Below are 115,343 nucleotides of genomic sequence, written 5' to 3'. Positions count from 1 at the left end.
TTTTTTCGACTTGATCTTTCTTCTCGCTTACTCTTTTAGAACATATTTCATCTTTATTAAAACATAAGATATAAAAGTTATAATCAATTCCCAAGTATTCTTTATCTCTTGATTTTATATAGCCAATATAACTATATACTTCTGTTTCATCGCCATCATGTTCTATTTTTTTAGATCCTTCCCCATAGTAAATTTCTTTACTTAACGTTTCTTTCATTTTAAATTCATCTTCAAAATTATTTCTCCCACTAATGGCTAATAACATCTCATCTGGGTTTGCTAAATACTCTTGATCGCGATGATATTTGACTTGACCAATTATATGAACATCTTTACCATTGTTTATATCTTTAAAATTAAATGTTTCTATCTTGCCATCTGAGGTAGAAGAAGTTAATTTGGTGTATATACCATTCTCAGGAAACAACATCTGAAAACCTTCTAATTTAGATTCCATTAAATAAAAACCTGACTCAACTTCTTCTGTGGACACAAGAAATTCACGTGTTGCTTCATCTTGAAACGCGGGTACATCTGGTAAGTCTTCTGGATCAATATCTTTGGGACGGACATCTTGGTTCATTTGGCAACCTCCTAACAGCAAAAAAAATAAACCGATAAAAGCAATCATTTTCTTCATCATGACCCTCCAATAAATCCATATGTAGCTTTCATTTAACATGGTTTCTTATATTTTACAATATCGAACCCAACAGATAAATAGGGATAAAGACTAAATATGGAAAGCGACAACTAAAAACTAGGTCTTTTTTAACAGGTTAATAAATCTATAAGTCAAATAAGCAATACTTTAAACAGTGATCTAACCCGTCTTCGGTTCCAACACTGCCTTGTGAAATAATATGGACTTGATTGATCTGATTGTCAGGATCAGATAAGTAAACCGCCGTGCCATCATAACCTGATTGGCGAATATCCTCTGATAGGTCATCATTGTATTTGATTAATTCACTTGATGGATAAATTTCAATATGATCAGGCAAATATTGTCGTGTTTCTTCAAGGTAAATTCGGCGTACATCTGCTTCAAAATCAGCCTTAGTTTGATCAAGTTTAACTTTGTCAGTCGTATCAAACGCATTTCGGTAAGTATATTCTAATTCAATGATTCTTAATTTAACAATTTCATTCTCAAACAGGTCTTCAGTCATCGCGATCAGCTTCCTCTTGATTAATAAAGGTAATCGAATCGATTATTTTCTCGACCTGTTTTTGTTTCGCATTTATCTCTTTCAAACATATTTCATTATCATCACTAAAACAAAAGATGGAAAAATTATAATCAATTGCTAAAAAATCTTCTTCTTTTGACTCGATATAACCATGATAACTATAAATATCTGACGAGTTATTATTGACTTCTAATGCTTTTAATTCTTCACCATAGTAAATATTCTTATCTTGTGATTCTTTCTTTTTAAATTCACCATCATAACCGGTCCTTTCTCTAATAACAACTAACATATCATTTGAATCGGCTAAATACGCTTGATTACGATGATATTTGACTTGACCAATTACATGGATATCAATACTATCATTTCTACTCTCAAAGCTAAATGTCTCAATATCCTGATTGGATATTGCGGAAGTTAATTTACTATATACTCCATTTTCAGGTAATAACATCTGAAAACCTTCTAGTTTAGATTCCATTAAATAAAAACCCGGATCAACTTCTTCTGTGGACACAAGAAATTCACGGGTCGCTTCGTCTTGAAATGCGGGAACATCTGGTAAATCTTCCGGATCAATATCTTTCGGACGGACATCTTGGTTCATTTGGCAACCCCCTAACAGCAAAAAAAATAAACCGATAAAAGCAATCATTTTCTTCATCATGACCCTCCAATAAATCCATATGTAGCTTTCATTTAACATGGTTTCTTATATTTTACAATATCGAACCCAACAGATAAAAAGGGATAAAGACTAAATATGGAAAGCGACAACTAAAAACTAGGTCTTTTTTAATAGGTTAATAAATCTATAAGTCAAATAAGCAATAATTTAAACCGTAATCTAACCCGTCTTCGGTTCCAACACTGCCTTGTGAAATAATATGGACTTGAGTGATCTGATTGTCAGGATCAGATAAGTAAACCGCCGTGCCATCATAACCTGATTGGCGAATATCTTCTGGTAGGTCATCATTGTATTTGATTAATTCACTTGATGGATATATTTCAATATGATCCGGTAGGTGTTCTCGTGTTTCTTCAAGATAAATCCGACGTACATCTGCTTCAAAATCTACCTTGGCTTGATCAAGTTTAACTTTGTCAGTCGTATCAAACGCATTCCGGTAAGTATATTCTAGTTCAATGATTCTTAATTTAACGCGTTCATTTTCTAAAAGATCTTTACTCATCATGATCATCTTCTTCATCATAAATAAAGGTAATCGAATCGATTAATTTTTTTGCTAATTCTTTTTTTTCACTCATCTGCTCTTTACAATAATTAGCATTATCTTCATAACAAAATAGAGTGAAATTGTAATCGATAGCTAAATAATCCCTTTGTTTTGATTCCATATAACCTACATAACCATATATATCTGACAAATAACCTGGTTCTTTTATCTCTATTGGTTCCTCACCATAATAAATATTTTTTTCTGAAGTTTCTTTGCTGTCAAATTTACCTTGATAACCTGTTATGTTTTTTATACTATCTAACATAAAATCTGGTTTTTCTAAATAAGATTGATTGCGATGATATCGAATCTGACCTTCTAACTCAATATTTTGATCTTCATAAAAACTAGTGAAAGTAAAAACTTCCACGTTCCCATCATTCGTAATCGATGAAATTTCCTCAAAATATACACCACCTGCTGGAAACCACATCTGGAAACCTTCTAATTTAGATTCCATTAAATACAAACCCGGCTCAACTTCCTCAGTCGATACAAGAAATTCACGGGTCGCTGCATCTTGAAATGCAGGAACGTCTGGTAAATTTTCTGGATCGATATCTTTTGGGCGGACATCTTGGTTCATTTGGCAACCTCCTAACAGCAAAAAAAATAAACCGATAAAAGCAATCATTTTCTTCATCTTGACCCTCCGGTAAATCCATGCAGTATGTAGCTTTTACTTCACATTCACTCTTATATTTTATAATATCGAACACAACAGATAAATAGGGATAAAGACTAAATTTGGAAATCGACAACTAAAAACCAGGTCTTTTTTAACAGGTCTACTGAACGAATCTTCAATCGATGGGTAAAGCAAATGGTTAAGTTTAACCATTATTCCAACAAATATTTTAAATCCGTACAATAAAAGCGAATGATCCATTTACTTATGAATGGATCATTCGCTTTTGGTCTTACTTCATTTATTTTTGTCTCGTACGCTTTACATTTTACTGTACTTTACCGTCTTCTATTTCGGTTACGTAAGAATGTTGGAATATCTAACGTATCTTCTTCTTGGCGAAATGTTGACTGTTCAATAGGTTCTTGCACTTGTTCTCTTCTACCACTATCTTGAGCGGATGCATTTTGCTTATGATTAGTAGGACGCTTTCTCTGTTGAACTGCATCTTCTTTATTATCATCAAAACCCGTTGCGATAACAGTTACAACAATTTCTTCTTTTAAATTTTCATTTATAACAGAGCCAAAGATAACATTGACTTCTTGATCGGCAGCAGAAGTCACTATATCAGCAGCTTCTTGGACCTCATACAAACTTAAGTTCCCTCCACCTGTTATATTCATTAGAACACCTCTTGCCCCATCAATAGAAGTTTCAAGTAACGGAGAAGAGATCGCCTTTTTAGCAGCTTCTGTCGCACGATTTTCACCTGTGGCAATTCCAATTCCCATTAATGCTGATCCCTTATCTGACATAATCGTCTTCACGTCTGCAAAGTCAACATTAATGAGACCAGGAGTTGCAATAAGGTCTGATATCCCTTGAACACCTTGTCTCAACACATTATCTGCTTCTCTAAATGCTTCTAACATCGGGGTGTTCTTATCAATTATTTCAAGCAATCGATCATTAGGAATAACAATCAATGTATCAACATTTTCTTTTAAACCATCAATCCCCGTTACTGCTTGTGTAGATCGTTTGCGACCTTCAAACAAGAAAGGACGAGTGACGACACCAACAGTTAAAGCGCCTATTTCTTTAGCTGCTTGGGCGATGACTGGTGCCGCACCAGTCCCTGTTCCACCACCCATACCAGCTGTGACAAAAATCATATCTGCACCCTGGAGCGCTTCTTCTAATTGTTCTTTACTCTCTTCAGCCGCTTTACGCCCTACTTCTGGGTTCGCACCGGCTCCTAAACCACGTGTTAACTTGGTCCCAAGCTGAATTTTCACTTCTGCTTTAGACAAATTCAAAGCTTGAGCATCTGTATTTACTGCTATAAATTCAACACCTTGAACGCCATGTTCAATCATACGGTTTACAGCATTATTACCACCACCACCAACACCAATAACTTTTATTGTTGCTAGCTGATCTAATTCAGTATCAAACTCTAACATGTAAGTTCCTCCTAATAAATGACAATATTGCCGATTCACACTATTTTCTTAAACGACAAATACTACGATTAAATCGTTAATCAAAAAAGTATTTAAACAGATTAGCCACACCAGATTCTTTTTTCTCCTTTTGAGGAGTTACTTTTTCACGCTGTACCTTTTGTTTCGCAACTTTTTTCTTAGGTGGTTTCTCTTGATAAGTTTCAAGCTGTGTGACCGCACCTTCCAGTCGTTTACCTTGGATCTTTGCGTTTTTATGTGAGAACTTCAGTATTCCTACACCGGACGTGTATTGTGGCTCTCTAACTCCAATATAATCTGGAATGGCCACCCGTACATTAGCGTGATAAAGATCTTGAGCTAATTCTAACGAACCAGGCATTTTCATGCAACCACCAGTTAATACAAATCCACCTGGTAATTCAGAATAGCCAATTTTTTTAATTTCACGTGCAGCATAAGTGTAGATTTCCTCAAGTCTTGCCTCAATAACATCTGCAAGGTCAAGCTGATTAAAAGTATAATGCTGATCACTACCAATCGCTGTTACATCAAAAGTTTCTTCTTCTCTCGCATCAGGAAAAAAGGCATGACCATGTTTAAGCTTGATCGCCTCTGCATCCTCTGAACTAATCTTTAAACCTATTGAAATATCTTTAGTTATATTATCACCACCAAGTGGGATAACATGTGTAGCAACAAGATGATCATTTTCAAAAACAGATACAGTGGTACAACCACCACCAACATCTATCAGTGCTACACCTAAATCTTTTTCGTCACTTGATAATGCAATGGCACCTGTTGCCAATGGCTGTAAACAAATATCAATAACCTCTAAGTTAGCTCTTTCAACACATTTTAGAATGTTATGTAACATGGTTCGAGAACATGTAATAATCGTTCCTTCCATCTCAAGGCGAACACCAATCATTCCTCTAGGATCTGTAATCTCATCTAGCCCATCTACAATAAATTGTTTAGGAATAACATCAATAATCTCACGTTCAGGCGGAATAGAAATGACTTGAGCAGCGTCAATGACACGCTTGACATCTTCATCACCAATTTCCCGATCCTCACTGGCGACAGCAACAATACCTTGGCAAGATTGAAGCTGAATATGATTACCATTAATACCAACAATAACACGATCAATCTTCATATCAACCATCCGTTCTGCTTGTTCTATAGCAGCACGAATAGATTGTACCGTCTGATCAATATCAACAATAGCACCCTTTTTCATTCCATTTGATTTTGCAGTTCCTACACCAATAATGTTTAATGAATCACTTAAAACTTCGCCAATTATCACTTTAATTTTTGATGTACCTATATCTAGGCTGACTAAAATTTCATTGTTGTTCAAAAGTAAGGCACCTCCCAATCTACACGTCAATATTTACTAACTTTTAATATTTTATAATCTCTATAAAGTTATCACTCATACTTTTAGAGGATATTCACAATGGTATCAAATGCTAAGTGGCACGTCTCTTAACTGACTCATTCCGAAATCTTCATGGAGCGAAAACCTACACACTAAGCTTAAAAAGTTCACCACTTTAATTTTGGTTTCTTATTTGCCAACTTTATTGAACCATCACTTAAAAAATAATAAAAATATTCTTCTTAATAGTATACCATTTAATTGCTAGACTATTAATACTATAATTTTTATAATTTTTAAATATATGATATTTACACTATTCTACACGTATCGACTTGTTCCCTTCATTTTTTTCTTTTTTGTTTAAATAATTAGCATACAGTTGCCTTCTAATTATAGCAATATTTTTAAACAAACGAAAACCTAAAGCAAAAACTGCTGCTAAAAAGAGATCTACCATTAATTGATTTCCTATAAATGTTAACAAGATAGCCAAAGCTAAATTAGATAGAAAACCGGAGATAAACAAAGCTGATCTAAATTCATTTTTTAAATGCGCTTTTATACCACCGAATAATCCATCGAAAACAACTAAAATGATGACTGTTAAATAATCAACATAATAATTTGGAATAGATAACTCAGTCAATAAGCCCAATCCAACGCCAACCGCTAAAAAGAGTAGTGGCAACCACATTATTGATCACCTTCTTCTTGTTGATCAGAAACCCTTATATACTCTAAATTAAGATCGTCTTGATAAGGCGGTATGATTACTTCATCTTTTAGATTAATCTCCATTGAGATATTGTGCATAGCAAACGCATTACGGATTTGACTAACCTCCATGTAGCTATGTATGCGCTCAGGATTAGTAGAAATAACTTTTACTTCTAGTGGAAGATCAGGTAACGGCCGCTGATTAATGTAAGTTTTACTTTTAACATAGCGAATCGCGGTTAAGTCGATAATACGTTCATTTTCCACTGAAATGGCCTCGGCACCGTAAGCATTTAGTTCATTAATTAAACGGGTTAATAACTCCGGTTTCAGCTCAGGAAATGATTGATCTGTCTGTTGATAATTAGGAGTTAACTCAATAACTATCCCTGAATCCCTTAACTCTGTTAGCCCTGCTTTCATTTCAAGCAAGTCAATCGATTCGTATAAGGCTTCAATTTGTTCTTGTTCTGATTTCGTTTCATACTGTAACTTTATTGTATTTAGATCGTTTAACTCCTGTTGCAAGTCTTGTTGACGCGCTTGCTCTTCTTGAAGTTGTAAACGTATTTCCCAGTTATCTTTTGTTTCATGCCCCTCAGTTTCCCTTGTCGAACGTAAATGACCGACAAGCAAAAAACCGAGAAGCGCAAGCAAAACCGAGAATATAATTTGTTTTTTTACCATAGTAATCACCTATCATTAACCTATTCTCGCGTCCATTTCAATTATTTCCTGCTTACCTATCTCTACTTCAATTTGATCATTAATCAAGATATCAATGACCCCGTTAGATAATTCTAAACTTTCTTTAAGTGTATCGGAATGACCGATTGCCTCAATTACAAAAGGAGCTGAATATTGCTTACCGTCTATTGCAATAACAGGACCAATGCATACGATATGGCTATCATGAAAAATACGCTGACCATTAACGGCCACAGCTTCCGCACCAGCACTATATAATTCATTGATAACAAGTTGAACATGGCCATCATGGACAATATATTGATCCGCATTATCTTCTAATGCACCGAAATCCCGATCACTCAAAGATACAAATACACCTGCACCTTCAACAGGAAGCTCTCCCGTTAACCCTTGTAACATCATTTTATTTAAAGCAGAAGTACCAATTGTCTCTTCTTGTTTAGCAAATTGATTTTCAAGTCGTATAATATCAAGCTTGACTTGATCAATTTCTTGCTGTAATTGATTGTTATCATCCTCAAATTGAATCAATTGCTGTCGGTAATAAAACGTGCGCTCCCAAGCCAATTCAGCATTCTCACTATCATGTATCGACCCTTTAGTATGCTGATAACTAGAAGCAATTAGAAAACCAAAAACGAATAAAACAAACGAAAAAATCACGTGTTTATCCTTCACTGTCATCGGTTTCATCCTCTTCGTCTACTTCATTATCTTCCATTGATTCATATGTATTAAAAACGGCGCCACCTTCACCTATCTCAATAATACCATCACCAACGTCATCTAACTGGCTAACGATTGAGGGATAACTGCTCATGTTATCACTAAAATTACGAATACTTGTTAACACTTCAAAACCATCAGTCATAAACATTCTAAGTATAAAAGGATTTGTATCACTCGGTTCCCAATAAATCTCTGAGATATGACTAACAATAAAGGAAGGCAGTTGGACAAGTTGCTCAGTCAACATCTTCAAATACTCTTGATCGTTAAAATTAAACAATAAAGGCGCATCGCCTTGCCAATCAGTGATTCGAAACGACTCTAACGTTTTCCCGTTTTCTAATAGTGGGTAAACATATTGTCCCTCATTTAAATAAGCGACTTTGTCTAACTCATTAACGGTTATTTTAATATGATTAGGAAGCAACCTTTTCACTTCTGCATCTTTAATTTCTGGAAGCTCTTTAATATTATCCTCTATGTCACTTGTACGAAAACCCCATATATTATCATTAGTTGATAACCGACTATATTCTATGATTTCTTCAGTGCTGATGTATTCTTGTCCAGCAACATTTATTTCACTTACATAACTTAACGGTGATTGTAGATAAACCACAATGGATATTAAAACAAAGAACAAACATAAATAGAATATTAAGCGGCGATTGGTTTTTTTGCGACGCGCTTCCTTTAATTTAGGAATGCGTTCCTCTATCGAGACTACTTTTTCATCTTCCATCCCGTATCTTCCTTTTTTTATCTGAATAAAAGCAGAAGCTTTAATTGTTTTAACTATTCAAAACTAAACCTTGCCTTATATGAAACGCCAATTAAAACTAATTTTCCTACATTAATGCGTGAAATAGAAGTTTAGACCCCATTTCATGATCAGAAAAAGTTAATAAAATCAGCTATTAATTGTTAAAAAACGAGCCCCTTAACTATTTCCTTAATTAAAAATAGTTAACTAAAGTATAGCATAATTCTTATTAAATTACTTTCAATTTTCATGAGTAAATAGATTGAATTTTACTATTATTATCGACACCATCCATTTAATTATAACTTGCTATCATAATTAAAATCGAAACCTATTCAATTTATCTAACAAGTTATTAGATACTTAAATCAATCAATAGCATGACATACTAGCGACTAAACCTTGCCATTTCAATTTGAAAATAGCGTCAGTGCGTTTTTAAAAAGCGCACTGACGCTATTTGACAAAGAACCTTAGCAAAGCAAAATTTACCAGATGTTTTTTTCTTTTCTCACATTAATAATGACAATATCTACTTATATTTAAAACAATCCCCATCGAAGCGAGTGTGAGCGTTAACGATGAACCGCCATAACTTAAGAATGGTAAAGTTATACCAGTTACAGGAATTAATCCGATAACAACGCTGATATTAATGGCAACTTGCAAACTGATCATTGAAACGATGCCGATAGCTAGAAGTGATCCAAATTTATCTGGAGCATTCAAGCCAATTCTGACACCCCTCCATAGCAAATACAAAAAAAATAACAATATCATTATCGCACCGATAAAACCCAACTCTTCCGCGATAATGGCAAATATAAAATCATTATGTGGTTCAGGTAAATAGAAATACTTCTGAAAGCTTTCTCCAAAACCTAAACCAAATAGTCCACCTGGACCAATCGCATATAGCGATTGAATAATTTGAAACCCGTTTCCTAGTGGATCTTCCCACGGATTTAGAAAAGCAGTAATGCGATTGATCCGATAAGGAGCTGAAGCAATTAAACCTGCAAAACCAAGGGCACCGACTATACCAAGATAAGTAAAGTGCTTTATCTTTGCTCCAGATATAAATAAGACAATGATGCAAGAGGAAACCAGGACAACCCCCGTCCCTAAATCAGGCTGCAGCATAATCAAGCCAAAACAAACCAATATTAATAACAACAACGGCGCAAAACCTTTCGAAAATGAAGTGATTTTTTTCTGACGATCAGCAATCACATCAGCTAAGAAAATAAGTAATCCTAATTTAATAAATTCAGCGGGCTGGATACTAAATGCACCTACACCAATCCAACTTCTTGCTCCACCTCTTACTAACCCGATCCCTGGAATCAGAACGAGACCAAGTAACAGAAAACAAAAAATGAGGATGTACTTAGCATATAGACGCCATGTATGATAAGGAATCTGACTCACGCCATACATGGCTAGTAATCCTATCGAGGCAAACAAAAACTGCCTTTTGGCAAAGTAAAAACCGTCTTCAAATCGATAAGTTGCCCATATGCTTGAGGCACTGTAAACCATAATGATCCCTACTAAAACTAATAAATATATACTCACCGCTAGCTTCCAATCCATATTATGCTCTCTTTTCATGCAAACACTTCCTAATTTGTTAGCGAATCGCAAAACCGATAGCTTGTTTTACTAAAGTGTATGCACGAGATTAATAAACATGTCTCCGCGTTCTTCAAATGTTTTAAATTGATCCCAACTTGCACAAGCCGGAGAAAGTAAAATAACTTCACCTGGTTGAGCATTTTTAAAAGCTGATTCAACCATATCTTGTAACGTCTCACCAGTTAGCACTTCTTTAACTTTGGCTTTCTTTCCAGCAGTAGCTAGTTTACCGGCGGTCTGCCCATAAAGGTACATTCCCTTGACATGGTCTAAAAAAGGAATAAGATCATCAAACCCATTGCCTCGATCTAGACCACCTGCAATGAGATGGACGGGTTTATTAAAAGCCGTTAGAGCTTTCGAACTTGCCAATATATTTGTTGCTTTTGAATCATTATAAAATAGGCGTCCTTCTTTTTCCGCAACAAATTGCAAGCGGTGCTTAACCCCATTGAATGTCGTTAATGTCTCTCTAACTCCTTCAACTGTTGCTCCTAAAAGAAATGTTGCAGCAACACTTGCTAAAATGTTTTCCAAGTTATGCGCACCGACTAAACGGATAGAAGAGCGTTCCATTATTTTCTGTTCTTTAAAGTAAATATGCGTCTTATCTGCCCATGCGCCATCAACACGTTTTGTTGTTGTACTAAATGGAATCCGTGTTGCAGCACTCGATTGAATTAACTGAGAAACACGCACATCATCGGCATTATAAACAAGATAATCTTCAGCTGTTAATCGCGCAAAAATATTTGCTTTTGCCTGCTGATAGTCTAGAAAATCACCATGGTAGTCCAAATGCGCTTCAAACAAATTCAGAAAAACAGCGATCTTAGGTTTGAATGTCTTCACACCTTTTAACTGAAAAGAAGACAATTCCAATACAAGCTTCTCATCATCTTTTAACTGCTCAGCTACTTCAATCGCTACTCGACCAATGTTCCCAGCTAATTGAACAGATTGTTGGCTTTTCCGTAATATATCATGACATAAAGTCGTTGTTGTTGTTTTCCCATTAGAACCTGTAATTGCAATAATAGGGTTATCAATTAAATAATTTAAACATTCAATCTCTGTCCAAACAGGAATGCCTTTCGATTCAGCCACACTAATCATCTCATTATGATAGGGAATTCCAGGATTCTTAATCACTAAATCAACTTGATCTAATAATGATAAGGGGTGTTCTCCTAAAACAAGTTTGACCCCTTTTGCTTTTAATTGAGCCATTTCAGGGTCAGTTTCCTTTGCCTTTAAATCATTGGCAATCACATGCACACCATTTCTGGAGAGCACGTTACATGTTGCCGTCCCACTTTTAGCCAAACCTAACACTAATACACGTTTATACGGAAATTTCTTGAGTTTATTCATTTAAGCCCACACCTCTAAGTATAATCCTAACATCGCCAATATAAGACCGGCTAACCAAAAAGTCATAACGACTCGCCATTCAGACCATCCCTTTAATTCATAATGATGATGTAAGGGACTCATCAGAAAAATTCGCTTGCCTCGCGTTTTAAATGAAAAAACTTGAAGCATGACAGACAACGTTTCAATAACAAAAATACCACCAATAATAATGAGTAACACTTCCAGTTGCATCAAAATAGCGATAGCAGCAAGGGCACCTCCTAATGCTAATGAACCTGTATCCCCCATAAACACCTTCGCAGGATGTGCATTAAATACAAGAAATCCTAATAATGCCCCAACTACAGCTAGTGCAAATATCGCAACTTCTAACGGTCCATTCACTGACCAAGCTAAAATACCAAATGCACCAAAAGCAATCACAGCATTGCCTGACACAAGCCCGTCTAATCCATCAGTTAAATTAACAGCATTAGATGTCCCGACAATCATAACGACAACGAGCAATGGATATAATATCCCGAGTTCTAATTGATACCCTGTCCCAGGAATCGATAAAGCTGTTGAAATATCGCCTAAGCTCAAAATTAAATAGAATAGAATGGCAACAGCCAATTGCCCAATTAATTTTTGCTTAGAGGTCAAACCTAAATTTCTCTTTAAAACCACTTTAATGAAATCATCAAGAAATCCCAATAACCCATAACCAATTAGTACGAGCATAATTAAATTCATTTCTCTTGTAAAAGGATTTTCTACAATACGACTATACATATACAAGCTCGTAATGATTATGCTTAATATAATCATAATGCCACCCATTGTTGGTGTCCCGGTCTTTTTCATATGGGATTTTGGACCTTCTTCACGTATACTCTGTCCAAACTTTAACCTTCTTAAAAAAGGAATAAAAACAGGTGAAGCAAGGACGGTAATTAAAAATGCTATGCCAATCGTAATCAGTAAAAAATATTGATTCATACCGCTTCCTCCTAATATATTATCTGTTAACCGTCCAAATCGCATGATCTGTCTTGATAACAATCTATTTCTTTAATCGATCAATTATTTGCTCAAATTTCATGCCACGTGATGCTTTAAAGAGCATAATCGTTTCAGCAGATAATTGCTTACTTAAGAACGCAACCAATTGGTCTTTTGTTTCAAAATGTTGGGCATTAATTGTTGTTGATTCGCTAATATAGTGTGCATGATCACCTAGTGTACAAAGATAATCAATTGATGTTGGAATAGCTTTACCTATTTCATGGTGAAAAGCCTGAGCATGTTCCCCCAGTTCAAACATATCACCTAAAATTAAGATCTTTTTTCTAAACCCTGACATTGAATTTAACACATTGATCGCCGCTAACATTGATGTTGGTGAGGCATTATAAGCATCATTAATTAATGTGGTTTCCTTTTGACCTTTGATTATTTCAAAACGCATATCCGTTGTTTTTAATTGATTTAATCCCGTTTGAATACGCTCATCATTAATACCTAGTTCACGACCAATTCCAATCCCATAGGCTGCATTTTTAGCATGGTGCTTACCTAATAAAGGAATACAAAATAGGGTTTCACTTGTTTTAATACGAAATGTTGTATGCTCATTCTCCTGATTAAGTTCTGTTAGTATCATATCATTCTTACTTGAGAACCCTACTGTTCGAACCTGATAACGATATTCGCTTTGCAATAATGGCTCATCACCATCATAAATAAGTAAACCATCTTTTTTCAAACCACTCGTTATTTCTAGTTTTGCTTGGGCTATCCCTTCTCTAGAACCCAAATTTTCAATATGAGACTCTCCAATATTGGTGATTACTGCTATATCCGGAATGGCTATATTAGAAAGTCTTTCAATTTCACCGAAGTGATTCATCCCCATCTCAAGAATAAGTACTTCCGTCTCGACAGGCATTGACAATATAGTAAGCGGAACACCAATATGATTATTCAAGTTTCCTTTAGTAAAGTGAATTTGATAACATTGATTACAAATTGAAGCCATTATATCTTTCGTTGTCGTCTTTCCGTTTGAGCCCGTAATAGCTATCACTTTGGGATTAATCCATTTACGATAAGCTAAGGCAAGCTCTTGTAAAGCTTGTAACGTATCATTAACGATAATTAAGGGAAATTGATCAGGTATGCCAGCTGGCCGCGGCTTGTTTCTTTGCCATAAAGCTGCCACTGCTCCTTTTTCAATAGCTTCCTTTAGGTAATCATGTCCATCAAATGCAGGACCTTTAAGCGGAACAAATAGTAAAGAAGCTAAATCGTTACGCGTATCTGTACCTACTCCTGCTATCGATTTGATATGCTCGTACTCACCATCTATTTGTTGAAATATATTTTTTATAAAAGAAAAAGAAAACACGATCAATAACTTCCTTTCATACTGTTGTTCAACGACCTTCAGATAATGCTTGCAAAGCTACTTGATAATCATCAAAATGAATCGTTTGATCACCAATAATTTGATACGTTTCATGGCCTTTTCCTGCAATTAAGATAATATCATTAGGCGCAGCTAATGATACAGCGTGCTTAATCGCTTGCTTTCGATCAATTTCTATCTTATAACGATTAGATTCCATTCCTTCTCTCATATCTTCAATAATTTCTAATGGATCTTCAGACCTTGGATTATCTGAAGTAAGGATGGTGAAATCAGCATATTTCTCCCCAATCGCTGCCATCAATGGTCGTTTGGTTCGATCACGATCTCCTCCACAACCGATAACAAGATAAATCTTCGCTTGAGCAAAAGATTGGATCGTTGCTAAAACATTTTCTAGTGAATCAGGTGTATGGGCATAATCAATAATAATGCCGAAAGGGTGATCACCTTTAACGGTTTCGAATCGTCCCCTCACCCCTTTCGACTGTTCCAACCCCTGTTTAATAGTCGCTAAAGTCACACCTGACAATTGGGCTGCAGACGCTGCTGCTAACATATTATACACATTAAATTTACCGATCAAATCCGTTTTGATTTCAACCGTTCCTTCTAAAGTATGCAAGTTAAAGATCGTCCCATTAGCAGAAAACTGAATTTGATCTGCATAAATATCACACATGTCCGTTAGCCCATATGTAATAACTGGTTGACTTGATGCATGCGCAAAATCATTCGCATAGCGATCATCTCCATTAATCACTGCATATTTAGGACGGGATTGTTGATACCGATTCCCTAGTTGATAAAACAAGCGCAGCTTTGCTTTTAAATAATCATCCATCGTTTCATGAAAATCAAGATGATCTTGCGATAAATTTGTGAAGATAGCAAGATCAAAATCACAGCCGTTTACTCTCCCTAATTCCAATGCATGGGAAGAGACTTCCATCATACAATGATCAATATTTGTATCAACCATTTGTTTAAAACTTTTTTGCAAATAAGAGGGTTCTGGTGTTGTATTGGCAATTGGATAAATAGTGTCAGCTATTTTCATTTGAATGGTTCCAATAACAGCCGTTTTTTGCTTAGCTAGTGTGAATATCTCATCAAGTAAATAACTGACCGACGTTTTACCATTCGTTCCCGTTATCCCGATTAAGTGTACATCATTTGAAGGGTGATCGTAAAAATAACTAGCTAAATAACTTAACACACGTTTAGTGTCCTTAACATAAATAACAGGAACGGTGTCTATAGCTAATGTTTTTTCTGCAATGATAGCTACAGCCCCCTTATCAACCGCTTGTTTAACAAAGTCATGGCCATCAACAGTATATCCACTTATACAAACAAACAGATCATCAGCTTGTACGGCACGCGAATCTATTTTTATGTCTTTAATATCTCGGTTGGTTAAATGCGATCCGCGATAAGGAAATGGCAAATCATCAATAATCGCTTTTAATTTTTTCATGTTAATCCTCACTTATCATTAAAATTTAATTATTACAACATACTTCTCAAAAAAGTCGACACCCGCTAATGAGTGCCGAAAGATAAAACGAGCCTTCAATCCGTGGGCGGAGGGCTACAGGATGTAGGTCATACAGACATTGCCACAGGACGTGGCGGTCTTAGTCTGTCATCCTTCTTAAAGATGTGGTGGTTTTAGTCTACGATCTTACCCACCCACTAATGGTTCGTTGAGTGAATCAAGACATTAGCGGCCGTTAGACCCCGCCTAATAGATGAGCTCCACTCTCTATTTTCGGGTAATTGTTTTACGGACGGTTATATAAAAGTCAGTTAATTACACCTCATCATTATACCAAAAAAAGATAAAAGTATCACGAATAAATCATGACTCTTCTTCTCCGAATAATAAGCGAATCGTTTCCCCCATTGGAACTTTTGTACCGGGGGCTGGCGCCTGCTCAATCACGTGTTCACCTTTTCCAACTGTTTCAATAGCTAATTGCGTTAAATATTGTACCAAATCATTTTCTGTTAACCCAATAAGGTCAGGCACCTCAACTAGTGGCTGATCAGGCCATTGATAATCTTTCTCTAGTCCACTATCCCGTCTTTCAACCCCCAAAGCACTTAAACTATCTTCTATAATATCTCCAACAATTGGCGCTGCAACTACACCACCAAATTGAACAGTATTTTTAGGATTATCTATTGCCAAATAAACGACAATTTGCGGATCATCTGCTGGTGCAAAGCCAATAAATGATACAATGTGATTATTTTCTAAATAACGGCCATTACTACCAACCTTTTGAGCCGTTCCCGTTTTCCCCCCAACGCGATAACCATCGACATATGCACCACGACCTGTCCCTTTAGCAACAACAGATTCTAGTGCCATCTTCACTTCCATTGACGTTTCTTCAGAAATCACTTGATGCTTTAGTTCCGGCGAGACTTGTTCTATTATTTGATTGTTCTTCGAATCAACCCATCGATCTACAATGTACGGTTGATATAAATATCCACCATTAACCGCTGCCGATACAGCCATGACTTGTTGGATTGGTGTCACAGATACACCTTGCCCAAAAGATGTTGTAGCTAACTCTATTGGCCCCACACGTTCAGGGTCAAAAAGAATTCCGCTGGACTCACCGGATAAATCAATATTTGTTTTTTGACCAAAGCCAAAAGCATCAATATAACTAAATAATCGCTCTGTTCCCAAAGCTTGACCTAATGTTACAAAACCTGGGTTACATGAATTTTGCACGACTTCTAAATAAGTTTGCTGGCCATGTCCTCCATGTTTCCAACAATGTAACTTCGCTCCACCTACCTCAATCTTCCCACTGTCATAATACTCATCTTCTTCTAGATCAACTAATTTTTCTTCTAAAGCAGCCGCTAGTGTTATAATTTTAAATGTTGAGCCTGGCTCATAAGTACTCCAAATCGGAAAATTACGATTGTATACTGAGGGGTCTACATCTTGGTATTGATCCGGATCAAATGAAGGACGTGACGCCATCCCTAGAACCGCCCCCGTATTTGGGTCAACAGCCAATGCCCAAGCGCCATCAGGTTGATAAGTGGCTTCTGCAATATCAAGCTCTCTTTCTATAATGGTTTGTACAGCTAAATCAATCGTAAGATGTAGATCATTCCCATCAAGTGGTGCTTCATAAGTATCTGATAAATGAGGAAGACGTTTGCCTTTCGCATCAGAATAAAATGACAGGCGTCCTGGCGTTCCACTTAATTGTTCATCATGATATAATTCTAAACCCACAAGTCCTTGATTATCTATTCCACTGAATCCCAATACATGGGCCAACATATGATCATTCGGATAGTACCGCTTTGAGTCTTCAGCTAAATAAACCCCCGGCAAACCTAACTGTTGAATTGCAATGGCTTGATCTTCAGACAACTTTCTACCTTCTGCAAAACGAACAATATTTGTATCCTGTGCTAAGTAACCCTCAAGCAATTTGGTTTCCACATCCAGTACAGAAGCTAATTGAATCGAGACTTCTTCCTTGTCTTCAACCTGCCTTGGCACGAGCATAACCGTTGGTGCAGAAATATTATCAACTAATACTTCACCATTACGATCCAAAATTTTACCACGTTTTGCTTCAAATTTGATATCACGACTCCACGAGGTTTCCGCTGATTCTGTCAAAGCAGGACCTTCAACGAATTGAACATACATTAGCCGGATCAATATAATAAAGAAAACGGCTATTGCTAATAAAAAAACAGTGACGATTCGTTTTCGGATTGTCACATGAGATACTTGTTTCATTATTTAACGCCTCACTTTTTCAAATAATGATTAATCGTATCTAATATATGACAAGCCTATCTGAATAGTACACTGTTTTTCTATCGAATAAAGTTCATTCACCACGAGATACCGAAGATTAATTTGCTAACAGAAAAACTACTTTAAACATTCCCTTCTTCCACTTCTTTATCACTAGCTATTGGTATCATCACGATTTATCCAGCATCACTTTCGTCATCCTCACGAGAATCCGCCCGTTGTGAAGAAAATTCAGCTAATAAGTATCTTCCTTCTTCAATTGACGTTCCAACCTCAATGCTTTGTTCTGTTAAATAACCAGACCCAATCACTTCTACATCTAAACCTGTAAGGTTCGCTAATTCTAATACATTACGTAAAGACCACCCCGATAGATCCGGCATCGTCGGTTCATCGGTTATTAGAATAAGAGTTTGGGTTGATAAAACAGTCGCGCCATGATCGATATTAGCAGCAACAACTTGATTTCCTTCTCCCACCACAAAAGGCTTAAAACCTTGTTCATTTAAACTTGAAACCAACTCATCTGTCGAAGCTCCTTCTACATCCGGAAAATCAATTTGCGATACGGTTTCTTCCGTTTCTTTATCAGGTTGAATATTCATGTAGTGCAAACTATTTTCCATTACATGTTTAAATATAAAAGATACCGGATCTGATCCCGATTCATCTTCACTAATTTTCGGCTGTTGAACCGTTACATACATTAACAATTCCGGATTTTCACTTGGGGCTACACCTAAAAAAGAGAAAATATAATTCTCATGCCCTTCTAAATAACCAATATCTCCACCGCCTGAAATTTGAGCCGTACCTGTTTTTCCAGCTACTGAATAAGAATCTAAATTATAAATATTGTGAGCCGTACCTACTTCAGATGTAACGACAGATTCCATTGCTTTTAACACTTGATCCGCCGTTTCTTTTGAAATAGGCTGACCGACCACCTCTGGGGTTGTTTCTTCAATTACCTCTCCGGTATTGGGGTCAGCAATTTCTTTAATAACATAAGGCTTCATCATTTGCCCATCATTAGCTAGAGCAGTTGCAGCTTGAACCATTTGAATCGGCGTCACCGTTGTTCCTTGTCCAAACGATGCGGTCAGCTGCTCAATTGGATAACGGTACAGTATTTGTCCTGGTTGTTCTCTTGGTAGATCAATACCAGTAGGACGATCAAAATGGAAAGCTTCTAAATAATCCAAAAAGGTGTCTGTCCCTAACTTTTCCCATACAAGTTTAGACATTGCTACGTTTGAAGAGCGTTGAAAACCTTCTTCATAAGTAATTTCTCCCCAATGTTGACGATAATCAGTAATAGGATTTTCAATTCGATCAATTTTAAACGACCCTGATTGATAGGTTTCTTGAGGATTGTAAACACCTTCTTCAATTGCAGCAGCAAGTGTGAAAGCTTTTATAGTAGAACCAGGCTCTATTGGTGTAGAGACAACATCATTAAACCAATTCTCAACATTACCTAAATCATTTGGATCATAACTTGGACGGTTACTCATCGCTAGAATTTCACCCGTCCTAGGATCGATAACCGTTGCGGTTATCCGTTCAGGATCATATTGTTCTTCTACTTGTGACATCGCATCTTCTAGTGTGGTTTGAATTTTTTGATCTAGTGTCAGTGTGACGTCATAGCCATCATGCTTTTCTTCAATGACCTCTTCAGCATTTAGCAAGCGTGTATTGTATTTATCACGCTGAAATGAAATAAAGCCATCCTCACCATTTAAGAGATCATCTAACTGTGCTTCAATCCCTGTTATTCCTGCAATATGGTTATCATCATTTGATTGAGCCAAACCAATAACTTGGGAGGCAAAAAGCCCATTCGGATAATAGCGTTTTGATTCTTCAATAAAATGAATACCGGGTAAATTCATTTCCTCAATTTTCACCCGTTGTTCTCGACTTAATTGACTGGCTTTACTGCCAAATTCAACTTGAAATTGATCATTTTCTTTACCACGTTTTAAAATATCTTCAATTTCAGTTGCATCAAAATCAAGAACGGTTGCTAACTGTTCTGCCGTATACTCCACATCTTCAACATGGTTTAAACGCTTTTCAGGATTGGGAGAAAAAGAGGCACTTACAACAGCGTACATACGGTAAATGGTCAGATCTTGAGCTAACTCCATTTTATTCCGATCATAAATGTGACCTCGACGTGCAGATATAGTCGTTTGATCAGTACGTTGTCGGTCTGCCCAATCTTGTAAATCAACACCTTGCACTTCACCTGCTGTTTGTATGTATACAAATCTACCAGAAAGGGTGATTAACATTATGATTAACAAACCAAAAAATAAATTAATTGCTATATTAGCTTTACTCGTTTTTTTCATAATGACTGGCCCTCGTTATTCAGCTTCAATTTGTGTGGCTTGTTTAATTTTCGTATTTTGGATATTCAATCCGTTTTCTTTAGCAATATTTAAAATGCGCTCCGGATTACTATATTCCATCACTTGATAGTCTAAATTCGCGTTGACTGTTTGCTGTTCGTTTACTTCCTGTTCAAGTCTTTGCAAATCACGATTTAATGAATCAAGATTCGCACTGAATGAAACAATATAAATCATAACCACAGAGACAACTATACCAAATAATGCAGCAAGAAATTTCTCACCAGTCGTGATTTTTCGGGATTTAATCTTGACAAGTTTCTTGGGTTGTTGACTTGGCTCTGACCGCCTTCTACGTTGTGGAGTCGCTGCATAATATTGTCTAGCTTCATTCAAACTCATCTTCTATCCCATCCTTTCTGATAAGAAAAATCTTCATTCCAAACCCTTGTTTTTTCAACAATTCTTAATTTAGCGGATCGCGATCGCCTATTGCGCTCCAACTCTTGATCATTTGCAACAATAGGTTTTTTCGTTACTAATGTGAATGGCGGTTGACTTGATTCTGGAACGATTGGCATATTTCTAGGTTGTGGTGGTACCGTGCTCCATTTTTTGAAAGCTTGTTTACAGATTCGATCTTCCAACGAATGAAATGTAATGACAGCGATTCGCCCCCCAACAACTAATTTTTCAGCAGCTTGATGCAAGACATCATAGAAAGCATTTAATTCATCATTAACAGCGATTCTTATTGCCTGAAAAGTTCTCTTAGCTGGATGACCACCTTTTCTTCTAGCTGGGGCCGGTATAGCTCCTTTAATAATATCAACCAACTCAAAGGTGGTTTCAATTGGTTTCTCTTTCCTTACTGTTTCAATGTTACGGGCGATTTGTTTTGAAAACTTCTCTTCACCATATTTAAAGAAGATAGTCACTAACTCTTGATAAGACCAATCGTTGACCACATCATATGCTGAGTGCTCTTGCGCTTGGTTCATCCTCATATCCAGAGGGGCATCATGTTGGTAGCTAAACCCGCGTTCACCATGATCAAGTTGAGGAGATGATACACCTAAATCAAACAAAAAGCCATCCACCTCATCAATATTCCGTTCAATTAATACGTTTGTTAAGTCTCTAAAATTCGAATGAACAAACTGGATTTTTTCATGATAATTAGCTAAACGTTGTTTCGCTGCTTTCAATGCATGTTTATCTTGATCAATAGCAATTAATAGGCCTTGATCCAGCCTCTTTACAATTTGTTCTGAATGACCACCCGCTCCTAAAGTACCATCAACATATGTACCGTTGGGTTTAAGGTTTAACCCCTGAATGGTTTCATCTCTTAGCACACTGTCATGCTCAAACAAGTGATCACCTCCTCATTAAAAATCTATTTCCATCATATTTTCTGCTATTTCTGCAAAGGTTGATTCTGATTCATCGATGTAGCCTGTCCAAATTTGTTCAGACCATATTTCGACACGATTAGATACGCCAATTACTGCACATTCCTTTTCAATCTTAGCGTATTCCCTTAGTGAAGCAGGTAGATTAATACGTCCTTGTTTATCGATATCACATTCAACCGCGCCTGAAAAGAAAAAGCGGGTAAATGCTCTTGCATCTTTTTTCGTAAGTGGTAATTTTTTTATCTTCTCTTCAAGGATGCGCCATTCTGTCAATGGATATGCAAACAAACATTGATCTAAACCTCTTGTCACAACAAAGGATTCACCCAAGTCATCGCGAAATTTAGCCGGCATAATAATCCGACCTTTTGTATCAATATTATGTTTGTATTCGCCCATAAACATAATAATCGCCCACCTTTTTTAATAGTTTACCACATCCCCCCACTTCTCACCACACTTTTATGGCTGTTTCTTAGAAAAAATGGAAAAATAGTACATATGTTCGCATTTTAACTTAAAACATATGATCTAAATCAATAAATGAAGAAAAAAAATAAGGTTTATCACTAATTCACATGTGATAAACCTTATTTTTTAACCCTTAGAAAGAAAACAAAGAAGTGGGATTCGATAACAACAAACTTAATCAGTGGGTGATTTCGTTCTTCTCCCACTGATTGCAGATTCGTTGAGTGAATCATGACATTACCGTCTGTTAGCGCCCTAATAAATAGGTTTCTATTTTGTGACGGTCGGTTTACGGACGGTTATCTGTGATAAAAATATAAAACAGACACCCGTCATTTTTTAATGTCGGTGGTGAAAAGTGGGTTAAAGCTTAGCTAAATAATGAATGTCTTCTCGAAAATCATAATTATCATTTAACAAATCAGCTAACCATTCTGTGCCAAATCGATTAATAAAAGGAATAATATTCCAACGTCGTTCTTGCCAAGCCTGATAGGGTCTTAGCATAGATTGTAGATGGTCATAGCCCGAGAGTTGTAACTGATGCCGTTGCTTGACACGTTTCTCAATTGACTTTGCTAAAAAAGACACCTGATCTTCAATTAAAGCTTGATTCTTTTCAGCAAGTTGTACTAAATCTTCTCCTAAACCCGAGGCGATTTCACGTAATGGTTGATGAAGTCCTCGCATCGATTCTTTTATTTGACAAGTAAGCTGATCGAGTGGTGGTTGTACTTGGGCAGCTAGATAACGAACTTTCTCTTCTTCAAGTCCATCATTAATAACCTTAGAAATATCTTGGCCACTTTTATCAATCCATTTCCGAGTATAAGGATCAATCAGTGTAAAAGATAGCCTTGGCAGTACCGGTGGCATCTTAAGGTTCAATTCATGAAATGCTTCTTTCAATATTGACCAATAAGCGAGTTCTCCTGCACCAGCGAAAAAAGCCAAGGTCGGAAAAAGGCATTCCTGCATTAAAGGACGACTAATAACGTTATTACTAAAATACTCTGGCGTATCTTGAGCCAATTGAATTAACTGATCTGTTGTAAATTGAATAGATAAATCTTTATCTGTCCAATTATGACCTTCACACATCAATAACTGGCGCTCGTCCTCCTCATCTACATAAAATAGATGACCATCACTAGGCTTAAGATCTACTGGAATATGATAACCCAATTTACTTATATCTCTCCAGCTTTTGTATACCTTATTAGCGATCGCCTGCTGGTTTTCTATTAGTGATACCATATAAGGACTCTCTAAACTCCTCACAATCGGATCACCTGAATCGAATAGCACAAGACCATATTCACCAAATAAATGCGTTGTTATTTTAGCAAAAAAATCAACGTAAGTCTGAGAACCATCCAGACATCCAATCAGCAACTGATATAGATCATTCGTATATTCCGTTTCTGGCAGTGAATAAAACAGGTCATTTAACCATTGCTTTGCTTTTGCTTGATCAATAACTACCTTGGAAATAGATTTTTTCTTTTGTTCAAACTGATTAATTTTATGTTTATGTAACTGATTATCTTCATATCGAAACACATGGTTAATTTCATCAAAATCGTGATCCTCTCCTGCAATCCAGAACACGGGAATTACAGGTATATGAAGCTCTTGTTCTTTCTGTCTAGCAAATACAAGAATAGAAATCATTTTATGAATCGTATAGAGAGGTCCTGTAAGTACCCCAGCCTGTTGTCCACCTATAACCACGACACTGTCTTCCTGTTTCAATCGATCAATCTGCTCAAACACTTTGTTATGGTTTCCCCACTTGGCATTAAGTTTATTCAATATATCAACTAAAGCAAGTCTTTGATACGTTTGTTCTTTAATATCTGCTAATCTTTGTACATAATCAGAAGCTCGATACGGGTTATAATCAAAATACTCTAGTACCGTTTTATCCTGCTGTAAGTATTTTTCAACAAGAGCACTCATATTCACTTTTATGGCTTCTCGCTTCATTAAATCGACTCCTTATAACACCTGAATATAATATATAACTCAACTTTCGCCCACTGAAAATAGTTATTCAACCTTCTCATACGTCGGGGCTGGCTCCAGCTAACACGCATGAAATAAAGCGAAGAAGATGGGACACGACTAGAATAAGAAGTTTCTTATTTCTGAGACTCAATGCCGATGTCTTCATCATCTACATGGTGTAAATTAATACCCACGGAAAGCGGAACATAGCTCACCTGCGCCTCTAAAGCGAAAGGTTTATAATCAATCGAAAATCTATATTCAAACGCAACGCAAACGCAACGCTTATATTTAATCTTCGGGTTACCCTTATGCTAGCTTGGCTGAACCTGAACATTCAGATGCGAAAGTTGAGTTATATAAGTTTACATCATTCTATTTATTCTTTAACTTTTTAAGCTTAAGAGGATTGTTAAAATAATCACAGTAATATTTAATGGGAAAAAGATTAAAAATAGAGTACGTAAATATAATTGCCAAACACGTTTAATAATAATATCACCAATCAGCATCCATTGTAAAATAATAAACAGTAACAAGGTTATAAGGAGTGTTAAGATCAACACACCAATTATTTGTTGATTAAACGTCTCCTGAAAAATATACACCGTTGCTATTACGTAAAAAATCGCTGAATATTCCATACTTAAGTGTATAGCTCTCTTTTTATTTTTAACGAAATACTTTACACCGTAATAAAGCGTTAATGTGATCACAAACGGAAACGTGATGGCTAAGGCAATTAAATATGCTATAACTTGCTCCATTATACCCCCCCTTTTTCTAACTTCTTTATGTCACTGTATAATTGCGCTACAAGAGGTACGGGCTGCTCAGCTTGTCTAATAAGGTAACCTAAAATGCTATCCACTTCTGTTAATTGCCCTTTGTCGATATCCACTTTCATTGAAGAATGATTTTCTTGTGTTAAACAAATGATATTTAGCATCCGTTCCCATTGCACTTTTGGATCAAGCTTTAAAGTTACAGCCACCTCATATGTTAACTGTTTTGCCTTTTCATAAAGAAACTTGTTTTCTATTAGTGCACCGTTTTTAACTTTATATATCGCGGTAAGCGGGTTAATGACAGCATTTAAAATCAGCTTTTCTTTTAACAAACGATCGGCATCATTCAGCCATTTTAAAGGAAACTGGTTTGTCTCCAATTCTCGCAACTTTTTTATTTGGTTAAAGGTGGTGTTAAGGTAAGGGGCAATATTAATTTTCCCTATTCCAGTGTGCACAACGGTGATTAACGCTTCTCGATAAGCGCCATGCTCACAAGCAGCTATAAAAATAGGTTGATTGAATTGATAGTTATCAATTAATTCGATATGTGCCATACCATTCTGCATAAACAATATAGGAGAAGAAAAAACGTCGATCGTCTTTAATATCGGTTCTAATTGATAAGATTTTACCGCTAAAATAAATAAATCATGCACTTGCAGATCTTTGATTAGTCTTATCTTCACTCTGCATTTCCTCTGCCCCGGTTTATAGTAGATGCCATCTTCTTTTAAAATCTGGTCATATTGGTTCATATTTCGAACATACAGACAAACTTGGTTTTTGTCCGCTAGCAACGCAGTCATTAGTAAGCCTATCGCTCCACCACCAATGATGGCTATATCCACAATAAACACCTCTTTTTGTTGATTGATAATATGTTAACTTCAAAATCATATACCATGCGCTTCATTTCGTCAAAGTAGCCAAAAAACGAAGTGACTTACATCAAAAAATCCAGCGACACTTTACTGAACAAATGATCTCAGTAAAATATAAACCCTTCCCTCACCATTACAAAAGAGAGGGCCGCGAAGTTTTGGCGTCTCCCTAATTCGCGACTACGTGATGTAGATCAGTTCAACGGTTATCAAACGATGGTAGCGGATATGTCGACTGTTAGTCATTATTAGAAATACTTACCTCCACTTGTTTTTTAGTGGATATGTTAATTTATATACTTCTTACTTTAACATTTCAACCTCATTTATCCCTGTTTTTTCACACAAAAAAGACGAATGAAAGATTCATTTATTGAATCATCATTCGCCACTTTTTCTTCTATTCTGTTAACGTTTGGCTCAATTGCTTCACTACTAACTTACAAGCAACTTATACGCATCTATTTTAGCAATCAATTAGACTGTAATGTGCAACAAATTGGCTGTTGATAATGTGGTAACTGCTTTTAATCATCAGGATTTAACTTGACCTCTTGAATAAGTTGTTGAATTTGAGCTATTAACTTCTGATAAGTAATTAACTCATTATTCAGACGTTCATTCTCAACAACTATTTTATTATAGAGGCTATCTTTTTTTCCAAAACTTTGTTCACTAAACTCACCTTTAACTTTTTCCAGCCATTGAATAGCTTGTTCCAGAGAAAATGTATCATGTTTTTTCGTTTCAGGTTCAATTATTGGGTGACCATACTTTTTCCTTAACTGTTTAGCTTCTTCTATAGCCTCATTATATAATTTTCGAATTGAGGCGTTCCACCTAAAACCACAGGCAGCTGGTGTTCTATTTAATTGTCTTGCTACTTCTTTAAAACTCTCAAGCTGTGTTCGACCATTTTTAATGTAATCAATAACCGTATGAGCTAAAAACTGATCTTCCTCTTTCGTCCAAGCATCTTGTCTATTTGTACTCATTATAACCGCTCCTTATCCCTATTTGCTATTACTATATGCGAATAGTTATCATGATAGAATAAAGACCAGACAAAAAAATACTAGCCCGATACGGACTAGTATTTTCAATGTTTAACAAATATTATGATTCAACAACTTGTTTACCATCGTAATGACCACACGCTTTACAAACATGGTGAGGTTTAGTAAGTTCACCACAATTTGAACAAGCAATCATTCCCGGTACATGTAATTTTTTATGCGTACGTCGTTGGTTTTTCACCTTTTTAGATGTTCTTCTTTTTGGTACTGCCATGTCTTACACCTCCTTCACTTCCGAAACGAAAATCCTTTTAACACTTTAAAGGATGGGAAGTGATCGTTAAACACTTATCCTTATTGATTTTCATTTTTATCTTTATTTAATAAAGACTGCAATTTTTCAAGACGAGGATCGATCTTTTCCCCTTGCTCTTCCTCAGAAATTACAGTCCAGCCATTACCAGCTGATAAAGCATTAGCTTCGATTTCTTCCGCATCTGCATAAACACGAAAGGGAATCTCCAATAATACATTTTCCTTGATAAAGGGATCTAAGTCAAGTACTTCTCCATGAATAGGATGGATTTCTGATTCATCTTCTTCTTTGTAATAAGGATCAATAGAAAACAACTCCACTACGTTGATCTTAAATGGATAAGGTACATCAACCAATGTTCTAGCACAAGGTAAAATCATGGTACCCGCTATCGTAAATTGACATGTTATCGTTTTACCTTGAACAGATGCTGTTCCATTTACCGAAACAGTACCTATCTCTCTAATATCATTATTATTTAAAGATTCAAGATCTGATAGGTCTACATTTTCCTCAAATCGATATACGTCTGTTTGAAGAATTTTTTGAATTGAAATTTTCATTACTCTCACCTCGAAAGCACAAAGTTTATTGTAAAAGTTATTATGCCATTTGTCAATATTTTTTCTTTACAGGAACGTAAGTTTTTCAACATTTTTTAACGTGCCTTGTACACCATCATTATGCTACAATATCGATAATAGGAGTGATTGGAATGAAGGCCGTCGGATTAATCGTTGAATATAACCCTTTCCATAATGGTCATCTTTATCATATCGAACAAGCCCGAGTAAAGTCAAACGCAGACGTTGTTATTGCTGTGATGAGCGGGCAATTTCTGCAACGTGGTGAACCTGCTATCGTTGATAAATTTACTAGGGCAAAGATGGCAATCGAGCATGGTGTTGATCTTATTTTTGAATTACCAACTGTATTTGCCATCCAACATAGTGATATCTTTGGTTATGCAGCTGTTCAACTTTTAAATCAAATAGGTGTAAATATGATTGTATTTGGCAGTGAGCAGGGCGATATCACCCCTTTCAAAACGACCATCAACGAAATCGAGCGTAATAAAACAACTTATAATAAAGTACTGAAAGAACACCTCCACAGCGGGGTGAGTTATCCTAAAGCAAATGCACTAGCTATTCAAAAGCTATCATCAACTTTTTCTATGGATCTCGATCAACCAAATAATATATTAGGTTTAAGTTATCTTAAAGCACAGAAAGCAATTAATCCATACTTGAAAATGGAAACCATTCAACGTAAACAGGCTGAATACCATCAACATCAGCTATCTCAGCCAATCACCAGTGCCACAAGTATAAGAGCCCATTTAAACGAACTTACGGATCTAAATCATGATGATTTAGCCATGCCCAAGCTCAATCTATCCCTTTTAAAAGCTTATGCACAGAAGGCAGGTCGCTTTCATTACTGGGAAGATTACTTTCCCTTGCTCAAATATCGCATATTAAGTGATACTACTGCACAATTAAAGCAAATTCATGGTATGAATGAAGGTATCGAGCATCGATTAAAAAAACAAATAGTCAATGCAAGAAATTATGATGATTTTTTAACATTAGTTCAAACCAAAAGATATACTAAAACACGTATACAGCGACTTCTAGCTCATGTTTTATTACATTTAACAACTCTTGAAGTTGAGCGAGAAGTGTACGCACTTAAAAAAATAGACACGGTCCGTTTACTTGGTATGACTGAAAAAGGACAAGCCTATTTAAAGCGAACAAGACAAACCCGATCCGTTAATATTATCGGACAATACAAAAAAAATATGCCCGATTTTCTGTCAATAGATGAGCGGGCATCTAACATCTACTATATGACTTTAAATCAAGCGGTACAAAACACCTTAAAACAACAAGAATTTGCTCCGCCACTAAAAAAGGAAGTTGAGGAAAAATAAAACAAACCTTCAATCAGCGGGCAATTCCCTTCTTCGTCCGCTGATTATTAGTTGAGTGAATCAGGACATTAGCGTCCGTTATCGCCCGCCTAAATAGATCAGCTCTATTCTCCATTTTAAGGTGGGCGTTTTACGGATGCTTATCTGTAATAAAAACTTCTTGTCACTAAACATGACGATTTTAGTCTGGACGCTAGAGAAAAGTCGGGATAATATTTAATCGATAGAACACGCTCCACGGTAACTTAAGTACCGTGGAGCGTGTTCAAATAATTTTCTTCACCAATTAAGTTTTTGACCTAACCCCATTACTGATCACTATTGTTGTAGGTAATCAACCGCTTCTTCAAAATGATCGATTGGCACAATCTCCATATCTGTTCCAATCGCTTCAGCGGTTTCTTTGGCAAGATTGTAATTAGAATCTTCAGCGCCTTGCTCATTTGGAACAAAGAAAATATCACAACCCTCACGATCAGCAGCAATGACTTTTTTATCTACCCCACCAATACGATAAATATTCCCATCATAATCGATTTCTCCTGTTCCCGCAATTTGCAGACCCTTTGTTAAATCTCCCGGCGTTAACTGATCGAAAAGTTCTAGAGCTAAGACAAGTCCTGCACTTGGTCCACCTATGTCTCCACTAGCAAAATCAACCGATCTAGCCACATCTACTTCGCGATTGGTGACTAGTTGTATACCAATACCAAATTGATCAGGTTGTTCAGCAAAGGGAACAAGCTCAATCGTCGTTTCAAATTGTTGACCATCACGATCAACAAGGAAAGTAAGTTCATCACCAACTTGATATTGATTAACAACTTCGATAAGGTGCTCTGCATCGATTATCTTAACATTTTCAACCTCTATGATCTTATCGGCAATTTCTAGTTCATCTTCAGCTGGCATATCTTCAAGAATAGAAACAACATATACCCCTTCATAGTGAATATCAATCTCTTCTCCAGCCTCTTGATAAGCAACAACCATTGCAGCTTCTTGAGAACTCTCCATTAACTGGAGTTGTGCTTGTAAATAACGCTCGCGATCATATCCTTCTGGAAATACCTCATCTAAATGGTGGATATCCTCGTAAGGTGATAGGTTTGCTATTAATAATTGAATTGGCGTTGCACGTCCACCTCTCACCGTCACAAGATGAAGATCACCTTCACTTTGATAAGCATTATCTACTTTGACAACATCATTTAACGGATCGGCAGTACCTGGTTTATAGATATAATAAGGTAAAGGCAATACGAAAATAACGATTAGGAAAATGATGAATAAAATATATAATAGTTTTTTTCTAAAGTTATACAATAAAAAACCCCTCTCTATACAATTAGTAAAACAGTGCGCCAAACATTATGTATGTTTGCTTTTTCAAGATATTCTATGACACCCCTTAATCGTCCAAACAAAAGACGTGTTCTTCTATAATCTTATCAATTTTTAGCATAAATCTTTTCTCTAGATGCGTATAGTATTAAAAAGCAGTATTACCGAAATCTAAAATTATTTTACTACTTTTTTCTGGTACTGTATAGCATAACTCACTTACCACTTTGATACGTTAGGGGAGAACATGTTGAAGTCACAATTAAAATCGATAATGTTAGCCATTGGTGCATTGGCATTTGCTATTTGCCTTATTACAATGCCAACAGAAACTTTAGCTGCTAGTAAAAGGGGAGTTGATATCTGGTCAAATACTGTTTTCCCATCTTTACTTCCATTTTTTATTACCGGGGAAATATTGATTGGCTTTGGTGTCGTTCATTTTATCGGTGTTTTATTTGAACCGATTATGCGCCCCATTTTCAACGTCCCTGGCGTTGGTAGTTTCGTCTGGGCGATGGGGATGGCAAGCGGTTATCCAGCTGGTGCAAAATTTACTGCCCGAATGAGACAAGAAGGACAATTGACCCAAGTTGAAGCCGAGCGACTTGTCGCCTTTACTAACGCTTCAAACCCCTTATTTATCATTGCTGCTGTTTCGGTTGGTTTTTTTCAATCACCAACATTAGGCGTTTTATTAACTGTTTCACACTACGGCAGCAATCTTTTAGTAGGTATAGTTATGCGTTTTTATAAAGCTAATTATATCTCTATGTATCGAAAAGATGCACAGCAAAATATATGGAAACGCGCTTTTAAAACATTACATCATACACGTATTAAATCAAATAAACCGTTCGGAAAATTGTTTGGGGATGCTGTCATTCATTCTGTTCAAACTTTACTAATGATTGGTGGATTTATTATTTTTTTTTCTGTTTTCTCTAGCATATTAATCGAAATAGGTCTAGCAGATATAGGTAGTCAGCTAATCGAAACCATTTTTTTACGCTTTAACATTCCAGAAAAACTTGCCCTTCCTTTCTTCACGGGTATATTTGAAATCACACTAGGCGCTCAACAAATTTCTGGCTATATCAATGAACCGATGATAGCCAAGGCTATCCTGGTTAGTTTATTATTGGCATTTAATGGTTTTAGTGTACAAGCCCAAGTAGCTAGTATTTTAGCTGAAACAGACATTCGCTATATGCCTTATTTATTAGGTAGAATACTTCAAGGTATTTTTTCAGCAGGGATTGTTATTATCGCATCACCTTACTTGATGGCGCTATCGCCGAAGCCTATTGGCCATGCTATAGCAGTTGAGGCCCCATTACAATCAAGTTATTGGTTCAGCTTGCTGTATCAAGCGGGGCCCATTATCACTTTAGTTGGTCTATCAAGTGCTTTTATCCTATGCGCCCTTCGCCAATTAAAATAACAACTGAGTAGGCTGTACTCAGTTGTTATTTTGGTTGTATACTATTTGACGTTGGTGAAGGGAATTCCCCATTTCATGCTTTTGCGAAATAGGGGGTAGACTTTCGTTAACGTCATTTCTATTTCTGCAACTATAGAAATGGGTTCAGTCATCCAGTGATTCGCTTTCCGCAGGCACGGCTTCAGCTAACTCATGTGCGCACCAAACGCGCACATGAGTGGATCTTCAGCTCGTGCTATTCCTGCAGGAGTCTCATCACCTCCTTACCGAACCCGTATGAATTTACATGTAGATAGACATTCAAATTAAGTTAAGATCTATTGAATCGAAATCAGCCCAAAATGCACCTAACCAATCAAATATTCAAGCAGCATAAGCCGACTTGAATATTTGTGAAATTCATCTATAAAATTGCCGACAAAAATTCTCACCAACGTCATTTGACAAAGAACCGTTATTTTAATTAATAACCATAATCGATAGCAGAACTATTCATTTAACAGTTATCCATTTTGAAATTTGTCTTTTAATGCTTGATCAACTGCTTCTGGTACCAGATCAGATACATTAGCTTTAAATTTAGCAACTTCTTTTACCATACTCGAACTTAAAAAAGAATATTTATTATTGGTCATAACAAAAAACGTTTCGATATCTTCGTTAAGCTTACGATTCATTGAGGTAATTTGCATTTCATATTCAAAATCACTAATAGCCCGCAACCCTCTTACCAGAGCATCAGCATTTTTCTTACGCGCATAGTCCATTAATAAACCATCATGACCATCTATTGACACGTTAGAAATATGTTTTGTTGAATCTTCTAATAATTGAATGCGTTCCTCAACTGTAAACAGCGGGGATTTTGATTCATTGTGGAAAACAGCAACGATAACATGGTCAAAAACTTTTGCTGCCCGTTCAATAATATCAAGGTGACCAAAAGTAACAGGATCAAAGCTGCCAGGACAAATCGCTAATCTACTCATTCTAATTCTTCCTTTCTCTATACAACGATATTGCAGTCGTACTTCCATATTTCTCTGTTCGAACTTTTTCAAGTGTTCCAACCCATGTTGGTAAACTTTCTCTCGCCTCATGTTCACAAACAACCACTGTCTGCTCATCGGTAATATTTTGTTTAGCTATTTCTTCGAGAAGGCGTTGATAGAACCCTTTTTGATACGGGGGATCTAAAAATATTATACTAAAAGTTAAGTTTCGTTTAGCCACTGCCTTAAGTGCCCGAAAAGCATCATTGCGATATACTTCAGCATGTGCAGTTACATTTAACTGACTTAAATTATTTTTTATCACCTCAACAGCTTGCCTTTGTTGATCGACAAAAATAACATGTTCAATCCCTCTACTTAATGCCTCTATCCCCAAACCACCGCTACCAGCAAAAAGATCTAAACAAATGCCCCCACTAAAAAAAGGACCGATACGATTAAAAAGAGATTCTTTTACTTTATCAGTAGTTGGTCTTGTTAATTTATTTGGTACGGTTTGAATTAATCTACCTTTATATGTACCCGATATGACACGCATTTATCTCACCTCAATAACCACTTACATCAATTTAATCGCTTTTAATGCTACCATAAAAATGTAATAAACACCACGGTTATCTCCAATCATCCTATCATTATCGCATCAAGTAATCGTTATTCATTGCAGGTTCGTTGATTGAATCAAGACATTAGCTCACCTCAATCGATTTGCTCTACTTTCTATTTTGAGAGGAGTGTTTACGGACGGTTATCTGTGATAAATGTTAAATACCTAAAGTTCATCTGTCTATAGTAGCTTAAATCTTGTAATTTCAATTTATTTCATCATCTGGTTAACTTGAATATTTTTTATCTAATATGGTGATACTTAGCTAGTGAAGTGATGTTAAGCAAAAGCAACACTTCTAGAAGACGGAAGAGCCTACGTTTCCCCATAGGCGCTTTTCCGGTTTCTCCTCTCCCTTTGCCTTTTTGGTTCTATTAGTTCGAATCAAAAAGGGCCTGCAGATCTTTTTTCTGCAGGCTTTTTTCTATTAATTTATTTTAGTAGCGGCAAGACAAAATGTTGAAATCTGGAAGTTCATGTTAGTGTACACCACTATACCCACTTCCTTCAAGCGTTTTGCCGATTTTTTCTAACAACTAGAGATTAACCTATTATATTCCCATTTTATAATCATATTCTTTAGCCTTATCAACTTTAGCGTTGTCAAACGCTTGATTAATAAATGGCTTGTATGAGTAATCGACTTTTGATACAAAAGGCAGTCGTTCCAATTTCGCTGCTTTGTCTTCAACTTCTTCCTGATCTACATAAATAACAGCATATCTAGACCCTCTTGATACTGCAATGAGGTGTCCATAACGTTTTAATTGCTTGACATTTTTCATATGCTGAAACCAGATAATAAGACCTTGTCTCTTTGTACGTATCATATTGTTCCCTCACTTTAATCATTATGAAGCTTTGCAACCACAGCCCCCACCAGAACCACAGCCACAGCCGCTATCAGTAAATAACGCCCCATCTCGGGGTACAATAATTTGCTTACTAATACTGTGAGCTATTTTTTCACTTATATCATCTAATAGCGCCTGCAACTCTCGTTCAGCTACTTTAAATTGTGCAACCGCTTCATGCATATCTACTTCTCTTTTTACCATCCGCATCTCTTTTGTAATCTGACTAAAGTCTGGATGGTAACGACCAAAACGTTGCACATCTTCATATTGTTCTTTCTTTATCTCAAATTGTTTAATTAAAGCTTGAGCTTCAATATTTTGTTTTAACTTACGTTTATTTTCTATATAATTAACCATCTGCTCAGAATCTATAATCATATTTGCCAATTCATCTGTTTGATCTAATAAATGAATACATTCAGTCGTCGCCAACATGACGATCACCTCCACTAGCACTATCATACCAGTATTTTAAACAAAAAAAAAGAGCAGATCGAGATTAATCGGAGCTCTTTCCTTACAAAACGCCTCTCGCTGTTTATTATAAAGTCACAGTTAGTAGTAATAGCGACGGCCCATTCTATTGTTGTGCATCGGCTGATTCGTATTTTTTCCTCTTATTTCAGAAAAATGATCGATTAGTTTTCTTAATTGGTCAACCGCTTGATCTGCCTGTTGCACATGCTCATCAACCTTGTCAAAATCAACTTTATTAAAAATTGAAAATAATTGTTCTGTCCACTTCTTCTTCGTCTTTTCATCTTTTGGTGCTGTATCATCTTTAAATTGTGTCCAATAATCATCATCTTCTCCCAGTTCTTGGTAGCGTTGATAATAATAAGACCAGTCCTGTTCTCCACTTCTTACCGTTTGAATCATGCCCGGATGCTTCTCAATAAACGCCTTGAACTTTTGAATTTTCGGATGTAATTTGGTTTCACTCATCTTAACCCCAAACCTCCTTTTAAACTGAGCTAGTATAATGTATGATGGGCATTAAGAGAAAGTGAAACATCTTAAAACTGATTTTACTGACCAATGCTAGCCGTGATCATTTCTCGATTTAGAAGCAAGTGTTTTACGGACGGTTATCTGTGATAAAATTCTGTGTATAATAGTTTTGATAAACGCCTACACCAAGATGGGTAAATGACTCATCTAGTAAAGCACGACGGTGTCCTTCACTGTTCAACCATCCTTCCACCGCAGCTAACCCATCTGTATATTGAGCTGCAATATTTTCCCCGGCACGCGAGAACGGGACTTCCCCCTCTGTTAAACGATCTAATAAATCTCTGCCATCCTGTGACTGATGTGAGAAATAATCTAATTGATGCATATCTTGGCTATGAAGACTAGCAACTTGACTCGCCTGATCATGCCATTGCAATGGGTTTACTTCAAATCGTTTGCGAATCATATTTGTTAAAACAAAAATAGCATATGCTTCACTTTGCGTTACCATCTCCCAATCGTCATTAGATAACCTACTTTTTTTCGGCAATGGGCCTGTATAAGATAAATAATAAGGTTGATGCTTGACCGCTACTTCTTCATTCATAATCCGAATTGATGATAATTGACCTGTGTGAATATCAAAATATAATTGTAATAGTATGCCTTCATCTAAGATAATAATAGGGGTTGTTTCGATATCTTGCTCACTTAAGTGAAAAGAAAAGCGATCAAATTCCACCTCTTGCTGAAAAGCATAAAATCCTTCCACTTCTTCGTAATTCATTCCTATCTCTAACGGAAAAATATCAGCTTGCTCTCCCGTTATATAAGCGGTAACAACTTGATCGTCTTTAATCCCAAACTGATAAAAGTAGTCTTCCTCATCAGTAAATAGATACCATTGATAATCATAGCGACTTGGTGCACTTTGTATAGGGTCACCAAACGCTTCTAGCAAACTTGATAATGGTTTGCCGATTAACTGTTCTAAAGTCTCATCTGTTGTGGTATCGCGATCAAAAAATGATAACTTGACCTCTAAAGCTCTATCTTGCTTAATAACCTTTTGCTCAAAAAAATGCCCAGATCTATCTATCGGAGTGATTAGATCATCGTATATAAAAAAAGCAGCATACAATAAAATGAGGAAAAATAAAAGTTTAAACGCACTTTTCATTTAGGTACCTTCTTCCTATTTAAAATAGTTTAATAGTTTTTAAAGATAAGCAAGCCATACTTTGTCTCCCTATATGGCTTGCTTATCTTTAAAACTTAGTGGTAATGCGGGCGCTCTGAAATCTCCTCCAAAGCTTCTCCTGCCATATGATCGGATTGCTCCTCCAATGCTAAGTCCCCTAATGATACAATACCAATTAGTTTGCGATCTTTCACAATGGGAAGACGGCGAATTTGATGTTTTGCCATCAACTCACCCGCTTCAAGTACTGTTTGGTTTGGATCACAGGTTATGGCGTCATGCGTCATGCACTGTTCAATTGATTGATTTGAATCAACAGCTTTTGCATAACCTCGAATAACCAAATCACGGTCAGTCACCATCCCTAATAGATGATGGTCTTCATCACAAACCGGTATCGCTCCAACATTCTGATCAGCCATTAATTTAGCGATTTCATTTATCGGTTGGTTGGGTTGGCAAGACAATACGTGATCTGACATAACTTCATTAACCGTTTTCATAACTCATATACCTCCCTCATGTTTATTGTGGGTAGTTATTGCCCACAATGTGTAGTATGGCCTTACATGAACCTAATTAAACATCATTGATTTCACCTAACACGATAAGATTAATTATAAAAGTAACTATTCAAATTACAAGGAACATGATATATTTCAATGAGACAGAGATTTTTTCTTATCTAACGAAAGGGGGATTTATTTGTGTTGCGTTCGTTAAACAGACGTCATTGGACATTAATTCTATTAGCGATCATTATATTATTGTTCTTTATTTTCGTATTACCTGTTTCCATCCCATTACTAACTGCATTTATTACCGCACTTTTTCTCAACCCACTTATTCGAATGATCGAAAAAAGGTTGCACCTCAACCGTAAGATAAGTGTGATTATTGTCTATTTAACATTTCTTATTTTGCTTTCATTTATTGGTACATATGCGGTAACGAATATTATTAAGCAATTGGTAGATTTAGCTGAGAATGCACCTGATTATATTTTACAAGTCAATAAATTACTCCTTCAATGGAGCGGAGAATTAGAAAGAATTATGGAGGACTTACCTAATGAATTTGTACAGGAAGTCAATAATAGCATTAATAGTAGTGTTGAATCCGTTACAGATATTTTAAGAACACATTTCAGGGTAGAACGACTCGCCTCGATAGTGGCTGTCATTCCAAATTATATTGTCAGTTTTATTGTATATTTAATTGCACTATTTTTATTCATGTTAGAACTTCCCATTTTAAAAGCGAAGTTTTATCATAATTTCACCGAGCATACAGCTGAGAAAATACAATTTATGAGTGCTCGATTAAAATACGTATTTGTAGGTTTTTTGAAAGCACAATTCCTTGTTAGTTTAATCATATTAACGGTTACTTTGCTAGGGTTATTTATCATCATTCCTGAGTATGCGGTAATTATGGCAACCATCATTTGGCTAATTGACCTTATACCGATAATCGGCTCTATCGCTATTCTTGGTCCGTGGTCACTCTATATGTTCATAGCGGGTAACATTTTTATGGGAACTCAGCTTGCCTTACTTGCTTTTATTCTTTTAGCGATCCGGAGAACTGTTGAACCTAAAGTGATGGGACAGCAGATCGGCCTTTCCCCATTAGCTACACTAATTGCAATGTATGTAGGGCTCCAATTAATTGGTATTCTTGGATTCATATTAGGCCCGATTGTGGTTATTGCCTTTAACTCAGCAAAAGAAGCAGGAATCATTAAATGGCATGTTAAACTTTAGAAACGAACTGCTTTTCATCTATTGTGCGATTGTGACTCTAGCATAAAATGCAACTTAAGTATAGGTACAACTTGCACCTTTAAGCTCGACCTTAAAACGAACCTGAAATCAGTAGGCATTTTCGTTCTTCACCCACTCATTTCAGGTTCGTTGATTGAATCAGGACATTACCGCCTGTTAGCGCCCTAATAAATAGCTTTTTATTTTATGGCGGGCGTTTTACGGACGGTTATCTGTGATAAAACGAAAGCGCCAAAGGATATAATATAGAGAAAAACGTCACAAGCTATCATTCTTGTGACGTTTTTGATATTAAATTTATAGTATAGAAAGCATTTTGTAAAACTACTGCTTATGTCAATCAACATAAGCATAGTGCCATTTATGATTGTTGTGCCTTTTCATGTAATAAATTAAGTTGCTTTTCTAAATTATCTAATAAATCTTTGCCTTCTGCTTCCCCAATTAAGTTTAACCTAACAGCAAAATCTATCTCTCTTGATAAACCGAACATTTGTGTATCTAAAACTTCTTCATATAAAGGACATTGGGGCATCATTAAATTGTCCATTTGTACTTGAATGAGTTTCAAGATCTTATCTGCGTCAGCCTTAAGAAGGGCATAGGCTTCATTTGCGTTAGTTACCACCGCTTCTTGCATCATTTAAATCCCCCTCCGTTAAAGATCCTCTTCTCATTATATTAAAGCTTAATGAGGAAAAATGCAAGTTAATTCAATTTAAACAGCCAATAATTAATTATCATTTTGGGTTGACAAAAAACGATGAAGAGATTAAAGTTGCATTAAGGAAACATTTTTAAATTAAAGAACAAAAATTATACATTGCTAATTTATTAGCGGGAGGGGAAATTATGAAAAAAATATTTGTTACATCCACATTGCTATTAGTTATCGTTTTAATGGCTGCTTGTAATGACACAACGCAAACAAGTGAAGAACAAACCATTAATGTGGTTACGACAATCGCTCAAATTGGAGATATCGTTGAAAACGTTGGGGGAGAACATGTAAATGTAACCAGCCTAATGGGGCCAGGAACTGATCCACATATGTATAACGCGGTCCAAAGTGACATTGAGCAAATGGATCAAGCCGACATTATTTTTTATAACGGATTAGACCTTGAAGCACAAATGAATGATGTCTTTGCACAAATGCAAGCTGATAAACCAACGATTGCAGTCGCAGAAGAAATGCCAGAATCTCTATTATTAAATGATCCTGACAATCCTGCCATTTATGACCCGCATATATGGTTTGATGTGACAACCTTTAGTCACGTCGTAGAAGTCGTTAAAGATCAATTGATTACGTTAGACCCAGATCATGAGGAAGACTATCAACAAAACTATAATGATTACATGGATGAGCTCGAAAAATTAAATGAGTACATTATAAATCGTGTAGAAGAAATACCTGAGCAAAGTCGTGTACTCGTAACAGCACATGATGCCTTTCACTACTTTGGAGAATCCTATGGATTTGAAGTTGAAGCATTGCAAGGGTTAAGCACAGAAGATGACTATAGTGTCCAAGATATTCAAGATATCGTTGACTTAGTTGTTGATCGAGAGATTAATGCCCTCTTCATAGAAAGTAGTGTATCCGATCGATCAATTAATGCAGTCAAAGAAGGCGCCCAATCAGAAGGGCATGAAATTGAAATTGGAGGAGAATTGTATTCTGATGCAATGGGTGAAGCGGGCACTGAAGAAGGTACCTATATTGGTATGTTCAAAGCGAATATCGACACGATTGTTGACGCATTAAAATAGGAGGTGTCTAAATGAACGCCCTTGAAATCACAAATATAAAAGTAAACTATCATAAACAAACGGTTCTTGAAAATGTTTCCTTCCATGTTCCAGAGGGGTCGCTTACCGGTATTGTCGGCCCTAATGGGGCTGGAAAATCCACCTTAATTAAAGCTGTACTTGAGCTAATCCCAAAACACTCAGGTGCAGTTAAGGTTTATGAGCAATCATTTCGCCAACAAAAGCATTTAATCGGCTATGTTCCACAAAGAAATGAAGTTGATTGGGACTTCCCTACCAATGCCCGTGATATTGTCCTAATGGGACGTTACCGAAAGATCGGCTTTTTCAAACGTGCTAAGAAACGAGATATTGAAATCGCTGATCAATGTCTTGATAAAGTGGGTATGCTTGACTTTGCCACTAGACAAATCAGTCAATTATCAGGTGGACAACAACAACGGGTGTTTCTCGCTCGGGCACTCGCGCAAGATGCCTCCATTTATTTTATGGATGAGCCTTTTTCCGGTGTAGATGCAGCGACCGAGAAAGCTATCATTCACTTGATGAAAGAATGGAAGAATGAAGGAAAAACGGTGCTGGTTGTTCATCATGATTTACAAACAGTGGAAGAATATTTTGACCGTGTCTTACTATTGAATAAAGTACCGATTGAATATGGGGAAACTCAGACCGTTTTTACTATGGATAATTTGGAACGAACCTATGGTGGCAAAATATCGTTTCTTGAAAGAGCTACAGTCTTGACATAAGGAGGTCATGATATGTCTGATTATTTTTCCATTTTCTTGTCTAGTGCCAATTTCAGATGGGTGATCACCGGTAGCTTGCTATTAGGTTTTGCTTGTGGAATGATCGGTACATTCGTTTTACTAAAAAAGCAGAGTCTTATTAGTGATGCAATGGCTCATGCTGCATTACCTGGAGTAGGTATTGGTTTCTTGTTATTTAATGAAAAAAATCTCCCTGTTCTATTGTTGGGTGCAACTTTAACGAGCTTATTAGGAACGTATTTCATCCAATTGATTATTAAACATTCTAAGCTTGACGCTGATGCTGCGATTGGTGTGATCATTTCTGTCTTCTTCGGCGTAGGTATCGTGCTGTTAACTTTTATTCAACAGCATGCTACTGGAAATCATGCCGGTTTAAAGGAATTCATTTTTGGGCAAGCAGCATCGCTTGTAAATAGAGATGTACAATTAATAACGGTTAGTGCCATTGTCCTTGTGCTTATCACCATGGTTTGTTTTAAGGAATTTAAAATTGCTATTTTTGATCCTGACTTTGCCAAAGGGCTTGGCATACCGGTATCGTTTTTAAACGGTGTACTCATGTTACTCATTGTCGGTATCGTTGTTATTGGTATCCAAATGGTCGGGGTTGTCTTAATAGCCGCATTACTTATTACTCCCCCATTGTCAGCACGCTATTGGACAGATGAACTGCCTATTATGGCTGGGTTGTCCGGTGTTTTAGGTGCTCTAAGTGGTGTGATAGGGACTTGGTTTAGTGCAACAATACCAAATTTGCCAACAGGGCCTATGATTGTATTGGTTATCTCAGCTATTTTTCTAATAAGCTTACTGTTCGGCTCAAAACGTGGAATAATGATGAAAGTGGTGCAGCCATCATGAGTTATACAGGCTGGATTATTATAACTGGTATATTAGTTGGTGTTACGTGCGGTATTAATGGATCGCTACTTGTATTAAGAAAAACCGCAATGCTTGCAGATGCGATTAGTCACACCGTTCTCTTAGGGATAGTCGGGGCTTTTTTCATCACGCAAACCTTACACGGGATTCCTATGTTAATCGGGGCTGCGGTTGTCGGACTTTTAACCGCATATTTAGTTGAAACATTAAATCAAAAAGGTGTTCAGAAAGATGCGAGTATTGGTGTGATTTTCACTTCTTTATTTGCTTTAGCCGTTGTCCTGCTTTCTTTCATTGGCAGTCAAGTTCACTTAGATACTGAACATGCACTGATGGGGGAAATTGCTTTTGTTCCATGGAATCGTTTCGTTCTACATGGGATAGATTTAGGCCCAAAAGCCGTATGGATGCTTAGTACGGTTTTATTAATTAGTCTTACGGTCATTTTCCTTTTCTATAAGCAAATTAAAATTTCTACTTTTGATCATCATTATGCAATATTAATTGGTATCCCAGTGGGGTTTATCCATTATTTATTAATGACGCTCGTCTCTTTATCGACAGTTGCTTCTTTTAATAGTGTCGGGGCAATTTTGGTTGTAGCGATGTTAATTGTTCCTGGCGCAACCGCCTATCTATTATCAGATCGCTTTATAAATGTGATCTTATTAAGCGGATTGATTGGTGGCTTATCCGCTATATTAGGCTATTGGAGCGCCATACAGTTAAATGTATCTATTGCTGGAGCCATGGCCACTACTACTGGTCTGTTTTTTATGCTAGCCTTTTTATTTCATCGAGAAGGTCTAGTTATTAAATACTTTCGACACCGCTTAAGATCACAATAACGGTTTTAAAAAATACTAAGATTAGTAGGGAAGGCCATCCTTTGATGGCCTTCCCTACTATTTTTTATGTTATTGTTTAACTTGGTTGAAGTAATTAACGCCAAATAAAGAACCTTCGCTTACCATATCTGCATTTTCCATATTGTCACTTAATGGACCACCCGCTTCCTCGATTGGAAAATGATTGTCTCTCTTCAACATTAATGTATTTTTAAAATTAACAAACTTATTCTTTATTCGCTCTTGACGCTTATCATTCAATAGCTGATAAGTCACAAAGGTTGTTCCTATTCCAATCAGACCGATGAGCACTTTTCTTTTCATATAGCAACACCTCTTCTTTATTGATATATAGTTCATTCCCGTTTCTATCAAAGTGAAACATAATTAGTGACAAGTCGTTACTTAATTACTCAACTTTCTCATTTGAATTTTCAGGTTCAGCAAAGTAGCATAAGGGTAGACCTAATATTAAATATAGGCGCTGCCTTTGAATATAGATTTTCGATTGATTATAAACCTTTCGTTTTAGAGACGCAGGTGAGCTATGTTCCGCTTTCCATGGGCGTGAGCTTGAGCTGACGTATTCAGTATGAATCCTCACCCAGCTAAGTGGAGATAAGCAAGGGGTGAGACTTCTGCGGGAATAGGATGAGCTGAAGATCCACTTTAGAAGCGCTCTTAGCTTCTAAAGTTAGCTGAAGCCAGCCCCGCGAAAAGCGAATCCCTTGCTTTTCGGAACGACATAACGTGCTAAACGTATGCGGCACATCCATGCAGAAGTAAAGTCAACAAGCCTATTGAATACCGCGTCTATTGAACACGATCAAGGTTGAATGACTATTTTCAGTGTGCGAAAGTTGAGTTAATTATAAAGTTAACCTTCAATCAGTGGACGGAGGTCATGCAGACGTTGCCACAGGACGTGGCGGTTTAAGTCTACGATCTTACCCACCCACTGATAGTTAATTGAGTGATTATACTGATTTCGGACCATGCCGAAAAATTTTTTTACGTGTAATAAGTATTTATTAGTAACTATGCCCACTTATATTGCTTTAATACTTTCAAGTTGCTTTCTTACTGATTGGTCGTTGAGTGAATCAGGACATAAACGTCCGTTAGCGCCCACCTAAATAGATTGCCCCTACCCTCCATTTGATGGTAGGCGGTTTGCAGACGGTTTATCTGTGATAAAGTAAAAGATACGCATAACAGGTTAGCATTCCATGTCTAGATATGCTAAAATGTAAACAATCAATTTATAATAGCTTGCTTGTTTGAGGTGACAGTTATGGATGTTAAATGTCCAATATGTGATACAGTTAATCAAATTAATTATCATTCGCCCTTAGCTAAACGATTACGCAATCGACGTAAACATTTATATTTATGTCCAACTTGCTCAGAGCGTATAGAAAAGAAAACGAAGATGCGCCATGCCACAGGGAATTTTAAACTATATCAAGAAAAAAAAGATGACGACCCCTATATTCAATAATATAGCAGTCGTCATCTTTTTAAGTTATTTCAATTCAATATAGTCATTGATTATTTCATCAATAATATCTGGGTGCGCCGACACCATGGGATCTTGATTTAGAAAAGTTAGTGGCTTGCCATTTGCTTGAACGGTTTTACCACCGACCTCATTGAACAAAATAACACCTGCTGCTAAATCCCATGGATGTAGTTTAAAAGAAATATAGCTGTCCACAATACCCTCTGCTAAATAAGCAAATTCTAAAGCAGCAGAGCCATACGTTCGTGTTCCTCTTACGGTTTGAACTAATTTTCTTATTTTTTTATCATTTACTTTATTGTTGCTTGTACACCAAAAAGTGTTAAGCATAAGTATCGATTCAGATAGGTTTTTATGATCGGCAATCGGGGATAACTTCTTTTCGTTTTTATAAGCTCCCGCCCCTTTTTTAGCGTGGTATAGAATATCAGCCATTACATCATAGACGAAACCAATTTCACCGATTCCATTATGATAAACGGCCAAAGAAATTGAAAAGGTTCGCTTTTGATGAACGAAATTCATTGTCCCATCAATCGGGTCGATAATCCACACTGTTCCTGTTAAGTCATTAACTTCATCACCGAATCCTTCTTCAGACAGGATCCGATCTGTTGGATAGGTATGTCTTATATGTTCCGCAAAAAATTGTTCGATCTTCTTATCCATCTCTGTCACAAGATCATTAGCATCTGCTTTTGTATCGATCTCTCTTGGTTGGTCAATAGCTTGACGAATAAGTGCACCCGCTTCTTTTACCCATTTTTTTGCTTGTTGATATATGGCTTCCTGTTTGAAAGTAGACATTATGATTCATCCTCTCTTACTCTTGGTATAGTTTAGCAAAATTTTCACTTTTGTGCATCTCTGTACCTATCTAATTATAATTATGTTAAAATAAGATATACTATTAGTTAAGAAAGGTGTGATAGAGAATGGATAAATACAACTTTAATAACAACGATTTTGAAATCTTTCATATAGAAGGCTTAGATGAAAGAATGCATGCTATTCAAGAGCATATTCAACCAAAATTCAAGGCAATAGGTACAGAATTAACAGATCATTTAGCCAGCAAGTTAGGTAATGAAATGTTTTTACATATTGCTAAACATGCACGTCGTTCTGTCAATCCGCCTAATGATACCTGGTTAGCCATTGCTGATAACAAGCGAGGCTATAAAAAGCACCCGCACTTCCAGGTTGGTTTATTTGATGATCATTTATTTATATGGCTTGCTTTTATTTATGAACTACCTACCAAGTCTAAAATAGCTGAAACATTTTTAAAATACCAAGATCAAATTGAAGCACTGCCTAATGATTACGTGGTTTCTTTTGATCACATGAATAAAGCTGCAAAACCAGTGGGCTCACTAGTCGATAAGGATCTAGAACGTTTTCGAGATGTTAAGAAGGCTGAACTTTTAATTGGCAAACATATTAGTAAATCTGGCGCCGATCAATTATCTGGTGAAGCCCTATTAGAGCAGATCAAATCAACCTTTGACCAGCTCTTACCTCTTTATCAGCTTGGTAAACGCGCCCTCCAGTAAACTATTTTTACAAGCCACTTATCATTTCATGATATGTGGCTTGCTTATCTCTATCCGTATTATGGCATCTTTATGTTTTGATCACTATTTTCTTTAGCCTTTTTGATGGCCTGATACAATGAATAGCCTGTTTCGCGTTCAAAATCTCTTCCTATCGTTTTTTCTTCACTTTTACTAGGTACTATTTGTTTAAATTTGCGATACTTATTTAAGATGTCCTTTGACGGAATGGGTTTATGATAGCATTCCTCTATTAACGCTAAAAACTCAACCACTTCAACAATCTCATCAGTTGTCCAACGGTCATCGATTGGAAAACGAAAATTCATTTGGCCGCCCCCTCCTATGATAAATACTTCAATTAACTAGCTATTTGATATCATTTTTGCTATAATCTTTTTGCTTCATTGCATTATTATTTTATTAAAGGAGTCAATTATATGCAAGAACATGAAAAAACACCCTTATTTTCGGGTCTTTTACAACATATTAATCAACATCCGCTTGCTTTTCATATACCTGGTCATAAAAGTGGAAGAGGGATTGATCCCTCTTTTAAAGGCTTTATGGGTGACAATGCTTTATCGATTGACTTAATTAATATTAGTCCCCTTGATGATCTGCATCATCCGCAAGGGATTATTAAAGAAGCTGAGCAATTAGCTGCTCAAGCATTTGGTGCTGATTTCACCTTTTTTTCTGTGCAAGGGACAAGCACACCCATTATGGCAATGGTATTAAGTGTGTGTCAGCCTGGCGATAAGATTATCGTCCCTCGAAACATACACAAATCAGTGACATCGGCTATTATTTTTTCAGGTGCCATCCCTATTTTTGTGCACCCAGAGCTTGATACATCACTTGGCATTGCTCATGGAATCACCCCTCGTTCAGTGGAGCATGCACTTGATGCACATCCAGATGCCAAAGCAGTATTTGTTATAAATCCAACCTATTTTGGCATAGCTGCTGATTTACGACAAATTGTTGAAATTGCACATAATAAAGCCATTCCTGTCCTGGTCGATGAAGCACACGGTGTTCATATCCACTTTCATGAAGAACTGCCACTCTCAGCTATGGAAGCAGGTGCAGATTTAGCAGCAACCAGCGTCCATAAATTGGGGGGATCACTGACACAAAGTTCTGTTTTAAATGGTCGGGAGGGTTTAATTGTTAAGGAACGCGTTCAAAATGTGCTATCGATGTTAACAACGACATCAACATCTTATCTCTTACTTGCATCACTAGACGTTGCTCGAAAACAATTAGCCATCCATGGACATCGTTTATTAACAGAAACGATTAAACGTGCACAAGATTTACGTAAACAAATAAATGATTTAAACTTTCTTTACTGCCCTGGAAACGAAATATTAGGGACAGATGCTACCTTCAATTACGACCCAACAAAAATATTAATTTCCGTTAAACAATTAGGGGTGACAGGCTATGATGTAGAAAGTTGGCTGAGAGAGCATTATCAAATTGAAGTAGAGCTATCTGATATGTACAATATTTTGTGTATTATTACACCAGGAGATGACAATCAACACATCACTACACTACTAACCGCCTTAAAGGATTTGGTTTACTCATTTAAACATCATGCCATAGAAAGACAAGTGCAGGTAAGTATATCTGAAATACCAGCTTTAAGTATGTCACCACGTGATGCTTTCTATGCAGACACCGAAACCATTAAATTGTCCGAAGCGGTTGGACGGATTAGTGCAGAATCAATTATGATCTATCCACCTGGAATCCCCATTTTCATTCCTGGTGAGATTATAACTGAGGAAAATCTTAATTATATTAAAAAAAATATTGAAGTCGGCTTGCCCGTTCAAGGTTTAGAAGATGTTACCTTAGAAACGATTCATGTTATTAAAGAAATGAAACCTTTTACTTAATAAATTGAAGCTTCAATTCTTGAAGGTTTCGACCTTCTCCAACGGATTGGTCATTGAGTGAATCAGCATTAGCATCCGTCACCTCCCGCCTAAATAGATGATTTCTGCTCTCTATTTTACGGCGGGTGTTTACGGACCGAACGGTTACCTGTGTTAAATTGGACCGAGCACTCACAATTCCCGACATTTTCCATCCTAACACCTTACTAGTATGCAAAAGGCGAATGAAAGACCCAATACCGGCTCCTCATTCGCCATTCGTATTACTTTAACTCCTCTTCTTACAGTTAAAAGATAAGCGCGCTATTCAGAAACAGTTTCAATTGTTTTAGGGTTAACTATCTCATAGTCCTTTTCCCTTAATCCAATGACAATATCTTCTAACGCTTCACGCGTCCACGCACGATCATGCATCAATACATTAGCGCCATCACGCAATTCTGGCGCATTAACCATAATTTCTGCTAATGCATCTGCCTCTGTATAATCAGCCTCCCAGTCATATCCGTAAGTCCAATTCATAACTACCATCTCTTCTTCTTCAGCTACAGCATTTGAAACATCTGTATTAACACCAAAAGGCGCTCTGAAAAATTTAGGGCGTTCACCAATTATATCTTCTACCAAATCATTTAACGCGATTATTTCTTCACGTTGTTGCTCTTCAGAAAGATCACTTAAATTAGGATGGGTGTATGTGTGATTACCAATTACAAAACCCATTTCATAAATTTCTTTTAATATTTGTTGCTGTTCCTGATCTTGCAAAAAATGGCCATTAACAAAAAATATTGCCGGCGCCTCTAATGTCTTTAGTGTATTTGCCATCTCTAAAGCATGTTGATCTGGCGCATCATCAATGGTTAATAAAACAACTTGGCTATTGGTTTCCTCACTAATCGGTTCGATTGCCCAGTTCGTTTGATTTACGCGATATAGGGGTTGATGTTCATTTACCGTTACATCCAATTCGATTTCTCCTTCCCTATCTTCAACTTCTTCTTCCTTTACAGACTCTTCTTCTACTGGCTCTTGAATATTTTCTTCTTCTTGTTCTGATTCACCTTGATTAGACTCTGTTTGACAACCGATCAATAATAAAATCATGAATAGAGCTACTATTAAAAAGAGAATATTTTTCATTATGCTCATCCTTGTTGTTTTATTTCTTTTCTTCTGTATTATAAACCATTTCCGATCAAAAAAATGTCTTTCATAAAGTTTAAAAAAAGCATCATTTTAGACATATTAACAAAAAAGGTTGTATACTATTTGACGTTGGTGAAGGGAATTCTCCATTTCATGTGTTTGTGTAATGGGGGTAGACTTTCGTTAACGTCTTTTCTATTTCTCTAAAAATAGCAATGGGTTCGGTCATCCAGTGATTCGCTTTCCGCAGGCACGGCTTCAGCTAACTCATGTGCGCACCAAACGCGCACATGAGTGGATCTTCAGCTCGTGCTATTCCTGCAGGAGTCTCATCACTTCCTTACCGAACATGCATGAATTTACGTGTAGATAGACATTTAAATTAAGTTAAGATCTATTGAATCGAAATTAGCCCAAAATGCACCTAATCAAACAAACATTCACTTATAAAATCGGCAATAATTCTCACCAACGTCATTTGACAAAGAACCACAAAAAACACCGATAATTCATAAGAATTACCGGTGTTTAATTATTATTTTACAACGTGAATTGGTGTACCCATCGCAACTTCAGCAGCTTCCATGGTAATTTCACCTAATGTAGGGTGAGCATGAATGGTAAGAGCCAAGTCTTCTGCTGTCATACCAGATTCAATCGCTAAACCAAGCTCTGAAATCATATCACTCGCATTAGCTCCTGCAATTTGTGCGCCAAGAACTAGACCATCATCTTTACGTGTAACGAGTCTAACAAATCCATCGCCACTACCTAATGATAACGCTCGACCATTTGCAGCAAACGGGAATTTAGATGATGTCACTTCATAGCCTGCTTCTTTTGCTTCAGCTTCAGTGTATCCAACTGTTGCAAGTTCTGGATCAGAGAATACAACAGCAGGAATGCCGTTATAATCAATTACTGACTTTTCGCCTGCAATAGCTTCAGCAGCAATTTTACCTTCATATGAAGCTTTGTGCGCAAGTGGTGGGCCTGCTACAATATCTCCAATTGCAAATATATTATCAACACTGGTACGACATTGTTTATCAATTTTAATAAGTCCACGATCATCCATATCTATACCCACTTGCTCTAATCCAATTTCAGCAGTGTTTGGATAACGACCGACTGTAACAAGTACATAATCCGCTTCAATGGTTTCTTCTTTCCCTTTAGCTTCATAAGTTACTTTCACGCCACTATCTGTTACTTCAGAACCTTTTGCCATTGCATTGGTTACGATGCTAACATTTTTCTTTTTCAAATGGCGTTTAACTAAAGATGACATATCTTTTTCAAAACCACCTAAAATGTCATCAGCACCTTCAAGAATGGTCACTTCTGTACCAAAGTTTGCATATGAAGTACCCAATTCAGTACCCACATACCCCCCGCCGATAACAACGAGCTTTTTAGGAATTTCTTTAAGATTTAAAGCCCCTGTTGAATCTAAAATGCGATCAGAATACTTAAATGACGGGATTTCAATTGGTGTAGAACCTGTTGCAATAATACAATGCTTAAACGTATAAGTTTGTGAGTTTTTCTCATCCATTACACGAACAGTATTTTTATCAACAAAGTAAACTTCACCACTTACAATATCCACCTTGTTACCTTTAAGTAAGCCTTCAACACCAGAAGTGAGCTTATTAACCACACTATTTTTCCACTCTTGAACTTTACTAAAATCGACGGTGACGTTTTCTGCTGCAATCCCCATCTCTTCAGCACCATGTGCTTCTTCAAAGCGATGACCTGCTTGAATAAGTGCTTTTGATGGAATACAACCTACATTAAGACAAACGCCTCCTAGCGCACCTTTATCAACAATCGTTACTTTTTGGCCGGTTTGAGCAGCACGAATGGCAGCTACGTAGCCACCAGGTCCTGCTCCAACAACTAATGTATCTAATTCAATTGGAAAATCTCCTACTACCATATTCGATTACGCCTCCATCATAATTAATTGTGGATCGTTTAACAAACGCTTTATTTGATTTAAAGCATATTGTGCTGTTGCACCATCTACGATACGGTGATCGAAGCTTAGTGATAATGCCAATACTGGAGCTGCGACGATTTCACCATCTTTAACGACTGGTTTCTCAGCGATACGACCAATACCTAGAATCGCAGCTTCAGGATAATTAATAACTGGTGTAAACCATTGACCACCAGCTGAACCGATGTTTGTAATGGTACATGATGCACCCTTCATTTCATCTGGAGAAAGTTTACCTTCCTGTGCTTTCTGAGCTAATTGATTAATCTCTTTCGAAATATCGAAAATAGATTTTTTATCAGCGTCTTTTACAACAGGGACAAGCAAACCTTTATCTGTGTCTGCTGCAATACCAACATTATAGTAATGCTTATAAACAATTTCGTCCGTATTATCATCAATCGATGCATTAATAATTGGGAATTGTTTTAAAGCAGAAACCAAAGCTTTAACTACATAAGGTAAGTAAGTCAACTTAATTTCTTTTTCTGCTGCAACCGGTTTGAATTTCTTACGATGGGCAACAAGTTCAGTCACATCTACTTCATCATGTAATGTAACATGAGGTGCTTTGTGTTTAGAGTTAACCATTGCGTTTGCAATAGACTTACGGATACCAGACATTTTTTCACGTGTCTCAGGTAATTCACCTGTAGAAGCTTGTGGCTTAGCTGTCGATTTCGTTTCTTTCGAATCAGATTTAGTTGCCGCTTTTGGCTCATTAGCTGTTGTATCTGCTGTGTCAACTTTCTGATCACCACTTAAGTAGGCTTCAACATCTTCTTTCAGTATACGTCCATTTTTCCCTGTGCCTTTTACATTTGTGATTTGCACATCGTGGTCACGAGCAAATTTACGAACTGAAGGCATCGCAATAACTCTCGCATTGTCCGTAGATGCTGACTCAGGTTGTTTGGTGGTTTGAGAAGATTGTTTTTCTTCTTTAGCTGGTTCTTCATTGCCACCCTCTGAAGCGTAACCCTCTGCATAGATAGATACAACCGTTTGTCCCACTGTAGCGACAGTTCCTTCTTCAAAGTGTACCTCTTTTACTGTTCCTTCTACTGGAGACGGAATTTCAACAACCGCTTTGTCATTTTGCACTTCACATAATACATCATCTTCATTTATTTCATCGCCAGCTTTGACAAACCATTTTACGATTTCACCTTCGTGAATACCTTCACCAATATCAGGTAATTTGAATTCAAAAACACCTTGACCTGCGTCTGAACTGTTTTCTTGGGTAGGTGCGGCAGCTTCTTGATCAGAATCTGATTCCCCACCTTCGTAACCTTCTGCATCAATAGTAACAATCGTTTGCCCCACTGTAGCAACGGTTCCTTCTTCAAAGTGTACCTCTTTTACTGTTCCTTCTACTGGAGACGGAATTTCAACAACCGCTTTGTCATTTTGCACTTCACATAATACATCATCTTCATTTATTTCATCGCCAGGTTTTACAAACCATTTTACGATTTCGCCTTCGTGAATACCTTCACCAATGTCAGGCAATTTAAATTCGAATGCCATTATTGCTAACCTCCCTGGTTAATTTACTAACACTTAAAAATTAATTACGTCATTCACTTTCTCTACAATGTCGTTATGGTTTGGCAACCATACTTCTTCTGCTTGTGTAAATGCGTATACCGTATCTGGAGCCGCTACACGTAATACAGGTGCTTCTAAATGTAAGATCGCACGTTCTTGTATTTCCGCAACAATTTGAGAAGCGATACCAGCTTGACGCTGAGCTTCTTGAACAACAACGACACGGCCTGTTTTCTTAACAGATTCTACAATCGTATCTATATCTAATGGCGAAATCGTACGTAAGTCAACAACTTCAGCACTTACACCATCTTTTTCTAATTCCTCAGCAGCTTTAACAGAAGCTTGAACCATTGCACCATAAGCGATTAATGTAACATCATTACCTTCGCGCGTTACTTTTGCTTTGCCAAGTTCTACTTCATAAGCTTCTTCTGGTACCTCATCACGGAAAGAACGATATAATTTCATGTGCTCTAAAAAGATAACAGGATCATTATCGCGAATTGATGAAATTAATAAACCTTTAGCATCATAAGGATTTGATGGAATAACCACTTTCAATCCCGGTTGCTGTGCCATAAGTCCTTCTAATGAGTCAGCATGCATTTCCGGGGTATGAACACCACCACCAAATGGTGAGCGAATCGTAACAGGCGCATGCATCGTATTACCTGAACGATAACGCATACGTGCCATTTGTCCACTAATAGAATCCATAACTTCATAAACGAAACCAAAGAATTGGATCTCAGGAACCGGACGGAAACCTTGCGTACTTAGTCCGATAGCTAAACCACCAATCCCTGATTCAGCTAATGGCGTGTCAAAAACACGATCTTCGCCAAACTCATCTTGAAGACCTTCTGTCGCACGGAAAACACCACCGTTTTGCCCGACATCTTCTCCAAAAACAAGAACATTTTCATCATTTTTTAATTCCGTACGTAACGCATCAGTAATTGCTTGAATCATCGTCATTTGAGCCATGATTTACTTCGACTCCTTTGCTTTGTATTCTTCCATTTGCTCTTCTAAGTGTGATGGAAGTGTTTCATACATATTTCCAATTAAATCTGTAACTTTTTGTTTCGGTGTATTATCTGCTTCTTTTACAGCGTTTTTAATTTCTTCTTTCGCTCTTTCAATCACTTCATTTTCTTGATTTTCAGACCAGATCCCTTTCTTCTCTAAGAATTTTCGGAAGCGAACAAGCGGATCTCTTTTTTCCCATTCATTATCTAAATCTTCAGAGCGATAACGTGTTGGATCATCACCAGCCATTGTATGAGGACCATAACGATAAGTAAGGGCTTCAATTAAAGTTGGCCCCTCACCATTGACAGCGCGTTCACGTGCTTCTTTCGTTGCTACATAAACAGCTAACACATCCATACCATCGACTTGAATGCCTTCGATACCAGCTGCAACAGCTTTTTGTGCTAATGTATCTGCAGCAGTCTGTTTTTCAACTGGCGTAGAGATAGCAAATTGGTTGTTTTGAACAACGAATATAGCCGGTGAATTAAAGGCACCTGCAAAGTTCATCCCTTCATAGAAATCACCTTGAGAAGTACCGCCATCACCTGTGTACGTAATAGCAACAGATTTTTTATTACGCTTTTTCATACCTAACGCAACGCCAGCTGTCTGCACGTATTGTGCACCAATAATAATTTGTGGACTTAGGGCGTTGACACCTTCAGGCATTTGGTTCCCAATATAGTGACCTCTTGAGAATAAAAATGCTTTGTGTAGTGGTAATCCATGCCAAATTAATTGAGGAACATCACGGTAACCTGGTAGTATAAAATCATCTTGTTCCAATGCATACTGTGAACCTAATTGAGAGGCTTCTTGACCCGCTGTAGGAGCATAAAAACCTAGACGCCCTTGACGATTCAAAGCGATGGAACGTTGATCTAAAATTCTCGTGTACACCATTCTTGTCATTAACTCTTTTAATTCATCATCTGAAAGTTCAGGCATGGCTTCTTCATTAACTATTTTACCTTCTTCATCCAGAATTTGAAACGTTTCAAATTGCTCAGCAATCTTTTCTGCAGTACGTTTCAAAAGACTCACCTCTTCCTTTCTATTCTATCCTTGTTTTATTTATTTCGTTTTAAATCTAAACAAAAGGACCTAAAACGTAAATTGCACCTATCGTTACAATACCCTTTCTCAACATTTTTAATCTTTATTTCATTGGCAAGCAAAACTGTTATACAAGAAAAAGTTGAAACGATTAGTACAATTTGTTCTTTGATATTAGTTTATCTCAATAACTCAAAACGGTCAATCACTTTGCAACAATAACTTTTAAATTATTCAACCTTTTTGTATGAAAAATATTTTATTGTGAACTGTTTCACTAATTTATTAATCCTGTATCAGTCTTCTCCGCAGCTGTGTATCACATCTATTCGCTCACTTTAAGCATTTCGGCCTACATTTATATTCATATTCAAGTCAGACGGATGGTCTACAAAATAAAGCGAAATTTCTATCAGTGGGCGTGGCGGTATTCAATAGGCTTGTTGACTTTACTTCTGCATGGATTTAGCACGTTATGTCGTTCCGAAAAGCAAGGGATTCGTTTTTCGCGGGGCTGGCTTCAGCTAACTTTAGAAGCTAAGAGCGCTTCTAAAGTGGATCTTCAGCTCATCCTATTCCCGCAGAAGTCTCACCCCTTGCTTATCTCCACTTAGATTGGGGGTTCATACTGAATGCGTAAGCTCAACCGCACGAAATAAAGCGAAGAAGATGTGGCACTATTAGAATTAAGAAGTTTCTTATTCTGAGACGCAATGCCGATGTCTTCATAATCTACATCGTGTAAATCTAACATCCACGGATTGAAATGGCGCTTGATGAGCTCTTTAAAGACAACCATTATTAAGATTATGATTTAGCAGGTGAGCTATGTGTAGACGCCTGTGGGAGTAGCTCAAGCCACGCCCACCCACGGAAAGCGGAATATAGCTCACCTGCGCCTCTAAAACGAAAGGTTTATAATCAATCGAAAATCTATATTCAAATATTTGACTGAACCTGAAAATTTAGATAAGAAAGTTGAGACATTAACGTTCACTATGGCGTTTGATCTTTATATTTACTTCATGTATGCAAAAAAGCACGGCTTTGTTGGAGAGACAAGCCATGCTTTCATCATATAATCATTCATATGTAATATTTAAGTCAGATTGATCATAAAATTCGCGTTTCTTTTCATTAAAATCATCTGTTGCTTCATTAAACGCATGATTAGCGTCAATCACTTCTTGGTATTGATTATTAACTTGGTCAACTTGTTCAGTAAATTCAGGTTCTTCTAAGTCTTCTTTCATTAATAATTCATAAAGAGCAATATCATAATCTAATGAGCTCTGATAAGCTTCGTGTAAAACTAGAAAAGCTTGATAACGTTCCTCCATCTTTTCAACCATTTCATGTGCTGTCTCTTGTAAAGCTTCATCTTCTAGATCTGCTATCAGTGGTTCAATTTGTTCAAACTCATTTTTGGATGCTTCAATACTTGCTATTTCTTTTTCAGTAAGCTCTCTTCGTTCTTCGATAGAGGCAATCGCCTGCTCGGCCAATGTTCGAATCTCTTCGTATTCGTCCATACCTAATTCACTAATTTCTTGATATATGTCTTGCTCCTTTTGTTCTAACTCACCAAGTGGTTGCTGCTGATCAACAAAATCGCCCTCTAACCTAACGGCTTCTTCCATATGTTCATACATTGCTTCTTCTGTTGATTGCCCTGAACAAGCAACTAATAATAAACCACTTAATATCATTATCATTAATCCCACAGTTTTAAAACGCACGTTAATGCCTCCATTCTTTTGCTTCTCTATGATGCCTATTCTACCATATAAAAATAGTATAACATAAGTAACATTTGGACAAACATAATAAATAAATTGAATTGAATCGAATTGATGTAGTATAGGTAAAGGTAGATAATTGGTTTTTATCGACTGCTACCTTACTCTAATTTATCACAGATAACCGTCCGTAAAACATCCCCTTCAAAATAGAGAGTAGAGCAAATCTATTTTGAGGGGTAATAACGGACGCTAATGTTCGGAGTCACTCAGCTAACTTTCAATGGGTAAGTAAGATCGTAGACTAAAACCGCCACAGCTTTAAGAAGGTTGACAGACTAAGGCCGCCACGTCTGTGGCAACGTCTGCATGACCGACATCCTGTAGGCCCACGTCGACTGATGGAAGGTTCGTTTTATAATCACCCATCCTTACATTGTGAAATCAGTTATATTGCACTTCCTCCATTTCCAAGTTAATATCTATTGACATACAAAATTATCCCCATTCCAGTCATAATTATGTTAAACTATGTTACAGCAATTAAGAATTGAACAATAAACGTATCACTATATTCTTATTTGTGATTTTAAAGGAGTGTTTACACGTTGATTACTATGACAGATATTGTTCGGGAAGGTCATCCCACTTTGACTGAAGTCGCTAAGGATGTAGCCATGCCTCCTAGCCATGAAGATAAAAAACTATTAACAGACATGCTTCAATTTATTAAAAATAGCCAAGATGAAGAGACGGCAAAGAAGTATAAGCTTAGAGCAGGGGTTGGTTTAGCTGCGCCACAATTAGGGATCTCAAAGCGTATGTTCGCTGTTCACTTTGAGGACTTTAAGGGGAAAAACTATAGTGACGGGTATTTTAACCCTAAAATCATTAGTCACTCAGTAGAAATAACCTATTTATCTTCTGGAGAAGGCTGCCTTTCTGTGGATCGAGAAGTACCAGGGTATGTACCAAGGTATGCCAGAATTACGATGACAGCTACCAATTTAGCAGGTGAATTTGTTAAATTAAGGTTAAAAGATTATGCTGCGATCGTTTTTCAACATGAAATCGATCATTTAAATGGCGTTATGTTCTATGATCACATTAATGATTCTGAACCTTTTACAGCACCTGCTAACGCTAAACCCTGTGATGCTAACTAATCATTTTTTCTATTCTTATAATAAGGTGTATAACTTTATTTCTTTAAGTGAAAAATAATAAACAAAACAGAAAGCTGAAGAAAATAATACGTTTCTGTTTCCAAACTTGCCAATCCATACTATACTATTAATAAGAGGGTTGGATCGGATGATGAGTTTTCGCTTTTTGAAAGGAGCTGCTTATACTATGTTAAGACGGCTAAGAGAAAAGCTTCGAAAAAAATGGAAAAGATTACTGAACCAAAATCGTGTTCCCAATGCTTAAGCCTTCAACACCTTTAAACGAACGATTGAACGATTTTCATAATGCTATGTTTTAGAAAAAGACTATTTAAGGAGAGATGAAATGATTTACAAAGTACTATATCAAGAAAGGGCCGATGAGGTTCCTGTAAGAGAAAATACACACTGTCTATATTACCAAGCAGAGAACGAACGCCAAGTCAGAGCTGAGCTTAAGGATCGCGATATTAATATTGAATACATTCAACCACTAGAGGGCGAACATCTTGATTACGAGAAAAAATCCGAATATTTTGCTGTGGAGAATGTATAACTAATGAAATTTGTAAAGAACGATCAAACCGCAGTATTCGCAATTGGAGGATTAGGTGAAATCGGAAAAAATACCTATGGTGTACAATTTCAAGACGAGATAATCTTAATTGACGCTGGTATAAAATTTCCAGAAGATGAACTATTAGGTATTGATTATGTCATCCCAGATTACACCTATCTTGTACAAAATCAAGATAAGATTAAAGGATTGTTCGTGACACATGGTCACGAAGACCATATTGGTGGTATTCCTTATTTATTAAGAGAAATTAATATTCCAGTTTATGCTGGCAAACTCGCGCTTGGATTAATTAAAAACAAATTAGAAGAACATGGTTTACTACGTCAAGCTAAATTGCATACCTATCAAGAAGATGACGTCATTAAATTTAGAAAAACATCAGTAACATTTTTTAGAACCACACATAGCATACCTGATTCATACGGAGTTGTCGTTAAAACACCTCCTGGAAATATCGTTCATACCGGTGATTTCAAATTTGATTTCACACCAGTTGGAGAGCCAGCTAACCTAGCTAAAATGGCTGAAATAGGTAAAGAAGGAGTCCTTTGTTTACTTTCAGATAGTACAAACAGTGAAGTACCTGGTTTTACGATGTCAGAGCGTGTCGTAGGCGAAAGCATTAATGATATTTTCAGTCGAGCAGATGGACGATTAATATTCGCAACCTTTGCTTCGAATATTCATCGTTTACAACAAATGGTTGAAGGTGCTGTTAAACATAATCGAAAAGTAGCTGTATTTGGACGGAGTATGGAAGCTTCGATATCAATTGGTCGTGAATTGGGCTATATTAAAGCACCTGATAATACATTTATTGATGCACACCAAATTAATCGATTGCCTGCTGACGAAGTCACGATTCTTTGTACCGGTTCTCAAGGTGAGCCGATGGCTGCCTTATCTCGAATTGCAAATGGTACCCATAGACAAATTCAAATTATACCTAAGGATACCGTTGTCTTTTCTTCATCACCAATACCTGGGAACACCGTAAGTGTAAGTCGAATGATTAATATGTTATATCGTGCCGGTGCAGAAGTTATCCACGGCCCTCTTAACGATATTCATACTTCTGGTCATGGTGGACAAGAAGAACAAAAACTGATGCTAAGATTGTTAACACCTAAGTTTTTCATGCCTATCCATGGTGAGTATCGCATGCAGAAAGAACATATTAAATTGGCAGAATCATGTGATGTGAACCCAGAGCATTGTTTTATTATGGATAATGGAGATGTACTTGCTTTAGGTAAAGATCATGCGTCTGTTGCTGGTAAGATACCATCTGGATCTGTTTATGTAGATGGTAGCGGAATTGGCGATATTGGTAACATTGTTTTACGTGACCGCCGTATTTTATCAGAAGAAGGACTTGTCATTGTAGTCGTGAGCATCAACATGAAAGAATTTAAAATTGCCTCAGGGCCAGATATTATTTCGCGCGGTTTTGTTTATATGCGGGAGTCTGAGGATCTTATTAACGAAGCACAGAAGCTTGTTTCGAGTCACATTAATAAAGTGATGGAACGTAAAACAACACAGTGGTCAGAAATTAAAAATGAAATTACAGATACAATTGCACCATTTCTATTTGAGAAAACAAAACGTCGACCGATGGTATTACCGATTATTATGGAAGTATAGTAAAAGCCGAGCGCATGCTCGGCTTTTTAATCTTCTATGACTAATTGTTTTTCAAATCGTGAAATATCACGATCGGCCCCTATAATGACAAGGGTATCATTCTGACTAATCGTCTCTGTTGCCATCGGCGAAACGTTTATTTCCTTCGTTTCTCCCGATTTAATAGCGACAACGTTACAGCCATAGTTTGCACGGATATCCAAATCAACTAGCGTACGGCCCACCAGTTTATTACTTGCTTTAATCTCGACAATGCTGTGGTCATCAGACAATTCAAGGTGATCCAGTATATTATTAGAAATAATGCTGTGAGCAATTTTCCTGCCCATATCTCTCTCTGGATGAATCACTTGATCCGCCCCTATTTTATTTAACACTTTTTCATGATAGTCGTTTTGAGCTTTAACTGTAATTTTTTTTATGCCTAGTTCTTTTAACATCAATGTGGTCAAAATACTTGCTTGAATATCCTCACCAATAGCAACAATGACATGATCGATATTGCGTATACCGAGTTCTTTTAAGACTCTTTCATCCGTTGCATCAGCAATAACGGCATGTGATGCAATATTTCTAAATTCATTAACTTTACTTTCTGTTGTGTCAATGGCTAATACATCCATACCCTCAGCACTTAATTCGCGACAAATACTCCCTCCAAAACGCCCCAAACCGATAACTGCAAATTCTCTTTTCACAATAATTCCTCCCTACAGATCCTACAAATGTTAGTCTAGCATATTTTCTAACAAGAAAACATATAAAAGTACAAATTCAGCACGCTTAAGCATTTTCCAATCCAATCTCAATCACATTGTATTAAGATCTTCCATTTCTATTTTAGGGAATACGAGTGATCAAATGGATTCAATCTATAAAATGAACCTTAAATCAGTGGGTGTTTTAAGGGCGGTTATCTGTGATAAGAAAAACCGAGGAAAAACCACCCGGTCCTTTAAGACTTTAGTGTACAGCGTGGACAATGATAGAAAAACGTACCGCTTATTTCGGAGTGACAAACGCTTGCTCCAAGAAGGCTCTTAACCCTTGGTATATCACCAAATTTTTTATACTTTCTTATCTTTTAAAAAATTCCTTCTAAGTATCGAACGACTTAGAAGGAATCCTAATATCTCAAATCCAGATTTACAATACGTCGAGCATTTCAAATTGTGATTTAACAAGACCATAATATTCACCTTTTTGCTGAACAAGCTGATCATGATTACCTTGTTCCAATATACGGCCGTGTTCTAAAACAATAATATTATCTGCTTCTCTAATAGTGGATAGTCGATGTGCAATCATAATCGCCGTACGACCGTTAAGTAATTTGCGGAGTGCTTGTTGAATTTTCATTTCAGCTTCTGTATCAATACTTGCAGTGGCTTCATCTAAAATTAAAATTTTAGGGTTAGCCAACAATGCACGCGCAAATGATAGCAATTGTCTTTCTCCTGCTGAAAGGATATTTCCTCGTTCTTCTACTTCTGTATCATACCCATCGCCAAGGCGCATGATAAAATCATGGGCCCCTACAATTTTCGCTGATTCAACCACTTCAGCATCACTTGCTTCTGGTCTACCAAAACGAATATTCTCCATTATAGAGCCAGAGAAAATAAATGTATCTTGTAACACAACACTTATATTATTTCTTAAGCTGTCTAATTTCATATCACGTAAGTCGTGCCCATCAACACGAACAGAACCACTTGTCGGGTCATAAAAACGGCTAATCAAATTAGCAATCGTCGATTTTCCAGATCCTGTATGCCCTACTAAAGCGACCGTCTGCCCCGCTTTAATATCGAGTGAAATCTCATGGAGTGCAATCCGATCATCATCATAAGAGAATTGAACACGGTCAAATTCGATATTTCCTTTCATATCTTTGAAATGCTTCGCATCTCTCTTTTCTTTAACATTTGGCTGCTCATCCAAAAATTCAAATATACGTTCAGACGAAGCCATAGCAACAAGTAATTGATTATAGATTTGACCCAGTCGGGATATAGGCTCCCAAAACATGCCAAGATAAAATGCAAAAGATACAAATGTTCCGATCCCAATAGACTGATTAATAATTAGAATGGAACCGTATGAAATTAAGATAACCGTTCCAATAGCATTACTCATTTCAACAAACGGTCCAAAGTAAGCACTTTTCTTCATAGCCAACCGTTCTTTTTCAAAGTTATCTGTGTTAACACCATCAAAGTACTCCGTATTTTCCCTTTCCTGAGAAAAAGATTGGGTAATTCGTATGCCTTGAATACTTTCATTCAAATGCGAATTTAATCTTGACTTCTGAATACGGACATCTTGCCAAGAACGACGGATATTACGACGCAGTTTGGTTGAGATATAAAACATGATTGGTAAAATAATCAATACAGCTAAAGCTAATTGCGGACTTAAAGCCACAAGAATTAAAATAATACCAACTAACATCATGACATCCATTAATAAATTAATAATCCCATTTGTAAAAAGCTCTTGTAATGAATTAACATCATTTAAGATCCGAACTAATATCGAACCAGCCGAACGCTTATCAAAGAAATTATGTGATAAACGTTGCACATGTGAAAAAAGTTGTTTTCTTAAGTCATGGATTGTTCGTTGACCTAAAATATTTACAAGCTTAATCCGATAATGATTGGCAATATAGTTGGCTAAATACAAGACACCAATTCCAATTATAAGATATGTCAATAAGCGAATATTTTGATTAGCAATCGCTTCATCAATAACCCATTGTCCGATTAAAATAGGTACAAGTAAACGCACGATCATATTGATTAACACCATCAAAAAAGCAGTTGGCAATAATGTTTTCGTATAAGGTTTTAAATAACTAAGTAAACGGGTCATCTGTCTCCAGTTAAATGGCTTCTCAACTGCATTTTCTTGTGGATAATAAAACCGTTTAACATGCGTTTTTTGCTTTTGCGTCCCTTTTGTTCTTTTCATACTCTCACTCCTTCTTTACCACTATATCGTTCCCATAACAGCTTGCTTATCTTGATATTGGATATCATAGATCCGTTGATAAGGTCCGCCATTATTTAGCAATGTGTCATGTGTGCCACGTTCAACAATTACTCCATCTTCTAACACTAATATTTCATCAGCATGCTTTAATGAAGAAATTCTGTGCGCAATAATAAACGTCGTACGATTAGTCATGACTTCTTTTAATGCACGCTGAATTTGAAATTCTGTTTCCATATCGACAGCCGAGGTAGCATCATCAAGAATTAAAATACTTGGATCAATTAAGAGTGCACGAGCAATAGCTATACGTTGCCGTTGTCCACCAGATAATCCCATACCTCGTTCACCAAGCATCGTATCATAGCCTTTCGGTAATTCCATAATAAAATCATGGGCCTGAGCACGCTTGGCAGCAGCTATAATTTCTTCAATAGGTGCGTCTGGATTTCCGTAAGCAATGTTTTCTTTAATGGTTGTTGAAAATAAAAAAGATTCCTGAAGTACAAAACCTATATGTTTACGCAAAAACTTTAAATTATAATCACTAGTCGGCCTACCATCAATTAAAACTTCACCTTCAGCAGGTTCATAAAATCTTGTCATCAATTGCGTAATACTTGACTTCCCAGCTCCTGTTGCCCCAATTAGACCCACCACTTTCCCTGGTGGTGCGTCAAAGTTGATATGCTTAAGTGCTGGATCATCGTCCTCCGTATACTTTAGTGTCACATCATTAAAAGTGACATGCCCGTCAATATTTTCAAGGATCAACGCTTCATCTTTTTGTTCGATATCCTCATCTGCTTCTAAAATATCTAATAATCGTTCACCTGCTGCCTTTGCTTGTGAGAATTGATTAACAATAAAACCTAAGTGCATTAAGGGGCCAATAATATAATTAACTAAGCTAAAGAACGCAACAAGCGCCCCTAAACTCATCTGCTCATCAATAACAAGCCAACCTCCAAAAACAAGCAAAGCAATCATGGCTATATTCCCGATAAATTCCATGAAAGGAAAGTATTTAGCCCATATATTAGAGGTCTTAATATTTATCTCTCGATATTGCTTATTATCAACTGTAAAACGTTCAATCTCAAAATCTTCTTTAGATAAAGACTTCACTGTATTCATACCGCTTACATTCTCTTGGATGCGCGTATTTAAATTCCCTAAAGACTTTCTAATTTTTCTAAACGCAGGGTGAACCTCAGCATCAAATCGTTTCACAACAATGATTAAAAATGGCATTACAGCCATCGTTACTAGAGCTAAAGGCACTGAATAATAAAACATCACCGCTAAACTTGTTACCATTAAGAAAACGACTCTAATCAATTCTTTAAAACCAGCTGCTAAAAAGAATTTAAAACCTTCAACATCCATCGTTAAACGAGACATTAAATCACCTGTGCGTGCATTATCATAATAAGTAAAAGATAAACGCTGTAATTTTTGATATAATGCATCACGCAAATGATATACTGCGGTCACACCGAATAAATCGCCAAGGTACTGTTGTGTAAAATTAGCAATTCCTTTAATGATCATGATGACAATAAAACCGATTGATAATAAAGGTATTAATTGATAATCACCTTCCATTACTACTTGATCTATAGTCACTTGCAAAACCATTGGATAGATCACCGTAATCGCGGTTACTATTAACACAAATAATAAGGATGCTAAAAAATAGCGTTTATACGGCCAATAAAATGCTTTTAACTTTTTAAACGTTCCCATGGTGTCTCCCCTCCATTTGTCGTTTTTCATAAATACTAATATATCGAGTTACGAAATAAATTACTACCCCTTTTTTAAAATAAAGTAAAAATCCGCCTTAAGACGGAAGTTAAGATACAAAGATCATTCCACAACAAAAAAACTGCTTAAAAGAAAAAGAATTTCCCTACCCTTTTAAGCAGTTTTATTTATTTATCAATGTTTGGACTTGCTTTTGCAACATTTTCATACCACCACCTATTTGAACATGGCTTAAATTCCCTTCTAAGTTAAATAAATAGTAACTAGGTACATATTGATTCTCAAATAATGTCGTTAAATAATGTTGATGGTCTAAATAGACAGGATAAGATAACTGATAGGATTTAATAAGTTCAGAGACAGCTGTCAAATCTAAATCATTTTCTGTTTGTGGCATGTGAACAGCAATGATATTCATTAAATCGGTAAAAGATTGATGAAGTCGATCAATAATCGGTAAATTGTCAACAGATAATTCAGAACTAAGAGACCAAAAATGTATAAGAACCAACTTTTTGTTAGTTAGAAGTTGCTTCTTGGTTACTTTACCATTAATCCATTTTGTCGCACCATTTAATTCCGGCATGGGGGTATATAGTTCCAATTTGATCATCCTTTAACCTTTAGATACGATTATATTCCCCATGATTGTAAATATAAAACTTACTTTATCACAGCTAACCGCCGTAAAACCCCACCTCAAAATAGAGAATAGAGGTCAATCGATTGAGATGGCTGATAACGGACTGATTGAAGTTTCGTTTTATGTAGCTTTTTGTGCTAGCAAAAAAAAAAATGAAATACAGATAAAAGCGGTTCAATAAACGGATAGTTCCACTTAAATTGTTATTTTCGATTTTAGCTGCATCCATTTATAATATTCTAGAAGAAGAGCAATATTGCTACTGTTAAAACTATATGTAATGTTTACGCTTCATCAAAGCCAAACTACGTAGATGCGATATTAATTAACGGTTTTGAATTAAAGAATGTTAAACAGTAGCTCGATCATGACCTTAACTGGATTCTGTTTCCAAAACATAGCTAGTATAATAAAAAAGCATGCCAAAAATGCTAAACTAAAGCCAATTGGACCATCAAGCATCAACTTCAGCTGTATGATCAGCAAGACTAGCCCAATGCCAAGAAAAACAAAGTTCAGTCTGAGTTTCTTCATATTTTTCTCCTTTACGTTTTTTGATCAAAGCCTTTCGTTCGATCCTAAGCTTTCTTTCTTATTAGTAGCTCTTCGGACAAAAAATGATAATAGGATACAAACAAACATGGACATTAGAAATACTCCAAATAGTAAATCCGGAATTGTTCTTTTCATGAATAATAACGTAAAGATAATTATTAGTACGATTAATTCAACAAAAAGACTCATCCACATCAGTTTTTTCACTTTCATTTATAAGCCAACTCCATTCAAATAATTAAAGAAAATTACACACTGTAATCGATTTAGGGCTATAATAACTCGAGAAACACAGAATGCCTTACGTTTTCTTATACTTGTATTGATGGATAAATAATGGCCACCTTCATGTAAAGAAGGGATGACTCGCTTACAGCCCTTGAATCAAAACTTTTTATACCTACACAATTTTTTAATGGGTGACAAAAATGACTTTTGCTTTGCTGTATTATATGATTATCTAATTCATATCCTTTTAGATTTAACATTTTTGATAGAGAATTAAATGCATTACTATCTAATATGAGTTTCCTACCTCTTACTAAATATACCCTCAAGAAAACATCTGATATTATTGCAACTATAAACATGATAGCTGGTATGTAAAAAAGAGCCTTAAGCATAATGAATGACCTCGTTTTAAATGATATTACATCATTCTTAATTATTTGTTTTTTATTAACACCTCGATAGATTTGCTCAGCAACGCAGAGATAGCACCTATAAATGACCCTTCAATAAAAGGATTTGTAATATTAATTATTTCAAAAGAAACAAACATAATGATTAGTAATCCTATAAATTTCATGCCAAATTTTAAATAACTATTCATTGACATTAAAGGTTTTATGTTTATCCATTTATTTTCTATAAATAATAAACCATCCCATATAATAGCAAATACTATTACAAAAGTAATTGAAGAAATGATTAAATCCATTAGAATTTTCCCTCCTTTTGAGATATTTAGATTATGACCAATATCACCTTAAGATCAACGCATTTTCATATTTAAAAATTCCAACGCCCCTTCTAAATAGGATTCTTCTTGATAGATAATCCTTGCCTCTACAGGCATTGAACGAATAAGTTAATTACCAAGCACTACGCTTTTACCTACCAAATATCTTCTCTTCACTTGATCTATAAATATACATAAACATGACAAGAAAAATTGTATATACAACACTTGCCATACCCGTGAAATGTTCTTTAGAAAAACCATCAAACCATACATAGAAAACAATTCCTAAGCTCAAAAATTCGAATAGATCGTTTCTATAGAATTTGAGTTTCTTAATATCCCTATTAAAAACTGCAGACAACGGTTGACCTTTTTCAGAGTAAACAAGACCTTTTATTACACCTAATATGACTGGTAAAAATCCTATTAAATCATTCGCATTCATTAAATGAAATACCAGAGCTAAAGTTATCGTAATCAACAAAATCTTCATTATTATTTCCCCATTAATATAGATGTAAATAATTTGATAATAAAACAAACCTTCAATCAGTGGGCGTTCTTCTCCCATTTGTTTTGTCAATAATAAATTAGTTTGAGTCAAGTAACTTGTGAAAGTTTTTTTAGTCCCTTATTTTATTTAGTTTCAAGCCAATTTAATGAGAGCAATTATATAATATATCCATACTTAGGATATCGAGTTTCTTTCTTTTTTTAAGTATAATTATTTTGAATTATTCTTTACATTCGCTTTACGAAAATAATCAATGATGAGCTGATTTGTGTGAAAAGTTGGTAGGAAAAATAGAATAGCAAAGAACACACCTAAAACATTAAACGTTCCCGTTCCAATATGTACATAGCCTTGGAGAACATATACAATAAACACACCAATCATCAGAGTGAAATTATCTCTAAACTTATGGTTATCAGTGCCTAAAAGAATAAATTTCTTTTCTGTTATATATAAATATACAACAATTAACAGGAAAGCTAACATAAAGACATACCCGTTATAACTTTTTCCTAACATTCTAAACAAGATAATACCTCCAACAACTAAGAACAAGATTATTGCATATGAGTAACCTACAAGTAAAATTAAGTTAAAAGAATGTTTAAGCTCATTTTTTTGTCTAAGTGTCTTGTATCTTAAGTTATTTTGTCTGTCAACATAATCATTGATCAAAGAAAAACCTTCTTTTATTGAAAGTTGATCTTCACTAGATACACTCAAGCGGTTAATCCACTTATAGATCTTTAATTGATAATATATTCCTATAATTGTTAAAATAATGTTAACAATACTCAAATATATAAGATGAAATTTTATCACATTACCTAATGCAAAAAAATTAAATATTAATAACAATATTCTTATTAAGAAATCTCTCTTTACTAGATACATAATTTTCTGAGATTCCAATGTATTATTTTTAGTATAAGAAGGAATTGTAAACAAAATGAATACGAAAGGTGTAAAAAACCAAATGTATAAGAATCCTTTCAAACTAAACATCCAAATAAAAATTATCAAAACAAAATTATTAAAATAAAATAAGATAATAGGCAATAGTAACTGATTAAATTTCTGTTTCATTATATTCCCCTCGTGAAAATCACTAGAAACATGATAGCTGGTATGTGAAAAAGAGCCTTAGCAAATAAATGACCTCGCTTTAAATGATATTACATGATTCTTATTATTTGTTTTTTATTAACACCTCGATAGATTTGCTCAGCAACGCAGAGAGAGTCCCTATAAACGCCCCCTCAATAAAAGGATTTGTAATTTTAATTATTTCAAAAGAAACAAACATAAAGATTAATAATCCTATAAATTTCATGCCGAATTTTAAATGACTATTCATTGACATTAAAGGTTTTATGTTTATCCATTTATTTTCTATGAATAATAAACCATCTCATATAATAGCAGAGACTATTACAAAAGTAATTGAAGAAATGATTAAATCCATTCGAATTGTCCCTCCTTTTGAAATACTTAGATTATGACCAATATCACCTTAAGATCAACGCATTTTCATATTTACTATGACTGGTAAAAATCCGATTAAATCATTCGCATTCATTAAATGAAATACCAGAGCTAAAGCTATCGTAATCAACAAAATCTTCATTTTTTCGACCCTTTAATGTAGACGTAAATCATTTGATAATAAATAAAACCCAAATTATGGTTGACAAATGCAAATTTCACTTTCATTGTTATTTCACATGCATAGTATGTAGGTTTTTACGCTACGGATAAAGATAATGAGGCAGTAACTTTTTTTGTAGGCAAACTGCTTCATCTGAGTGACGACATATTGATGAGTTCTTTAACCTACATCAAGTTTCCCGCAAATTATTTAATATCAATTGAATTGCTTACCTTTTCATGCTTTAACATGCGCTTTTTAAGTTGATAAATAAACATTAAGACAGCGATTAACAATATGCCTTTTAGAAGTTCTGGTGCATTAAGCACAGCTAGTAAATAAACAGCCAATAGACCAATCAATTGAATACTAACAAATTTTCCTTTTGGTTCTTCCTTCCTAAGAATTAAAAAAATATAGAATAAACTAAACAACAAAATAGTCGTATAATTTGCTTCTTTTAATTGAAAATACGAGGTGAACAATAATACAACCGAACCGATAAGAAACCAGTACGTTTTTAACTGATTGATCACGATGTTCTTTTCTTGAACTGATAAATTGATTTCGTTTAAGTTCACTTTGTTTTCGATTTTCATAAAATGAAAATCGATTAGAAAAACACCAAAAATTGAAATCAAAATAATCATGGGATGCAACTGATGTTTTACAATTAGTGGCTGAATTAGGAATAGAGCTGACTTTAATAAAATCAATCCAAGGTATATTTTTTTATTTTGGTAGTTTTTAAATAATACATAACAAACGATTTGAAAAAACAAGAATCCTGGCCAGACAATAAATACAAGAGAAATAGCTTGTATCCCTACTACATCCTCTGGCGTGGGATACAACATGTAACTGTAAATAATTGTCCAGATCACGCTGATAAATAGCAATTTAGATCTTGATTTCCACAAATTACTCACCCTCTTAACTAGTTGATAGAGGAGATATAAACATAATAAATTCCCCTTATATTTATATCCCCACGCGTTATGTTACTTAACTTTTCCTGTCAAACCAGGAATTACAGCCCAACTTAAGCCCATCCCCCACTTGACACCCTTACCATGAACATATGCGGTTACCAAATTATCTGCAACGACTAAAGCCTGACTAGACATCCAAGCTCCTAATGCCGCACCGGACAAAGCACCGATTGGACCACCCAATGCTCCAAATTTAGCTCCTAGGGAGCGTCAGATTGCTCTTCTAATTGCTTAATTTCATCTGACAAGCCTTCTACCTCCGACTGTTTCATATCAAGCTCACCTTCAAGCTGTGAGACCTGTTCAAATACTTGCTCTTGTTCTGAGTTTTCTAACTGGTTCTGATATTTTTCTAGATCACGATTTATTTGTTCCAATTGGTCTTGCTTTTCTGTCAAGCTATCATAGTCAATATCCTCCTGCCTCTCTAAATCTGTGATCTCTGTTAAAAGTTGCTCTTGCTCTTGTTGTTTATCAACTAACTGTTGATTCAATTGCGTTTGATTCGTTTCAGTTTGTTCCCCTTCCTGTTTTGCTTGCTGCAATTCAGCCTCTATACTACTGATTTCTTTTTTTAGTTGATTGATTTTGTCGTGTTTTTCACTTAGATCTTCTGATGCTTTATTCGCTTCATAGTCCTCTTGCTTAATGGTATCCAAATAGTATGCGACTTTACCGTAGTATTCAAGCTCTTTTCCCGTCTGCTTCATAATGTTATCTTGATCATTTAAGGCTTGTTCATATTTATCCATCACGTCCAAGGTCTCTTCAAGATCTAATATTTGTTCTGCTACAACTGCGGCTTGTAGCCCTTCATTCCCTGATGAAAGGCCAATAATGGGATCGCCAACCTCAACATAATCACCTGCGTGTGCATGTATTTGCGTAATAACACCTTGTGTTTTTGTTGATAGATAACCTGTACCTTCAACAACGACGGTCCCTTGGGCTTTGACGACGTAAGGGCGCTTGACCAGATGGGCTGCCGAGACTGAGCCGATTAAGAAAAAGACGAGAAAGATAATAAACAGACTCATGAAGCGTGGTGGCCTTTTATCAAAGAAAATCCTTGAATCCTTTAATTCACTTTGCTGGTATAGCTTCATAAACGAGCCACTGGCCGGAAAATATCGACCTCTAGTTGATCAGGATTTTCATCAATTAAAACATTAATGACGGCATTATCAGCAACAAGATCATGCTCATAAAAATGTAAGTCAAGTTTAGAATGGGCATACTGTAAATGCTCTGGTTTATCTTTAAATTTTACATACAAGCAATTTGAGAATTCTAATCGTTCTTTTATTGAAAAGTTTTTACTATATTGCTTATAGTCATGGGCTTGTACCATAATATGATAATCCATCGTTAAACGCCCATCATCATGAATCGTTGTCCCTTTATTTAAAGTGACAAGCGGACCAAAGGTTTGCACATTAAATAGACTTAATTGATTGGTAAACTGGTTAATTTTTTCATCCAATTGATCAATACCGATATTTTGATGTTTTTGAATAATCACATGTTTTAAAACGAGTTTTTTATGTTCTTTGACGGTTAATTTACTCATAAGAAACCTCCTCATCATTATTTGTTGATTGTGAAAAATGGTCTGTATGACTTGCTGATAAATGCGACCCACCTTGTGCTTCGACAAGTGCGGCATATTGATTATTGTTTTTAAGTAACTCTTGATGTGAACCCGACTCAAGCACCGTGCCGTCTTGAATAAAAAAGATTCTGTCACATTTCAAAATCGTTGATAAGCGATGAGCGATAATAATCGTTGTTTTCTCTTGAATTTGCTTGAAAATAATGTCCTGAATCCGTTGTTCACTAAATGAATCTAAATGGGAGGTTGCTTCATCAAAGATAAACAAATCACTGTCTGCTAATAACGCCCTAGCAATGGCAAGACGTTGTTGCTCACCACCTGATAGGTTACTGCCACCTTCTTCAATAATAGAGTAATAGCGATTTTGCAAGCGTTCGATAAAGCGGTCTGCACCCGATAATTGACAGGCACGGACAACATCTTCGTACTTGGCTTCAGGATTAGCAATTTTTAAATTATCTGCAATCGTACCTGTAAACAGATCGATCTTTTGGGGAATATAAGCGATTTTCTGCCTGAGAAAATAATGATCTAAATCGGTAATCTGGTAATCGCCAAAGCGAATTTCTCCTGATTGTGGGGTGACAAATTGTAACAACAGCTTAGCAATCGTACTTTTCCCAACCCCACTTTCACCGACTAAAGCAACTTTATCCCCTTGTTTAATATGTAAATTAAATGCCTTTAAAACAGGTGGTCTTGAGCCATAAGCAAAGCTAACGTCCTTAAAGGAGATATCTGTTTTCAAATCGACTTCTTTTATTTTTTGCTGTGTATCGACATCCTCTCGATCAAGTGACATCAATTCACTTAGTCGATTCATCGCGACCTGTGCTTCTTGAAAGGTAATCTGTAAACCAACAAGATTCTGTACGGGCTCGATAAAAAACTGACTTAACGTTTGAAAGACGAGTAGATCACCAATACTCATATCGCCATCAATAATAAATAATGCACCTACTCCAATCATGAAAATATTCCCAATAGAATTAATAAAACTCGAAACAAATTCTTGGACATTTTGTAAAATGCCTTCCTTATAACCAATTTTCAACGTATGAACAAAGCGATTTTCTAAGCGATTCATTTGTTCCTTTTCGTTGGCATGTGCCTTAACGGTTTCAATATTTTGGATCGACTCGATTAGTTGGGCATTAAGCATCGCACCGGCTTCCATCTGCTCATAGTTAATTTTTCGATACGGTTTCTTAAAAATATAAATAAGGGCAATATTTATTAACACCATAATAAGTAGGATGACAAATAATCGCATATTAAGATTCCAAAGTAAAACACTGCTTAAAAGGGCAAGGGTAATGTCTAAACCGAGCGATAATGATACAGAGGTAAAAATATCCTTAATCGTCATCGCATCTTGAAAACGGGTAATAATGTCACCAACTTTGCGAGAGCCAAAAAATGAATACGGCAGATGCATAATATGGTCGTAATAGCCAAGCATGACCGGAATATCAATTTTTCGGGACAGAAACAATAAAATATGCTGTCGAAAGGTCGATACGAGGTTTTGCACAAGACTGACAATTAAAAAAACAATTAAGAATATGTATAAACTATTTCTAAGCTCATATGGAATAATTTCATCCATGACAATTTTCGAGAAAAAACTAGAGAAAATGCCAAGTGCCGTAAGCAACACTGAAGCAAGAATGATCACACCCATGAGCTTCTTTTGTGGAACAATGAGTTTAAAGAATAAATCGAACATCCCTTTATCCTTCATGCTTAACCATTCAAATTCACTGGTCGGAACCATGAAAATCAACACACCTGAAAACTGCTTTTGAAAAGCCTTTATCGATATTTTTTCAACACCTTTGCTTGGGTCAGCAATAACAAGTTGTCCTTTTTTAGTGACATGATGAATGATAACAAAATGATTTAACCCTTCATCTGTTCTGATCTGGGCAATGGCTGGGTAAGTTAATTCAGGTTTCAATTCTTCAACTGTTGTTCTGACTGCTTTCGCATTAAAGTGTAGCTTTTCAAGGCCTTCGACAATCCCTTTTACCGTTGTCCCATAGGCATCGGTACCGATCAATTCTCTAATCTTCATAATCGTCATTTCTTTTTTATAACTTAATAATATTGTAGATACAACCGCTGCCGCACAGTCAGATGCATCATGTTGCATTGTGCACGGCCACTTTTTAAATCGCAATCATCTACCTCCTAACACATAACAGATAACTTACAAAAACATGGTTCTATTTCCTTAGGAATTATTGTATAATACAAAATTAATGGGAGACAACAGCAATTAATTGTTGTTGACTTATGTCAAAAATCCATTTATTATTAACCGTTTAAGGAGGTGCATGTTACGTGGAGGAAAGCATAAAGTTATTTTCTAAAATCATACAACATATCCGTCAGCAACTTAATTATAGTCAAGCCATTGTATCTGAACACACAGGGGTTTCACCTGGAACGCTAAGAGGATTAGAAAATGGCAAAGTCATGCCTAAGCTCGACACATTAAAATTATTATCTAATCTGTATAAATGTAACCTTATTGAAACGTATGCCTCCTGTCTTATCGAAAATTACGAGGCATTATTAGAGACATACAATCGAATTGAAGCTAAAATTGCTTTGCAAAAATTTGATCAGCTAGACAATGAAATTTATCAACTTGAACTACTCCAACAACAAAGCAGTAGTAACTATTTTACAACGCAGATTGAGCAACGTATTGTATTTTTAACTGCAGTGATCAATAAAGAAGTTAAAAGACAGCCACGAAGGGCATTAAATAAACTGGTGAAAGCCATTAAATGGACAACACCAGAGTTTTCATCAATAGCATATCGTGATCTTTATTATTCAGATTTAGAGAAACGTCTACTTATGACGATAGGTTTACTTGATGCCTTTAACGAAAAAAAATGGTATATATCTGATTTATTATATTTTATCTACAAAACAACAACATCGCCCTCTATCCTACATATTAAGGCTTGCTATCACCTTGCTCTTGATCACCTGAAATTCAATCGGTATCAAGATGCTTTGCAATATATAACAGAAGGAAAGGAACAAGCAAGGTTGCAAAACGAGCTTTATAGCTTAAGCTACTTCGGTTTAGCGGAAGCAAAGTTAGCTTATCAGAGTGCTGATAAGGATTGGCGATCACAGGTGGAACAAGTTAATCAAATACGTTCATATTTTGGACTTCACCGGGTTTGTATTGCATCGGATGCATTACCCATCTTCTATTGAAACATGCATCAGTCAAACAAGCCTTTCGTCTCTTGTCACTGATAATTCACGCTTGTCAGCCATAGACATGGTCTCAAAAGAAACTAGAAAAATCTTTATTCGATCTCCTTAAAAGCTGGATAGAATAAAGATTTTTTGTTTATACATATATCATCGCATGTTTGTAAAAATATTAGCATGCTACTTTGAGTCTAACATGACTTAATGAAATAACTTAATCTCGCTTCAACAGCATAAAACGAATCTTCTATCAGCGGGCGTGGGCCTACAGGATGTAAGTTATGCAGACGTTGCCACAGACGTGGCGGTTTTAGTCTACGATCTTATCCACCCACTGAATGTTAGCTGAGTGACTCCGAACATTAGCATATCACCCCTCAAAATAGATTTGCTCTACTCTCTATTTTGAGGGCGGTGTTTTACGGGCGGTTATCTGTAATAAAGACAACATTGTTATCCTCTTCCATATTTGGCGTCGAATGATTTTTCACTTTCAATGATTAGTATTTGCACCAATCGGGTATATAGTATATGCTTATCGTTATTAGAAAAACGAACAACCACTCATGTATTAAATGGATGTTTAGTTTTCTTATACTGAAGATTGGTTTATTTCCACTTCAGCACTTATACATTTAGCAAAAATTTCATATCCTAATCTACAACTAAGAAAGGAGCAGTACATAATGAACATTAATTTTGATTTTATTACTGAACTCGCGCTAGGTGTGGGCTTTCAAATTTTATTATTAATCATTGCTTATGCTATCGCAAACCCACTAGGAAAAAAATTTATCTCTAGTTTGTTGCATAAATCAACCAAGAAGCAAAACATTTCCGAGGCGCGCGTGCTCACATTGGAAAAATTACTCGTCAACAGTTTCTCTTACGTGCTTCTGTTTATCTTTATCGTCATGCTATTTGGTGTATTTGATTTGGACATCGGACCATTAATCGCATCTGCTGGTGTGATTGGTTTAGCGATTGGTTTTGGTGCACAAGGTCTTGTCAGTGATATTGTGACTGGTTTCTTCATTTTGTTAGAAAAACAAATTGAGGTCGGTGAGTACATTACAACAGCTGGTTATGATGGTATTGTCGAGGAAGTTGGCTTGCGTACTACGAAGATAAGAAGTTTTGATGGGACATTAAATTTTGTTCCTAATCGACAAATGGAAGGCGTAAGTAACCATTCAAGAGGAACGATGCGGGCGCTTGTTGATATTGGTATCAGTTATGATGACGATATTGATCATGCAATGACCGTTTTACAAAGCGTTTGTGATCAATTTAGCAAGGACGAACGCTTCGAGGAGGGACCGAATGTATTAGGTGTTCTCCAACTTGGTGACTCTGATGTCGTTCTACGTGTGATTGGTCAAACTAAAAATATGGAGCAATGGGGTGCTGAACGTGATATGCGTAAAGCGATTAAAGAAGCCTTTGATCAAAATGGTATCGAAATCCCTTTCCCACAACAAGTTACACACCTAAAAAAAGATAGCTAATAGATTAAAAAAGCCCACTATTTCGTAAAATAGTGGGCTTTTCTTATACAAGGCGTTTTAAACTTTGACTACTTTTGATAAGGACACTTTGCTCATGATTTTTCAATGGCGAGTTGTCGAATGGTTGATTCGACGATATGAACCCCAACTTCTATCGCCCTTTCATCAGGAGTCAGCTTACTATGGTGCAGACCAAACGACGAATCAACCCCTAACCAAAACATAAAGCCTGGTATTTCTTTTAAGAAATAGCCAAAATCTTCGCCAGTCATTGCTTCAGGGGCATCGTGCCAATTATAGTCCGTTTGCTTAATGAGCGTTTTAAATTGTTCAATATACACGGGATCATTATAGACTTGATAGTAATTCGAACCATAATCAATCACTACCTTACAATAATGGCTCTTTTCAAAGCCTGTGGCAAACGATTCGATTGCACTTTTAATCTTGTCAATGGCTTCAGGTGCTCCTGTACGAATCGTCCCTTCTATTCGTGCTTGTTCAGCAATAACATTTTGCACCGTCCCCCCTGTGATCTTACCTACTGTTACAACCGCACTCTCGATTGGATTGACTTGGCGACTTACAATATGTTGTAATTGCGTTACAAAAGTGCTTGCTGTGACGACCATATCATGCGTTAAGTGCGGATAGGCAGCGTGCCCACCTTTCCCTTTAAAGTCAATAAAAAGCTCGCTCGTATTAGCAAAAAGTAGCCCATCTTTTGTTGACACCGTACCTACTGGTAATTCTGGTGCAACATGTAAAGCAAAAATAAGATCAGGTCGATATCTCTGAAATAATTCAGATTCTAATAAAGGAAGCGCGCCACCTGGCCCCTCTTCCGCTGGTTGAAAAATAAAAAGCACATCATCCTTTATTGGCTGTTTACTTATTCGTGCAAGCACCCCCAGTGCAATCGTCATATGAAAATCGTGTCCACAAGCATGCATATAACCGGGATGGTTAGATTGATAAGGTAAATTTGTTTCTTCAGATATAGCAAGCCCATCAATATCACAGCGGAAACCAATCGTTTGCGAAGGATTAGCGCCTTTTACACGAACTAAAATACCTGTTAACCATTTTTCTATCGTTAAATGTGTTTGATCAAATGTTTTTATTACTTCTAACAAATAAGCTTGTGTTTTATGCTCTTTAAAGCCTGTTTCCGGAATTTTATGTAGGTCACGTCGGATTTGAATTAACTGATCACTATTCATTATCTCAACTCACTTTCATACAATTAAAACATTATAAATGACTCAGTCATAACAAATACAGCAATTTTCCATTATCATTAAAACTTTCGTAAACTAACGTGTAAAAAAACAGGAGAAATATCTCCTGTTTAACTAGTCATCTAATTTACGCAAAGCTTGCATAATTTCTGTCTTTGTTTTGGTCTGATCATCAATTTCTTTAAGGACACGAGCAGGCGTTCCTGCTACGACGGTATTAGCTGGCACGTCTTTAGTAACGATAGCACCTGCCGCGACCACAGCCCCTTTACCAATAGTGACACCTTCTAAAACAACGGCATTGGCCCCAATGACCACATCATCTTCGACAACAACCGGTTTAGCAGATGGCGGTTCAATAACCCCTGCCAATACAGCACCCGCGCCAACATGACAATTTTTACCTACTGTTGCACGTCCACCTAATGTTGCATTCATATCAATCATCGTACCTTCGCCAATAACAGAGCCAATATTAATCATAGCCCCCATCATGATCACCGCATTGTCACCAATTTGAACTTGGTCACGAATCACTGCACCTGGTTCAATACGAGCATTTATTTCTTTTAAATCTAATAGTGGGATAGCTGAATGACGACGATCATTTTCAAGAACATAATCTTCAATCTGCTCACTATATGTAACTAATAAATCGTTAATCGTCTTCCATTCGCCAAAGATAACACCCGTTTTGTCTTGAACAAAGGCTTGTACATCTTTACCAAAGTCAATCTCTCCAATGTTATCACCTTTTAAATAAACTTTTACAGGTGTAGATTTTTCACTATTTGAAATGAAAGAGATAATCTCATTCGCATCCATCATTTTCATCTTTAAAAGTCCCCCTTGGATCTGTAATATGCTTTACTTTACCAAATGATAAGTAAGCTTGACAAGTTTTTTATATCTTAATTTCTTATTCATTTTTCTCACTGAAAAGCGCTTTATTCACGTGAATGTATTTATTCAACTGCTTTAACACTGCTCTTCTTGTTACGATTCCATCAAAATAACCGTCTTGGTCAACCACACAAACGAAAGGATGATCAATAACCTTCTTTAAGCATGTTAGAAAGTGATCTGACCTATTTAAACAAGGTGTACTCGCCCCCATGACGTGCTCAACCGTTATGTCAGATAATCGTTCCATTTCAAAACGTTCAAGCCCTAAAATTTCATTTAAAATAATGTTCTTACCTATTACTCCTTTGAATTTGTAACTTGTATCAAGAACGGGTACCGCTGAATAGCCTGACTTCACTAAAATTAAAAGGGCATGTTCTAAAGGATTATTCAGCTGAACATGTGCAACCTTTTCAGAGGAAATCATTAATGTCTCCGCTGTTAATTGTAATAATGGTAATTCCTTAATATGTTCCATAAGCCACTCCCCTTGACGAGCAGTTGAAGATAGATTTTCACGTTTGAGCTTCCTATTACATTTTACCATAGTTCAGAAAGAAGCGAAATTATTTCACTTTTAAAAAAGCTCGTCCAATCATCCTCTTGAAGGTTCTGTTGCTCTAACCATGCTGGGACTCTTCTTAATATTAAAACAAAACATTTAACAATCTCACTTCCTAATTCTGCATTGAAATTTCAAGTACGACATATGCTTCAGCTTATATTTTGTCGTAAAATAAAACGAACCTACAATCAATGTTAGTTTTCGTTCTTCCCCCACTGATTAGTCGTTGCGCAGATCAGGACATTAGCGACCATTATCTACTGCCTAAATAGATGAGCGCTGCACTCTATTTTAAGCGGGCGTTTTACCGACGCTTATCTATGAACAAATGATCAAGGACGTTGAACCCACTATATTAGCCGGTCGCTAAATAAATTCTAATCTTGGGATAGTTTTCATTTAGTATTCATGCTAAAATAGTGATAAACAATGATGCATAAGTTGTGTTCTTTGAGGAGGTAAGCATTTCGTGAGACAAGAGGTCAGTGATATTGCTAAAGCCATTTTCATAATTAACCGCCATGCAAAAACTGCTCTAAATCCAAAAGAACTTTATAATATGAAAAAATTAGCCATCGAAAAACTATTAAATGAGCATCAAGCAAAGAAAATTGGACTGCATTACTCTGAACGCCCTAAATTCAGCAGACAACATTCTACTGTCCTAGTCCAAGTTGGTGACTACTATTTTCATATTCCTCCAAATAAAGAAGATTTTAAAGCAGTCAAACATCTCGGTGATTTAGATACTAATTTTAGAAATCCTAAAACCAAGATGTCTCTCACCCAAGCAAAGCGAATTGTATGTCGTTATCTAGACATTCCTTATCAAGAGAAAAAACTTGATAAACAAAAACCCTCATCCTATACTCCATCGTCATTAGGTAAGTGGAATTATTCTTATTACGATCGCAAAAGACATAGATAATACTATGTCTATTTTTGACGAGGAACAGCCTGGTATTTATTGGTTAACTTCTTAATTAATAGGCATACAGAAACAATAGCTATAATACTACTTAACAGGTATAATTGGGTTTTAATAGTAAGTATTTCAGTTACCGAAAGTGCATTTGTTAGGACTAAATAAAATATTAATAAAGTAAGGATTAAAGTAAGGATATGGTTGTACTGCCTTTTCGTTAATATATGAACTAACGGTTTAAGTAGCACAAATAAGATAAAGAATATAACCAATAAGATGCTAATTACCATAACATCTTGTGATACACCTAAAATGCGTAATTGTTGATAAATAGGGTTGGACATAATTAGAAGACCTCCTCACTTTCATCATAGCCAACGATTACAGCAACCATACCTGAATGTTAACTTATTAGGAGGTAGTTATGAAAAATTCAATCAATCAAACGATTAAAAATATAGAAATATCCGGAATAAGAAAATTCTTTAACCTCGTTAACGAACGAGAAGATATTCTCTCTTTAACGATTGGGCAACCCGATTTTTCTACACCTAATGTCATTAAAGCAGCTGCCAAAAAGGCGATAGATAATGACCAGACGACGTACACAGCAAATGCTGGATTACCCGTATTAAGAGAAGCTGTAGCAAACTATTTAAATGAGAAGAATCAGCTATCAATCGATATGACTCAAGTCTTGATAACAGTAGGCGCCTCACAGGCAATCGACATCGCTTGTCGTGCACTATTAAATAAGGGGGATGAAGTGATCCTTCCTAATCCAGTCTATCCAGGCTATCAACCCTTAATTGAATTAGCGGGAGCAAAGCCAGTCCATATAGATACGCGCGCTACTGATTTCAAGCTAACCGCTGCACTAATTGAAAAGAACATAACTGAGCATACCAAATGTGTGATATTACCTTACCCATCGAATCCGACAGGTGTAACACTTTCGAAACAAGAGCTTATCGAAATCGCTGATGTTATCGATAAGCATAACCTTTACATTATTACAGATGAGATTTATAGTACATTAACTTATGAAGGCAGTCATTATTCTCTTGCACGGCAGACGCAAATTAAAGATCGTGTTATTGTTATCAATGGTTTATCCAAATCACATGCCATGACGGGTTGGCGTATCGGTTTTTTAATTGCACCACATGATTTAGTAACAGATTTCACCAAAGTACTACAATATAACGTTTCTTGTGCGAGTTCAATAAGTCAGCATGCTGCATTCGCTGCTGTGACACTAGCTAAGGACGAGCCAGATTTAATGAAACATCACTATCAAAAGCGCAGAGATTACGTGCATCATCGATTATTATCGATGGGGTTAGAAGTTGTCAAACCAGACGGCGCATTTTATTTTATGTTCCGCCTACAGGGAGATAAGAGCACATTTGAACTTGCAATGGATATTGTCGATAAGGTTGGGCTTGCTTTAGTTCCTGGTGATGCTTTCGGAACAGCAGGTGAAGGTTACCTTAGATTATCATACGCATACGATATGGAAACACTGACTGAAGGATTAGATCGTCTAGAAAGATATATCAAGACAAATCATTAGTTTTATCACAGATAACCGTCCGTAAACGCTCACTGATTGAAGGTTCGTTTTATGAAAAGAATAGGCTGTCGAGCATATCATCATGCTCGGCAGCCTAAATATAGGAAGATGTATCATCCTGATTTTATTTTTTAAAACCTCTTACTTGCTCATATTCATTTAACAATTTATCTAGCTCTCTACTAATTGCAATGGATTCTCTACTCGAAAAGCCCTTTTCGATAGCAACCTCGATCATACTGTTTCTTAAATGTTCGATACGCGACAACAAATTGGATGTGTCCAATCGAGTTACCTCCATTTCTTTCCTTAATTTATTTTAACATAATGAATAGAATATAGATACTTCTAAGCGTGGCTGTTTAATTCCTAAATACTTTTAAAATGTGATAGAATAATGTTATTAGCTCATTAATTTTATGTTGTATAAGGAAGGATTTTTAATACATGTATAGAGAATCATCTAAACATTTTATCAAATTAGGGAAAGTATTACTATTGACTTTTTTCCTTATTTTCATTATAAATAAACTTATTTTTACAACTTCTCAAGTAATTGGTGATAGTATGTCTCCTACTATTGAAGATAAGCAATGGATTATCACAAATCGTTTAAGTTATACTTTTAATCAGCCTAGTCGTGGTGATGTCATTGTCATAGAGCTTGAGAATAAAACATTAATCAAACGCGTTATTGGTTTACCTAATGAAACGATTGAAATTATAGACCAACAATTGTATATAGATGGTATTCCTTATGCACAAACGTTTATTACTGATGCAGACAGTTTTCGTACTCATGACGTTCCTGCGACGGAAATCCCTGATCACACTTATTATGTAATCGGAGATAATCGACGTATGAGCCGTGACAGTCGCAATGATCTTGGCTTCATAGATGAAGCAGATATTGTTGGAAGAGCTGAATTCATTATCTATCCTTTTTCCGATTGGCAAGTTATCTATTAAAAGAAGGTGTTAAAGGTGGCGCATTGCCCTTATTGTGGTGCTAAAGTATATGAAGATGAAATATTTTGTATAAATTGTGGTGATAAATTACCTGATCATATTGAGGATAGAATTTTAGTAAAAAGGCGATCAGCAAAAACTTTAGTTGTACCAGCTGTAATTGTCTCACTAACCATTTGTGCCTTAGTCGCGTGTTACTTTTTCAACTATTATCAGCAAAGTAAAGCGAAGTCATATTATCGACAAGCTGAAGATGCCATACTTGTCTCAGACTATGACAAGGCTCACGAATACATTGAGCGAGCTTTGAACCATTACCCTAATTTTCCTGAAGCACAGGTGTTACACCAGTTTGCTAAATTTTCGGTTGATGTCTTAACAGATTTAACACAGGCCGATGATGATGATCAGCAATTACAAATACTATATCAGGCAATAACTGAATTAGACAATTATTCAGGTGAAGCCGCTGACCCGTTTCATGACCTGTTGCACCAAAAACAAACAGATCTTCAGCTCATGATTGTTGAAAACAAATTAAACAATGAACCTTCTATCCATGATTTGCCTGCCATCCTTTGGGAGGCTGAAGGCATTCAAGATCCCGATGCATATGAATTGGTCAGTGTAATAAGAGAACAAATAAGTGCACATACCTCAAATCAAGCAAACACTTATTTACAAAACAATCAATTTACTGAAGCTAAAGATACAGTAGAAAATGGATTGTATTATCTACCTAACGACGATAAACTTCAAAGTTTATTAGAAACGATTAATAAAGAACAAGATATCTTTACAACCGAACTCGAAGTCCGTATGGAACAAGCTATTTCACAGTATGAAGAAGAAGCAGACATTAATCAAAACGATGCTGTTGAAATAATCGATGTTGATTTAAATGAGAATAATCAGGGTCACCTTGTTGTCTCAGGAGAAATTAGCAGTTTAGCTACCATCCCTATTCATACCATTCAGGTCCATTATGTATTACGTGATCAAAATGATAAAGTCATTGAGACAAATGATGTCTACGTTTATCCAGACACTTTATATCCTGAAGAAAAAGGACAATTTGACCATACTTATTTTGATGAAAGTTGGATCAACGACGCCGTTCATATTCAGGTTGAATCGATAACCTGGTTGCTTGATTAATACACTAGTGAGGGACTTTAAATGGAAAAAAAACAGAAAGTTAAAACAATGATAATTAGTACTCTATTAGTTGTTGTGGGTCTATTTGTAAACTACCTTTTTTATAGCAATATTCAACAAAACGACATCACGGTAGAAAGTAACATTATTAATTATGATGATAGTTCTGCTGCCACCAATGACTTACAACATATTATTCATGAATCGCAAAAAAGCATTGTGCAAATTAATGTTGATACAAAAGAAACAAGTCGAGTCGGGTCTGGCTTTCTCTATAATACGCGTGGAGATATTATTACAAATGCACATGTTATTGATGGTGCTAAAACGATTAATGTCACCATGTCAAATACTGAAACCTATCCAGCAGCAATTGTGGGCGTTGGAGAAAATCAAGATATTGCTGTTATACGTGTTCCTCAACTTATCAATCAGAAACCGATTCCATTAGAAACCAGTGAGAAACTCCTTCCAGGAGCTGAAATTATTGCTGTTGGCAGTCCGCTTGGCTTTCAAAATTCAGTAAATATCGGAATTATATCTGGTATAGATCGATCTTTTGACATTGACGATTATAACTATACTGATGTTTATCAAATATCGGCTAACATTACGCATGGGAATAGTGGTGGGCCATTAATAGATCGTCGAACGGGGAAAGTCGTTGGTATCAACTCTGCTGGTATCGAAGATAGTGACATTGGCTTTAGCATTCCCATATCTGCTATTATAGACGATGTAACAGAATGGTCTTCTTCAATTTCAAACGAAGAACTTACTTTCCCTAGTGCTATATCAGGTCCTAAACGAGACCAAGAGGTATTTCTAGAAGATGCAACCTATCTTGTCCAATATTTCATTGAGAGCTTGGCGATACATGACTATATTAATGCCTATACACTATTAGGTAATAATCTTCAAAGTCAAACAGACTATCCGAGTTTTAGATCGGAATATTTACAACTTAGAGATATCATATTGATCAATTATCAAGATAAACAGATTGCAGAAGATAATGCACTGCTACACGTAGAAATTGAATATAATCATAGTACTGATAACGAAAAAATGGAAAAAACTAATTATTTATTTACAATTGGTTATGAAAACGATCAGGTGAAAATCTTAGATTATCACCCTGAATAACAAATAGAGAAAAGAGTGGTAAAAGTGAGAAACTACCTATTACTCGTTTTATTTATAATGAGTCTATTATTACTTGGCTGTTCCGATAACCCTCCAGTTATTGTACAAGAAGAAATTAATCCCACATCTGATGAAGGTGTAACATTTGTTGAAGAAGATCGAGGGAAAGACCCAGAAGGTCCAAACAGTGAGACGCAACAGTTTATAGAATTCACTCTAACCGATCGACAAATCTCCTTGCATATTGATCAAATTCCGATTTTATCAAATTATTTAGCTCAACATACCAATCGAAATCAAGCCATTGAAAATATGCAATTAACCCAAATTGATGAAGATGAATTTGACTCCTTATTTTTATTAAGTTTTGCTTGTGAAAATAACAGCTGTTCTTACTTGCTTCTTAATACAGAAACTGAACAGTCAAAATTATTAGCTGATCAGGCCGAGATTACTCGAATTGATCCTTCAACAGATCATTCTAAGTTACTGATTAAGTTTGAACGACAAGCTATTGAGCAGCCTTGGAACTTAAACAAAGTTATGCTATTCGATTTAGATAATTGGAGTGAACATACATTTACGCTAGATGATTCCGAAGACTTTATCTTTAGCGCATTTCGTTCACCGATTTTAACCGTTGAATGGATTGATGAGGCAGCATTCAAAGTGCAGATTCCAGATGTAAGTCAACCTACAATTGAACAGCTAACAAATTGGTTTAACGCCAACGAAAAAACAACAAAAGATATTATCATTTCTTTAGAAGACTAGGAATAGTTGAGTGAATCCGAACATTAGCGTCCACCTATATAGATTGACCTCTGCCATCTAGTTGCAGCATTTTTCGGACGGGTTATCTGTGATAAGGAAGGAAACACAACAACAAACTCGATTACTTCGTGGACAATATTCACTTAAGAACACATGGCCCACCTTGAGTTATCATCTTATCATCCGTTTAACCAACTAAATAAAAGAATTCATTTAAGACAATATCCACCCCTAGAAACGTTATTAACGATCTAGGGTTTTTTATTTCAATTTAATTAATGAACTCCCCTCTACCTCATCTGCTTATGAAGTCATAAGCAGATGCCAATCAAAAAAACTCAAACAGACTTCAAAATCATCTTTCCTTGAATAAAAACAAATTTTTTTCAAAAGCTATCTAAAAAAAGAGGTGATAGTTAATGATGTTATCTTTTAACAAGTTTCGCCCCATCTATATTGGAGCATTGCTACTTGTTTTTACAACAGCCTGTACTAACGGTCAAGCTTTAGATCAACAATCTCCTGAACCACTTGGTGTTAAACAAACAAATTATGCTGGCTACCAGCAACAACCTCTCAATCAATTAATTATTGATCAATTTGAGGACATTATCGAAGTCACAAGTGTCATGAATGATGAAGAATTATTAATGGCAATTAAAGTTGATCAAGTGGCCCAATTTAATGAGCAAACCATTGCCGAAGAAGTGGAAAGCTATATTAAAGAATCTGACCAAAATATGAAGCCCAAAGTATCTTCAGATTTAAAGGTATTTGTGGAAATTGATCGTTTAAAATATGATTTAGCAGATCAAAACTTATCAAAAAAAGAGTATGACAAAGCCTTTAAGAATTTAAAAAAGTTATTAAAAACACCGTAAATAAACTTTGAATAGGATGCTACTCAACCGTTTTATTCCACTTATTTAACACAAGGAGAATTTAAATGTTAAATACTAATAAACAACAATATTCACAGCTGGCAACCAAACACGAAAAAAAACGTCCAATTTTACTTAATTGTGTTCGTGCCTTCATTATTGGAGGGCTGATTTGTGTAGTTGGACAAGCCATTAGCTTCTTTTATATGTTTTATTTTGACTTTACTGAACAAACAGTAGGAGACCCCACCGTTGCAACGTTAATCTTTATCACCATGCTACTAACAGGATTCGGTATATATGACAAATGCGCACAATTTGCTGGCGCAGGCACTGCTGTTCCCGTAACTGGATTCGGAAATGCAGTGATATCAGCTGCAATGGAGCATCGTAGTGAAGGTTTCGTACAAGGTGTAGGTGCTAACATGTTCAAATTAGCTGGATCCGTTATTTTATTTGGTGTTTTTTCTGCATTTATCATTGCATTGATTAAAACGACACTTATTCAATTAGGAGTGATCGGATGAAAATAGGCAAACAAAGCTGGAGCTTTCAGCAAAAACCCGTTATTAGCTCATCTGCAACAGTTACTGGTCCATTTGAAGGAAAAGGCGCTATTGCCAATAAAATTGACCTTATCCACAAAGATCTTTATATGGGACAGCCAAGCTTTGAACAAGCACACCAACAACTCATTGAAGATGCCTGTCAATTAACTGTTCAAAAGGCTTCCATTCGCTATCAAGAGGTTGACCTTTTTATTAGCGGTGATTTAATTAATCAAATGACACCAACAAATTTTGCTGCTCGCCACCATCACATCCCTTTTATTGGAGTCACCAATGCTTGTGCGACTTCAATTGGTGCTTTAGCTCTTTCGGCACTTATTGTTGATAGTGGAAATGCGCACTATATCCTTACTGGTGCAGCAAGTCATTATGCGGCCGTTGAAAAACAGTTTCGTTATCCAACTGAATACGGCTCACAAAAGCCTCCGACAGCGCAATGGACAGTAACAGGTGCTGGGTTTGGCCTTGTCAGCCAAATTGGACAGGGACCGCGGATAACAAAAGCAACGATTGGACGCGTTATGGACTTAAATCAAACGGACCCTTTCAACATGGGTGGGGCTATGGCACCTGCAGCTGCGGATACGATACTCACTCACTTAGAAGATCACCAAGCTTCAGTAGATGACTATGATCTAATTGTAACCGGCGATTTAGGGGAAATTGGGCAATCGATTACCATCGATTTATTAAAATCACAGCAAGTGGATATTCCCACGAAAAAATGGGTTGATTGTGGATTATCAATCTATAAAGCAGATCAGAACGTTTATGCAGGTGGTAGTGGAGCTGGTTGTTCTTCCGTCTATTTATACAGTCAGTTACTTGATGCACTAAATAAGCAAGAACTTAATCGAATTCTTGTCATTGCTACTGGTGCATTATTGTCACCTTTATCAACCTTACAAAAGCAGTCTATTCCAGTTATAGCACATGCTGTAACGATTGAAAGTGAGGCAATTTAAATGGTATTTTTATGGGCCTTTTTAGTTGGAGGAACCATTTGTCTAATCGGACAATTAATCATGGATTTATTTAATAAAACACCAGGATTTACGTTAAGCTTGCTTGTTGTTGCTGGAGCAATTTTGGATGGATTTGGTCTATATGAACCACTGATTGATTTTGCCGGTGCAGGAGCAACTGTGCCTATTACAAGTTTCGGTAATTCACTAGTACACGGTGCATTGCAAGAAGCAGAAAAAAGTGGATTTATTGGCGTAGCAACAGGTATGTTTGAAGTCACAAGTTCAGGTATTTCTTCAGCCATTATTTTTGCAATGATTGGCGCTTTACTTTTTAAACCAAAAGGTTAAAATCGTTTATCACTATTTACAATAACAGATGAAACAAAAAAAGATACCAGCGAATATATACTTTGCTGGTACCTTCTTTCTTCTATCAATCGCTTATTTTAACAGCTATTTTACCGAATTGTTCTCCTTTAGTTAGATAGCTAAAGGCTTCTTCAATATTCGAGAAAGCAAAAGTTTCATCAACGACTGGATGGAGCTGATGTTCGCTCACAAAAGACAGCATTTCTCTTAATTCTTCTCTACTGCCTAAAGTTGAACCTAATATTTGTTGTTGTGCGTAAAAAAACCGTCTAACATCAAAAGCGATTTCATCTTCTGTGGTCGCTCCAAATGTTACTAGTCTTCCACCTTTTCTTAATACCTTTAATGACCTTGCAAAAGTTGCGCGCCCAACGCTATCAATAACAAGGTCAATCGTTTCACCTTCAAGCAAGCTTTCCCAATCTTAGTTACTTCCAATCCCCTTATCTGCACCTAATTCAATAGCTTGATTAAGCTTCACTTGTGATCGTGAAGTAACGATAACTCTTGCACCGATCATCTTAGCAAATTGGATCAGATAAGTTGCAACCCCACTACCCGCACCTGGGATAAACACGGTTTCATTCGGTTTCACTTGGCCCTTTGTAAATAATGCTCGAAAAGCTGTTAAAGCTGCCAATGTCAAAACCCCTGCTTCCTCCCAATTTAGATGATCAGGTTTTGGTTCGATATACTCAGCATCGACAACATAATATTCTGCAAATGTACCATGATCAGGATAACCGACTATCTGTAACGTATCTGGAGAAGTTTCATCATTAGTAATCCACCCCATTCCTGGATTAACAATCACCGCATCGCCTTTCTTAAATCGCGTGACATGATTAGCTACCTCTTCAACTACACCTGCACCATCTGAACCCATCACCAATGGTTCGGTATTTTCACCTCTTCTTGAGGGGATCATCAAGTCACGTCGATTTAATCCTACACTCTTCATCTTAATTAATACTTCCCCATCTGCTAATACAGGTTTGGTTAAATTTGCAAATTGTAAATTTGAATCTTGGTGAACATAAGCTTTCATTTAAAACGCCTCCTTTATCTTCTCTTATCAATTGAACAGATCGCTATAATATAGGATAATAATTATTTAGAAAGGATGAAAAAAATGTTCACTTCTACTTTACCCTATCTTAAAACGGATCGAAACATTGTTGACAATAAAGTTATCATTACTGAAGTGCACCACGAATTAGTATTGGAAGAAACCTTAATAAAAGCAAACACCACGATATATCATTTATCAGATTTATACGATGTCAATTATCGTTCCTTATCACCGTCTGCTTACCTGTTCCACTTGTACACGACAAGTGGCATTCACACTTTCCAAACAAAACATCACCCAGAAGCCTTCAAAAAGGCCATTCTATTCAATAAACAAAACTTAAACACACGTTAAATGAAAATATTTCCTCTAGATAGCTCAGTTATTTTTCAAACAAACTTTAAACGATTTTTGTTGACTTGTAAATCGTTTAAACCATATTAATGTTTCATATTTACGTTACCTCTACTATTTTACATCAAACGACCCTTCAAATCAGTGGGCGTGGGACTACAGGATGTAGGTTATGCAGACGTTGCCACAGGACGTGGCGGTCTTAGTCTGTAATCCTTCTTAAAGCTGTGGCGGTTTTAGTCTACGATCTTATCCACCCACTGATTTCAAGTTCATTGAGTGAATCCGGACATTAGCGGCCTCAATCGATTTGCTCTAATCTCTTATTTTGAGGAGGCCTATGGACGGTTATCTGTGATAAATTAACCACCATATAACTATCCCTGTTTAATAGGTTGTTTGGCTAGTATTGCTTTTTTTAATCTTTGTTGCATTTCACCAATCCCTTTTGTCCCTAACAAAGGGAAAACTAAAGAGACTTTGCCATCAAATGTCGATTCAACAACCTTTTTATGCTTTTTTCCTGTTAACACCACTATTTGATCATAAACGGTCAATTGCTTTTCCTTTATTTGTTTTTTTAATTTTTCAAAACTTATTTGAGCTTCTGTTTCTTTCATTCCAAAAGTGATATCATAATTCCCTTTTATAATCTCATCAGGAGAACAATAACCGTACTTACCTGACAATATTACCCACTCATCGCAAAATAATTCAGCATATTCCCTAGTTAATTTATGTAAGTTACCAATGTAGGCATCTTCTACTTTTGTCGGACCTAAAGACGGATTAACATCCCAAATCTTCTTTTTACCACAAGGTATAACTGCAAGTCTCCTCAAAGTGCTCCCCCTTTTATTAATTATATAAGTAGATATAAATAGCTTCTCGCAATTAGATAAAAAAGTCAATTCAGACAAAAGATAACGGTTTCTTTTTGAATTATTTAAAATATAATAAAAATCAGAAAATTTTCCTCAAACCTGTTGACCATTATGCCAATTGATTGTATGATTGTCGACAACCAATTAATTATTTTACTATTTAGACAAGAAAGCACTGAATTAATTTTCAGAATTATCGTATTTCGTTAGTCGTGTAATAGTAAGAGTTAGAGTTAGGGGCGATTAAAATGAGAAGTGACATGATAAAAAAAGGGATTGATCGTGCTCCCCATCGTAGTTTATTACACGCAACCGGGGTAAAAACAAAAGATTTAGAAAAACCATTTATTGGTGTATGCAATTCATACATTGATATTATACCTGGTCATAAACATTTAAATAAATTTGCTGAAGTCGTCAAGGATGCAATTCGGGCTGCCGGTGGTATACCTTTTGAATTCAACACAATTGGTGTTGACGATGGCATTGCAATGGGTCATATAGGAATGCGCTACTCACTTCCTAGTCGTGAGATTATCGCGGATAGTGCTGAAACCGTCATTAATGCCCATTGGTTTGATGGCGTTTTTTATATACCGAATTGTGACAAGATCACCCCCGGTATGTTAATGGCTTCCGTTCGAACCAATGTACCTTCCGTTTTTGTTTCAGGTGGACCAATGGAAGGCGGTGTCTCACCAGATGGTGAGCATCTCTCACTTGTTTCAATGTTTGAAGGCGTTGGCGCTGTTCATTCTGGTACTATGACAGAAGCTGAATTAAAAGAGTTAGAAACACTAGCTTGTCCGACTTGCGGATCGTGTTCAGGCATGTTTACTGCAAATTCAATGAATTCACTCATGGAAATGTTAGGTATGACAGTGCCTGGTAATGGTACAATTGTCGCAACCTCAGATCAGCGACATGAACTTATTTATCAAGCTGCACAGCATTTAATTGACTTAATTAAAAAAGACATTAAACCAAGGGACATCATTACAAAAGATACGATTGATGATGCCTTTGCATTAGACATGGCGATGGGTGGTTCAACTAATACGGTGTTGCATACATTAGCTATAGCTAACGAAGCTGGCATTGAATACGATCTAAATCGTATTAACGAAGTAGCGGAGCGTATCCCTTATCTATCAAAAATTAGTCCGGCTTCCCATTATACCATGCATGATCTCCATCTCGCAGGTGGCGTCAGTGCAATTATTCGTGAATTAGCCAGATTAGATGGAGCTATTCACAAAGATAGAATCACAGTCACAGGTAAGACTTTATATGAAAATGTAAAAGATCATAAGATATTAAATGAAGATGTTATTCACCCAATTGAGACACCGTATAGCCCAGTTGGTGGGTTATCCATTTTACACGGTAACATTGCGCCAAACGGTGCCGTAATAAAAGTTGGAGCTGTTGACCCTTCGATTAAAAAATTTGTTGGCACAGCTATTGTATTCGAGTCTCAAGATGAAGCGCAAAAAGGCATCAATGATGGCACAGTCAAAGCTGGAGATGTCGTCGTGATCCGCTACGAAGGACCTAAAGGAGGTCCGGGAATGCCTGAGATGCTTGCACCAACAGCAGCAATCGCTGGTAGAGGATTAGATAAAGATGTCGCACTCATTACAGATGGACGCTTTTCAGGCGCATCAAGAGGGATTTCAATTGGACATATCTCACCTGAAGCAGCTAGTGGCGGACCGATAGCATTGGTTGAGACCGGCGATAAAATTATCATTGATCTACCTAAGCGCACCATTGAACTAGATGTAGCAGACGAAGAGCTTGCCAATCGAAAAGCCAATTGGAAGAAACCAAACCCTAAAATAACGAATGGTTATTTAGCGAAATATGCTAAATTAGTTACATCCGCCAATACGGGTGGTGTGATGGATTTTTAACAATTGAATAAAGCGAATACGATGAAAAGAGCAAAGGAATAATGAAAATGTATTCTCAGAGAGCCGGGGTTGCTGGAAGCCCGGAAATACATTTTATTCCGACATCGTCTTGGAGTTGTTAAATTGAACGGGGCCTTCCCCTTTTAGATTTGACCGGGTCTTCATATCAACTATCAACGACCCGTTATCAAAATAAGCCAATTGATATGGCTTATTGAGATTACATTTGTAAGAATGTAATAAATCAGGGTGGTACCGTGAAAAGCAAAGATCTTTTCTCCCTTGTAATACTGCAATTGTTGCAGGTTATTTGGAGAGAATTGATCTTTTTTTACTATAAATAAAGGATCCATTAAACAACAGATGTCTATTATAAAACTTGTAAAACCATCTACAAAAAGCACGATAATTATTTATCAGGAGGGATTATCATGGTTAAATCAAAAGAGGAACACCAAAAAACGATTACACATGCACCTAAAACAGGAGCAGATCTATTAATCGAAACACTTTTAGAAGCAGATGTAGAGACATTGTTTGGGTATCCCGGTGGTGCAGTGCTACCTATTTTCGATGCATTATATAAGAAAAAGCAGCATTTTAATCAAGTCTTAGCTCGCCATGAGCAAGGATCGATTCATGCAGCAGAAGGATATGCACGTGTATCAGGTAAACCAGGTGTTGTCATTGCTACCTCAGGTCCAGGAGCAACAAACCTTGTTACGGGTATAGCTGATGCTATGATTGACTCCCTTCCCCTTGTTGTCTTTACGGGGCAAGTAAACCAAACTGTGATTGGAACAGATGCTTTTCAAGAAGCAGATATTATCGGGATTACAACCCCAATAACAAAGCATAATTATCAAGTAAGGCAAATAAGCGATTTACCGAGAATTGTTAAGGAAGCCTTTCATATTGCTACAACAGGCCGGCCAGGTCCTGTGCTTATTGATATACCTAAAGATATTGCTGCAAATCCATGTGCCGATCATTATGATCAATCCTTTCACTTGCCGGGATATCAACCAACGATAAAACCTAACCCAATTCAGGTTAAAAAATTGAAAGAAGCATTATTAACTTCAACTAAACCTGTTATATTAGCTGGTGCTGGCGTGCAATTTGCTCAAGCCTCATCCGAGCTTATCGAATTTGCGGAAACACATCAAATTCCAGTTATCAACACATTGCTAGGGCTTGGGACATTCCCGGGTGAACATGAATTATGGTTAGGTATGGCGGGTATGCATGGTACTTACGCCGCTAACATGGCGCTTTACGAAACAGATATGCTAATTAATATTGGCGCTCGCTTTGACGATCGCTTAACAGGTAATTTGGAGCACTTTGCCCCTTCGGCTATTGTAGCACACATTGATATTGATCCAGCAGAGATTGGTAAGAATGTTAACACACATATTCCTGTCGTCGGTGATGCTAAATTAGCTTTAAATGAAATGAAAAAGCAAATAACCGAAACATCAGACTTTGCTCAATGGCGTGACCATGTGTTAGCAAACAAACAAACATATCCTTTATGGTATAAAAAACCTGAAGATCACATGATTGGACAATGGGTTATTGAGAAAATATATAAAGAAACGAACGGGGAGGCTATTGTTACAACTGATGTTGGGCAACATCAAATGTGGTCAGCACAATATTACAAATTTAATAAACCAAACCGATGGGTCACATCAGGTGGGCTTGGAACAATGGGATTTGGTTTTCCTGCCGCAATCGGCGCACAACTTGCAGCACCAAATGATTTAGTTATTTCAATTGTTGGTGACGGCGGTTTTCAGATGACTTTGCAGGAACTTTCAATCTTACAAGAACGCGATTTACCAGTAAAAGTAATTATCGTTAATAACGCAGCTTTAGGGATGGTTCGTCAGTGGCAAGAAAAATTCTATTCTGAGCGCTATTCTGAATCCATCTTTAGCATTCAACCTGATTTTGTTAAGCTTGCTGAGGCATATGAAATTAAAGGTGTGAAAATCGAGAGCCCTGAAGACTTTCAAAAGCAATTACCAGACCTAATCAAGCATGATGGTCCAGTCTTAATTGATGCGCGGGTCCTTCAACAAGAGAATGTTTACCCAATGATTGCACCAGGTAAAGGACTTCATGAAATGATAGGAGTGAAACCATGAAACGAATTATAACAGCAAAAGTAAGTAACCGAAGTGGTGTATTGAATCGGATTACCGGTTTATTACAAAAAAGACAGTTTAATATTGAAAGTATCTCTGTTGGTCGAACAGAACAAGAAGGAATATCTCGTATCACCTTTGTAGTAGATGTAGAAGATTACCAAAAACTCGAGCAAGTGACGAAACAACTCAATAAGCAAATAGATGTTTTGAAAGTCTCGGACATTACCGATAAAGCAATTGTCGCGCGAGAACTTGCACTCATTAAGATTAGCAGCAACGCACAATTGCGATCGGAAATCCAAGGTATCATCGAACCCTTTCGAGCAAGCGTTATTGATGTAAGTAAAGATACCCTATCGATTCAAGTCACAGGTAAATCTGAGAAAGTTGAAGCATTAATCGATTTACTTAGACCTTATGGTATTAAAGATATTGCAAGAACTGGTGTGACTGCATTCTTACGTGGTCAACAGCCACAGGCAAGTCAAGATCAAACACCTTTTTCACTACTTCATTAAAAAACAATTAACAACCGAAGTAATATGTATTAAACATTTTACGATAAATATTACAATATTGAGAGGAATGATTATTTATGGCAAAAGTCGTGTATAACAAAGATATTCAAGAGGATGTACTAAAAGGAAAGAAAATCGCAATTATTGGTTATGGCTCACAAGGTCATGCACATGCGCTTAACTTAAAAGAAAGTGGGTTTGATGTTGTCGTTGGTTTAAGAAAAGGTAAATCATGGGATAAAGCAGTTGAGGATGGTATCGAAGTCAAAACGGTTGCAGAAGCTTCTAAAGCAGCTGATGTCATTATGATCCTTTTACCAGATGAATATCAACCCCAAATCTATCAAGAAAGTATTAAAGAACATTTATCACCCGGAAATGCTTTAGTATTTGCACATGGGTTTAACGTTCACTTCAGTCAAATTACACCACCCGAAGATGTTGATGTTTTTCTTGTTGCACCAAAAGGCCCAGGACATCTTGTCAGACGTACCTTTGAAGATGGCGCAGGTGTTCCAGCATTATACGGGATCTATCAAGATTACACCGGTAAAGCAAAAGAGATTGCCTTAGCTTATGCAAAAGGAATCGGTGCAGGTCGTGCTGGGATATTAGAAACCACTTTCCAGGAAGAAACGGAAACAGATCTTTTTGGAGAACAGGCCGTACTATGTGGTGGTGCCACAAGTCTTGTCAAAGCTGGTTTTGAGACATTAACTGAAGCAGGATACCAGCCTGAAGTTGCCTATTTTGAATGTTTACATGAACTTAAACTCATTGTTGATCTCATGTATGAAGGTGGTCTAGAAGGCATGCGTTACTCAATCTCTGACACTGCTCAATGGGGAGATTTTGTTTCTGGGCCTCGCGTGGTCAATCAAGAAACGAAAGCCCGTATGAAAGATGTATTAACAGATATTCAAACAGGTAAATTTGCCAAAGAGTGGATTCTTGAAAATCAAGCAAATCGACCACAATTTAACGCTATTAATCATGCTGAGAATAACCATTTAATTGAGAAAGTGGGGAGAGAACTTCGTGATTTAATGCCTTTCGTTAAACAAAGAGCAAATGCTAAGAAGGAAGTGATCTCTGATGACGAAAATTAAAATCTTTGATACCACCCTTCGTGATGGAGAGCAATCACCTGGTGTCAACTTAAATCAACTTGAGAAGCTAGAGATTGCCAAACAACTCGAACGATTAGGAGTTGATGTGATGGAAGCAGGATTTCCTGCTTCTTCACAAGGTGATTTTGACGCTGTAGAAAAAATAGCACAAACCATTACAAAATCAACGGTGACTGCACTAGCAAGAGCAAATAAAAAGGATATAGATCGTGCTTGGGAGGCCATTAAAGATGCGGCTAAACCTAGAATTCATGTCTTTATTGCTACCTCCCCTATCCATATGAAAGATAAATTAAAGAAAACACCTGAAGAAGTTATCGATATCGCTGTAAGTATGGTTCAATATGCTAAAACAAAATGTAAAGATGTAGAATGGTCAGCAGAAGATGCATCACGTTCTGATCTCGATTATCTCGTTACCATTATTGAAAAAGTTATTGATGCTGGTGCTACTGTCATCAACTTACCAGATACTGTAGGCTACACCACACCTAAAGAATATGGTGAAATGTTTAAATATATTAAGGCACATGTCCCTAATATCGATCGCGTCGATTTATCAACCCATTGTCATGATGATTTAGGTATGGCACTTGCTAACTCTATTGCAGGTATCCAAAATGGGGCGACTCAAGTTGAAGGAACGATAAATGGTATTGGTGAACGTGCAGGTAATGCTGCTTTAGAAGAATTAGCTGTTGCATTAGAAATACGAAAAGACTTCTACCCATTTACTACACAGTTTGTTCTAAATGAGATTAAACGCACCAGTGATTTAATTAGTAAGTTCACAGGCATGGTGGTCCCTGGTAATAAAGCTATTGTAGGGCGTAATGCCTTTGCCCACGAATCTGGTATTCATCAAGATGGCGTGCTTAAAAACGTCCAAACTTATGAAATTATTACACCAGAGTTAGTCGGTGTTCAGTCGAATAATCTTGTTTTAGGTAAACACTCAGGTCGCCACGCCTTTAAAGATAAAATTACTCAACTTGGCTTTCACTTATCAGATGACAAATTATCAGAAGCATTTCAAGCTTTTAAACAATTGACAGATCGAAAAAAAGAAGTAACCGACGATGATTTGTTTGTCATTTTAATGGATATTCAAACGGATATTACAAATCGTAAACAATATCAATTAAAATCTTTTCAAGTTCACTATGACTCTAAGCTCTCCCCTACAGCTACGGTTGCCTTAATAACCCCTACCGGAGAGGAAGTAGATGATGCTAAAACAGGTTCAGGTAGCGTTGAAGCTTTATACAATACGATTGAATCACTAATTGAAGAGTCGATTCAATTAACGGATTTCACGCTAAGCTCAATTGGAAAAGGCAAGGACGCGTTAGCTGAAGTTCATGTAAGTATGAATGTTAATCAACACGCTGTTAGTGGGCGTGGAACAGCACAAGATGTGCTCGAGGCAGCTGTCTCCGCCTTTTTAAATGCTGTCAATCGCGTGTTTATTCATGAAAAGTGAGCGAAAAGGAGGGATGTTAATGGAAAAGAAAATAGTCTTATTACCGGGAGATGGAATCGGCCCTGAAATTATGGATAGTGCAGTTGCTGTACTCGAAGCAATTGGCCAACGTTATAAACACCAATTCCATTTCAGCACAAAGCTAATCGGGGGTGCTGCCATTGACGAAGTTAATACGCCACTACCCGATCAAACCATTCAAGCAGCTGAACAAGCTGATGCCGTCCTTTTAGGAGCGGTTGGTGGTCCCAAATGGGATAATAACCCTTCTGAACTCAGACCAGAACGCGGGCTACTTAAAATTCGTAAAACCCTCGATCTTTATGCTAATTTAAGACCTGTGAAAGGATTTGAAACATTATTATCTGCTTCACCATTAAAAGAAGATATTATTAAAGACAGTGACGTATTGATCGTTAGAGAACTAACCAGTGGGTTATACTTCGGTCAACCAAGTGAACGGCGAGACAATGACCAATCTGTCGTTGACACCCTTCATTATACGCGCCACGAGATGGAACGTATTATTAAAAAAGGCTTTGAAAGCGCGCAATTACGCCGGAAAAAGTTGACATCTGTTGATAAAGCAAATGTATTAGAATCTAGTAAACTATGGCGTGAAATAGTTGAAACTGAGAAAGTGCATTTTCCCGATGTCGCGGTCGAACATATTTTAGTTGATGCAGCTGCAATGAAACTGATCACAGAGCCGAGTCGATTTGATGTTATTGTCACTGAAAATATGTTTGGTGATATTTTAAGTGATGAAGCGTCTGTTTTAACCGGATCACTTGGCATGTTACCTTCGGCTAGTTTAGCAGAAAACGGCGTTGGTCTTTATGAACCCGCACACGGCTCTGCACCTGATATTGCAGGGCTAGGAATTGCCAACCCTATTGCTATGATTTTATCAACTGCGATGATGCTTCGTTATTCATTTGCAATGAACGAAGAAGCTACAGCCATTGAGAAAGCGGTAGAAACTTGCATTAATAAAGGGCTTCATACGGCTGACTTACATGTTGATCATGGCACTAAAGTATCGACTGTTGAGATGACAGAAGCGATCATCAAAGAATTAACCATTTAAGGAGTGAATGAAATGACGAAACCAAAAACGATTATCGAAAAAATTTGGGATAAAAATGTTGTCTTTGAAGAAGCAGGTAAACCTGCTCTTCTTTATATCGATTTACATTTAGTCCATGAAGTTACATCACCTCAGGCGTTTGAAGGTTTACGTCTTAAAGGTCGCAAAGTAAGGCAACCCAAGCGAACATTCGCTACAATGGATCACAATGTCCCAACAACACATACCAATGTTATTAAAGATGAGATATCTAAACTACAAATGGACACACTTAAACAAAACTGTGATGAATTTGGAGTCCCGCTTGCTGGTATGGGACATAAACATCAAGGAATTGTTCACGTTATTGGTCCTGAATTAGGGCTAACCCAACCCGGTAAAACAATCGTTTGTGGTGACAGTCACACCTCCACACATGGGGCATTTGGTGCCCTTGCCTTTGGTATCGGGACAAGTGAAGTGGAACACGTGCTAGCAACCCAAACGATTTGGCAAGCCAAACCTAAGACACTTAATGTTAAAATAGAAGGAAAATTAGGATTAGGTGTGACCGCAAAAGACTTGGTACTAGCTCTAATTGCTAAGTACGGGGTTAATTTTGGAACAGGCTATGTTATTGAATATACTGGAGAAGCTGTCAGAAACCTTTCGATGGAAGGCCGGATGACGATTTGTAATATGTCAATTGAAGCGGGTGCTCGGGCAGGCTTAGTTAGTCCAGATCAAACGACGATTGATTTCTTAGCAGGACGCGAACATACGCCAGATGGTGAGTTGTTTGAGCAAGCAAAGAGAGATTGGTTAGCATTGGCTACTGATCACGGTGCTAGCTATGATCGAACCGTAACACTTAATGCTTCAGAAGTAGAGCCACAAGTGACTTGGGGCACGAACCCTAGTCAATGCTTACCTGTTAATGGAATCATTCCACATCCGGATCAAGCACAAGATGATAATGAGCGTAATGAAATTAAGCACGCCCTCGAATACATGGGATTAGAGCCAAATATCCCAATCACTTCTGTCCCTATTGAACATGTCTTTATTGGTTCATGTACAAATTCAAGGCTTCAAGATTTAGAACAGGCAGCAAGTGTGATAAAAGGTCGAAAAGTCAATCAAGGCGTTAATGCTATTGTTGTACCGGGCTCTCAAACAGTTAAACAAAAAGCCGAAGAAAAAGGACTTGATAAACTATTTATTGAAGCGGGTTTTGAGTGGCGAGAACCAGGTTGCAGTATGTGTTTGGCAATGAATGGTGATATTGTTCCTCCTGGTGAACGTTGTGCTTCAACATCTAATCGTAACTTCGAAGGTAGACAAGGAACAGATGCTAGGACACACCTAGTCAGTCCAGAAATGGCAACCGCTGCTGCTATTGCAGGACATTTTGTTGATGTAAGAACATTTGAATTATAAATGAAGGAGGAATTGCGATATGGATGCACTTAAACAACACAAAGGGCTTGTATACCCCTTAAATCGGGCAAATGTGGATACTGATCAAATTATCCCAAAGCAATTTCTAAAACGTATTTCTCGACAAGGATTTGGTCAATATCTCTTTTATAATTGGCGTTATGATGATAAAGACCACCCAAGACCTGATTTTTCACTAAATCACCCTAAGTATGAAAATGCTTCAATTCTGGTTGGTGGTGAGAACTTTGGTTGTGGATCATCTCGAGAACATGCACCTTGGGCATTAGAAGATTTCGGTTTTAAAATTATTATTGCACCTAGCTTTGCTGACATCTTCTTTAATAATTGCACAAAAAATGGTATCTTACCCGTTGTATTAAAAGAAGCAGAAACACAACAACTGATCAAAAATGCTGAAGCTGATCAGTATCACTTAACTGTTGATCTTGAAACGAAAAAAGTTTATGACAATGTTGGCTTTGAAGCTTCGTTTGAGATTGCAGATTATCCAAGACAAATGCTATTGAATGGTTGGGATGAAATATCCGTAACACTGACATACGAGGATAACATTACTGCATTTGAAAAGAACCACATTGTCTATTAAGTAAATATAAAAACTTCAACTAGCAATTATTTTAATTAAAACAAACAACCATAATCTAGACCACCAGTTGCTGTATTGGACTCGAAAGTTAACGTAACAAATCTAACTTTTTAGTGTCCTCTCATAGAGACTGGTGGTTTTGTTATGTTACTTAACTCCTATATAGCCCCCGAGATAGCCAATATCCATCTTTTTTGAATGATTAAACATATTTATTCAAACCCAAATGAACAGAATTTTCAGAAAAATATTGTTAAATAATCTTACAATTTTATACATTAAAAATTATAACTACTTTACAATCAATGTTAGGTATTGTGATAAATTATTTAAGGGGGCATTAAGGGATGAGAAATTCTAAGCGCATTTTTAAATTTTTACTATGGTTAACCTTACTAGGAGGTATCTTTTTAGTTGGCTGTGCAGACGACACTATCAGTGCTGACCCAGAAACAGATGTTGATGAAACAGACCCAGCTTCTGACACCGAAGAAGGTGACACATTAGCAACTATACTTGATCGCGGCTATGTCATTGTTGGTGGAAATAATCAACTACCTGGATTTGGTTACTTGAATTCTGATGGTGAATATGAAGGCTTTGATATTGATTTTGGTAAAACATTGGCAGCAGCTATCTTCGATGATCCTGAGGCCATTGAAGTTAGACCTTTATCGGCACAAGAACGATTTACTGCGTTACAAACAGGTGAAGTTGATGTGCTTATCCGAAATACAACTTGGACATTAGATCGTGATGTTGCTTTAGGTACTAACTTTACACCAACCACTTTTTATGATGGTCAAGGTATCATGGTTAGAAGTGATAGCGGTATAACATCGTTAGAAGAGCTTGAAGGTGCTCGAATTGGCGTTGAGACTGGAACAACAACGGAATCAAACCTAGCCGATCAGTTTAGAAAATACGGCATCACTTATGAACAAGTGCTATTCGATGACAGTGATGCTGTTGTAGAAGCTTATGAGTCTGGAAATATTGATGCGTGGACAACAGACAAATCAGGACTTGTATCACGCCAAGCAACTTTAGCCAACCCTGATCAACATATTATACTTGAAGAAAATCTATCTAAAGAGCCACTCGGCCCTACTGTTAGACATGGTGATGATCAATGGTTTGATATTGTCAAATGGGTGACACTTGCTACCATTGAGGCTGAAGAACTAGGCATTACATCTGAAAATATTGAAGACTTCCTAGGTAGTGAAGATCCTGTTGTTCGCCGCTTCATGGGTGAAGAAGGTGAATTGGGACAAATGCTTGGCATTGATGACGAATTTGCTATTCGTGTCATCACACATGTAGGAAATTACCAAGAAATTTATGACCGTAACTTAGGCCCGGATACTATCTTCAATTTGGATCGAGGTTTAAATGATTTGTACACAGACGGTGGAATTCTTTATTCGCCTCCATTCCGTTAAATATAACGAACCTCCGTGGGTGTTTTCGTTCTTCTCCCACGGGTTGCAGGTTCGTTGGCGTTAGCGTCCGTTAGCGGCCGCTTAATACCTCTTACTCTCTATTTTGAGGTGTGCGTTTTACGGACGGTTATATGTGATAACTCGCACATTAGAAGAACCTGCATGACTTTTAAGCAGGTTCTCTACATTAATAAACTAAATTGAGGTGTCTAGCTATGAGAGAATCTAAACGGGTTTCAACACCTTTTTGGCGTGATAATCGTATTTTACCTATTTTATTTCAAATTGGTTTTGCTATTTTGGTGGTGTTGTTTTTTGGTTACTTAATCAACAATGCAATAACTGGTTTAAACCGGCTTGGTATTAACTTCGGTTTTCAATTTTTACGTCGTACAGCTTCATTTAATATTTCTGAATCACTAATTGACTATCAGCCAACAGATACGTACGCTAGAGCAATGCTCGTTGGTGTACTAAATACATTAAGAATTGCTGTCATTGGTATTCTTTTAACAACGGTTCTAGGTGTTTCCGTCGGTATCGCTCGATTATCAAATAATTGGCTCGTTCGAAAGCTATCTGGTTTGTATATAGAAGTTTTCCGCAACACACCTTTATTAGTGCAAATTTTCATTTGGTATTTTGCAGTTATTCTTCCTCTTCCGCAAGTCCAAGATAGCTATTCAATGGGTCATTTTTACTTTAATAATCGTGGGATTGCTATTCCTTGGTTTACAACAAACAGTCACACATTCATCTGGGTTATCGTTTCAATTATTGGCCTGATCAGTGCGGTCATCATCTGGAAATACCAACTCAACAAGCAAATCAAGATCGGTACTAGGCGGTTTCCGGCATTCTGGGCAATAGCAACATTAATTATTAGTTTTAGCCTTGCATGGGTAGTGACACAATCAGGGCCCGTTCATATTTCGCAACCTGAATTAGGAAATTTTAACTTCAGTGGTGGTCTGCGTCTATCTGCAGAATTTTTAGCTATATTAGCAGGTCTTGTCATTTATACCGCTACTTATATTGCTGAAATTGTTCGTGCCGGTATCCAATCCGTCAATAAAGGTCAGACAGAGGCAGCACAAGCTATTGGTTTAAAGAGTTCAACGATGATGCGGTTAGTTATCTTACCACAGGCTGTCCGTATCATTATTCCACCTGTAACTAGTCAGTATCTGAACTTAACAAAAAACTCTAGCTTAGCCATCGCTGTAGGGTATCAAGAATTAGTTAGTGTCGGTAACACTTCATTGAATCAATCCGGTCATGCAATAGAAATTATTATGATCATGATTGTGGTCTATTTAACATTAAGTTTAATCACATCGTTGTTTATGAATATTTTTAACAAAAAAACACAATTGGTTGAGAGGTGATCGTCATGAGTGTCGATTTAAAATTAGTTGAGGCAAAGCAAATGATCGCCCCCCCTTCCCCATCATTTTCAATCTGGGACTGGATGCGCAAAAATTTGTTTAATACTTGGTATAATATGTTGTTAACTCTATTAGCCGGCGGATTATTAATTTCTATTGGTTACACAACATTAACTTGGGTTTTGACAGAAGCACAATGGGCGGTAATCGGTGATAACTATAAGTTATTTATGGTTGGCCAATACCCCATAACGGCATTATGGCGAATTTGGTCAGCTCTAGCCATATTGACCTTTATGTTTGGCATCTCAGCTGGTACATTTAAAGGCACAATGCTACGATTGTCCTATATTTTATCAGCCATTTATTTGATTCATATTGTCGCCCCGTTTACAGCAAACACATCTAAAATATGGTTAACGGCACAATTAGTAATGCTGGTTTTTAGCTATTTTATTGGCGCAAAAATCCCTTATAGTAAGCGCATTAACATCGTCGGCTGGGCCATCAGTATACCTATCGTATTATTATTCATTCATGGGTTTGGTATATTACCCGCGATTCGTACAAACGTATGGAATGGTCTTATGCTCACATTGATGTTAGCAGCCGTAGCCATCATTTTATCCTTTCCTATTGGGATTCTTTTAGCATTAGGACGAACAAGTAAGTTACCTGTCATAAAATATTTTTGTGTAGGTTATATTGAATTAATTCGCGGTATACCGTTAATTACAATCTTTTTTATGGCGCAAGTATTGCTTCCACTCTTTTTACCCACAGGGTTAACGATTGACAACGTAATGCGCGTCATGTTAGGAGCAACCTTCTTCACTGCTGCTTATATGGCGGAAAATGTACGTGGTGGCTTACAATCTATACCGAACGGGCAATACGAAGCTGCTAAAACGATTGGATTAAACCCTGTTCAAACCACCACCTTTATTATTTTACCACAAGCGTTACGAGCAATTATTCCAACTATTGTCGGGCAAAGTATATCGATGTTTAAAGATACGTCTCTCGTAGCAATCGTTGGGCTTGTTGATTTATTAGGCATTGCCCAATCAGTAAAATCAAATCCTGATTTTTTAGGGAGACATATGGAAGTTTACGTGTTTATTGCTTTTGTTTACTGGGTTATTGCTTATTCTATGTCCTATTCGAGTCGTCGCATTGAAAAATCATTAGGTGTTGGAGAACGTTAAATACACAAATTGACTTAATACTATTAAGGAGGCTTATTAACGATGGTACAAACACAAAGAAATATAGAGGTGGGACCTTTGCCAAAGACAAATGAAACGATTATTAAGTGTGAAGGTATAAATAAATGGTTTGGTGATATGCATGTATTAAAAGATGTGAACCTTACAATAAATAAAGGTGAAGTTCTTGTCATTTTAGGTCCATCTGGTTCTGGAAAATCAACATTCATTCGTACAATAAATGGATTAGAACCGATTCAACAAGGTCATATTGAAATTGATGGTGTTAGTTTATCACATGATTTAAAAGATATTGAAGCCATCCGCAAGGAAACAGGGATGGTGTTCCAACAGTTTAACCTCTTTCCACATATGACGATCATAAAAAACATTACTTTAGGACCAATTTGGGTAAAGAAAAAGCCAAAAGCGAAAGCTGAAAAACTCGCACGTGAATTACTGGAACGCGTTGGGATTCCCGAGCAAGCTGACAAATATCCAGGGCAATTATCGGGAGGACAACAACAACGTGTCGCCATTGCCAGAGCACTAGCTATGCAACCTGAAATTATGCTATTCGACGAACCTACGTCAGCCCTTGATCCGGAAATGATTAAAGAAGTATTAGATGTTATGAAAGAACTAGCTAGATCAGGAATGACCATGCTCTGTGTCACACACGAAATGGGGTTTGCCAGAGAAGTAGCTGATCGTATCGTCCTTTTTGACGGGGGAGAAATTATCGAAACAGGGACACCTGAAAAATTATTTGATAATCCGCAACACGAACGAACTAAACTGTTCTTGTCACAAATTTTATAGATCTGCTAATGAACGTTCACTTTTGTGTTAAGGACTATATTGATCTGAAAATCCACTTTCGGAATGTTAGACTTAGACTACCCTATCGTAGAACGACGTCTAACATTCCATTATATGGACCTCAACTCATCATTATTAATTTACTCACCTACAGTTTATAAACTATTCTCCTTTCACCATCTGCCTCAATTTATGCTGAACTCCTATACATACTGGTTAAAACGATGAAGATCATTTAGTTACTCACTTGTTCTAAACATATTTCAATTGTTATATAGCTTATTATAATAATCTTCAAGCATTCGCTTAATTGCGTAACGATCTTTAGTACTGGAAATACTTGCTTTCATCATTTGTACCCACTTATCTTTATTTTGATAAAATGTGGGAATCACTTCTTCTTGTAACACCTGATAAAGTGCCTCTAAATCATGCGCATCTAATTCAGCTTCATTATCACTTTCGAAACCGTCACCAAATTGCCAGCCATTCACCCCATGTTCACAGGCTTCTGGCCACCAACCATCTAACGTACTTAAGTTGAGTACACCATTCATTGCCGCCTTCATACCAGATGTTCCACTTGCTTCTTTAGGACGCCGTGGATTATTCAGCCAAACATCAGCACCACGGGTCAAGGCTGCACCTATCGTCATATCATAATTCTCTAAAAACACAACGGATTCAGGGTATTTCTTTGCCATCTTCACTAATGAAGCAACAATTTCTTTACCCGTATCATCTAAGGGGTGCGCTTTACCTGAAAAAACAATTTGCACTTGACCAGAGGCTAACAGTGGACCCATAATTGCTTGATTAGAAAAAATAAAGTCACTTCGTTTATAAGGTGCTGCCCGACGTGAAAAACCAATAATCATCTTGTCTTCTTTTAATCGAACACCATTGCGCTTTTCAACAAAGTCTATTAATGCTATTTTGTTAGTCAAGTGGGCTTGCCAAAGATCACCATCTGCTTCAGCTACTTGAATCATATTATCATCAACCCAAGTCGGTTTATGGATACAATTTGTAATTGCAACAATCTCTGAGCGCCCCTCAACATGTGACCACATTTTATTGGCTGTCTCACCATGGAGCTCAGCCACTGCGTTTGACATTCGTGACAGTCGCAGTGCTCCAACTGTCATGTTAAACGGCGCACCACCAATTTCAACTAATTGCTCAACCGTTAATCCATTAGCAGCCCCCATGTACAGGAGGCGCTCTATTGGATGGGACTCATTTCCTTCAACAACAGGTGTGTGTGTTGTAAAAACAATTTCTTTACGTGTTTGAGCCCACGCTTGATTAAAAGACGTACCAGCCTCGAGCTTTTCCCTCATTAGTTCAAAACCAGCAAAAAGTGCATGGCCTTCATTAAAATGATAGACATCAATATCATAACCGAGTGCTCGCAATGCACGGATACCACCAATACCTAAAACCATTTCTTGGGCAATACGCTCCTCACCAAACCAGCCATAGAGTTGACCCGTAATCCAAGTCTCTGGATTTTCTGGTAAATCAGTATCTAAAAGATATAAAGGAACATTTCCAAATCGATCGACTTTCCACACTTTACATGCAATCGGTTGTTTTCTTATCGTCACGTTTACTTTTACACCTGTATCCTCTAGAAAATCATAACCGTAGTTATGATAAGCATCATAAGGATGGCCTTCTTCATCTATGCGTTGATCGGTATATCCTTGTTTCCACTTGATACCGATACCTACCATTGGATAACCATGGTCCTTAGCACCTTTTAAGTAGTCACCAGCTAAAATTCCTAATCCACCTGCATACGTTTTCATTTTTACATCCAAGCCATACTCCATACAAAAATAAGCCACTCGTGAATTCATTAAAAATCCTCCTTAGTGAAATTTTACAGGGTTATGCATGATCAAAGATGAAACTATAGGTATTCGGTTTATACCTCCCTACATATATTTTACTAAATATTTCAATCAATTACTAGTAAAAAGAAAACGGTTGCGCAATAATTTTAGATCTATAGCCATTTATCACAGATAACCCATCCGAAAAACCCGCACCTCAAAATAGAGAGTAAAGCAAATCGATTGAGGTGGTATGGCCTGATTCACTAAACGAACTTGTAATCAGTGGAAGAAAAATGAAAATGCTCACTGATTGAAGGTTCGATTTATATCGAAAATTTGACAGTTTTTGTGGCTTTACTTATATGGTATACATTTTTACTTTCCTATTTCCCACTTTATTTTTCCTATAAGAAACATAAAAATGGTTTTGACTTTTAGCAAAAAATCAAAACCATTTTAAATAAGTTTAATTCAATTTATACTTTGTTATAAGATCGTGTTAATCATTTAAAAATTTAACACAAACAGATTCTGGCGCAATCATACCCGGTTGAACTAACGTCAATTTGCCTGTTTGTTGATCACGGCTAAACAATGTTAACGTCCCAGACTTCTGATTCGATGCTACGAGATAGCGATTATCAGGTGTTAACACAAAATCACGCGGCCAGTCACCTTCTGTAGCTTTCCATTCTACCAGAGAAAGCTTATGGTCAGCTTCTACTTTGAACAAAGCGATACTATTATGTCCTCTATTTGCAACGTATACAAATTGTCCATCATTACTTATATGGATTGCACTTCCATCATTAACGGTTTGATGATGAGGAGGAATTGCTTTAATCTTATCCACTTGCTTGAACTCCCCTGTTTGTGCATTATAGCTTAATGTTAATACTTCTGAAGATAGTTCTGTCATGACATAAGCATACTGACCGTTTGGTGCAAAGACAATATGTCGTGGACCACTTCCCTCTGGCGCATTGAAAACCTGTTGTTTGGTTAATTTACCATGATCAATTGCATAACTTGTAATGGTATCACTACCTAAGTCTATTGCAATAACATACTTTTCATCTGGGCTAAAACCAGCATAGTGCATATGTGGTTTTTCTTGACGCTCATGAGGCCCACTCCCGTCGTGTTCAGCAATATCAGCGACCTCTTTTAAAGAACCATCTGCATTTGTTAAGTAAGAAACAATTTGCTTTGTATGATAGTTAGCCGTCACAACGACTGAATTATCACTTTTTACACTCACATGACATGGTGGAGATCCCCCTTGTGCTAAGCTATTCAGCTTTTTTAATTCATGTGTTGCTGAATCAATTGAGAATGCGGTTACACCGCCGTTATCACCCTCTTTTGATACCGCATATAAGAAATTATTGTCACGTGAAACCGTAACATATGTAGGGTTATCAAGTTTAGCCACTGGACTTACTTCTGTAATAAAGGGTTGTTCTAAATCTAACGTAAATTTATAAACCCCTTCACTTTCTGATTTTGTGTATGTTCCAACGTATCCCGTTAATTGCTTTGTCAAAGTAAACACACTCCTCTGCTTTTATCTTGTTCTTACGTCATTATAACAGAATTTAATAGTTGTCACTATTGATATGTTTGTTAAAACCGAATTTTCAGACAGTTAAAGTAAATGTTTATTGCCTTTGTTAGTTAAAATGCTGTCTTACAGACGGTTATCAGTGATAAAAACCCCTTATATATAAATATAAGGGGTTCCTTCTATCGATTAATTAGATTTCATTGGATTTTTAAACATTTGGGTCATTTGTTGAAAAGGATGGAAATTTCCATTACGTCTCATGCTGTAGTAAGTAGCAGCACCTACGCCAATAGAAGCAATAATTGGAATTATCATATTTCTTTGATTCATCACCCATCACCTCCCTGACCATAGCTTACCCCAAATTTCAATCACTATTGACAGAAAAAACTGCTAATTACCTTTATTATAGACCTGTCTTAATTGTTTTCTAGCACGGTGCAAACGTGTCTTTACTGCCGAATGTGAGATATTTAATCGCTCAGCAATGGCTTCATCTTTATAATCAAAGCGTAATTTTAGTTCTAAAACAGCTTGCAAATTAGGCGGTAATTGCTGCATAGCATGTTTAATTTCTTCAAATTCTAAATTCAAATCAAATTGATTTTGAACACAATTGTCAGTGTAACAATAATCATGGCCAACCTCTAATTCCTGTTCTATCGATAACGTCACATATTTATTTTCTTTTCGCAAGTAATCGATTGCCGTTCGTATAACAATCGTTCGTAACCACGCGCGTCGTTTAGAACCATCACTAAGATGGGCATAATTATTGTATGCTTTTATATAGGCTTCTTGAACAACATCTTCGGCACTAAAATGCTGATGAACCACTCTTTTTGCAGTATAATACATCTCATTGTAATGTGAATGAAAGTATTCATCAAAATCTGGTATAACCTGCTGATCTAATACCGCATACATCCCTTATAGCATCTCCTTTTTAATTGAAATATTCATATACAAAGCTTGGCACATTCTCCGAGTCACTAAAAAAGACATAAGGAAAATTATTTCCTTTTAAGTAAATAGCCGCCATATATTCTTCCTCATCGTACTCCCCATACATATGGTCTAAAATAAATTCAAGCTGATCATCATCAGTAATTGTCATTTTATCCTGTTCAGGAAGAACACGTTCAAATAATTCTTCATCTGAATAATTATAGTAATCCTCTGTAAACTTAGCGAAAATGACTGTTTCAATATCATCAATTGTTAACATTACTTGATTATACAGACCTTCTTGCTCCAGCCATGAAATGACACCCTCGTATTTAGGGGTTAAATTTAAATAGATGCTTCCTTGATTCGAAAGATGAATTTCCGCCTCTGTCATGAATCCACCTTCTTGAATCGGTAAATTCAAAATATCTTCACGATAACGATTAATTAATTCTACAACTTGCTCTCGATCACTAATAACAAGTTGTTTGTAGTCATAATTATTTGTGAAAGTCAACTTATAAGCGCTAGCTTCATCAATCCTAAAGATCGGCTCTGAATATTTTTTATAGGTTTCAGTTTGCATTAAGTTATGAAGTAGTGGGTAATCAGCTACATCCCCTGTTATATAATACTCTCTTACGAATGTCCTTCCATTTTTCAATTGATAACGGATCGTTAATCCCATACGGTCAGCATAAAGGAAGTTACCTCGATCAGCTTGATCGATGAGTTCCTGATGTAGCTTTTGTACGGCTTCAATATCATCTAATGTGGTAAAACCTTGCTCTTCTCCATAAAGTTGCTCTCTTTCAACAAAACCATACATATCATCAATCACATATACCGATTCAATGTTTTCAGTTTTAGGAATGCGATTCTCAAATCCCGTTAAATCAAACAGAATAACTAATATTAGACAAGTGAAACCAATAATAAAATAGCCGTATTCACGCCACGTGGTAAATACACGCCACGATTTTTGTACTATCATTTGGCTAACAAAATAGCCAATAAGTGAAAAGATAACATAGCCAATAATGATCCATTGATAAGCTTGTTGAATAAAACCAAAATAAAAGCCCCCAATTAACGTAAAACAAAAAGTAAAGCTATAAATGAAGATCGGTTTTAATTTTTTAAAAGCAATCGCTTGACTAGCTGCTTCAACAGGGCGTTTTCTATATAACAATAAGGCAAATAGTATTAAAATGACTGTTAAAACAATATAAGCTACTAACTTAAAAGTGGTCGCCTTATCAAACATGAATAAATTTCCTAAATCTGTTATTGGGGAAAAGTGAGCAATTCTATCATCGATAAAATAAGACTCTGGAATACCAATCATACCGAAATTCAAGTTAAAAATTACAAGCGTTGTAAAACCTACAGGAAAAAACAGGAAAACATATGTGAAAATACCTTGAATTATTGAAATCCCTGTTATCATACCAATCACTATACTAACGCTAAACACAAACGAAAGGATAATGATCGTCAAACTAAGCCAGTAAAACAAATGATTAATAGTAAAAAAGTGACTGACATCTAAAAAGTTATAAATAATACCAAGTAAGATTCCATTAAGTACAATTGGCAACCATAAAGCGACTAAGCCGAACCCGATTTGTTGCCAGAACAATTTTGAACGGGTAATCGGCAAACTATGGATAAAATCACTTGCATCTTTTTGATGTAAATAACGCAAAATAAACATAGCCATAAAGACAGGAGCAGCAAACAACATTAAGATCTGAATCACTTCACTAAATTGGAAGAGAGGCTGTTCGAAATAAATGTCATAGTAAGCATCCTCGATATCTAATTTCATAAGAATATTCAATACAACAGCTAGAAGGATTGTGACAAAATAGACTAAGCTAATCCAACCCACTTGTCTAAAGTTTTGTTTCATCATTTCATGGTTATACCAAGATGTTTTCGATCGCATAGCCCACACCCTCCATTTCATATACAAATATTTCCTCAAGCGTTAGTGGCAATCGATCATAAACAAGTGGATTTGCTTGCTCAATTACCTGATCAACTTGATCTTGATTACCTTTTACAATAATCAAATGAACACTTCCTCTTTCCTCGCGATGCAACACCGTGAATGCATCAAAAAGGGGTTCTGGTATATCATGTTTAAAGGCAACTTGAATTTTATGGATATCGGATTTCAAATCGTCTAAGTCTTTCTCCAAAATGAACTGTCCATGATGTAAAATGCCAATATGGTCACAAATATCTTCTACCTCTCTTAAATTATGTGAAGAGACAATGACTGTCATTGCTCGTTCAGCTACATCATTTATAATTAAATTTTTAATTTTTTTCCTTACAACAGCATCCAGACCATCAAACGGTTCATCTAAAATTAAATAATCAGGCATCGTACTTAAAGCTAACCAAAAGGAAACCTGACGTTGCATGCCTTTTGAAAATTGATGAACTTTCGCATTGATATCAAGATTTAAAATTTGCTGTAAATGTAAAAAGCGCTGTTGATTCCATTCCGGATAAATTTCAGCATAAAATTCCGCCATTTGTTTTACCGTATAATGTGAGAAGAAATAAGGCTGATCCGGGATGAAAATAAGCCGCTGTTTCGTTAGCACATGTTCAAAAACGGGTGCCTGATCAATACTAATTGAGCCTTTATCTTGTTTAAATATACCTGATAGCACTTTAAGCAGTGTTGTCTTTCCAGCGCCATTGGATCCTAACAAACCATAAATTGACCCTTTATTTACAGTTAAATTCACGCCTTTTAACACCTGTTTTTTTCCAAAAGCCTTACCTATTTCTTGGACGTGGATCATTATTTTTCTCCCCCTTCTACTTCAACAATAATTTGATCAATCATCTTTATGACTTCTTGTTTTGTTAATCCCAAAAAAATTGCTTCACTTAATAACTTCTTCAATTCCTCTTTAAGTGTGGTTAACGTTGCTTGGTTTTCTTGTTCAATGATTGGAGCAACAAAGCTTCCTTTGCCCTTTATTGAATATATATATCCTTGAACTTCTAGCTCTCGATACGCTTTTTGAATCGTATTAGGATTAATCGTTAATTGTTGTGCTAATGTACGTACAGAAGGGAGCTTTTCATCTGTCGCTAATACTTGATTAATGATTAACGTTTTAAATTTATTAACAAGTTGCTGATAAATGGGTTCGCGACTTCTTAGATCTAATTCAAACATAGTAACCTCCCTTCCTTCTGTACTAACCGTATTAGTTTATGTAGTACAGTTAGATCATACTCCTCTTTTTTTTATTTGTAAAGACCTATTTTATTTTTTACTTATCATAATTTAGTGGATTTCATAATAGCTTGAGCTAACGCTAAACACGAATATTAATATATAAATATATCTAAGAAGAAGTGCGTTGACGCGCTCCGTCAATCAATGAACTCGCTTTCACCCAAGGGCACGAAAGCTACATACATTTTCCTCCTAACGTCGTAAAATGTTGTAGCTCTAGCCTGAGGCATCGCCTCAGCTAACTTGCGTAGAGCAAAAACACGCTACGCAAGTGGATCTTCGACTGATGCTGTCCTAAAGGCGTCTCGTCCATTGTTTCCTCCGCTTATTATAGTATCTCTTTTCTTCAATTTAATTTTCGCACAAAAAAACTATAAATAACTATGTCGTCGTATTTGTTTGTAAATATGCGAATTATGAAAATGATTCCGTTAAATATTAATTTTTATCTTTCGTGCGAATTTACGAACTTTTCATGCGAACGCACCGAAAAAAACCTAAGCGATAATCGCTTAGGTTTACTTAAAACGTTCTTCATACCAATGTTTAGCTGCGAGTACTTCAGTGCGTGTTAATTGATGACCATTCTCTTCCCAATGCACAGTCACTTCAGCCTCTTGGCTCCTCAATAACTGTTCCAAATCTGTTGATTCTTGCTTCGGACAAATCGGATCATTTACACCAGCACCAATAAATATTGGAAGTTGTGGTTGTGGAGGCAACGTTATTCCTCTTCTTGGTACCATGGGGTGATGCAGAATAGCAGCTTTTAAGGGGTGCTTATAATGAAATAATAAACTACCTGCTATATTTGCACCATTTGAATAGCCAATGGCAATCACGTTATCTCGGTCAAACTTATACGTTTCACTTGCTTCCGATAAATAATCATACAGATGCTCTGTTTGTTTAATTAAATCTTCTTCGTCAAACACACCTTCTGCCAAGCGTCTAAAAAATCTCGGCATCCCATTCTCTACGATATTTCCTCTTAAGCTCAGTATGTTGGCATCAGGATCAATCATTTCAGCGATAGGGATAAGATCCTCTTCTGAACCTCCCGTTCCATGTAACAATAAAAGCGTAGGTTTGTTTGGATTCCCTTTACGAAATATATGCTTCATTCGGTTCACTTCACCTCTTTTATTTTGAATTCAAGATAATTATATCAGCTTCAATTACGTGAGGTCAACGATAGCAACTTACCCCTAATAGTAAACACCTCTATATAATCCTAACGCATCATATTATTTACCATTTATAAGGTTTCCACAAAAGGCCATCCGTACTCATTTCTACTGAGTAAACAGAGGGTTTAATAACTAAACATTCGGGAAAGATAATTTATATAAGTGTTAATTTAATTGACGCATAACAACGATGTATAGCCACAATATCATAATAAGAAAAGTAACTGAACCGACGATACCATTCTTCAATGATCTAGAAAAGCGATTAGGTATTAAATACAACAAAATCGTAGTAGCGGTAATCGTTAATATAATAATTAATAATAAATAAATAAAGACACCCAGTAAATTATTAAATGGTGATTGTAATGCATTTCTTAACAGTTCCATAATTTTTCACCTCAAGAGTCGACCGACAAAAGTATTGATACTACACATTATAATAAAGGATTTCTTAATATTTCACAACTTTATCTTTCCTTTAAGCATAGTTTTTTGAAATTTCTAAAAAAAGGTGGCGATAACATGAAACAACTATCAGATGACTTGTTACTTGAAGCTTATTATGCAGCGCTTGATCTTCAACTCGACCAAAGGTTTATTGCATTGTTATTGTCAGAGCTACACACAAGACAGCTAAGATTTAATTAAATATGAGGCCGGGACATAACAAAAATATGCTCTCCAAATACGAATGATGTTAGCAGGTGTAGGTTCATCACATACCCGCAGAGGAAATATACTCCCTTTCTGCGGGCACGGCTTCGGGCCTACAGGATGTAGGTCAATTAGACGTTGTCACACGAGGTGAC

Annotated in this window: 114 protein-coding genes (1 of these 114 running past the window's edge); 39 read left to right on the top strand and 75 right to left on the bottom strand. The window is 36.5% G+C overall.

The genetic code is table 11. The features are described from left to right. The 27 genes from JOE23_RS03625 to JOE23_RS03495 form a co-directional block, all read right to left on the bottom strand. Positions 1-640, bottom strand: the 5' portion of a protein-coding gene (locus tag JOE23_RS03625; RefSeq protein WP_204435938.1) for a hypothetical protein. 53 nt of this gene lie to the left of the window's left edge; the window shows 640 of its 693 coding nt (coding positions 1-640); its start codon is at positions 638-640; its stop codon lies off the left edge, out of view. A 148-nt stretch (positions 641-788) separates the two neighbouring features. Next, positions 789-1,172: a DUF6792 domain-containing protein gene (locus JOE23_RS03620; protein WP_204435937.1), complete on the bottom strand. Its 384-nt coding sequence runs from the start codon at positions 1,170-1,172 to the stop codon at positions 789-791. Next, entirely contained in the window at positions 1,165-1,860 is a 696-nt protein-coding gene (locus JOE23_RS03615; RefSeq protein ID WP_204435936.1) for a hypothetical protein, read from the bottom strand. Before JOE23_RS03615 ends, JOE23_RS03620 begins: the two co-directional genes overlap by 8 nt. Positions 1,861-2,008: 148 nt before the next feature. After that, positions 2,009-2,392, bottom strand: coding sequence for a DUF6792 domain-containing protein (locus JOE23_RS03610; protein WP_204435935.1), 384 nt, complete (start codon positions 2,390-2,392; stop codon positions 2,009-2,011). Beyond that, the gene (locus JOE23_RS03605) at positions 2,385-3,083 is read right to left on the bottom strand and encodes a hypothetical protein (protein ID WP_204435934.1); all 699 of its coding nucleotides are present in this window, start codon (positions 3,081-3,083) and stop codon (positions 2,385-2,387) included. Before JOE23_RS03605 ends, JOE23_RS03610 begins: the two co-directional genes overlap by 8 nt. A 323-nt stretch (positions 3,084-3,406) precedes the next feature. Continuing rightward, positions 3,407-4,537: a cell division protein FtsZ gene (gene ftsZ / locus JOE23_RS03600; RefSeq protein WP_204435933.1), complete on the bottom strand. Its 1,131-nt coding sequence runs from the start codon at positions 4,535-4,537 to the stop codon at positions 3,407-3,409. A 76-nt stretch (positions 4,538-4,613) separates the two neighbouring features. After that, positions 4,614-5,909 carry a cell division protein FtsA gene (gene ftsA, locus JOE23_RS03595; RefSeq protein ID WP_204435932.1) on the bottom strand — a complete coding sequence of 432 codons (1,296 nt, stop codon included), beginning with the start codon at positions 5,907-5,909 and terminating at the stop codon, positions 4,614-4,616. Positions 5,910-6,246: 337 nt separating this feature from the next. Then, complete coding sequence (locus tag JOE23_RS03590; RefSeq protein WP_204435931.1) at positions 6,247-6,627, bottom strand: small basic family protein; 381 nt, start codon at positions 6,625-6,627, stop codon at positions 6,247-6,249. Next, positions 6,627-7,337 (bottom strand): DUF881 domain-containing protein, encoded by a 711-nt coding sequence (locus tag JOE23_RS03585; RefSeq protein WP_204435930.1) that lies wholly within the window; start codon positions 7,335-7,337, stop codon positions 6,627-6,629. The genes JOE23_RS03590 and JOE23_RS03585 overlap by 1 nt, the downstream gene beginning before the upstream one ends. Before the next feature lie 15 nt (positions 7,338-7,352). After that, a complete protein-coding gene (locus JOE23_RS03580) occupies positions 7,353-8,045 on the bottom strand; it encodes a DUF881 domain-containing protein (protein WP_204435929.1) in 693 nt (230 codons plus the stop codon). Continuing rightward, the gene (locus JOE23_RS03575) at positions 8,029-8,832 is read right to left on the bottom strand and encodes a cell division protein FtsQ/DivIB (RefSeq protein WP_204435928.1); all 804 of its coding nucleotides are present in this window, start codon (positions 8,830-8,832) and stop codon (positions 8,029-8,031) included. Before JOE23_RS03575 ends, JOE23_RS03580 begins: the two co-directional genes overlap by 17 nt. A gap of 537 nt (positions 8,833-9,369) precedes the next feature. Further along, entirely contained in the window at positions 9,370-10,467 is a 1,098-nt protein-coding gene (gene spoVE, locus JOE23_RS03570; protein WP_204435927.1) for a stage V sporulation protein E, read from the bottom strand. 51 nt (positions 10,468-10,518) lie between these two features. Beyond that, complete coding sequence (gene murD, locus JOE23_RS03565; protein WP_204435926.1) at positions 10,519-11,865, bottom strand: UDP-N-acetylmuramoyl-L-alanine--D-glutamate ligase; 1,347 nt, start codon at positions 11,863-11,865, stop codon at positions 10,519-10,521. Further along, on the bottom strand, positions 11,866-12,849 hold the full coding sequence (gene mraY, locus JOE23_RS03560; RefSeq protein WP_204435925.1) for a phospho-N-acetylmuramoyl-pentapeptide-transferase: 984 nt from the start codon (positions 12,847-12,849) through the stop codon (positions 11,866-11,868). 64 nt (positions 12,850-12,913) lie between these two features. Further along, positions 12,914-14,257, bottom strand: a complete 1,344-nt coding sequence (locus JOE23_RS03555; protein ID WP_204435924.1) for a UDP-N-acetylmuramoyl-tripeptide--D-alanyl-D-alanine ligase — start codon at positions 14,255-14,257, stop codon at positions 12,914-12,916. Between the two features lie 28 nt (positions 14,258-14,285). Continuing rightward, positions 14,286-15,758 carry a UDP-N-acetylmuramoyl-L-alanyl-D-glutamate--2,6-diaminopimelate ligase gene (locus tag JOE23_RS03550; RefSeq protein ID WP_239585256.1) on the bottom strand — a complete coding sequence of 491 codons (1,473 nt, stop codon included), beginning with the start codon at positions 15,756-15,758 and terminating at the stop codon, positions 14,286-14,288. A 384-nt stretch (positions 15,759-16,142) separates the two neighbouring features. Continuing rightward, positions 16,143-18,071, bottom strand: a complete 1,929-nt coding sequence (locus tag JOE23_RS03545) for a stage V sporulation protein D (protein ID WP_204435923.1) — start codon at positions 18,069-18,071, stop codon at positions 16,143-16,145. Between the two features lie 197 nt (positions 18,072-18,268). Further along, the gene (locus JOE23_RS03540; protein WP_204435922.1) at positions 18,269-20,455 is read right to left on the bottom strand and encodes a penicillin-binding transpeptidase domain-containing protein; all 2,187 of its coding nucleotides are present in this window, start codon (positions 20,453-20,455) and stop codon (positions 18,269-18,271) included. Positions 20,456-20,470: 15 nt separating this feature from the next. Beyond that, on the bottom strand, positions 20,471-20,857 hold the full coding sequence (gene ftsL, locus JOE23_RS03535; RefSeq protein WP_204435921.1) for a cell division protein FtsL: 387 nt from the start codon (positions 20,855-20,857) through the stop codon (positions 20,471-20,473). Next, positions 20,854-21,831, bottom strand: coding sequence for a 16S rRNA (cytosine(1402)-N(4))-methyltransferase RsmH (gene rsmH, locus JOE23_RS03530; RefSeq protein ID WP_204435920.1), 978 nt, complete (start codon positions 21,829-21,831; stop codon positions 20,854-20,856). The genes ftsL and rsmH overlap by 4 nt, the downstream gene beginning before the upstream one ends. A gap of 15 nt (positions 21,832-21,846) precedes the next feature. Further along, positions 21,847-22,278 (bottom strand): division/cell wall cluster transcriptional repressor MraZ, encoded by a 432-nt coding sequence (mraZ, locus tag JOE23_RS03525; protein ID WP_204435919.1) that lies wholly within the window; start codon positions 22,276-22,278, stop codon positions 21,847-21,849. A 429-nt stretch (positions 22,279-22,707) separates the two neighbouring features. Next, positions 22,708-24,333: a bacillithiol biosynthesis cysteine-adding enzyme BshC gene (gene bshC / locus JOE23_RS03520; protein WP_204435918.1), complete on the bottom strand. Its 1,626-nt coding sequence runs from the start codon at positions 24,331-24,333 to the stop codon at positions 22,708-22,710. Between the two features lie 407 nt (positions 24,334-24,740). Further along, positions 24,741-25,121 (bottom strand): DUF3397 family protein, encoded by a 381-nt coding sequence (locus tag JOE23_RS03515; RefSeq protein ID WP_204435917.1) that lies wholly within the window; start codon positions 25,119-25,121, stop codon positions 24,741-24,743. Beyond that, a complete protein-coding gene (locus JOE23_RS03510) occupies positions 25,121-25,993 on the bottom strand; it encodes a 2-dehydropantoate 2-reductase (RefSeq protein WP_204435916.1) in 873 nt (290 codons plus the stop codon). The genes JOE23_RS03515 and JOE23_RS03510 overlap by 1 nt, the downstream gene beginning before the upstream one ends. Before the next feature lie 560 nt (positions 25,994-26,553). Continuing rightward, on the bottom strand, positions 26,554-27,021 hold the full coding sequence (locus JOE23_RS03505) for an RsfA family transcriptional regulator (RefSeq protein WP_204435915.1): 468 nt from the start codon (positions 27,019-27,021) through the stop codon (positions 26,554-26,556). A gap of 121 nt (positions 27,022-27,142) precedes the next feature. Continuing rightward, positions 27,143-27,316: a 50S ribosomal protein L32 gene (gene rpmF, locus JOE23_RS03500; RefSeq protein ID WP_204435914.1), complete on the bottom strand. Its 174-nt coding sequence runs from the start codon at positions 27,314-27,316 to the stop codon at positions 27,143-27,145. An 80-nt stretch (positions 27,317-27,396) separates the two neighbouring features. Then, positions 27,397-27,921 (bottom strand): YceD family protein, encoded by a 525-nt coding sequence (locus JOE23_RS03495; RefSeq protein WP_204435913.1) that lies wholly within the window; start codon positions 27,919-27,921, stop codon positions 27,397-27,399. 152 nt (positions 27,922-28,073) lie between these two features. Here JOE23_RS03495 and JOE23_RS03490 point away from each other — a divergent pair, with 152 nt between their 5' ends. Further along, positions 28,074-29,297: a nucleotidyltransferase gene (locus tag JOE23_RS03490; RefSeq protein ID WP_204435912.1), complete on the top strand. Its 1,224-nt coding sequence runs from the start codon at positions 28,074-28,076 to the stop codon at positions 29,295-29,297. Positions 29,298-29,615: 318 nt separating this feature from the next. On the opposite strand, the gene JOE23_RS03485 is transcribed toward JOE23_RS03490, so the two are convergent. Next, positions 29,616-30,623 carry a SepM family pheromone-processing serine protease gene (locus JOE23_RS03485; protein WP_204435911.1) on the bottom strand — a complete coding sequence of 336 codons (1,008 nt, stop codon included), beginning with the start codon at positions 30,621-30,623 and terminating at the stop codon, positions 29,616-29,618. Between the two features lie 265 nt (positions 30,624-30,888). On the opposite strand from JOE23_RS03485, the gene ylbJ reads away from it, so the two are divergent. Continuing rightward, entirely contained in the window at positions 30,889-32,085 is a 1,197-nt protein-coding gene (gene ylbJ / locus JOE23_RS03480) for a sporulation integral membrane protein YlbJ (protein WP_338021885.1), read from the top strand. A gap of 503 nt (positions 32,086-32,588) precedes the next feature. Here the strand turns inward: ylbJ and coaD are convergent. From coaD to JOE23_RS03445, 7 genes are all read right to left on the bottom strand, one after another. Next, positions 32,589-33,074, bottom strand: coding sequence for a pantetheine-phosphate adenylyltransferase (gene coaD, locus JOE23_RS03475; RefSeq protein ID WP_204435909.1), 486 nt, complete (start codon positions 33,072-33,074; stop codon positions 32,589-32,591). A 1-nt stretch (position 33,075) separates the two neighbouring features. Continuing rightward, positions 33,076-33,636 carry a 16S rRNA (guanine(966)-N(2))-methyltransferase RsmD gene (gene rsmD / locus JOE23_RS03470; RefSeq protein WP_204435908.1) on the bottom strand — a complete coding sequence of 187 codons (561 nt, stop codon included), beginning with the start codon at positions 33,634-33,636 and terminating at the stop codon, positions 33,076-33,078. A gap of 620 nt (positions 33,637-34,256) precedes the next feature. Next, positions 34,257-34,535, bottom strand: a complete 279-nt coding sequence (locus JOE23_RS03465) for a YlbG family protein (protein ID WP_204435907.1) — start codon at positions 34,533-34,535, stop codon at positions 34,257-34,259. Positions 34,536-34,556: 21 nt separating this feature from the next. Then, entirely contained in the window at positions 34,557-34,997 is a 441-nt protein-coding gene (locus tag JOE23_RS03460) for a YlbF/YmcA family competence regulator (RefSeq protein WP_204435906.1), read from the bottom strand. A gap of 120 nt (positions 34,998-35,117) precedes the next feature. After that, positions 35,118-35,507 carry a YlbD family protein gene (ylbD, locus tag JOE23_RS03455; protein ID WP_204435905.1) on the bottom strand — a complete coding sequence of 130 codons (390 nt, stop codon included), beginning with the start codon at positions 35,505-35,507 and terminating at the stop codon, positions 35,118-35,120. Between the two features lie 133 nt (positions 35,508-35,640). Further along, positions 35,641-36,696, bottom strand: coding sequence for a CAP domain-containing protein (locus JOE23_RS03450; RefSeq protein ID WP_204435904.1), 1,056 nt, complete (start codon positions 36,694-36,696; stop codon positions 35,641-35,643). Between the two features lie 95 nt (positions 36,697-36,791). Further along, a complete protein-coding gene (locus JOE23_RS03445) occupies positions 36,792-37,220 on the bottom strand; it encodes a CBS domain-containing protein (protein ID WP_204435903.1) in 429 nt (142 codons plus the stop codon). 204 nt (positions 37,221-37,424) lie between these two features. Here JOE23_RS03445 and ytvI point away from each other — a divergent pair, with 204 nt between their 5' ends. After that, positions 37,425-38,483, top strand: coding sequence for a sporulation integral membrane protein YtvI (ytvI, locus tag JOE23_RS03440; protein ID WP_204435902.1), 1,059 nt, complete (start codon positions 37,425-37,427; stop codon positions 38,481-38,483). 382 nt (positions 38,484-38,865) lie between these two features. On the opposite strand, the gene JOE23_RS03435 is transcribed toward ytvI, so the two are convergent. Next, the gene (locus JOE23_RS03435; RefSeq protein ID WP_017471774.1) at positions 38,866-39,147 is read right to left on the bottom strand and encodes an Fpa/YlaN family protein; all 282 of its coding nucleotides are present in this window, start codon (positions 39,145-39,147) and stop codon (positions 38,866-38,868) included. A gap of 209 nt (positions 39,148-39,356) precedes the next feature. Between JOE23_RS03435 and JOE23_RS03430 the strand changes: the two genes are divergently transcribed. Genes JOE23_RS03430 through JOE23_RS03415 form a run of 4 tightly spaced genes read left to right on the top strand, consistent with a single transcriptional unit; the run spans position 39,357 to position 42,786 of the window. Continuing rightward, positions 39,357-40,280: a metal ABC transporter solute-binding protein, Zn/Mn family gene (locus JOE23_RS03430; protein ID WP_204435901.1), complete on the top strand. Its 924-nt coding sequence runs from the start codon at positions 39,357-39,359 to the stop codon at positions 40,278-40,280. Positions 40,281-40,291: 11 nt separating this feature from the next. Beyond that, positions 40,292-41,032: a metal ABC transporter ATP-binding protein gene (locus JOE23_RS03425; RefSeq protein ID WP_204435900.1), complete on the top strand. Its 741-nt coding sequence runs from the start codon at positions 40,292-40,294 to the stop codon at positions 41,030-41,032. Between the two features lie 12 nt (positions 41,033-41,044). Further along, positions 41,045-41,917 carry a metal ABC transporter permease gene (locus JOE23_RS03420; RefSeq protein WP_204435899.1) on the top strand — a complete coding sequence of 291 codons (873 nt, stop codon included), beginning with the start codon at positions 41,045-41,047 and terminating at the stop codon, positions 41,915-41,917. Then, a complete protein-coding gene (locus JOE23_RS03415) occupies positions 41,914-42,786 on the top strand; it encodes a metal ABC transporter permease (RefSeq protein ID WP_204435898.1) in 873 nt (290 codons plus the stop codon). The genes JOE23_RS03420 and JOE23_RS03415 overlap by 4 nt, the downstream gene beginning before the upstream one ends. A gap of 69 nt (positions 42,787-42,855) precedes the next feature. Here the strand turns inward: JOE23_RS03415 and JOE23_RS03410 are convergent, their stop codons facing one another. Beyond that, positions 42,856-43,110, bottom strand: coding sequence for a hypothetical protein (locus tag JOE23_RS03410; protein ID WP_204435897.1), 255 nt, complete (start codon positions 43,108-43,110; stop codon positions 42,856-42,858). Positions 43,111-44,080: 970 nt separating this feature from the next. Here JOE23_RS03410 and JOE23_RS03405 point away from each other — a divergent pair. After that, on the top strand, positions 44,081-44,287 hold the full coding sequence (locus JOE23_RS03405) for a YlaI family protein (protein ID WP_017471768.1): 207 nt from the start codon (positions 44,081-44,083) through the stop codon (positions 44,285-44,287). A 24-nt stretch (positions 44,288-44,311) separates the two neighbouring features. Here the strand turns inward: JOE23_RS03405 and JOE23_RS03400 are convergent, their stop codons facing one another. After that, on the bottom strand, positions 44,312-45,115 hold the full coding sequence (locus tag JOE23_RS03400; protein ID WP_204435896.1) for an inositol monophosphatase family protein: 804 nt from the start codon (positions 45,113-45,115) through the stop codon (positions 44,312-44,314). 128 nt (positions 45,116-45,243) lie between these two features. Here JOE23_RS03400 and JOE23_RS03395 point away from each other — a divergent pair, with 128 nt between their 5' ends. Then, positions 45,244-45,864, top strand: coding sequence for a YktB family protein (locus JOE23_RS03395; protein WP_204435895.1), 621 nt, complete (start codon positions 45,244-45,246; stop codon positions 45,862-45,864). 59 nt (positions 45,865-45,923) lie between these two features. On the opposite strand, the gene JOE23_RS03390 is transcribed toward JOE23_RS03395, so the two are convergent. Beyond that, a complete protein-coding gene (locus tag JOE23_RS03390) occupies positions 45,924-46,193 on the bottom strand; it encodes a UPF0223 family protein (protein WP_204435894.1) in 270 nt (89 codons plus the stop codon). A gap of 111 nt (positions 46,194-46,304) precedes the next feature. Between JOE23_RS03390 and JOE23_RS03385 the strand changes: the two genes are divergently transcribed. Continuing rightward, positions 46,305-47,777, top strand: coding sequence for an aminotransferase class I/II-fold pyridoxal phosphate-dependent enzyme (locus JOE23_RS03385; RefSeq protein ID WP_204435893.1), 1,473 nt, complete (start codon positions 46,305-46,307; stop codon positions 47,775-47,777). 303 nt (positions 47,778-48,080) lie between these two features. Here the strand turns inward: JOE23_RS03385 and JOE23_RS03380 are convergent, their stop codons facing one another. The 6 genes from JOE23_RS03380 to JOE23_RS03355 form a co-directional block, all read right to left on the bottom strand. Then, positions 48,081-48,920 (bottom strand): polysaccharide deacetylase family protein, encoded by an 840-nt coding sequence (locus tag JOE23_RS03380; protein WP_204435892.1) that lies wholly within the window; start codon positions 48,918-48,920, stop codon positions 48,081-48,083. A gap of 541 nt (positions 48,921-49,461) precedes the next feature. Then, the gene (gene lpdA, locus JOE23_RS03375) at positions 49,462-50,871 is read right to left on the bottom strand and encodes a dihydrolipoyl dehydrogenase (protein ID WP_204435891.1); all 1,410 of its coding nucleotides are present in this window, start codon (positions 50,869-50,871) and stop codon (positions 49,462-49,464) included. A 6-nt stretch (positions 50,872-50,877) separates the two neighbouring features. Continuing rightward, positions 50,878-52,467: a dihydrolipoyllysine-residue acetyltransferase gene (locus tag JOE23_RS03370; RefSeq protein WP_204435890.1), complete on the bottom strand. Its 1,590-nt coding sequence runs from the start codon at positions 52,465-52,467 to the stop codon at positions 50,878-50,880. A gap of 33 nt (positions 52,468-52,500) precedes the next feature. After that, positions 52,501-53,478, bottom strand: a complete 978-nt coding sequence (locus tag JOE23_RS03365; protein ID WP_204435889.1) for an alpha-ketoacid dehydrogenase subunit beta — start codon at positions 53,476-53,478, stop codon at positions 52,501-52,503. A 3-nt stretch (positions 53,479-53,481) separates the two neighbouring features. Continuing rightward, complete coding sequence (gene pdhA / locus JOE23_RS03360; protein ID WP_204435888.1) at positions 53,482-54,564, bottom strand: pyruvate dehydrogenase (acetyl-transferring) E1 component subunit alpha; 1,083 nt, start codon at positions 54,562-54,564, stop codon at positions 53,482-53,484. A gap of 1,103 nt (positions 54,565-55,667) precedes the next feature. Further along, the gene (locus JOE23_RS03355; RefSeq protein ID WP_204435887.1) at positions 55,668-56,324 is read right to left on the bottom strand and encodes a YkyA family protein; all 657 of its coding nucleotides are present in this window, start codon (positions 56,322-56,324) and stop codon (positions 55,668-55,670) included. A gap of 608 nt (positions 56,325-56,932) precedes the next feature. Between JOE23_RS03355 and def the strand changes: the two genes are divergently transcribed. The 3 genes from def to rnjA all read left to right on the top strand — a co-directional run bounded on the left by def (position 56,933) and on the right by rnjA (position 59,717). Continuing rightward, complete coding sequence (gene def / locus JOE23_RS03350) at positions 56,933-57,490, top strand: peptide deformylase (RefSeq protein WP_204435886.1); 558 nt, start codon at positions 56,933-56,935, stop codon at positions 57,488-57,490. A 346-nt stretch (positions 57,491-57,836) separates the two neighbouring features. Beyond that, positions 57,837-58,046: a DNA-dependent RNA polymerase subunit epsilon gene (locus JOE23_RS03345; RefSeq protein WP_204435885.1), complete on the top strand. Its 210-nt coding sequence runs from the start codon at positions 57,837-57,839 to the stop codon at positions 58,044-58,046. Between the two features lie 3 nt (positions 58,047-58,049). Continuing rightward, positions 58,050-59,717 (top strand): ribonuclease J1, encoded by a 1,668-nt coding sequence (rnjA, locus tag JOE23_RS03340; protein ID WP_204435884.1) that lies wholly within the window; start codon positions 58,050-58,052, stop codon positions 59,715-59,717. Positions 59,718-59,743: 26 nt separating this feature from the next. Here the strand turns inward: rnjA and JOE23_RS03335 are convergent, their stop codons facing one another. From JOE23_RS03335 to JOE23_RS03275, 13 genes are all read right to left on the bottom strand, one after another. Further along, the gene (locus JOE23_RS03335; protein ID WP_204435883.1) at positions 59,744-60,415 is read right to left on the bottom strand and encodes an NAD-binding protein; all 672 of its coding nucleotides are present in this window, start codon (positions 60,413-60,415) and stop codon (positions 59,744-59,746) included. A 448-nt stretch (positions 60,416-60,863) separates the two neighbouring features. Then, a complete protein-coding gene (locus JOE23_RS03330) occupies positions 60,864-62,693 on the bottom strand; it encodes an ABC transporter ATP-binding protein (RefSeq protein ID WP_204435882.1) in 1,830 nt (609 codons plus the stop codon). Between the two features lie 21 nt (positions 62,694-62,714). Continuing rightward, positions 62,715-64,463, bottom strand: a complete 1,749-nt coding sequence (locus tag JOE23_RS03325) for an ABC transporter ATP-binding protein (protein WP_204435881.1) — start codon at positions 64,461-64,463, stop codon at positions 62,715-62,717. A 184-nt stretch (positions 64,464-64,647) separates the two neighbouring features. Next, positions 64,648-65,097, bottom strand: a complete 450-nt coding sequence (locus JOE23_RS03320) for a thioredoxin domain-containing protein (RefSeq protein ID WP_239585255.1) — start codon at positions 65,095-65,097, stop codon at positions 64,648-64,650. A gap of 369 nt (positions 65,098-65,466) precedes the next feature. Then, positions 65,467-65,661: a hypothetical protein gene (locus tag JOE23_RS03315; protein WP_204435879.1), complete on the bottom strand. Its 195-nt coding sequence runs from the start codon at positions 65,659-65,661 to the stop codon at positions 65,467-65,469. 685 nt (positions 65,662-66,346) lie between these two features. Beyond that, positions 66,347-66,622, bottom strand: coding sequence for a hypothetical protein (locus tag JOE23_RS03310; protein ID WP_204435878.1), 276 nt, complete (start codon positions 66,620-66,622; stop codon positions 66,347-66,349). 172 nt (positions 66,623-66,794) lie between these two features. After that, positions 66,795-67,139, bottom strand: a complete 345-nt coding sequence (locus tag JOE23_RS03305; protein WP_204435877.1) for a hypothetical protein — start codon at positions 67,137-67,139, stop codon at positions 66,795-66,797. A 231-nt stretch (positions 67,140-67,370) separates the two neighbouring features. Continuing rightward, complete coding sequence (locus tag JOE23_RS03300; RefSeq protein WP_204435876.1) at positions 67,371-67,883, bottom strand: hypothetical protein; 513 nt, start codon at positions 67,881-67,883, stop codon at positions 67,371-67,373. Positions 67,884-69,014: 1,131 nt separating this feature from the next. Beyond that, the gene (locus JOE23_RS03295) at positions 69,015-69,728 is read right to left on the bottom strand and encodes a hypothetical protein (protein ID WP_204435875.1); all 714 of its coding nucleotides are present in this window, start codon (positions 69,726-69,728) and stop codon (positions 69,015-69,017) included. Between the two features lie 81 nt (positions 69,729-69,809). Continuing rightward, positions 69,810-69,983: a hypothetical protein gene (locus tag JOE23_RS03290; protein WP_204435874.1), complete on the bottom strand. Its 174-nt coding sequence runs from the start codon at positions 69,981-69,983 to the stop codon at positions 69,810-69,812. 17 nt (positions 69,984-70,000) lie between these two features. After that, positions 70,001-70,906 carry an HlyD family secretion protein gene (locus JOE23_RS03285; protein WP_204435873.1) on the bottom strand — a complete coding sequence of 302 codons (906 nt, stop codon included), beginning with the start codon at positions 70,904-70,906 and terminating at the stop codon, positions 70,001-70,003. Then, a complete protein-coding gene (locus tag JOE23_RS03280; RefSeq protein ID WP_204435872.1) occupies positions 70,903-71,370 on the bottom strand; it encodes an AraC family transcriptional regulator in 468 nt (155 codons plus the stop codon). Before JOE23_RS03280 ends, JOE23_RS03285 begins: the two co-directional genes overlap by 4 nt. Then, positions 71,363-73,597 carry a peptidase domain-containing ABC transporter gene (locus JOE23_RS03275; RefSeq protein ID WP_239585254.1) on the bottom strand — a complete coding sequence of 745 codons (2,235 nt, stop codon included), beginning with the start codon at positions 73,595-73,597 and terminating at the stop codon, positions 71,363-71,365. The genes JOE23_RS03280 and JOE23_RS03275 overlap by 8 nt, the downstream gene beginning before the upstream one ends. A 164-nt stretch (positions 73,598-73,761) precedes the next feature. Here JOE23_RS03275 and JOE23_RS03270 point away from each other — a divergent pair, with 164 nt between their 5' ends. Continuing rightward, on the top strand, positions 73,762-74,658 hold the full coding sequence (locus JOE23_RS03270) for a helix-turn-helix domain-containing protein (protein ID WP_204435871.1): 897 nt from the start codon (positions 73,762-73,764) through the stop codon (positions 74,656-74,658). A 686-nt stretch (positions 74,659-75,344) separates the two neighbouring features. Next, positions 75,345-76,166, top strand: coding sequence for a mechanosensitive ion channel family protein (locus JOE23_RS03265; RefSeq protein WP_204435870.1), 822 nt, complete (start codon positions 75,345-75,347; stop codon positions 76,164-76,166). 92 nt (positions 76,167-76,258) lie between these two features. Here JOE23_RS03265 and JOE23_RS03260 read toward each other — a convergent pair whose 3' ends face one another. From JOE23_RS03260 to cbpB, 3 genes are all read right to left on the bottom strand, one after another. Beyond that, positions 76,259-77,389 (bottom strand): N-acetyldiaminopimelate deacetylase, encoded by a 1,131-nt coding sequence (locus JOE23_RS03260; RefSeq protein ID WP_204435869.1) that lies wholly within the window; start codon positions 77,387-77,389, stop codon positions 76,259-76,261. Positions 77,390-77,521: 132 nt separating this feature from the next. After that, positions 77,522-78,241, bottom strand: coding sequence for a 2,3,4,5-tetrahydropyridine-2,6-dicarboxylate N-acetyltransferase (dapD, locus tag JOE23_RS03255; RefSeq protein ID WP_204435868.1), 720 nt, complete (start codon positions 78,239-78,241; stop codon positions 77,522-77,524). A gap of 85 nt (positions 78,242-78,326) precedes the next feature. After that, the gene (cbpB, locus tag JOE23_RS03250) at positions 78,327-78,791 is read right to left on the bottom strand and encodes a cyclic-di-AMP-binding protein CbpB (RefSeq protein ID WP_204435867.1); all 465 of its coding nucleotides are present in this window, start codon (positions 78,789-78,791) and stop codon (positions 78,327-78,329) included. Between the two features lie 556 nt (positions 78,792-79,347). On the opposite strand from cbpB, the gene JOE23_RS03245 reads away from it, so the two are divergent. Continuing rightward, positions 79,348-79,806 (top strand): YkyB family protein, encoded by a 459-nt coding sequence (locus JOE23_RS03245; RefSeq protein ID WP_204435866.1) that lies wholly within the window; start codon positions 79,348-79,350, stop codon positions 79,804-79,806. An 8-nt stretch (positions 79,807-79,814) separates the two neighbouring features. On the opposite strand, the gene JOE23_RS03240 is transcribed toward JOE23_RS03245, so the two are convergent. Beyond that, the gene (locus JOE23_RS03240; RefSeq protein WP_204435865.1) at positions 79,815-80,147 is read right to left on the bottom strand and encodes a hypothetical protein; all 333 of its coding nucleotides are present in this window, start codon (positions 80,145-80,147) and stop codon (positions 79,815-79,817) included. Positions 80,148-80,227: 80 nt separating this feature from the next. Between JOE23_RS03240 and JOE23_RS03235 the strand changes: the two genes are divergently transcribed. Then, positions 80,228-81,379 carry an aminotransferase class I/II-fold pyridoxal phosphate-dependent enzyme gene (locus JOE23_RS03235; protein ID WP_204435864.1) on the top strand — a complete coding sequence of 384 codons (1,152 nt, stop codon included), beginning with the start codon at positions 80,228-80,230 and terminating at the stop codon, positions 81,377-81,379. A 124-nt stretch (positions 81,380-81,503) separates the two neighbouring features. Here the strand turns inward: JOE23_RS03235 and JOE23_RS03230 are convergent, their stop codons facing one another. Continuing rightward, positions 81,504-81,665, bottom strand: coding sequence for an aspartyl-phosphate phosphatase Spo0E family protein (locus JOE23_RS03230; RefSeq protein WP_275581441.1), 162 nt, complete (start codon positions 81,663-81,665; stop codon positions 81,504-81,506). Positions 81,666-81,826: 161 nt separating this feature from the next. Here JOE23_RS03230 and lepB point away from each other — a divergent pair, with 161 nt between their 5' ends. From lepB to spoVAE, 8 genes are all read left to right on the top strand, one after another. Continuing rightward, a complete protein-coding gene (lepB, locus tag JOE23_RS03225; RefSeq protein WP_204435863.1) occupies positions 81,827-82,348 on the top strand; it encodes a signal peptidase I in 522 nt (173 codons plus the stop codon). Between the two features lie 15 nt (positions 82,349-82,363). Beyond that, positions 82,364-83,506 carry a zinc-ribbon domain-containing protein gene (locus tag JOE23_RS03220; RefSeq protein ID WP_204435862.1) on the top strand — a complete coding sequence of 381 codons (1,143 nt, stop codon included), beginning with the start codon at positions 82,364-82,366 and terminating at the stop codon, positions 83,504-83,506. A 21-nt stretch (positions 83,507-83,527) separates the two neighbouring features. Beyond that, entirely contained in the window at positions 83,528-84,652 is a 1,125-nt protein-coding gene (locus JOE23_RS03215; protein ID WP_204435861.1) for a S1C family serine protease, read from the top strand. A gap of 24 nt (positions 84,653-84,676) precedes the next feature. Next, positions 84,677-85,426 (top strand): hypothetical protein, encoded by a 750-nt coding sequence (locus JOE23_RS03210; RefSeq protein WP_204435860.1) that lies wholly within the window; start codon positions 84,677-84,679, stop codon positions 85,424-85,426. 419 nt (positions 85,427-85,845) lie between these two features. Then, the gene (locus JOE23_RS03205) at positions 85,846-86,307 is read left to right on the top strand and encodes a hypothetical protein (protein ID WP_204435859.1); all 462 of its coding nucleotides are present in this window, start codon (positions 85,846-85,848) and stop codon (positions 86,305-86,307) included. Positions 86,308-86,372: 65 nt separating this feature from the next. Continuing rightward, complete coding sequence (gene spoVAC / locus JOE23_RS03200; protein ID WP_204435858.1) at positions 86,373-86,834, top strand: stage V sporulation protein AC; 462 nt, start codon at positions 86,373-86,375, stop codon at positions 86,832-86,834. Further along, positions 86,831-87,841 carry a stage V sporulation protein AD gene (spoVAD, locus tag JOE23_RS03195; RefSeq protein ID WP_204435857.1) on the top strand — a complete coding sequence of 337 codons (1,011 nt, stop codon included), beginning with the start codon at positions 86,831-86,833 and terminating at the stop codon, positions 87,839-87,841. Before spoVAC ends, spoVAD begins: the two co-directional genes overlap by 4 nt. Continuing rightward, the gene (gene spoVAE / locus JOE23_RS03190; protein WP_204435856.1) at positions 87,842-88,192 is read left to right on the top strand and encodes a stage V sporulation protein AE; all 351 of its coding nucleotides are present in this window, start codon (positions 87,842-87,844) and stop codon (positions 88,190-88,192) included. Positions 88,193-88,277: 85 nt separating this feature from the next. Here spoVAE and JOE23_RS18355 read toward each other — a convergent pair whose 3' ends face one another. Beyond that, on the bottom strand, positions 88,278-88,625 hold the full coding sequence (locus tag JOE23_RS18355; protein ID WP_476692425.1) for a zinc-binding dehydrogenase: 348 nt from the start codon (positions 88,623-88,625) through the stop codon (positions 88,278-88,280). 12 nt (positions 88,626-88,637) lie between these two features. Beyond that, complete coding sequence (locus JOE23_RS18350) at positions 88,638-89,261, bottom strand: alcohol dehydrogenase catalytic domain-containing protein (protein ID WP_476692424.1); 624 nt, start codon at positions 89,259-89,261, stop codon at positions 88,638-88,640. Positions 89,262-89,345: 84 nt separating this feature from the next. Between JOE23_RS18350 and JOE23_RS03180 the strand changes: the two genes are divergently transcribed. Further along, positions 89,346-89,639, top strand: a complete 294-nt coding sequence (locus JOE23_RS03180) for a hypothetical protein (protein ID WP_204435855.1) — start codon at positions 89,346-89,348, stop codon at positions 89,637-89,639. Positions 89,640-90,016: 377 nt separating this feature from the next. Here the strand turns inward: JOE23_RS03180 and JOE23_RS03175 are convergent, their stop codons facing one another. Next, entirely contained in the window at positions 90,017-90,481 is a 465-nt protein-coding gene (locus JOE23_RS03175; RefSeq protein ID WP_204435854.1) for a DUF6884 domain-containing protein, read from the bottom strand. A 290-nt stretch (positions 90,482-90,771) separates the two neighbouring features. Between JOE23_RS03175 and ilvD the strand changes: the two genes are divergently transcribed. The 12 genes from ilvD (at position 90,772) to JOE23_RS03115 (ending at position 105,711) form a co-directional block, all read left to right on the top strand. Then, positions 90,772-92,439, top strand: a complete 1,668-nt coding sequence (gene ilvD / locus JOE23_RS03170; protein WP_204435853.1) for a dihydroxy-acid dehydratase — start codon at positions 90,772-90,774, stop codon at positions 92,437-92,439. Between the two features lie 431 nt (positions 92,440-92,870). Then, on the top strand, positions 92,871-94,595 hold the full coding sequence (ilvB, locus tag JOE23_RS03165; RefSeq protein WP_204435852.1) for an acetolactate synthase large subunit: 1,725 nt from the start codon (positions 92,871-92,873) through the stop codon (positions 94,593-94,595). Continuing rightward, on the top strand, positions 94,592-95,116 hold the full coding sequence (gene ilvN / locus JOE23_RS03160) for an acetolactate synthase small subunit (protein ID WP_204435851.1): 525 nt from the start codon (positions 94,592-94,594) through the stop codon (positions 95,114-95,116). Before ilvB ends, ilvN begins: the two co-directional genes overlap by 4 nt. Before the next feature lie 77 nt (positions 95,117-95,193). Beyond that, positions 95,194-96,225 carry a ketol-acid reductoisomerase gene (gene ilvC, locus JOE23_RS03155; RefSeq protein ID WP_204435850.1) on the top strand — a complete coding sequence of 344 codons (1,032 nt, stop codon included), beginning with the start codon at positions 95,194-95,196 and terminating at the stop codon, positions 96,223-96,225. Beyond that, positions 96,212-97,729, top strand: a complete 1,518-nt coding sequence (locus tag JOE23_RS03150) for a 2-isopropylmalate synthase (protein ID WP_204435849.1) — start codon at positions 96,212-96,214, stop codon at positions 97,727-97,729. Before ilvC ends, JOE23_RS03150 begins: the two co-directional genes overlap by 14 nt. A 19-nt stretch (positions 97,730-97,748) precedes the next feature. Next, on the top strand, positions 97,749-98,819 hold the full coding sequence (gene leuB, locus JOE23_RS03145) for a 3-isopropylmalate dehydrogenase (RefSeq protein WP_204435848.1): 1,071 nt from the start codon (positions 97,749-97,751) through the stop codon (positions 98,817-98,819). A 12-nt stretch (positions 98,820-98,831) separates the two neighbouring features. After that, a complete protein-coding gene (leuC, locus tag JOE23_RS03140; protein ID WP_204435847.1) occupies positions 98,832-100,238 on the top strand; it encodes a 3-isopropylmalate dehydratase large subunit in 1,407 nt (468 codons plus the stop codon). Positions 100,239-100,257: 19 nt separating this feature from the next. After that, on the top strand, positions 100,258-100,848 hold the full coding sequence (leuD, locus tag JOE23_RS03135) for a 3-isopropylmalate dehydratase small subunit (RefSeq protein ID WP_204435846.1): 591 nt from the start codon (positions 100,258-100,260) through the stop codon (positions 100,846-100,848). 347 nt (positions 100,849-101,195) lie between these two features. Beyond that, positions 101,196-102,293: an amino acid ABC transporter substrate-binding protein gene (locus JOE23_RS03130; RefSeq protein WP_204435845.1), complete on the top strand. Its 1,098-nt coding sequence runs from the start codon at positions 101,196-101,198 to the stop codon at positions 102,291-102,293. A 215-nt stretch (positions 102,294-102,508) separates the two neighbouring features. After that, on the top strand, positions 102,509-103,681 hold the full coding sequence (locus JOE23_RS03125) for an amino acid ABC transporter permease (protein ID WP_204435844.1): 1,173 nt from the start codon (positions 102,509-102,511) through the stop codon (positions 103,679-103,681). A gap of 5 nt (positions 103,682-103,686) precedes the next feature. Beyond that, positions 103,687-104,889: an amino acid ABC transporter permease gene (locus tag JOE23_RS03120; protein WP_204435843.1), complete on the top strand. Its 1,203-nt coding sequence runs from the start codon at positions 103,687-103,689 to the stop codon at positions 104,887-104,889. Positions 104,890-104,931: 42 nt separating this feature from the next. Then, complete coding sequence (locus JOE23_RS03115; protein WP_239585253.1) at positions 104,932-105,711, top strand: amino acid ABC transporter ATP-binding protein; 780 nt, start codon at positions 104,932-104,934, stop codon at positions 105,709-105,711. A gap of 263 nt (positions 105,712-105,974) precedes the next feature. Here JOE23_RS03115 and glgP read toward each other — a convergent pair whose 3' ends face one another. The 9 genes from glgP to JOE23_RS03070 all read right to left on the bottom strand — a co-directional run bounded on the left by glgP (position 105,975) and on the right by JOE23_RS03070 (position 114,921). Continuing rightward, positions 105,975-107,576 (bottom strand): alpha-glucan family phosphorylase, encoded by a 1,602-nt coding sequence (gene glgP / locus JOE23_RS03110; RefSeq protein WP_204435842.1) that lies wholly within the window; start codon positions 107,574-107,576, stop codon positions 105,975-105,977. 478 nt (positions 107,577-108,054) lie between these two features. After that, on the bottom strand, positions 108,055-109,101 hold the full coding sequence (locus JOE23_RS03105; protein ID WP_204435841.1) for a lactonase family protein: 1,047 nt from the start codon (positions 109,099-109,101) through the stop codon (positions 108,055-108,057). A 207-nt stretch (positions 109,102-109,308) separates the two neighbouring features. After that, positions 109,309-109,452 (bottom strand): hypothetical protein, encoded by a 144-nt coding sequence (locus JOE23_RS03100; protein ID WP_204435840.1) that lies wholly within the window; start codon positions 109,450-109,452, stop codon positions 109,309-109,311. Between the two features lie 63 nt (positions 109,453-109,515). Then, on the bottom strand, positions 109,516-110,049 hold the full coding sequence (locus tag JOE23_RS03095) for an RNA polymerase sigma factor (RefSeq protein WP_204435839.1): 534 nt from the start codon (positions 110,047-110,049) through the stop codon (positions 109,516-109,518). A gap of 19 nt (positions 110,050-110,068) precedes the next feature. Then, positions 110,069-112,021, bottom strand: coding sequence for a DUF6449 domain-containing protein (locus JOE23_RS03090; RefSeq protein ID WP_204435838.1), 1,953 nt, complete (start codon positions 112,019-112,021; stop codon positions 110,069-110,071). Then, the gene (locus JOE23_RS03085) at positions 111,996-112,895 is read right to left on the bottom strand and encodes an ABC transporter ATP-binding protein (RefSeq protein WP_204435837.1); all 900 of its coding nucleotides are present in this window, start codon (positions 112,893-112,895) and stop codon (positions 111,996-111,998) included. The genes JOE23_RS03090 and JOE23_RS03085 overlap by 26 nt, the downstream gene beginning before the upstream one ends. Further along, a complete protein-coding gene (locus tag JOE23_RS03080) occupies positions 112,895-113,278 on the bottom strand; it encodes a GntR family transcriptional regulator (protein ID WP_204435836.1) in 384 nt (127 codons plus the stop codon). Before JOE23_RS03080 ends, JOE23_RS03085 begins: the two co-directional genes overlap by 1 nt. A 581-nt stretch (positions 113,279-113,859) precedes the next feature. Continuing rightward, positions 113,860-114,465, bottom strand: coding sequence for an alpha/beta hydrolase (locus JOE23_RS03075; RefSeq protein ID WP_204435835.1), 606 nt, complete (start codon positions 114,463-114,465; stop codon positions 113,860-113,862). 231 nt (positions 114,466-114,696) lie between these two features. Next, on the bottom strand, positions 114,697-114,921 hold the full coding sequence (locus tag JOE23_RS03070; RefSeq protein WP_204435834.1) for a hypothetical protein: 225 nt from the start codon (positions 114,919-114,921) through the stop codon (positions 114,697-114,699). Positions 114,922-115,056: 135 nt separating this feature from the next. On the opposite strand from JOE23_RS03070, the gene sda reads away from it, so the two are divergent. Further along, complete coding sequence (gene sda, locus JOE23_RS03065; protein WP_204435833.1) at positions 115,057-115,182, top strand: sporulation histidine kinase inhibitor Sda; 126 nt, start codon at positions 115,057-115,059, stop codon at positions 115,180-115,182. Positions 115,183-115,343 lie beyond the last annotated feature (161 nt).

The organism is Amphibacillus cookii (assembly GCF_016908375.1).
Lineage (GTDB): Bacteria > Bacillota > Bacilli > Bacillales > Amphibacillaceae > Amphibacillus_C > Amphibacillus_C cookii.
The sequence above is the reverse complement of the archived record's forward strand: the minus strand, read 5'-3'. Positions and strand labels throughout refer to the sequence as shown.

Coding starts and splice junctions, on each gene's coding strand:
- JOE23_RS03620 (WP_204435937.1), bottom strand. CDS start 1,172: ATGACTGAAGACCTGTTTGAGAATGAAATTGTTAAATTAAGAATCATT.
- JOE23_RS03615 (WP_204435936.1), bottom strand. CDS start 1,860: ATGAAGAAAATGATTGCTTTTATCGGTTTATTTTTTTTGCTGTTAGGG.
- JOE23_RS03610 (WP_204435935.1), bottom strand. CDS start 2,392: ATGAGTAAAGATCTTTTAGAAAATGAACGCGTTAAATTAAGAATCATT.
- JOE23_RS03605 (WP_204435934.1), bottom strand. CDS start 3,083: ATGAAGAAAATGATTGCTTTTATCGGTTTATTTTTTTTGCTGTTAGGA.
- ftsZ (WP_204435933.1), bottom strand. CDS start 4,537: ATGTTAGAGTTTGATACTGAATTAGATCAGCTAGCAACAATAAAAGTT.
- JOE23_RS03590 (WP_204435931.1), bottom strand. CDS start 6,627: ATGTGGTTGCCACTACTCTTTTTAGCGGTTGGCGTTGGATTGGGCTTA.
- JOE23_RS03585 (WP_204435930.1), bottom strand. CDS start 7,337: ATGGTAAAAAAACAAATTATATTCTCGGTTTTGCTTGCGCTTCTCGGT.
- JOE23_RS03580 (WP_204435929.1), bottom strand. CDS start 8,045: ATGACAGTGAAGGATAAACACGTGATTTTTTCGTTTGTTTTATTCGTT.
- JOE23_RS03575 (WP_204435928.1), bottom strand. CDS start 8,832: ATGGAAGATGAAAAAGTAGTCTCGATAGAGGAACGCATTCCTAAATTA.
- spoVE (WP_204435927.1), bottom strand. CDS start 10,467: ATGAAAAGAGAGCATAATATGGATTGGAAGCTAGCGGTGAGTATATAT.
- murD (WP_204435926.1), bottom strand. CDS start 11,865: ATGAATAAACTCAAGAAATTTCCGTATAAACGTGTATTAGTGTTAGGT.
- mraY (WP_204435925.1), bottom strand. CDS start 12,849: ATGAATCAATATTTTTTACTGATTACGATTGGCATAGCATTTTTAATT.
- JOE23_RS03550 (WP_239585256.1), bottom strand. CDS start 15,758: ATGAAAAAATTAAAAGCGATTATTGATGATTTGCCATTTCCTTATCGC.
- JOE23_RS03545 (WP_204435923.1), bottom strand. CDS start 18,071: ATGAAACAAGTATCTCATGTGACAATCCGAAAACGAATCGTCACTGTT.
- JOE23_RS03540 (WP_204435922.1), bottom strand. CDS start 20,455: ATGAAAAAAACGAGTAAAGCTAATATAGCAATTAATTTATTTTTTGGT.
- ftsL (WP_204435921.1), bottom strand. CDS start 20,857: ATGAGTTTGAATGAAGCTAGACAATATTATGCAGCGACTCCACAACGT.
- mraZ (WP_204435919.1), bottom strand. CDS start 22,278: ATGTTTATGGGCGAATACAAACATAATATTGATACAAAAGGTCGGATT.
- bshC (WP_204435918.1), bottom strand. CDS start 24,333: ATGAAGCGAGAAGCCATAAAAGTGAATATGAGTGCTCTTGTTGAAAAA.
- JOE23_RS03515 (WP_204435917.1), bottom strand. CDS start 25,121: ATGGAGCAAGTTATAGCATATTTAATTGCCTTAGCCATCACGTTTCCG.
- JOE23_RS03505 (WP_204435915.1), bottom strand. CDS start 27,021: ATGAGTACAAATAGACAAGATGCTTGGACGAAAGAGGAAGATCAGTTT.
- rpmF (WP_204435914.1), bottom strand. CDS start 27,316: ATGGCAGTACCAAAAAGAAGAACATCTAAAAAGGTGAAAAACCAACGA.
- JOE23_RS03495 (WP_204435913.1), bottom strand. CDS start 27,921: ATGAAAATTTCAATTCAAAAAATTCTTCAAACAGACGTATATCGATTT.
- JOE23_RS03490 (WP_204435912.1), top strand. CDS start 28,074: ATGAAGGCCGTCGGATTAATCGTTGAATATAACCCTTTCCATAATGGT.
- ylbJ (WP_338021885.1), top strand. CDS start 30,889: ATGTTGAAGTCACAATTAAAATCGATAATGTTAGCCATTGGTGCATTG.
- coaD (WP_204435909.1), bottom strand. CDS start 33,074: ATGAGTAGATTAGCGATTTGTCCTGGCAGCTTTGATCCTGTTACTTTT.
- rsmD (WP_204435908.1), bottom strand. CDS start 33,636: ATGCGTGTCATATCGGGTACATATAAAGGTAGATTAATTCAAACCGTA.
- JOE23_RS03465 (WP_204435907.1), bottom strand. CDS start 34,535: ATGATACGTACAAAGAGACAAGGTCTTATTATCTGGTTTCAGCATATG.
- JOE23_RS03460 (WP_204435906.1), bottom strand. CDS start 34,997: ATGTTGGCGACGACTGAATGTATTCATTTATTAGATCAAACAGATGAA.
- ylbD (WP_204435905.1), bottom strand. CDS start 35,507: ATGAGTGAAACCAAATTACATCCGAAAATTCAAAAGTTCAAGGCGTTT.
- JOE23_RS03450 (WP_204435904.1), bottom strand. CDS start 36,696: ATGAAAAGTGCGTTTAAACTTTTATTTTTCCTCATTTTATTGTATGCT.
- JOE23_RS03445 (WP_204435903.1), bottom strand. CDS start 37,220: ATGAAAACGGTTAATGAAGTTATGTCAGATCACGTATTGTCTTGCCAA.
- JOE23_RS03435 (WP_017471774.1), bottom strand. CDS start 39,147: ATGATGCAAGAAGCGGTGGTAACTAACGCAAATGAAGCCTATGCCCTT.
- JOE23_RS03430 (WP_204435901.1), top strand. CDS start 39,357: ATGAAAAAAATATTTGTTACATCCACATTGCTATTAGTTATCGTTTTA.
- JOE23_RS03425 (WP_204435900.1), top strand. CDS start 40,292: ATGAACGCCCTTGAAATCACAAATATAAAAGTAAACTATCATAAACAA.
- JOE23_RS03420 (WP_204435899.1), top strand. CDS start 41,045: ATGTCTGATTATTTTTCCATTTTCTTGTCTAGTGCCAATTTCAGATGG.
- JOE23_RS03415 (WP_204435898.1), top strand. CDS start 41,914: ATGAGTTATACAGGCTGGATTATTATAACTGGTATATTAGTTGGTGTT.
- JOE23_RS03410 (WP_204435897.1), bottom strand. CDS start 43,110: ATGAAAAGAAAAGTGCTCATCGGTCTGATTGGAATAGGAACAACCTTT.
- JOE23_RS03405 (WP_017471768.1), top strand. CDS start 44,081: ATGGATGTTAAATGTCCAATATGTGATACAGTTAATCAAATTAATTAT.
- JOE23_RS03400 (WP_204435896.1), bottom strand. CDS start 45,115: ATGTCTACTTTCAAACAGGAAGCCATATATCAACAAGCAAAAAAATGG.
- JOE23_RS03395 (WP_204435895.1), top strand. CDS start 45,244: ATGGATAAATACAACTTTAATAACAACGATTTTGAAATCTTTCATATA.
- JOE23_RS03390 (WP_204435894.1), bottom strand. CDS start 46,193: ATGAATTTTCGTTTTCCAATCGATGACCGTTGGACAACTGATGAGATT.
- JOE23_RS03385 (WP_204435893.1), top strand. CDS start 46,305: ATGCAAGAACATGAAAAAACACCCTTATTTTCGGGTCTTTTACAACAT.
- JOE23_RS03380 (WP_204435892.1), bottom strand. CDS start 48,920: ATGAAAAATATTCTCTTTTTAATAGTAGCTCTATTCATGATTTTATTA.
- lpdA (WP_204435891.1), bottom strand. CDS start 50,871: ATGGTAGTAGGAGATTTTCCAATTGAATTAGATACATTAGTTGTTGGA.
- JOE23_RS03370 (WP_204435890.1), bottom strand. CDS start 52,467: ATGGCATTCGAATTTAAATTGCCTGACATTGGTGAAGGTATTCACGAA.
- JOE23_RS03365 (WP_204435889.1), bottom strand. CDS start 53,478: ATGGCTCAAATGACGATGATTCAAGCAATTACTGATGCGTTACGTACG.
- JOE23_RS03345 (WP_204435885.1), top strand. CDS start 57,837: ATGATTTACAAAGTACTATATCAAGAAAGGGCCGATGAGGTTCCTGTA.
- rnjA (WP_204435884.1), top strand. CDS start 58,050: ATGAAATTTGTAAAGAACGATCAAACCGCAGTATTCGCAATTGGAGGA.
- JOE23_RS03330 (WP_204435882.1), bottom strand. CDS start 62,693: ATGAAAAGAACAAAAGGGACGCAAAAGCAAAAAACGCATGTTAAACGG.
- JOE23_RS03325 (WP_204435881.1), bottom strand. CDS start 64,463: ATGGGAACGTTTAAAAAGTTAAAAGCATTTTATTGGCCGTATAAACGC.
- JOE23_RS03320 (WP_239585255.1), bottom strand. CDS start 65,097: ATGATCAAATTGGAACTATATACCCCCATGCCGGAATTAAATGGTGCG.
- JOE23_RS03315 (WP_204435879.1), bottom strand. CDS start 65,661: ATGAAGAAACTCAGACTGAACTTTGTTTTTCTTGGCATTGGGCTAGTC.
- JOE23_RS03310 (WP_204435878.1), bottom strand. CDS start 66,622: ATGGATTTAATCATTTCTTCAATTACTTTTGTAATAGTATTTGCTATT.
- JOE23_RS03305 (WP_204435877.1), bottom strand. CDS start 67,139: ATGAAGATTTTGTTGATTACGATAACTTTAGCTCTGGTATTTCATTTA.
- JOE23_RS03285 (WP_204435873.1), bottom strand. CDS start 70,906: ATGAAGCTATACCAGCAAAGTGAATTAAAGGATTCAAGGATTTTCTTT.
- JOE23_RS03280 (WP_204435872.1), bottom strand. CDS start 71,370: ATGAGTAAATTAACCGTCAAAGAACATAAAAAACTCGTTTTAAAACAT.
- JOE23_RS03265 (WP_204435870.1), top strand. CDS start 75,345: ATGAACATTAATTTTGATTTTATTACTGAACTCGCGCTAGGTGTGGGC.
- JOE23_RS03260 (WP_204435869.1), bottom strand. CDS start 77,389: ATGAATAGTGATCAGTTAATTCAAATCCGACGTGACCTACATAAAATT.
- dapD (WP_204435868.1), bottom strand. CDS start 78,241: ATGAAAATGATGGATGCGAATGAGATTATCTCTTTCATTTCAAATAGT.
- cbpB (WP_204435867.1), bottom strand. CDS start 78,791: ATGGAACATATTAAGGAATTACCATTATTACAATTAACAGCGGAGACA.
- JOE23_RS03240 (WP_204435865.1), bottom strand. CDS start 80,147: ATGTCCAACCCTATTTATCAACAATTACGCATTTTAGGTGTATCACAA.
- JOE23_RS03235 (WP_204435864.1), top strand. CDS start 80,228: ATGAAAAATTCAATCAATCAAACGATTAAAAATATAGAAATATCCGGA.
- lepB (WP_204435863.1), top strand. CDS start 81,827: ATGTATAGAGAATCATCTAAACATTTTATCAAATTAGGGAAAGTATTA.
- JOE23_RS03215 (WP_204435861.1), top strand. CDS start 83,528: ATGGAAAAAAAACAGAAAGTTAAAACAATGATAATTAGTACTCTATTA.
- JOE23_RS03205 (WP_204435859.1), top strand. CDS start 85,846: ATGATGTTATCTTTTAACAAGTTTCGCCCCATCTATATTGGAGCATTG.
- spoVAC (WP_204435858.1), top strand. CDS start 86,373: ATGTTAAATACTAATAAACAACAATATTCACAGCTGGCAACCAAACAC.
- spoVAD (WP_204435857.1), top strand. CDS start 86,831: ATGAAAATAGGCAAACAAAGCTGGAGCTTTCAGCAAAAACCCGTTATT.
- spoVAE (WP_204435856.1), top strand. CDS start 87,842: ATGGTATTTTTATGGGCCTTTTTAGTTGGAGGAACCATTTGTCTAATC.
- JOE23_RS18350 (WP_476692424.1), bottom strand. CDS start 89,261: ATGAAAGCTTATGTTCACCAAGATTCAAATTTACAATTTGCAAATTTA.
- JOE23_RS03180 (WP_204435855.1), top strand. CDS start 89,346: ATGTTCACTTCTACTTTACCCTATCTTAAAACGGATCGAAACATTGTT.
- ilvD (WP_204435853.1), top strand. CDS start 90,772: ATGAGAAGTGACATGATAAAAAAAGGGATTGATCGTGCTCCCCATCGT.
- ilvB (WP_204435852.1), top strand. CDS start 92,871: ATGGTTAAATCAAAAGAGGAACACCAAAAAACGATTACACATGCACCT.
- ilvN (WP_204435851.1), top strand. CDS start 94,592: ATGAAACGAATTATAACAGCAAAAGTAAGTAACCGAAGTGGTGTATTG.
- ilvC (WP_204435850.1), top strand. CDS start 95,194: ATGGCAAAAGTCGTGTATAACAAAGATATTCAAGAGGATGTACTAAAA.
- JOE23_RS03150 (WP_204435849.1), top strand. CDS start 96,212: ATGACGAAAATTAAAATCTTTGATACCACCCTTCGTGATGGAGAGCAA.
- leuB (WP_204435848.1), top strand. CDS start 97,749: ATGGAAAAGAAAATAGTCTTATTACCGGGAGATGGAATCGGCCCTGAA.
- leuC (WP_204435847.1), top strand. CDS start 98,832: ATGACGAAACCAAAAACGATTATCGAAAAAATTTGGGATAAAAATGTT.
- leuD (WP_204435846.1), top strand. CDS start 100,258: ATGGATGCACTTAAACAACACAAAGGGCTTGTATACCCCTTAAATCGG.
- JOE23_RS03130 (WP_204435845.1), top strand. CDS start 101,196: ATGAGAAATTCTAAGCGCATTTTTAAATTTTTACTATGGTTAACCTTA.
- JOE23_RS03125 (WP_204435844.1), top strand. CDS start 102,509: ATGAGAGAATCTAAACGGGTTTCAACACCTTTTTGGCGTGATAATCGT.
- JOE23_RS03120 (WP_204435843.1), top strand. CDS start 103,687: ATGAGTGTCGATTTAAAATTAGTTGAGGCAAAGCAAATGATCGCCCCC.
- JOE23_RS03115 (WP_239585253.1), top strand. CDS start 104,932: ATGGTACAAACACAAAGAAATATAGAGGTGGGACCTTTGCCAAAGACA.
- glgP (WP_204435842.1), bottom strand. CDS start 107,576: ATGAATTCACGAGTGGCTTATTTTTGTATGGAGTATGGCTTGGATGTA.
- JOE23_RS03100 (WP_204435840.1), bottom strand. CDS start 109,452: ATGAATCAAAGAAATATGATAATTCCAATTATTGCTTCTATTGGCGTA.
- JOE23_RS03095 (WP_204435839.1), bottom strand. CDS start 110,049: ATGTATGCGGTATTAGATCAGCAGGTTATACCAGATTTTGATGAATAC.
- JOE23_RS03090 (WP_204435838.1), bottom strand. CDS start 112,021: ATGCGATCGAAAACATCTTGGTATAACCATGAAATGATGAAACAAAAC.
- JOE23_RS03085 (WP_204435837.1), bottom strand. CDS start 112,895: ATGATCCACGTCCAAGAAATAGGTAAGGCTTTTGGAAAAAAACAGGTG.
- JOE23_RS03080 (WP_204435836.1), bottom strand. CDS start 113,278: ATGTTTGAATTAGATCTAAGAAGTCGCGAACCCATTTATCAGCAACTT.
- JOE23_RS03075 (WP_204435835.1), bottom strand. CDS start 114,465: ATGAAGCATATATTTCGTAAAGGGAATCCAAACAAACCTACGCTTTTA.
- JOE23_RS03070 (WP_204435834.1), bottom strand. CDS start 114,921: ATGGAACTGTTAAGAAATGCATTACAATCACCATTTAATAATTTACTG.
- sda (WP_204435833.1), top strand. CDS start 115,057: ATGAAACAACTATCAGATGACTTGTTACTTGAAGCTTATTATGCAGCG.